Origin of the sequence: Sphingobacterium sp. BIGb0165 (genome assembly GCF_024810095.1) — a bacterium.
In the GTDB taxonomy this organism is placed as follows: domain Bacteria; phylum Bacteroidota; class Bacteroidia; order Sphingobacteriales; family Sphingobacteriaceae; genus Sphingobacterium; species Sphingobacterium detergens.
This window is the reverse complement of the sequence record NZ_JANUEB010000004.1, coordinates 173,015-288,357: the sequence shown is the minus strand read 5'-3', so window position 1 is coordinate 288,357 and position 115,343 is coordinate 173,015. Positions and strand designations below refer to the sequence as shown.

General features: G+C 39.5%; 106 protein-coding genes and 2 tRNA genes (2 of these 108 running past the window's edge). 48 read left to right on the top strand and 60 right to left on the bottom strand.

The window, feature by feature from the left end:
• Positions 1-29: the 5' portion of an efflux RND transporter periplasmic adaptor subunit gene (locus tag M2408_RS10610; RefSeq protein ID WP_259181567.1), read on the bottom strand. The gene continues 1,276 nt to the left of window position 1, outside the view; only the first 29 of its 1,305 coding nucleotides appear in the window; the start codon lies at positions 27-29; its stop codon lies beyond the left edge, outside the window.
• Positions 30-50: 21 nt separating this feature from the next.
• On the bottom strand, positions 51-1,415 hold the full coding sequence (locus M2408_RS10605) for a TolC family protein (protein ID WP_259181566.1): 1,365 nt from the start codon (positions 1,413-1,415) through the stop codon (positions 51-53).
• 122 nt (positions 1,416-1,537) lie between these two features.
• Between M2408_RS10605 and M2408_RS10600 the strand changes: the two genes are divergently transcribed.
• A complete protein-coding gene (locus tag M2408_RS10600) occupies positions 1,538-2,080 on the top strand; it encodes a polysaccharide deacetylase family protein (protein ID WP_310446741.1) in 543 nt (180 codons plus the stop codon).
• A gap of 3 nt (positions 2,081-2,083) precedes the next feature.
• On the opposite strand, the gene M2408_RS10595 is transcribed toward M2408_RS10600, so the two are convergent.
• The 4 genes from M2408_RS10595 to M2408_RS10580 form a co-directional block, all read right to left on the bottom strand.
• Positions 2,084-2,881 (bottom strand): DUF4249 domain-containing protein, encoded by a 798-nt coding sequence (locus M2408_RS10595; RefSeq protein ID WP_259181563.1) that lies wholly within the window; start codon positions 2,879-2,881, stop codon positions 2,084-2,086.
• A 6-nt stretch (positions 2,882-2,887) separates the two neighbouring features.
• Positions 2,888-5,212 (bottom strand): TonB-dependent receptor, encoded by a 2,325-nt coding sequence (locus tag M2408_RS10590; RefSeq protein ID WP_259181561.1) that lies wholly within the window; start codon positions 5,210-5,212, stop codon positions 2,888-2,890.
• A 152-nt stretch (positions 5,213-5,364) separates the two neighbouring features.
• A complete protein-coding gene (locus M2408_RS10585; protein WP_259181559.1) occupies positions 5,365-6,192 on the bottom strand; it encodes an alpha/beta hydrolase family protein in 828 nt (275 codons plus the stop codon).
• Positions 6,193-6,270: 78 nt separating this feature from the next.
• Positions 6,271-7,167: a hypothetical protein gene (locus tag M2408_RS10580; RefSeq protein ID WP_259181556.1), complete on the bottom strand. Its 897-nt coding sequence runs from the start codon at positions 7,165-7,167 to the stop codon at positions 6,271-6,273.
• A 38-nt stretch (positions 7,168-7,205) separates the two neighbouring features.
• Here M2408_RS10580 and M2408_RS10575 point away from each other — a divergent pair, with 38 nt between their 5' ends.
• Complete coding sequence (locus tag M2408_RS10575) at positions 7,206-8,093, top strand: DUF4377 domain-containing protein (RefSeq protein WP_259181555.1); 888 nt, start codon at positions 7,206-7,208, stop codon at positions 8,091-8,093.
• A 253-nt stretch (positions 8,094-8,346) separates the two neighbouring features.
• The gene (locus tag M2408_RS10570; RefSeq protein WP_259181553.1) at positions 8,347-9,300 is read left to right on the top strand and encodes a glycoside hydrolase family 43 protein; all 954 of its coding nucleotides are present in this window, start codon (positions 8,347-8,349) and stop codon (positions 9,298-9,300) included.
• A gap of 105 nt (positions 9,301-9,405) precedes the next feature.
• Here the strand turns inward: M2408_RS10570 and M2408_RS10565 are convergent, their stop codons facing one another.
• Positions 9,406-11,625 (bottom strand): NADP-dependent isocitrate dehydrogenase, encoded by a 2,220-nt coding sequence (locus tag M2408_RS10565; protein WP_259181552.1) that lies wholly within the window; start codon positions 11,623-11,625, stop codon positions 9,406-9,408.
• Between the two features lie 273 nt (positions 11,626-11,898).
• On the opposite strand from M2408_RS10565, the gene M2408_RS10560 reads away from it, so the two are divergent.
• Both M2408_RS10560 and M2408_RS10555 read left to right on the top strand, forming a co-directional pair.
• On the top strand, positions 11,899-12,738 hold the full coding sequence (locus tag M2408_RS10560; protein WP_259181550.1) for an aldo/keto reductase: 840 nt from the start codon (positions 11,899-11,901) through the stop codon (positions 12,736-12,738).
• A 497-nt stretch (positions 12,739-13,235) separates the two neighbouring features.
• Entirely contained in the window at positions 13,236-13,871 is a 636-nt protein-coding gene (locus M2408_RS10555; RefSeq protein WP_259181547.1) for an HdeD family acid-resistance protein, read from the top strand.
• Positions 13,872-13,933: 62 nt separating this feature from the next.
• Here M2408_RS10555 and M2408_RS10550 read toward each other — a convergent pair whose 3' ends face one another.
• Complete coding sequence (locus tag M2408_RS10550) at positions 13,934-14,575, bottom strand: peptidylprolyl isomerase (RefSeq protein WP_259181545.1); 642 nt, start codon at positions 14,573-14,575, stop codon at positions 13,934-13,936.
• Between the two features lie 107 nt (positions 14,576-14,682).
• Between M2408_RS10550 and mgrA the strand changes: the two genes are divergently transcribed.
• Complete coding sequence (mgrA, locus tag M2408_RS10545; protein ID WP_259181544.1) at positions 14,683-15,720, top strand: L-glyceraldehyde 3-phosphate reductase; 1,038 nt, start codon at positions 14,683-14,685, stop codon at positions 15,718-15,720.
• Between the two features lie 103 nt (positions 15,721-15,823).
• Here mgrA and M2408_RS10540 read toward each other — a convergent pair whose 3' ends face one another.
• The 3 genes from M2408_RS10540 to M2408_RS10530 form a co-directional block, all read right to left on the bottom strand.
• The gene (locus tag M2408_RS10540) at positions 15,824-16,351 is read right to left on the bottom strand and encodes a DUF1697 domain-containing protein (protein ID WP_259181541.1); all 528 of its coding nucleotides are present in this window, start codon (positions 16,349-16,351) and stop codon (positions 15,824-15,826) included.
• A gap of 14 nt (positions 16,352-16,365) precedes the next feature.
• Positions 16,366-16,662, bottom strand: coding sequence for an MGMT family protein (locus M2408_RS10535; protein ID WP_257091019.1), 297 nt, complete (start codon positions 16,660-16,662; stop codon positions 16,366-16,368).
• A gap of 344 nt (positions 16,663-17,006) precedes the next feature.
• A tRNA-Arg gene (locus tag M2408_RS10530) sits at positions 17,007-17,080 on the bottom strand.
• Positions 17,081-17,266: 186 nt separating this feature from the next.
• On the opposite strand from M2408_RS10530, the gene M2408_RS10525 reads away from it, so the two are divergent.
• From M2408_RS10525 to M2408_RS10515, 3 genes are all read left to right on the top strand, one after another.
• Positions 17,267-17,785 carry a YceI family protein gene (locus M2408_RS10525; protein ID WP_259181539.1) on the top strand — a complete coding sequence of 173 codons (519 nt, stop codon included), beginning with the start codon at positions 17,267-17,269 and terminating at the stop codon, positions 17,783-17,785.
• Between the two features lie 55 nt (positions 17,786-17,840).
• A tRNA-Ser gene (locus M2408_RS10520) sits at positions 17,841-17,928 on the top strand.
• A gap of 102 nt (positions 17,929-18,030) precedes the next feature.
• On the top strand, positions 18,031-18,219 hold the full coding sequence (locus M2408_RS10515; RefSeq protein ID WP_259181537.1) for a hypothetical protein: 189 nt from the start codon (positions 18,031-18,033) through the stop codon (positions 18,217-18,219).
• Between the two features lie 64 nt (positions 18,220-18,283).
• Here M2408_RS10515 and M2408_RS10510 read toward each other — a convergent pair whose 3' ends face one another.
• From M2408_RS10510 to M2408_RS10490, 5 genes are all read right to left on the bottom strand, one after another.
• Entirely contained in the window at positions 18,284-18,646 is a 363-nt protein-coding gene (locus M2408_RS10510; protein WP_120257351.1) for a PleD family two-component system response regulator, read from the bottom strand.
• Positions 18,647-18,718: 72 nt separating this feature from the next.
• Positions 18,719-19,549 (bottom strand): protein-glutamate O-methyltransferase CheR, encoded by an 831-nt coding sequence (locus tag M2408_RS10505; RefSeq protein ID WP_120257350.1) that lies wholly within the window; start codon positions 19,547-19,549, stop codon positions 18,719-18,721.
• A 2-nt stretch (positions 19,550-19,551) separates the two neighbouring features.
• The gene (locus M2408_RS10500; RefSeq protein ID WP_259181532.1) at positions 19,552-19,923 is read right to left on the bottom strand and encodes a response regulator; all 372 of its coding nucleotides are present in this window, start codon (positions 19,921-19,923) and stop codon (positions 19,552-19,554) included.
• 13 nt (positions 19,924-19,936) lie between these two features.
• Entirely contained in the window at positions 19,937-23,536 is a 3,600-nt protein-coding gene (locus tag M2408_RS10495; RefSeq protein ID WP_259181530.1) for a response regulator, read from the bottom strand.
• Entirely contained in the window at positions 23,526-25,010 is a 1,485-nt protein-coding gene (locus tag M2408_RS10490) for an ATP-binding protein (protein WP_259181528.1), read from the bottom strand. The genes M2408_RS10495 and M2408_RS10490 overlap by 11 nt, the downstream gene beginning before the upstream one ends.
• A gap of 216 nt (positions 25,011-25,226) precedes the next feature.
• On the opposite strand from M2408_RS10490, the gene M2408_RS10485 reads away from it, so the two are divergent.
• Genes M2408_RS10485 through pdeM form a run of 4 tightly spaced genes read left to right on the top strand, consistent with a single transcriptional unit; the run spans position 25,227 to position 30,904 of the window.
• Positions 25,227-26,210, top strand: coding sequence for a ligase-associated DNA damage response exonuclease (locus M2408_RS10485; RefSeq protein WP_259181527.1), 984 nt, complete (start codon positions 25,227-25,229; stop codon positions 26,208-26,210).
• Positions 26,207-27,787: an ATP-dependent DNA ligase gene (locus M2408_RS10480; RefSeq protein WP_259181525.1), complete on the top strand. Its 1,581-nt coding sequence runs from the start codon at positions 26,207-26,209 to the stop codon at positions 27,785-27,787. Before M2408_RS10485 ends, M2408_RS10480 begins: the two co-directional genes overlap by 4 nt.
• A gap of 1 nt (position 27,788) precedes the next feature.
• Entirely contained in the window at positions 27,789-30,251 is a 2,463-nt protein-coding gene (locus M2408_RS10475; protein WP_259181523.1) for a ligase-associated DNA damage response DEXH box helicase, read from the top strand.
• A complete protein-coding gene (pdeM, locus tag M2408_RS10470; protein ID WP_259181521.1) occupies positions 30,248-30,904 on the top strand; it encodes a ligase-associated DNA damage response endonuclease PdeM in 657 nt (218 codons plus the stop codon). Before M2408_RS10475 ends, pdeM begins: the two co-directional genes overlap by 4 nt.
• Here pdeM and M2408_RS10465 read toward each other — a convergent pair whose 3' ends face one another.
• The 4 genes from M2408_RS10465 to M2408_RS10450 form a co-directional block, all read right to left on the bottom strand.
• Positions 30,905-31,867 (bottom strand): AraC family transcriptional regulator, encoded by a 963-nt coding sequence (locus tag M2408_RS10465; protein WP_120257342.1) that lies wholly within the window; start codon positions 31,865-31,867, stop codon positions 30,905-30,907.
• Positions 31,868-31,989: 122 nt separating this feature from the next.
• A complete protein-coding gene (locus M2408_RS10460) occupies positions 31,990-32,781 on the bottom strand; it encodes a heme ABC transporter ATP-binding protein (RefSeq protein WP_120257341.1) in 792 nt (263 codons plus the stop codon).
• Positions 32,782-32,813: 32 nt separating this feature from the next.
• Entirely contained in the window at positions 32,814-33,845 is a 1,032-nt protein-coding gene (locus M2408_RS10455; RefSeq protein ID WP_259181518.1) for an iron ABC transporter permease, read from the bottom strand.
• Positions 33,846-33,850: 5 nt separating this feature from the next.
• Positions 33,851-34,708 (bottom strand): hemin ABC transporter substrate-binding protein, encoded by an 858-nt coding sequence (locus tag M2408_RS10450; protein WP_259181516.1) that lies wholly within the window; start codon positions 34,706-34,708, stop codon positions 33,851-33,853.
• A 311-nt stretch (positions 34,709-35,019) separates the two neighbouring features.
• Here M2408_RS10450 and M2408_RS10445 point away from each other — a divergent pair, with 311 nt between their 5' ends.
• From M2408_RS10445 to M2408_RS10410, 8 genes are all read left to right on the top strand, one after another.
• Positions 35,020-37,398, top strand: a complete 2,379-nt coding sequence (locus M2408_RS10445; RefSeq protein WP_259181514.1) for a TonB-dependent receptor — start codon at positions 35,020-35,022, stop codon at positions 37,396-37,398.
• Between the two features lie 120 nt (positions 37,399-37,518).
• Entirely contained in the window at positions 37,519-38,274 is a 756-nt protein-coding gene (locus M2408_RS10440; RefSeq protein ID WP_259181513.1) for an HmuY family protein, read from the top strand.
• A 30-nt stretch (positions 38,275-38,304) separates the two neighbouring features.
• Positions 38,305-38,997 carry a hypothetical protein gene (locus M2408_RS10435; RefSeq protein WP_259181512.1) on the top strand — a complete coding sequence of 231 codons (693 nt, stop codon included), beginning with the start codon at positions 38,305-38,307 and terminating at the stop codon, positions 38,995-38,997.
• Between the two features lie 157 nt (positions 38,998-39,154).
• A complete protein-coding gene (locus M2408_RS10430; RefSeq protein ID WP_259181511.1) occupies positions 39,155-39,943 on the top strand; it encodes an HmuY family protein in 789 nt (262 codons plus the stop codon).
• A gap of 124 nt (positions 39,944-40,067) precedes the next feature.
• Entirely contained in the window at positions 40,068-40,775 is a 708-nt protein-coding gene (locus tag M2408_RS10425; RefSeq protein ID WP_120257335.1) for a hypothetical protein, read from the top strand.
• Positions 40,776-40,864: 89 nt separating this feature from the next.
• Positions 40,865-41,668 (top strand): DUF5018 domain-containing protein, encoded by an 804-nt coding sequence (locus M2408_RS10420; RefSeq protein WP_259181510.1) that lies wholly within the window; start codon positions 40,865-40,867, stop codon positions 41,666-41,668.
• Positions 41,669-41,755: 87 nt separating this feature from the next.
• On the top strand, positions 41,756-42,763 hold the full coding sequence (locus M2408_RS10415; protein WP_259181509.1) for a hypothetical protein: 1,008 nt from the start codon (positions 41,756-41,758) through the stop codon (positions 42,761-42,763).
• Positions 42,764-42,864: 101 nt separating this feature from the next.
• Entirely contained in the window at positions 42,865-43,428 is a 564-nt protein-coding gene (locus M2408_RS10410; RefSeq protein ID WP_259181507.1) for a biliverdin-producing heme oxygenase, read from the top strand.
• A 466-nt stretch (positions 43,429-43,894) separates the two neighbouring features.
• Here the strand turns inward: M2408_RS10410 and M2408_RS10405 are convergent, their stop codons facing one another.
• The 12 genes from M2408_RS10405 to M2408_RS10350 all read right to left on the bottom strand — a co-directional run bounded on the left by M2408_RS10405 (position 43,895) and on the right by M2408_RS10350 (position 59,058).
• Positions 43,895-44,272 carry a barstar family protein gene (locus M2408_RS10405; protein ID WP_259181505.1) on the bottom strand — a complete coding sequence of 126 codons (378 nt, stop codon included), beginning with the start codon at positions 44,270-44,272 and terminating at the stop codon, positions 43,895-43,897.
• Between the two features lie 267 nt (positions 44,273-44,539).
• Positions 44,540-44,908 (bottom strand): hypothetical protein, encoded by a 369-nt coding sequence (locus M2408_RS10400; RefSeq protein ID WP_259181503.1) that lies wholly within the window; start codon positions 44,906-44,908, stop codon positions 44,540-44,542.
• A 95-nt stretch (positions 44,909-45,003) separates the two neighbouring features.
• Entirely contained in the window at positions 45,004-45,567 is a 564-nt protein-coding gene (locus M2408_RS10395) for a hypothetical protein (RefSeq protein WP_259181502.1), read from the bottom strand.
• 156 nt (positions 45,568-45,723) lie between these two features.
• A complete protein-coding gene (locus tag M2408_RS10390; protein WP_259181500.1) occupies positions 45,724-46,455 on the bottom strand; it encodes a hypothetical protein in 732 nt (243 codons plus the stop codon).
• A 616-nt stretch (positions 46,456-47,071) separates the two neighbouring features.
• Positions 47,072-48,577, bottom strand: a complete 1,506-nt coding sequence (locus M2408_RS10385) for a hypothetical protein (protein WP_259181499.1) — start codon at positions 48,575-48,577, stop codon at positions 47,072-47,074.
• A gap of 58 nt (positions 48,578-48,635) precedes the next feature.
• Positions 48,636-49,145: an STM3941 family protein gene (locus M2408_RS10380; RefSeq protein ID WP_259181497.1), complete on the bottom strand. Its 510-nt coding sequence runs from the start codon at positions 49,143-49,145 to the stop codon at positions 48,636-48,638.
• Between the two features lie 123 nt (positions 49,146-49,268).
• Positions 49,269-49,928, bottom strand: coding sequence for a hypothetical protein (locus tag M2408_RS10375; RefSeq protein WP_259181495.1), 660 nt, complete (start codon positions 49,926-49,928; stop codon positions 49,269-49,271).
• 283 nt (positions 49,929-50,211) lie between these two features.
• The gene (locus M2408_RS10370) at positions 50,212-51,498 is read right to left on the bottom strand and encodes a GH36-type glycosyl hydrolase domain-containing protein (RefSeq protein WP_259181493.1); all 1,287 of its coding nucleotides are present in this window, start codon (positions 51,496-51,498) and stop codon (positions 50,212-50,214) included.
• A 44-nt stretch (positions 51,499-51,542) separates the two neighbouring features.
• A complete protein-coding gene (locus M2408_RS10365) occupies positions 51,543-52,745 on the bottom strand; it encodes a DUF4998 domain-containing protein (RefSeq protein ID WP_259181490.1) in 1,203 nt (400 codons plus the stop codon).
• Between the two features lie 32 nt (positions 52,746-52,777).
• Positions 52,778-53,947 carry a DUF5000 domain-containing lipoprotein gene (locus tag M2408_RS10360; RefSeq protein ID WP_259181488.1) on the bottom strand — a complete coding sequence of 390 codons (1,170 nt, stop codon included), beginning with the start codon at positions 53,945-53,947 and terminating at the stop codon, positions 52,778-52,780.
• Positions 53,948-53,986: 39 nt separating this feature from the next.
• Positions 53,987-55,906 (bottom strand): RagB/SusD family nutrient uptake outer membrane protein, encoded by a 1,920-nt coding sequence (locus M2408_RS10355; RefSeq protein WP_259181486.1) that lies wholly within the window; start codon positions 55,904-55,906, stop codon positions 53,987-53,989.
• Positions 55,907-55,908: 2 nt separating this feature from the next.
• A complete protein-coding gene (locus tag M2408_RS10350) occupies positions 55,909-59,058 on the bottom strand; it encodes a TonB-dependent receptor (RefSeq protein WP_259181484.1) in 3,150 nt (1,049 codons plus the stop codon).
• A 442-nt stretch (positions 59,059-59,500) separates the two neighbouring features.
• Between M2408_RS10350 and M2408_RS10345 the strand changes: the two genes are divergently transcribed.
• The 4 genes from M2408_RS10345 to M2408_RS10330 all read left to right on the top strand — a co-directional run bounded on the left by M2408_RS10345 (position 59,501) and on the right by M2408_RS10330 (position 62,654).
• On the top strand, positions 59,501-59,821 hold the full coding sequence (locus tag M2408_RS10345) for a helix-turn-helix transcriptional regulator (RefSeq protein WP_259181480.1): 321 nt from the start codon (positions 59,501-59,503) through the stop codon (positions 59,819-59,821).
• 1 nt (position 59,822) lies between these two features.
• Positions 59,823-60,287: an SRPBCC domain-containing protein gene (locus M2408_RS10340; protein WP_259181478.1), complete on the top strand. Its 465-nt coding sequence runs from the start codon at positions 59,823-59,825 to the stop codon at positions 60,285-60,287.
• 48 nt (positions 60,288-60,335) lie between these two features.
• The gene (locus tag M2408_RS10335) at positions 60,336-60,920 is read left to right on the top strand and encodes a YdeI family protein (protein ID WP_259181476.1); all 585 of its coding nucleotides are present in this window, start codon (positions 60,336-60,338) and stop codon (positions 60,918-60,920) included.
• A 174-nt stretch (positions 60,921-61,094) separates the two neighbouring features.
• Positions 61,095-62,654 carry a sulfatase gene (locus M2408_RS10330; protein ID WP_259181474.1) on the top strand — a complete coding sequence of 520 codons (1,560 nt, stop codon included), beginning with the start codon at positions 61,095-61,097 and terminating at the stop codon, positions 62,652-62,654.
• Between the two features lie 161 nt (positions 62,655-62,815).
• Here the strand turns inward: M2408_RS10330 and M2408_RS10325 are convergent, their stop codons facing one another.
• The 3 genes from M2408_RS10325 to M2408_RS10315 form a co-directional block, all read right to left on the bottom strand.
• Positions 62,816-63,505: a hypothetical protein gene (locus M2408_RS10325; RefSeq protein ID WP_259181473.1), complete on the bottom strand. Its 690-nt coding sequence runs from the start codon at positions 63,503-63,505 to the stop codon at positions 62,816-62,818.
• A 117-nt stretch (positions 63,506-63,622) separates the two neighbouring features.
• Positions 63,623-64,147: a hypothetical protein gene (locus M2408_RS10320; RefSeq protein ID WP_259181471.1), complete on the bottom strand. Its 525-nt coding sequence runs from the start codon at positions 64,145-64,147 to the stop codon at positions 63,623-63,625.
• Positions 64,148-64,191: 44 nt separating this feature from the next.
• Positions 64,192-64,491: a hypothetical protein gene (locus tag M2408_RS10315; protein WP_120257318.1), complete on the bottom strand. Its 300-nt coding sequence runs from the start codon at positions 64,489-64,491 to the stop codon at positions 64,192-64,194.
• Positions 64,492-64,629: 138 nt separating this feature from the next.
• On the opposite strand from M2408_RS10315, the gene mazG reads away from it, so the two are divergent.
• The 4 genes from mazG (at position 64,630) to kdsB (ending at position 67,974) form a co-directional block, all read left to right on the top strand.
• On the top strand, positions 64,630-65,442 hold the full coding sequence (mazG, locus tag M2408_RS10310) for a nucleoside triphosphate pyrophosphohydrolase (RefSeq protein ID WP_259181470.1): 813 nt from the start codon (positions 64,630-64,632) through the stop codon (positions 65,440-65,442).
• A 77-nt stretch (positions 65,443-65,519) separates the two neighbouring features.
• Positions 65,520-66,518, top strand: coding sequence for a tryptophan--tRNA ligase (trpS, locus tag M2408_RS10305; protein ID WP_120257316.1), 999 nt, complete (start codon positions 65,520-65,522; stop codon positions 66,516-66,518).
• Positions 66,519-66,533: 15 nt separating this feature from the next.
• Complete coding sequence (locus M2408_RS10300; protein ID WP_120257315.1) at positions 66,534-67,151, top strand: deoxynucleoside kinase; 618 nt, start codon at positions 66,534-66,536, stop codon at positions 67,149-67,151.
• Between the two features lie 79 nt (positions 67,152-67,230).
• On the top strand, positions 67,231-67,974 hold the full coding sequence (kdsB, locus tag M2408_RS10295) for a 3-deoxy-manno-octulosonate cytidylyltransferase (RefSeq protein WP_259181469.1): 744 nt from the start codon (positions 67,231-67,233) through the stop codon (positions 67,972-67,974).
• A 4-nt stretch (positions 67,975-67,978) separates the two neighbouring features.
• Here kdsB and M2408_RS10290 read toward each other — a convergent pair whose 3' ends face one another.
• The 3 genes from M2408_RS10290 to M2408_RS10280 are packed head-to-tail and all read right to left on the bottom strand — an operon-like array spanning position 67,979 to position 70,599.
• A complete protein-coding gene (locus tag M2408_RS10290; RefSeq protein ID WP_259181467.1) occupies positions 67,979-68,884 on the bottom strand; it encodes an aldo/keto reductase in 906 nt (301 codons plus the stop codon).
• A complete protein-coding gene (locus tag M2408_RS10285) occupies positions 68,871-69,605 on the bottom strand; it encodes an FKBP-type peptidyl-prolyl cis-trans isomerase (RefSeq protein ID WP_259181465.1) in 735 nt (244 codons plus the stop codon). Before M2408_RS10285 ends, M2408_RS10290 begins: the two co-directional genes overlap by 14 nt.
• Positions 69,606-69,612: 7 nt before the next feature.
• A complete protein-coding gene (locus tag M2408_RS10280) occupies positions 69,613-70,599 on the bottom strand; it encodes a glycosyltransferase family protein (protein WP_259181462.1) in 987 nt (328 codons plus the stop codon).
• Positions 70,600-70,773: 174 nt separating this feature from the next.
• Here M2408_RS10280 and M2408_RS10275 point away from each other — a divergent pair, with 174 nt between their 5' ends.
• Both M2408_RS10275 and M2408_RS10270 read left to right on the top strand, forming a co-directional pair.
• The gene (locus M2408_RS10275; protein WP_259181461.1) at positions 70,774-71,727 is read left to right on the top strand and encodes a zinc dependent phospholipase C family protein; all 954 of its coding nucleotides are present in this window, start codon (positions 70,774-70,776) and stop codon (positions 71,725-71,727) included.
• A 228-nt stretch (positions 71,728-71,955) separates the two neighbouring features.
• Complete coding sequence (locus M2408_RS10270; protein ID WP_259181457.1) at positions 71,956-73,842, top strand: TonB-dependent siderophore receptor; 1,887 nt, start codon at positions 71,956-71,958, stop codon at positions 73,840-73,842.
• Positions 73,843-74,013: 171 nt separating this feature from the next.
• Here the strand turns inward: M2408_RS10270 and M2408_RS10265 are convergent, their stop codons facing one another.
• The 3 genes from M2408_RS10265 to M2408_RS10255 all read right to left on the bottom strand — a co-directional run bounded on the left by M2408_RS10265 (position 74,014) and on the right by M2408_RS10255 (position 76,188).
• On the bottom strand, positions 74,014-74,727 hold the full coding sequence (locus tag M2408_RS10265; protein WP_259181455.1) for a ThuA domain-containing protein: 714 nt from the start codon (positions 74,725-74,727) through the stop codon (positions 74,014-74,016).
• 136 nt (positions 74,728-74,863) lie between these two features.
• Positions 74,864-75,931, bottom strand: a complete 1,068-nt coding sequence (gene aroB / locus M2408_RS10260; protein ID WP_259181453.1) for a 3-dehydroquinate synthase — start codon at positions 75,929-75,931, stop codon at positions 74,864-74,866.
• Positions 75,932-75,981: 50 nt separating this feature from the next.
• Entirely contained in the window at positions 75,982-76,188 is a 207-nt protein-coding gene (locus tag M2408_RS10255) for an RNA-binding S4 domain-containing protein (RefSeq protein ID WP_259181451.1), read from the bottom strand.
• A 95-nt stretch (positions 76,189-76,283) separates the two neighbouring features.
• On the opposite strand from M2408_RS10255, the gene M2408_RS10250 reads away from it, so the two are divergent.
• The 3 genes from M2408_RS10250 (at position 76,284) to xpt (ending at position 80,185) form a co-directional block, all read left to right on the top strand.
• Complete coding sequence (locus tag M2408_RS10250; protein WP_259181450.1) at positions 76,284-77,480, top strand: proline dehydrogenase family protein; 1,197 nt, start codon at positions 76,284-76,286, stop codon at positions 77,478-77,480.
• Positions 77,481-77,776: 296 nt separating this feature from the next.
• Positions 77,777-79,555 (top strand): long-chain fatty acid--CoA ligase, encoded by a 1,779-nt coding sequence (locus tag M2408_RS10245; protein WP_259181449.1) that lies wholly within the window; start codon positions 77,777-77,779, stop codon positions 79,553-79,555.
• A 54-nt stretch (positions 79,556-79,609) separates the two neighbouring features.
• Positions 79,610-80,185: a xanthine phosphoribosyltransferase gene (xpt, locus tag M2408_RS10240; protein ID WP_259181447.1), complete on the top strand. Its 576-nt coding sequence runs from the start codon at positions 79,610-79,612 to the stop codon at positions 80,183-80,185.
• Between the two features lie 74 nt (positions 80,186-80,259).
• On the opposite strand, the gene M2408_RS10235 is transcribed toward xpt, so the two are convergent.
• Positions 80,260-80,745: a hypothetical protein gene (locus tag M2408_RS10235; protein ID WP_259181446.1), complete on the bottom strand. Its 486-nt coding sequence runs from the start codon at positions 80,743-80,745 to the stop codon at positions 80,260-80,262.
• Positions 80,746-80,925: 180 nt separating this feature from the next.
• Here M2408_RS10235 and mnmE point away from each other — a divergent pair, with 180 nt between their 5' ends.
• Positions 80,926-82,305: a tRNA uridine-5-carboxymethylaminomethyl(34) synthesis GTPase MnmE gene (mnmE, locus tag M2408_RS10230; protein WP_259181444.1), complete on the top strand. Its 1,380-nt coding sequence runs from the start codon at positions 80,926-80,928 to the stop codon at positions 82,303-82,305.
• A gap of 354 nt (positions 82,306-82,659) precedes the next feature.
• On the top strand, positions 82,660-83,214 hold the full coding sequence (locus M2408_RS10225) for a hypothetical protein (protein ID WP_259181443.1): 555 nt from the start codon (positions 82,660-82,662) through the stop codon (positions 83,212-83,214).
• Between the two features lie 18 nt (positions 83,215-83,232).
• Here M2408_RS10225 and M2408_RS10220 read toward each other — a convergent pair whose 3' ends face one another.
• The 6 genes from M2408_RS10220 to M2408_RS10195 all read right to left on the bottom strand — a co-directional run bounded on the left by M2408_RS10220 (position 83,233) and on the right by M2408_RS10195 (position 87,207).
• Positions 83,233-84,030 (bottom strand): DKNYY domain-containing protein, encoded by a 798-nt coding sequence (locus M2408_RS10220; protein ID WP_259181442.1) that lies wholly within the window; start codon positions 84,028-84,030, stop codon positions 83,233-83,235.
• Between the two features lie 16 nt (positions 84,031-84,046).
• Complete coding sequence (locus tag M2408_RS10215; RefSeq protein ID WP_259181440.1) at positions 84,047-84,430, bottom strand: hypothetical protein; 384 nt, start codon at positions 84,428-84,430, stop codon at positions 84,047-84,049.
• A 148-nt stretch (positions 84,431-84,578) separates the two neighbouring features.
• Positions 84,579-85,784 (bottom strand): hypothetical protein, encoded by a 1,206-nt coding sequence (locus tag M2408_RS10210; RefSeq protein WP_259181439.1) that lies wholly within the window; start codon positions 85,782-85,784, stop codon positions 84,579-84,581.
• Between the two features lie 5 nt (positions 85,785-85,789).
• On the bottom strand, positions 85,790-86,131 hold the full coding sequence (locus M2408_RS10205; protein ID WP_259181438.1) for a hypothetical protein: 342 nt from the start codon (positions 86,129-86,131) through the stop codon (positions 85,790-85,792).
• On the bottom strand, positions 86,116-86,619 hold the full coding sequence (locus tag M2408_RS10200; RefSeq protein ID WP_259181436.1) for a hypothetical protein: 504 nt from the start codon (positions 86,617-86,619) through the stop codon (positions 86,116-86,118). The genes M2408_RS10205 and M2408_RS10200 overlap by 16 nt, the downstream gene beginning before the upstream one ends.
• Positions 86,620-86,973: 354 nt before the next feature.
• Entirely contained in the window at positions 86,974-87,207 is a 234-nt protein-coding gene (locus tag M2408_RS10195; protein ID WP_147420307.1) for a hypothetical protein, read from the bottom strand.
• Positions 87,208-87,739: 532 nt separating this feature from the next.
• On the opposite strand from M2408_RS10195, the gene M2408_RS10190 reads away from it, so the two are divergent.
• Positions 87,740-90,211: a TonB-dependent receptor domain-containing protein gene (locus M2408_RS10190; protein WP_259181434.1), complete on the top strand. Its 2,472-nt coding sequence runs from the start codon at positions 87,740-87,742 to the stop codon at positions 90,209-90,211.
• Between the two features lie 40 nt (positions 90,212-90,251).
• Here the strand turns inward: M2408_RS10190 and M2408_RS10185 are convergent, their stop codons facing one another.
• Positions 90,252-90,587, bottom strand: coding sequence for a nuclear transport factor 2 family protein (locus M2408_RS10185; protein WP_120257291.1), 336 nt, complete (start codon positions 90,585-90,587; stop codon positions 90,252-90,254).
• A 339-nt stretch (positions 90,588-90,926) separates the two neighbouring features.
• Here M2408_RS10185 and M2408_RS10180 point away from each other — a divergent pair, with 339 nt between their 5' ends.
• On the top strand, positions 90,927-91,184 hold the full coding sequence (locus tag M2408_RS10180) for a hypothetical protein (RefSeq protein WP_259181431.1): 258 nt from the start codon (positions 90,927-90,929) through the stop codon (positions 91,182-91,184).
• Positions 91,185-91,288: 104 nt separating this feature from the next.
• Here M2408_RS10180 and M2408_RS10175 read toward each other — a convergent pair whose 3' ends face one another.
• Positions 91,289-91,636, bottom strand: a complete 348-nt coding sequence (locus tag M2408_RS10175) for a helix-turn-helix domain-containing protein (protein ID WP_120257289.1) — start codon at positions 91,634-91,636, stop codon at positions 91,289-91,291.
• Between the two features lie 91 nt (positions 91,637-91,727).
• On the opposite strand from M2408_RS10175, the gene M2408_RS10170 reads away from it, so the two are divergent.
• The 4 genes from M2408_RS10170 (at position 91,728) to M2408_RS10155 (ending at position 96,025) form a co-directional block, all read left to right on the top strand.
• Positions 91,728-92,594, top strand: a complete 867-nt coding sequence (locus tag M2408_RS10170) for a DNA alkylation repair protein (RefSeq protein WP_259181429.1) — start codon at positions 91,728-91,730, stop codon at positions 92,592-92,594.
• Positions 92,595-92,675: 81 nt separating this feature from the next.
• On the top strand, positions 92,676-93,515 hold the full coding sequence (locus M2408_RS10165) for a helix-turn-helix transcriptional regulator (RefSeq protein ID WP_259181427.1): 840 nt from the start codon (positions 92,676-92,678) through the stop codon (positions 93,513-93,515).
• A gap of 41 nt (positions 93,516-93,556) precedes the next feature.
• The gene (locus tag M2408_RS10160) at positions 93,557-94,513 is read left to right on the top strand and encodes a nitrilase family protein (RefSeq protein ID WP_259181424.1); all 957 of its coding nucleotides are present in this window, start codon (positions 93,557-93,559) and stop codon (positions 94,511-94,513) included.
• Between the two features lie 198 nt (positions 94,514-94,711).
• The gene (locus M2408_RS10155) at positions 94,712-96,025 is read left to right on the top strand and encodes a sensor histidine kinase KdpD (protein WP_259181421.1); all 1,314 of its coding nucleotides are present in this window, start codon (positions 94,712-94,714) and stop codon (positions 96,023-96,025) included.
• A 92-nt stretch (positions 96,026-96,117) separates the two neighbouring features.
• Here the strand turns inward: M2408_RS10155 and M2408_RS10150 are convergent, their stop codons facing one another.
• From M2408_RS10150 to M2408_RS10135, 4 genes are all read right to left on the bottom strand, one after another.
• On the bottom strand, positions 96,118-97,158 hold the full coding sequence (locus tag M2408_RS10150) for an endonuclease/exonuclease/phosphatase family protein (RefSeq protein ID WP_259181420.1): 1,041 nt from the start codon (positions 97,156-97,158) through the stop codon (positions 96,118-96,120).
• Positions 97,159-97,259: 101 nt separating this feature from the next.
• On the bottom strand, positions 97,260-98,786 hold the full coding sequence (locus M2408_RS10145) for a SusD/RagB family nutrient-binding outer membrane lipoprotein (protein ID WP_259181419.1): 1,527 nt from the start codon (positions 98,784-98,786) through the stop codon (positions 97,260-97,262).
• 16 nt (positions 98,787-98,802) lie between these two features.
• On the bottom strand, positions 98,803-102,105 hold the full coding sequence (locus M2408_RS10140; RefSeq protein ID WP_259181418.1) for a SusC/RagA family TonB-linked outer membrane protein: 3,303 nt from the start codon (positions 102,103-102,105) through the stop codon (positions 98,803-98,805).
• A gap of 56 nt (positions 102,106-102,161) precedes the next feature.
• Positions 102,162-103,181: a FecR family protein gene (locus M2408_RS10135; RefSeq protein WP_259181417.1), complete on the bottom strand. Its 1,020-nt coding sequence runs from the start codon at positions 103,179-103,181 to the stop codon at positions 102,162-102,164.
• A 66-nt stretch (positions 103,182-103,247) separates the two neighbouring features.
• Between M2408_RS10135 and M2408_RS10130 the strand changes: the two genes are divergently transcribed.
• Positions 103,248-103,826: an RNA polymerase sigma-70 factor gene (locus tag M2408_RS10130; protein WP_120257282.1), complete on the top strand. Its 579-nt coding sequence runs from the start codon at positions 103,248-103,250 to the stop codon at positions 103,824-103,826.
• A 300-nt stretch (positions 103,827-104,126) separates the two neighbouring features.
• Here M2408_RS10130 and M2408_RS10125 read toward each other — a convergent pair whose 3' ends face one another.
• The 4 genes from M2408_RS10125 to M2408_RS10110 form a co-directional block, all read right to left on the bottom strand.
• Entirely contained in the window at positions 104,127-104,996 is an 870-nt protein-coding gene (locus M2408_RS10125) for a pirin family protein (RefSeq protein ID WP_259181416.1), read from the bottom strand.
• A 219-nt stretch (positions 104,997-105,215) separates the two neighbouring features.
• Entirely contained in the window at positions 105,216-105,947 is a 732-nt protein-coding gene (locus M2408_RS10120) for a DUF6796 family protein (protein WP_259181415.1), read from the bottom strand.
• Between the two features lie 331 nt (positions 105,948-106,278).
• A complete protein-coding gene (locus tag M2408_RS10115; RefSeq protein WP_259181414.1) occupies positions 106,279-106,515 on the bottom strand; it encodes a hypothetical protein in 237 nt (78 codons plus the stop codon).
• A 93-nt stretch (positions 106,516-106,608) separates the two neighbouring features.
• Positions 106,609-107,178 (bottom strand): hypothetical protein, encoded by a 570-nt coding sequence (locus M2408_RS10110; RefSeq protein WP_259181413.1) that lies wholly within the window; start codon positions 107,176-107,178, stop codon positions 106,609-106,611.
• 226 nt (positions 107,179-107,404) lie between these two features.
• Between M2408_RS10110 and M2408_RS10105 the strand changes: the two genes are divergently transcribed.
• From M2408_RS10105 to M2408_RS10095, 3 genes are all read left to right on the top strand, one after another.
• Positions 107,405-107,566 (top strand): hypothetical protein, encoded by a 162-nt coding sequence (locus M2408_RS10105; protein WP_259181412.1) that lies wholly within the window; start codon positions 107,405-107,407, stop codon positions 107,564-107,566.
• Positions 107,567-107,842: 276 nt separating this feature from the next.
• On the top strand, positions 107,843-108,679 hold the full coding sequence (locus M2408_RS10100; protein ID WP_259181411.1) for a DUF5694 domain-containing protein: 837 nt from the start codon (positions 107,843-107,845) through the stop codon (positions 108,677-108,679).
• Positions 108,680-108,699: 20 nt separating this feature from the next.
• Positions 108,700-109,545 carry a DUF5694 domain-containing protein gene (locus M2408_RS10095; protein ID WP_259181410.1) on the top strand — a complete coding sequence of 282 codons (846 nt, stop codon included), beginning with the start codon at positions 108,700-108,702 and terminating at the stop codon, positions 109,543-109,545.
• 164 nt (positions 109,546-109,709) lie between these two features.
• Here M2408_RS10095 and M2408_RS10090 read toward each other — a convergent pair whose 3' ends face one another.
• Entirely contained in the window at positions 109,710-111,341 is a 1,632-nt protein-coding gene (locus M2408_RS10090) for a S41 family peptidase (protein ID WP_259181409.1), read from the bottom strand.
• Between the two features lie 327 nt (positions 111,342-111,668).
• Here M2408_RS10090 and M2408_RS10085 point away from each other — a divergent pair, with 327 nt between their 5' ends.
• Entirely contained in the window at positions 111,669-112,163 is a 495-nt protein-coding gene (locus M2408_RS10085) for a DinB family protein (RefSeq protein ID WP_120257275.1), read from the top strand.
• An 86-nt stretch (positions 112,164-112,249) separates the two neighbouring features.
• Here the strand turns inward: M2408_RS10085 and M2408_RS10080 are convergent, their stop codons facing one another.
• Positions 112,250-114,682 (bottom strand): TonB-dependent receptor, encoded by a 2,433-nt coding sequence (locus M2408_RS10080; RefSeq protein WP_259181408.1) that lies wholly within the window; start codon positions 114,680-114,682, stop codon positions 112,250-112,252.
• 206 nt (positions 114,683-114,888) lie between these two features.
• Here M2408_RS10080 and M2408_RS10075 point away from each other — a divergent pair, with 206 nt between their 5' ends.
• A protein-coding gene (locus M2408_RS10075) for a LacI family DNA-binding transcriptional regulator (protein ID WP_120257273.1) crosses the window boundary here: on the top strand, positions 114,889-115,343 show its beginning. Its footprint extends 565 nt past the window's final position; only the first 455 of its 1,020 coding nucleotides appear in the window; its start codon is at positions 114,889-114,891; its stop codon lies beyond the right edge, outside the window.

The following is a 115,343-nucleotide window of genomic DNA, read 5'->3' as shown; positions in this document are numbered from 1 at the left end:
TTTACTACACTACGTTTTTTCTTTGCCATTGTTTTTGTTAATCAAATAGGTTAATTGTTGTCGAATTGAATTGGATTTCCTAAGTAATAATCGATAATCTTAGATTTGAAAATTACATTATATTTTGCTTGAATCAGATCAAATTCTGCTTTGTTCCGTTCGGTCTGTGCGGTAAATAGTTCCAAAGAATTTGCCATACCAATATCGTATCGTTCTTTGGTTGCTTTGTAAGCCGTTTCAGCACTTTCAAAGGCCGTCGTTGCTGAGGTAAATCTTTGCTTGGCAGCACTAACATCTAAAACTGCTTGATTTACTGCTTTATTTAAGTTGTTCTTTGCCAATTGCTCCGCAGCCTCGGCCTGTTTTAATCCAATCTTCGCTTTTGCGACGTTTACTTTGTTTTGATTATTGCTAAAAATTGGAACACTTAATGTCATCCCAGTTCCAAAACTCTTATACAATTTAAACTGCTCAAATACACCAATTTTTTGTAAGGTAACTGGATCACGACCGCCCCAGGAATAATTGGAGCCATAATTTACATCTAAATTTAATGACGGCAAGTAACCCCCTTTAGCAATTTCTATTTGCTTTGCAGCAACATCTTTATCGATTAGTGCTTTTTTAATATCGGGTTGATTATTCAAAGCACGCTGAAATACATCTACTGGATTTTTCGGATCGGCATCCAACAATAAATGGTCAACACTAGGTCTGACCAATGAAATTTCTGTCTGTGGCGCCATTTCCATTAGTTGTTTTAATGTCAACATCGAAAGCTCATATGAATTTTTCAAGTTAATTCGGTTTAACTCATCGGAAGCGACCTGATTTTTAGACTTTGCAATATCCGCAATGGTTTTATTTCCAACAGCAAATTGAATGGAATCTAATTGGAATTGTTGTTGTGATAATTTAAGTTGGTCCCCGCTGGCCGTATACATTTCATAATTTGTTATTGCTTCCAGATAAGTGACTAACACATTTAACACCAAATCATTCTTTATCTTATCAACCTGAGTCGCAGAAGCTTCCAATTGCATTTTATTAGCTTTGATTTGGTTCACTTGTTGGAATCCTTTAAATATGTTGACTGAAGAACCGATACCGGGGGACATATTATACGACCATTGGTTACCCTTAACCAATTGGTTCGTTGTTCTGTCCACGAAGAGACCATTGTTGAGTTGCTGACTAACACTTGCACTTAGGCTAGGATACAAATTGGACTTCGCTTGAAATAAATCCTGAGCAGCGAGATCTTTACTCAGTTCGGCTTGCTTAATTTGCACATTACGTTCCAAAGTCATACGTATAGCTTCGGCTACCCCAACTACCTGTTGAGCTTGGATTAGGTTGTTCGTTCCAAGAAAAAAACCAGTAAATATTACTGCAGAATAATAAAATCTTTTCATGTTCATATGTAGAACCATACAATTTTTATAGATTTGAACTTCATTTATCGGTTATGTATTTTGTCAAATCCCCTTTCTTCCTTCGTTGGTTTTACACCAGATCGATCTGGCATATGCCGAGGATGGAAAAAAAAGTCTATCTCACTTTTGATGATGGTCCAATTCCTGAAATTACACCTTTTATACTCGATATCCTAAAAAAATATCAGGTCAAGGCAACATTTTTTTGTGTTGGTGAAAATATTAAAAAAAATCCACATTTGTTTCAAAGAATTTTACAAGAAGGACATCAAGTGGGTAATCACACCTACAATCACCTTAAAGGCTGGGATACAAATGACGAGGTCTATATCGATAATGTAACTCAATGTCAGGAGCTAACACAAACCGACCTCTTTCGTCCACCTTATGCAAAAGCAACAAAATCACAGCTTAAAAAGTTATACAAAAATTATCGTGTGGTCATGTGGGATATCATGTCCGGTGACTTTGATCAGAACCTAAGTCCTGAAAAATGCCTTCAAAACGTACTTCCGAACATACAGAATGGCTCGATCATCATCTTCCATGACAATATCAAAGCCATTCCCCGAGTTGAATACGCTTTACCTAAAACGATTGAATTTCTCCTAGCAAATCAATATCAAATAGCAAGACTAGAATAAGTCTTAGGGCCTAGTTCGCGATAAAACCACTTCAGATTCGTAATATTTACCCACACTCACACTAAAATACCCCAAAACATCATTGGACAGATTTGAAATCGGATTGGAAGGCGACGCTGCTCCAGGATTAATCATCTGGAAGCTATTCCAATAGTTATATGCGCCCAGATCAATGCATTGACGCAAAACCCGTACCCTATCTCCTATCTTGAGATCTCTATCGCGGTCGACAATATCGTGTTGTACTTGCAGCCCATTATTATATTTATCACTGAACACATCGATAAAGCGCAGCTCTCCTCCATTCACAGACATCTTATACTTATAATAATTTCCTTTTTCCGGAGGATCGTTAAAGACCAGTGTGGGATAATATATGGTGTCTGTAAATATGATCCGTTCGGAAAGCCCTATCGAATCCACATCTACATAGGATGGCACTGTCGAAGTTCCTTCAATCTCTTTTCCATCAGCGGTTTTGACGTACAGTCGATAACTGGACTTTTCCTGTAGCCGCAATGTCTTGTTGGTATACACACCATCGGCTCCGGGCAAAAAGGTATACATGCGATTATTTTGCAGATTTCTTACGTAAACTTCTGCATCTGTTATCGGAGCTAACATTGATTCTTTTAAACTGATAACTTTTTGAATACTGATCTCATGTTGTTGATCCGACACCATTAGATCAGCCGTGATCACCAGCTGTCCCGTGTTTTCAGGTAATTTCAAATCAATTTTATCTTCACAACCAATCAAAGTTATCCAGGCTATGGCGATCAATCCTACTATCTTTCTCATGTTGTGTTAAAATTTAAAGTTCCAAGTAATGGAGGGTATGGTTCCAAACAATGCTATCCTATAGATCTCTGTCACATTGGATTGCCCTTCTTTCTCCCTAAAATCGATCAAATAAGCATTTTTGCGATTATATGCGTTATAAATTCCGAAAGATAAACTGGAATAAGTATTTTTTGTACGCTTGATATCATAGGTCGCGGCGAGATCCAAACGGTGATAGGCAGGCATGCGTTGGCCATTCCGCTTATCATAATAGAAGATCGTCCTATCATCAACAAAATATTTTCCAGCAGGCATTGTTACAGCATCACCCGTATAATATACAAAGTTTGCACTTAGATTCCATCTCGGATTCAATTGATATTGTGCGACTACAGCAATATTATGAATCTTATCCTGACGCGCGTTAAACCACTGTCCATCATTGATCTGATCAAATTGTCTTTCACTTTTGGATAATGTATAACTTATCCATCCACTAAGCCTTCCCAATCGTTTCTTTATGAACCACTCAACGCCGTATGCTCTTCCTTTTCCAAATAGCAGTTCACCATCCAGAAGCTCATTGGCCTGTAGATCCGCTCCATTCCTATAGTCGATCTGATTTTTAAGGTCTCTATAGTAGCCTTCTACAGAAAATTCATACCTGTTGGATGCAAAGTTGCGGAAATAACCCAGGGAATACTGTGTTGACAATTGCGGTTTTATCGTATTATTGCTTAATACATACTGATCTGTGGGTAAGCTGCTAGTTGTATTACTCAACTGATGTAGATACTGTACATTTTTATTATAAGAAGCCTTTAATGTTGTCAACTCATTCAAGGCGTAGTTCAGAGAGAGACGTGGCTCCAGGTAAACATATTTTTTGCCCATTTCTCCACTTCCCACATAAGTTGAATCAACAGCTTCTCCAGCATTATCATAGGTATAGAACATTCCCGGTCCTAAAGCGGCATAAGCTGTCGCCCTAACACCATAGTTCAATTTGAATTTATCATTTATCGACCAATCATCCGAAATGTAAGCGGCAATATCCAACCCCTTCCGTTGTTGAATACGCAATGAATTTACTTTGGAATCTTCACCGGCTTCGATACTTGCTGGACGAATCTCCTGTAAAGCCGCCTGTAGACCAAATTTTAGATTATGACGATCCGAAAGGCTATATTGAAAGTCCTGTTTAAAGTTATAATTGAAGATATCCGAGCGAATCTTGAAATTATTGTCGTCTTCAATCTTCACCTGATAATTAAATTTACTGAATATCAAGGTAGTATTACTAAATAAGCGATTGTTCCAAACATGATTCCAGCGCATCGTTCCGGTTGCGTTTCCCCAATTGAAGTCAAATAAATCATGGTAAGCCATGGCATCTTTACCGAAATATCCCGATAAATAAAGGGTATTCTTATCGTTAATCCTATAATTCAGCTTGGCATTAAGGTCATAGAAGAATAATGCGCTTTTCTTAATATTCTCATCACTTGAAAGCTTCAGGAATAAGTCGGCGTAGGTACGTCTACCGGATATCATAAATGAACTCTTTCCCTTTTGTATAGGCCCCTCGACTTTCAATCGTGATGCTATTAACCCCAATCCCCCTTCAACATTAAAATGTTGGTTATTTCCATCCAAGGTAGTTATTTCCATGACCGACGAGATCTTCCCTCCATACTGCGCGGGTACACCACCTTTATAAAAGTTGACATCTTTGATGGCATCGGAGTTAAAGGTTGAAAAGAAACCAAAAAGGTGAGAGCTATTGTAAACTGGGGCTTCATCCAACAAAATCAGATTTTGGTCTCCACCACCTCCCCGAACATAAAAATTGCTACTTCCTTCGCCTCCACTTGTCACGCCTGGAAACAATTGAATTGTCTTTAAAATATCTTTCTCTCCAAATAATACAGGAACTTTCTCAATCTCCTTCGGGCTAAATTGTGTCAAGCCGGGAGTCAAATCTTTGATCGATTTTCTTCTATTCCCAGTGACAACCACCTCAGCCAATTGATTTTCCTCGGGCAACAATTGCACAATGTAAGTAGAGTCTTTTCCTATTTGGACAGGTAAAACCTTTGTTCTATATCCCATTGAGGAAACTTCCAAGAAGGCCTCCTCTCCACGAAGGGATAAACTAAAAAATCCATATTTATTAGAAGCCGTCGATTTTTTTTCCGTGTCATTACGAACCAAGGCGCCAATAATATTTTCACCACTGATACTATCTCTGATAAATCCCGATATAGATTTAGATTGTTGGCCATAGGATTGCTGTGCGCAAAACAAAATAGAAGAAAAATAAAAAACAACCTTTATAGGTTTAAGCATAACAGATTGAAATCAAAAATTTATTGAAAATAATAAAAAAGCCTTACAATTTGCAAGGCTTAATAATAAGTTTATAATTTGTTAGTCAAGATCTTCTGGAAACAAAAATAACATTTTATTCATTTAAGCCAAATATTTATCAATTTTTCTTGCTATTTTTTTTCTGACTGATTGAAAAATTCGTTAAAAAAGGCCATTTGATAGATAATAGAGCGTGACCAATAGGTCCAATTATGTCCACCCTCACTTGTAACAAACGTATGGTTGATATTGTGATACATGAGTTTGTCATGCAGTGCAACATTGACAGGATAGAAAAAATCCTCTTTACCACAATCAATCATCAGACGAAGTTTATTATTCAGCAATTTCGGAATCATATTGATCACCACTCGATCGTCCCAAGCCTGTGGCACATCTGCATAATTGCCGATACGATCCTTAATTTCCCAATTTAAAGGAAAGGGTCTAAAATCAACACCTCCCGCCGTACTACCCGCTGCTCCATAGAGATCCTGATGCTTTATCGCAAGCGATAGAGCCCCATGCCCTCCCATACTCAGTCCGGTAATTGCTCTACCTTTTCGGTCTTTGACTGTCGGGTAATGCTGATCTATATAGTCAACGAGTTCTTTGGAAACAAATGTTTCATATTGATAATTCCGATCGTTGGCACTATCCCAATACCAACTTCCAAATCCCCCATCCGGACAAACCACCATATATCCATATTGATCTGCCAAAGAAGCTACAGTTGTATTTTTAACCCAATTACTATAATTACCTGAATATCCGTGAAGTAAGTAGAGCACAGGATATTTCGTATTCGCCGAATAACCTTTGGGGAGAATAACGACTGTTTTAATCTCTTTTGCCATGCTCCGACTCGGAATATTCAAGGTATCTACCTTGGCAGCCTTGCTAGCCGCTACAAAGCAAAATAGAGCAAGTGATAAAAGTAAAAATTGTTTTAAATTCATGATGTTAGCAATTGGTATATATGTTCATTCCATCTATTCAGACCTCTATCAATGATCTGTTTTACTGAATTGAGCTTGTTACTTATCCGCTGATTTAGAAATTTTTTCAAAATAATAAAGATAGGATTTTAATCCAAATGGACGTTCACTAATTGTATAAAAGCCAGTTCCATTATTATCAAAAGTGATCGCTTCCCCCTGTGGCTCTACTGTATAAGGCACCTCGGTTGGTTTCCGTTGTAGCGCCCCTGCCCAAGATTCGCCCGAATTTCTCTTCCAATAAAAGATATGTGTAATATTCTTGATAAGCATCTCTCTTCCTGTTGGATCGATAGCAGAAGCTGTAGCAAAAGTAAAAGGAAGTTCGGCGACTTTGGTTAATGTAAAGTACTGTTGTTGGACACCCTTAAAAACAGCAGCAGCATATACTGTAGAATGGAATTCACGCTTAGAAACGATATACAACATATTATCACGGGGATCAACCATAATGGATTCCGCATCTAAACGTTTTTGCCCCGGAAATTTGACAAATATGGTTTTAATATCTTTTTTGGATATGACAAGCGAATCATTTGCTGCAGGCTCAGGAAATACATACAGGCTTGCCCAGGTCCGCTTCCCAAGGTTATTGCCGATATCAGCCAAAATCAGGTAATTTTTACCGTTGATTTTTACGCGATCCATATCCTCACAATCGACCACATCCACACCTTCGAGCTTAAACGTTTTGAATAAATTCGCCTGACGATCGATCAGATAGATGTTTGCACCATCTCCGCTATCATTATGAACCCAAAAATACCCCTCCTCTTGTGCCTCCACAATTCCAGACACTTCTTTTAGCTGTGCATCTGTCAATTCACCTAAGGGGATTTGTGTTTTAAAATAATCCTTGTTATTTTGGGCATATATCCGTAAGCCGGACAAAAAAAGTACAATCATCACGAGTACTTTTGTTCGTGCAATATTCATGTTTAAAGATACGTTTTTATTGATATTTAAAGCCCATTATGAAGAAATCCCTTAAATCCAGCTTATTTTTTATTCCATTATTTCTGTTCCAATATACTTTACAGGCACAGAGCAGTTCCTTTCGGATAAAAGTAAAATCTGGACTTGACAATACCCCCCCCTATCTTGTAAAGTATTACAATAGTAGGGATTGGGAGAATTTTTATGCAGAAATCCAACAGTTCAATTACAATGCCGGATTTGAATACAATATTCGCGTAAAAAAGACAAAAACAGCACAAGCATCAATCTATAAACTAGAGGAAATTATTAGCAAATTGCAGGTTGAAAATTCTGAAATCGCCATTTGGGATATTGGTGAGAATTATGTCAATGATCCGGTGTCTGGAAAATTGACCTGCCTACAAATAAAATCCAACAAAAAAAACAAATGGGAATATATTTCAGCACCCATTCTCGGTTTTGATTACCGGGAACACTATCGTTATCGCATCAAAGTAAAGCAAACGAAAGCAAAAGATACCGACAGCATACACTATGAATTACTTAATATTATTTCCAAAGATAAAGTCACCGAGCTCCCCAGCGTTGCCTCATTCCTCGCCAGATTTAAATGGAATTTGCTTCAGTTAAATGGTAAAGATGTAACAAGCAATAGAGCCAACATTGGTTTCGATGCAAAAAATGGAACGATCGCCGGATCGACAGGATGTAATAATTTTTGGGGAAATTTTAGCATTAAAGGCAATTTGATAAGCTTTCCCCACTTGGCGAGCACGATGAAGTCCTGCAATGGCGCTAATATTGAAAATGATTTCTTCGCTGTTGTTGAGCAAAAACAGATTCAATTCGATATCGCCGAACAGACGCTGAATTTATATATCGACGGAAGGTTGGTCATGATCTTCGGCTTAGAACGTGAATAAAAAAAACACCCGAAGTCTGGGGGACTCCGGGTATCTTAGCCATATTATTAACCTATTTTATGAAAAGTATTTATGCCATTTGGAAATGACATAAACAAATATGTGAAATAAAGCGGAAAGAATCGAAAGCACAGCTTCATTTTAACATAATTTTAACACTTTGAAAATATTGAGAAAAATCCGCATAAGATTGATTCTTTTTTGAATATCCCAACCGACAAGATATCCTATCTTAACCATTTAAAGCATAACGATGATCAGAACATTTTTTACGACAACATCTCTATTATTGGCAACGACACTCTTTGCACAACAGAATCCCGTCATTCGTGGAAACTATGCAGATCCGGAGGGTATCATCTATGGAAACAAATATTGGATTTTTCCCACCTATTCGGCACCTTATGAAGAACAGATATTTTTTGATGCTTTTTCTTCATCAGATCTAACTAGCTGGACAAAACATTCCCGTGTACTTCAAAACAATCAGGTAACATGGGCAAAAAAAGCGATGTGGGCTCCTGCTGTTCTCGAAAACAAGGGCAAATATTATTTATTCTTTAGTGCAAACGATGTCCATCAGGGCGAAATCGGCGGAATTGGTGTCGCTGTAGCAGACAAACCTGAGGGGCCTTATACAGATTTGCTGGGCAAACCGTTGATCAATGATATTATCAATGGCGCGCAGCCTATAGATCAATTTGTATTCAAAGATAAGGATGGAACGTTCTACATGTATTATGGCGGCTGGAAGCATTGTAATATGGTCAAACTAAAACCTGATTTTACGGGCTTGCTTCCATTCGAAGACGGCACCTATTACAAGGAAATTACACCAAAGGATTATGTAGAAGGGCCATTTATGTTTATTAAAAATGGTAAATACTATTTTATGTGGTCCGAAGGTGGTTGGACCGGTCCGGATTATAAAGTGGCTTATGCAATTGCCAATTCCCCGTTTGGACCATTTGAACGTATCGGAACAATTCTCGAACGTGACCCAAAAGTTGCTGTTGGTGCTGGGCATCATTCCGTTATCAAAGTACCCAATAAAGACAAGTATTTCATCGTCTATCACCGTAGGCCATTAGGGAAGGAAGGAGCCAATGAGCGTGTCACCTGTATCGAAGAGATGAAATTTGACAAAAATGGTCACATTCTACCCGTCGAAATGACCTTTAAAGGTGTCAAATATCCATTAAAATAGATCATTCCTCTCAATATAGTAAGAGTATACATACAACCGAACCTAAACAGAAGAGCCCCGATCGTTGATCGGGGCTCTCATTATTTAATTAAGACAATAAGCAGATTAGATACCTGCTATTGCATTATTTAATGTCTCTGAAGGACGCATAGCTTTTGTTGCTAATTCGTCATTAGGGAAGTAATAACCACCGATATTTTGTGCCTGACCTTGTGCTCCGATCAATTCTTCATTGATTTTAGCTTCGTTATCTGTCAATACTTTTGCAACACCTGCAAATCGATTTGCTAAATCTGCATCTTTCGTTTGAGCAGCTAAAGCCTGAGCCCAATATAATGTTAAATAAAAATGAGATCCACGGTTATCAATCTGACCCACTTTACGTGCCGGAGATTTATCATTTGCCAAGAATTTCTCTGTTGCTTCGTCTAACGTCTCTGCTAAAACCAATGCTTTAGCATTATTTTGCGTTTGTGACAAATGCTCCAAAGAAGCACCCAGTGCCAAAAATTCGCCTAGTGAATCCCAACGTAGGTAACCTTCCTGAAGAAATTGCTCTACGTGTTTTGGAGCCGAACCACCGGCACCAGTTTCAAACAAACCACCACCATTCATTAATGGTACAATAGACAACATTTTCGCTGAAGTACCGACTTCCAAAATAGGGAATAAATCTGTCAGATAATCACGTAATACGTTACCTGTTACAGAGATTGTATCTTCGCCTTTACGGATACGCTCCAAAGAGAATTTGGTAGCTTCTATTGGTGAAAGGATTCTAATATCCAAACCTGTTGTATCAAAATCAGGCAGGTATCTCTCTACTTTCTTGATGATCTCTCTATCGTGAGCACGATCTTTATCTAACCAGAATACTGCTGGAGTACCAGACAAACGCGCGCGGTTTACCGCTAATTTTACCCAATCTTGAATAGGTGCATCTTTTGTTTGACACATACGGAAGATATCACCTTCATCGACCTTTTGCTCCATGTATACATTACCTTCGGCATCTACAACACGGATCGCACCATGACCAGTAGCCTGGAAAGTTTTGTCGTGTGAACCATATTCTTCCGCTTTCTGAGCCATCAAACCAACATTTGGTACAGAACCCATTGTTTTAGGATCCAAAGCGCCATTTGCTTTACAGTCTTCTATTGTAGCTTCATAAACACCTGCGTAAGAACGGTCAGGAACCATGGCAATTGTATCTTCTTCTTGACCTTCTTTATTCCACATTTTACCACCGATACGGATCATTGCTGGCATAGAAGCATCAATAATCACATCAGAAGGAACATGGAAATTTGTAATACCTTTATCTGAGTTAACCATTGCCAAAGCAGGACCTTGCGCGATCGCAGCATCGATAGCAGCTTTCACTTCCGCTTCTTTTGCATGACCTGCAATTTTAGCATATACTTCACCTAAACCGTTGTTTTTGTTGATTCCCAATTCTTTGAACAAGTCGCCATACGCTGCAAACACATCTGCAAAATACGTTTCAACCACTGCTCCAAAAATAATTGGATCAGAAACTTTCATCATCGTTGCTTTCAAATGCGCAGATAACAATACACCAGCAGCTTTCGCCTCAGCGATTGCATCAACAACAAAACCATTCAATGCATTTAAGCTTAAGGTCGAAGTATCAATTACTTCACCGGCTTTTAACGGAGAAAGACCTTTTAATTCAGTAACAGCGCCTTGTGCATCCACAAATTCAATTTTGAATTGACCTGCGTTTTCTACTGTTACAGATTGTTCTGAACCATAGAAATCACCAGATGTCATTGATGCTACCTTCGTTTTTGAATCTTTTGCCCAAGCGCCCATCTTATGTGGATTTGCTTTAGCATAATTCTTCACCGCCTTAGGTGCGCGACGGTCAGAGTTACCTTCACGTAATACCGGATTTACAGCTGAACCCAATACTTTCGCATATTTAGCTTTGATGGATTTTTCTTCCTCGGTCGCTGCTTCATCTGGGTAGTTAGGAATGGCATAACCCGCTTTTTGTAATTCGGCAATAGCACCCTTCAACTGTGGAATAGACGCTGAAATATTTGGCAACTTGATAATGTTTGCCTCTGGAGTTGTTGCCATCTGACCCAACTCTGCCAATGCATCGGCAATTTTCTGATCTTCTTTTAAAAATTCTGGAAAGCTCGCAAGAACACGACCTGCTAAAGAGATATCTCTCAATTCAACATCGATATCAGCTGTAGCTGTAATCGCTTGTACAATAGGCAAAAACGAGTAAGTCGCCAACAAAGGTGCTTCGTCTGTTTTTGTCCAAACAATTTTTGATTTGTTTGACATAGTAATCTATTAGAAATATGTTTAATTTTTAATGCTATGTGAAATCAGTGAAAAATCTAAATTTCTCAAAATTTCGCCTAAAGATAAGAATTAATGCTATAAACCATGCGTTAATCCGACCTTTTTGACAATAAAATTGTGAAAATAAATATATTTTGGCAATACAGAATAAGTTTGCCATCATCGTTTTAAAAGACAGCCGTCTTGACATTTCAGTGACGAGATAATACGATTGAAACCCTAATTTAGTCAAATAAAAAAATACTATTAAGCATGAAATCATTCAAATTGAACAATGGAATTGATATTCCAGCAATTGGATTTGGAACTTGGCAAATTCCGGAAGGAGAAGACGCATACCAAGCTGTTAAGGAAGCTTTGGTTGCAGGATATACACATATTGACACTGCGGCAATTTATGGTAATGAGAAAAGTGTCGGCAGAGCTATCAAGGACAGTGGAATAGCTCGTAATACTTTATTTATAACAACCAAACTTTGGAATACTGAACGTGGTTATGATAAGACAATCGCTGCATTCGAAAAATCCTTAGCGGACTTGGAATTGGAGTATTTAGACCTCTATTTGATACACTGGCCTGCCAACGAAACTCAATTTGAGGATTGGGCAGCAATTAATGCCAATACCTGGAAAGCCCTGGAGCATTTATACCAACAAGGAAAGGTGAAAGCTATCGGGGTTAGCAATTTCCCGAAAGAATATCTCGCCAAATTATTGGAAACAGCAACGATCATCCCGGCTGTCAATCAAATTGAATTCCACCCCGGTTATCTGCAAGAGGAAACGGTCGAGCTTTGCAAATCAAATGATATTTTAGTGCAGGCATGGTCCCCACTTGGCTCAGGAAGAATATTGCAGGATGAGACACTGATCGCTTTAGCAGAGCAGAAGTCTACTAGCGTCGGACAGATCTGTATTAAATTTGCACTCTCGCAGGGTATTTTACCACTACCAAAATCCACCAATCCGGCAAATATTAAACGAAACTTGGATATTGATAGCTTCGATCTTACGGAGGAGGATATCAGGATAATTCGGGCATTACCAGCAATGGGTTTCTCCGGATCAGATCCTAAAAAAGTAGCATTCTAAATCATAGAGAACGAGTCCTCCAAGCGAATAAGCATTGGAGGATTCTTTTTTTTCGACCTTGAATCCCGACAGCAAGTTTCCCAACGACATGCTGCCCGTCAATAAATTGACAGCTTCCCGTTATTGATGCAGCAAGTTCCATGCTTTTTAGCCCTACCCCACGCTTTTAAAACGATTTGCAAATTCCAAAAAACAAGAAATGTAGGCTTGCCTGAAACAAAAGTTTAGCGCAACTGTTAATACTGCATACATTAAATACAATAAGACCTACCCACGACGTAATGTGCCGATATACAACAAAGCGTTTACTGATAGGAAGTAGTATATTATTGAAAAAAAGTATTTGAACCAATTGGTACCAATAGTTGATAACATAGCTGCTTCTATTTCTACACTAGAAGCAGAATTGAAGTATACAAATGCTGAAATCAATATTATGTATGTACCTTACACTATTTTGAAAGAGACCGGAAAGATTTAAATTTAAAAACACTATTATGGCAAATTCATTTTTAAAAACAATCAGATCCTCCATCAAGCATTGGTATATTCCACTTATCATTGGAATTCTTTTGATTTTATTGGGTTTCTATACGATATCCACTCCCGTCACGTCCTTTCTCGCATTGAGTATGTTGTTTTCTTGGTCATTCATTGTTTCTGGGGTACTGGAAATTATTTTTGCCTTACAAAACAAAAATGAGGTTGACGGTTGGGGTTGGTACCTTACCGGTGGCATTCTTTACACCTTATTTGGCATTTTACTCATGACCAATCCCCTATTATCTGCGGGTACTTTGGCTTTTATTATCGGATTTTATGCGCTGTTCAGATCTTTTCAATTGTTGTCTTTCTCCTTTGATCTCAAAAACTATGGCAGTAAATCTTGGGGCTGGATTACATTATTTGCGGTACTAGGTATTGTCTTTAGCTTTATTTTACTTTGGAACCCGCTTTTTGCAGGGTTATCTCTTGTGATATGGACCGGAATGGCAATTAGCACTGTCGGTTTTGCTGCCTGTGTATTTGCTTTTCAGCTGAAAAGCCTGAAAAATATCCCCGACAAACTTCCTCATGAATGGAAAGAACGTTACGAAAAATTAAAGGAAGAGTTTGAACAACACAACAAATAAAGTAAGGCATATAAAAAGACAAATGCCTTACTTAAAGAATAAAACCATCTTGAAGGATGGTTTTATTCTTTTATCTCCACAATATTGAAAGGTACTTTTTCTAATGGAAAATCTTGTTGATCTGTTTTCACCTGACTGATCTTCAAGATCACATCAAGCCCCTGATATATTTCGCCAAAGACTGTAAAATCATGATCAAGTCTAGGTTGCCCGCCATGCGCTAAATATTCCTTGCGCTGTTTTTTACTGTATTTTATACCCTTTTTTGTTTCCAAGCTATCGAGATCAGCAGAACTGATCTTCTTTCCAACGACAAAATAGATTTGATTCAAGAAAGATGCTTTTTCAGAATTACCATCACGTCCCGCCCCCAATGCGCCCATTTTGTGAAAAGCACGTTGGTCGAATTCAGCAGCCAAACGGGGTTTGCGGTGCTGGGGGTCTAACGCCTCCCTCCTTTCAATATCTATATCGTGCTCACCACCTTGTACCACAAAATTTTCAATAATGCGATTAAACAATGCGCCTTTGTAGACAGTATCCTTTATGGACTTTAAGATCAGATCCCGATGATTTGGCGTAAAATCATAAAGTACCACCTTAAATTCTCCAAATGCGGTTTTAAATAACAGCCGTTTTGACTGTGCATTACTACTGCCCATCCAGATGAACAACAGGCCTATAATCAGTGTGATTTTCTTCATATTTTTCTATAGAATCAACTTATTCAAAATTTCGTATAAAAATACACTAAATTTCAATTCGAGGAAATCCGTTTATTATTATATTTGGATTATAACAATTCAAATTTATGCAGTATATCCCACACCCCGATCGCTACCAACAGATGATATACAATCGTTGTGGTAAATCCGGTCTTCAGTTACCAGCCATTTCTTTAGGTTTATGGCACAACTTTGGAAACGACACAGCCCATCAAACCAAAGTTGATATCTGTACGACAGCTTTTGATCTTGGAATCACGCATTTTGATCTCGCCAATAATTATGGTCCGCCTCCAGGAAGTGCAGAACTTGCATTCGGACAGATTCTTAAACAAGAGTTCGCTGGCCACCGGGATGAATTGATTATTTCGTCGAAAGCAGGCTACCATATGTGGGATGGCCCCTATGGCGAATGGGGCAGCAGAAAGTATATTATTTCCAGTTGTGATCAATCGTTAAAACGTCTAGGTACAGATTATGTTGACATTTTCTATTCACATCGCTTTGACCCAAACACACCAATCGAAGAAACCATGATGGCGTTGGATCAACTTGTACGAAGTGGAAAAGCCCTTTATATTGGCATTTCGTCTTATAATTCGCAACGTACTAAAGAGGCTTACGCAATATTGAAATCCTTAGGGACACCGTTTATTATCCATCAGCCCAGCTATTCTATGTTAAACCGATGGGTTGAGACAGATGGGCTATTGGACACACTGGATGAAATCGGTATTGGCTCTATTGTTTTTTCGCCACTTGCCCAGGGCATGCTAACGGACAAATATTTACATCATATTCCAGAGGATAGCAGGGCATCACAGTCAAAATCGTTGCAGACCAAGTTCTTAAGTGAGGAAAACAGACAGAATATACAGGCACTTCATGCTATTGCACAACGTAGGGGGCAGTCTTTGGCCCAAATGGCCATCGCATGGGTCTTTCGCAAACAGCAAGTGACTTCGGCACTGATCGGCGCATCCAAACCACAACAGGTCATAGATTGCGTAGGATCGCTCAAAAACCTATCATTTACTCCTGAAGAAATTCACGAGATTGATCTATATGCAAAAGATGGACATATCAATATATGGGCTCAATCCGCAGAGATTAATAAAGGCTAAATCAAGGTATAAATTACTTCTTTAACCTAAAAAGCGTATTGATTGTCTTCCGACAATCAATACGCTTTTTACATATAATTTCATTAAATCAACGCACATAGATTTATTGCATGATTTTCAAAATTTTCTCCAATGTATTCACATTCCTACTGGTGAACTTATCTTTCAGACTTTTCTTACCCAATACTTTTCCGAATGTTGAATCCAATGTATTTCCTTTGGGGACCTGCCAGTAAAATAGTCCATTGATCACTTCCGCTTTTTCATTATCGGCTTTGGCACTTTTATCAAATTCATCCATGAGAACTTCTTCTATCCCATGTAAACCTACAAAACCATAAATATGAAAATCAGGATGTTTTTCAAAGGGAATGCTACTCCAAAATAAACTCGTTTCTTCCTGCGACTTAATGAAAAGGAAGGCTTCATAGGAAAAATAACTGGACATCGCTACTTCCAGAACTATTTTAAGTTCTTCCGCGGATCTATCCGAAGAAAAAACAATATTTCCGGAAGCCAACACCGAGCTCACGTGATCCATCCCAGCTTCTTTAAATACCTGGCATACGTCAACCATTTTCATGTTGGTTCCCTTTACATTTACCCCTCGTAGAAAAGCGCAGTATTTCATCTTTTATCCATTTATTAAACTTCATCCATCGGATTCCAAAATATCTTTTTAAAATCCTTGATCCTGAGATTATTTATTCCAACGCCTTCGTTCTCCAATTTAGACTGAAATTCTGGAACCGACAGTACTCCGCCACTTGAAATCACCCGATGTGCAGGCACATCTTTGGGACATCCCCCCATTGCTTTTCCAACATGGCGGGAATGATTTGGATACCCTAGCGCTTTAGCAATTGCGCCATATGTTGAAACTCGCCCTTTTGGAATTAGTCTCGCCAATTCATACACTTGCTGTTTGAATGTTTCGTCCATATTGTCTCTATTAGATCCTTAACTCAACTTACCATTACGCCTTATAGATCGTTCAGATCAGTAATGATAAGCCAAAATCAATATAATTCAGTGTCGCCTAAAGATACAAAAAAACAGATGCTTAACGATAGCATGAATAAACTTAAATTGTGGGTAAATTTACCCTAAGGCTACATGGATCCGTTAAAAACAGTGCGTGTATTCATTAAAGGAAACAACTTCAAAAGGAAAACAATACTGTTCAGATCCTAGGCTGGGAAAGATTCATCTAACATGGCTACAAATTGCTAATAAGTAAAAAAGGTTCTTAATAATTATATTAAGAACCTTTTTTTTAAATTTTGTACGCCAATCAGGATTCGAACCTGAGACCGTCGGTTTAGAAAACCGATGCTCTATCCAGCTGAGCTATTGGCGCGTCGTTTTCGGTAATGCAAAAGTAGACATTTGTTCAATAATTCCAAAATATCATATGCTTTTTTTTTGCGGTTTTTCAATAACTGATTGCTTTTCAATAAGATTATTTTATTGATCTAGGTCAAACAAAAATTTAAAGGCTGCTGTTACCTTTGTATTATTAAACAAATAAGAAAACACAAAAATTATGGCACAAGGAAAATGGGAATTAGACGCTGCACATAGCGAGATAGAATTCAAAGTAAAACACATGATGATCACAAATGTTAAAGGAAACTTTGACAGTTTTAAAATAGATCTTGATACAGACAATGATAATTTTGATAACGCTCTTGCAAAAGTAACTATCGATACAGCGTCAATCAATACACGAAATGAACAACGAGATGGACACTTAAAAAGTGCTGATTTTTTTGACGTAGAAAAATATCCAGTGATAACATTTGAAGCAACAAGCTTAGCGAATGAAGAAATCAAAGGAAATCTGACTATCCGGGACGTGACTCGACCTGTCGTATTTGAATTGGAATTTGCCGGTATTCAGAAAGACCCTTGGGGAAATACTAAAGCTGGATTTATCGTAGAAGGAAAGATCAAACGCTCAGAATTTGGACTTAATTGGAATGCAGCTTTGGAAACAGGCGGTGTGATGGTGAGTGATGACGTAAAATTTAGTACTGATATTCAGTTTATAAAAGCAAAATAAGAACTATTTCTAAAATAAAATTTGGCAGGAGAACAAAAATTCGTACTTTTGTCGCGGAGAGTTGGCAGAGTGGTCGAATGCGGCGGTCTTGAAAACCGTTAACTGTCACAGGTTCGGGGGTTCGAATCCCTCACTCTCCGCCACCAAAAATAAAGCCCGACGATAGTCGGGTTTTGTCGTTTATAGACTTTTGCAAACAATGTTTGATCAAAAGTATTAAACGACGAAAAAAATGAACGGAGTGAATGGCTTTATTTTATGGTGAAGCCCCCCTTTGGGATCATCTTATTATCCCTCACTCTCCGCAGAACAAGCCTTTCAGAAATGAAAAGCTTTTTTGTTGTATTCGGATTCGAACCGGAAGGGCTCGCCTGGATCCAAACTTTATCATCGCGGGCATTGGCATGGGGATGCGGGATGGTACAGTAGAATAAGCCTACAAAGGTCTGTAGGCTATAAATCGTTCGTGAGGAGGATATATCAATAGTACGATCTTTGTTAGATATGTTTATTAACAATATCTTCCAGATCATCCAGATCAAAGGGCTTGGACAGGAAATCATCTGCCCCAGCACGAGCAGCTAATGATTCAATATCATTATTGGCAGACACATAAATAACCGGAATATGTTTAAACCGGTCATCAGCCTTCAACAGGCGGGTTGCCTCTACTCCCCCAATATTCGGGATCCAATTGTCCATCAAAATAAGATTAGGTTCTGTAGTTTCTACCTTTTGAATAATATCGTGTGAAGTCTCGGAGACTTCTACATGAAACCCCAAATCTGTCAGCACGACTGTTATGACCTCCAAAATAATCGTATCATCTTCAAATATCAGTACAGTTTTTCTTTTGCTCATATAGCTTAATTTATGTCTTTTATAGGGGTCTACTATGGTCTGAATGTCATACCATTTCTAAATAGAACCATATTATAACGAATAAAGTTTTTTCCAAATTTTTTGATCACCCACTGCGGTGAAATTCTGTTGTATACTGGAGAACCTTATGGTTTCCTTACTGCCCAATGCAAGATATCCCAAATTTTCCAGACTTGCATCAAATAGCTTAAAAACGCGATCCTGCAAATCCTTGTTGAAATAAATCAACACGTTCCGGCACAGTATCAATTGAAAGCTGTTAAACGATGTATCTGACACCAAGTTATGAGTCGATAGGATCATTTTTTGTTTCAGCTCTGGGTTAAATTTTGCCCACTCATAATTTGCCGTATAATAATTAGAAAAGTCCTGCTTTCCGCCGGATTCAATATAGTTTTCTGAAAACGACTTAATCTGGCTTAATGGATAGATTCCATTACGCGCTATTTCTAATACCCGCGGATTAATATCGGTAGCATAGATTAACGATTTATGATGCAGATTGGCCTCCTTCAATAAAATTGCGAGCGAGTAAGCTTCCTCTCCACTTGAACATCCAGCGATCCAAATCCGGATTAGCGGATAGGTCCCCAGTTGCGGCAAAATCTCCTCACGCAATTGCTTGAAAAACAGCGGATCCCTAAACATCTCAGTCAAATTAACCGTAATCTCCTCAACAAAATGCTGAAGAAACTGCGGATCGTCTTTTAGCGCAAACCGGAGTTCCGCAAAACTCGCAAATCGGTCATTCGTCATGATTCTATTAATCCTTCTTTTGATCGAAGCCCGACTATATTGTATAAAATCGTAGCCATAGCGTTGGTAGATATCTTCCAGTAAAATATCTATCTCCTCATCTTTAATTATATTATGGCCCAACATCGCTAAATTAACTGTTCTATTTCAACCATTAGTATATCCACATCAATTGGCTTTGACACGTACGCCTGTGCCCCCGCTGCGAGGCATTTTTCCCGGTCCCCACTCATTGCCTGTGCTGTCACCGCTATAATCGGAAGATCTTTAATAGCAGTAGAACTGCGAATCAAACGAATAGCCTCATACCCATCTATTTCAGGCATCATCATGTCCATCAAAACCAATGAAACATTATTTTCAGCCTCCAATAGTTCTATTGCTTCCTTTGCCATGGCACAACTAATGACCTGATATCCCCTAGCTCTTAAGGTTAGCCCCAGCGCGAAAATATTTCGGTTGTCATCGTCCACAATTAATATTACCTTATTTCGATTCATTAAACCGTCTCCATTAATTCTCGTACAACCATACCCGCAACAATGAGAGAAGCTGATCTATATCAACAGGTTTTGAAATATAGTCTGAAGCTCCCGCTTGTATACATTTTTCCCGATCGCCAATCATAGATTTGGCCGTAACCGCAATGATAGGCAATGTTGCAAATGGAGGTGTCTGTCTAATATTCTTGATCGTTTCATATCCATCCATTTCAGGCATCATCATATCCATCAGCACAATATCAATAGTCTCACCTGAGTTCAGCACTTCTAGGGCTTCCTTACCATCCATTGCCGGAATGACTTGCACCTGAAATTTTTCCAATGCCTTTGTCATCGAAAATATATTGCGAACATCATCATCGGCCACTAATACTTTTTTCCCTTTCAGCACATCGGTCAAAGCCCCCAAGCCATTGTTTTTCCGTCTCACATCATCTGAATTGTTAATTTCAATCAAATGCAGAAATAAGCCAACCTCATCAAGGATACGCTGATAGGAATGCGCAGTTTTGACAACGACAGAGTCTGCATATTTTTTAATTTTCAGCTCCTCAGATTTCGATAGATTTTTGCCCGTAAATATGATTATAGGTAGATTTTCAAGTCCTTCATGCTGTTTGATGGCTTCCAGCGTATTGTAGCCCATTTCATCAGGCACCCCCATATCCAAGATTACGCAGTCTACCTCAGCAGTTCCCAGCGCATTGATGCTATCTATAACATTATCCTTTACTTCAAGTGAAATATTAAAACTACTTAAAAAATAAGCCAATGCACTAGCATGTTTAGGATTTTCTTCGACAATAAGAACCTTTTTCGGGGACCTACTCAATGCGGATTCAATTTTCTGGAACACAGATGTCATCTGCTCTAGCGCTACGGGTTTATTGATAAAATCAATCGCACCTTTGAGCAGACTTTCCTTCTTCACTTCAAGCGAAGACATGATATGTACAGGAATATGCCGTGTCTCCTTAGCCCCTTTTAATTCATCCATCACAGCCCAGCCATCCATGATGGGTAACTGAATATCCAATAACACAGCCTGCGGATGGTACTTCTTGGCCGCTGGTAGCGCATGATCTCCCCGTACCACGACAACACCTTTGTAGTGCTGGCTATGTGCATATTTCAACAGCGCTTTCGCAAAATTGACATCATCTTCGACAATCAGAATAACCTTATCTCCTTCGGTAATATGATTCCGATCATCAGGTAGCTCTTCAGGTATACGTATTGTCGCAGGATTGTAGGCATCGTCCATGACAAGCTCACGTACCTCCTCAATTTCAGAATGGATCTCTTCTACGAGCTGTTGCTCCTTTGAGCGAACTTCATCAAGTTCCACTTGATGATTTGGAATGATAAATAAAAACGTACTACCTTTCCCTTCCTCACTCACTAACCTGATTTCCCCTCCAAGCAAGCGGGCAATCTCCCTGCTGATCGATAAGCCTAATCCTGTACCACCAAATTTCCTCCGCGTTGAGCCATCTGCTTGCTGAAAAGCTTCAAAAATTATCTTTTGTTTCTCTAATGGTATCCCAATACCGGAGTCTACAACCGCAAAAACAAGTGTATCTTTAGCTGCACTGTCCTCATAAATATCCAATCTTACTTCGCCAGCCGCTGTAAACTTAATCGCATTAGAGATCAGATTACGCAATACTTGATCTATTCTAAGCCGATCTCCCTGAAAACGTTGGTTGACCTTGGGATCAATATTGATCGTGAAGACCAAGCCTTTCTCATTGACCATTGGCAAGAATAAATTATTCAGATCTGCGGAAATATCATTTAAATTTAGGCTCGCATATTCCAAAGTCATTTTACCAGATTCAATCTTTGAAAGATCCAATATCTCGTCTATTAATGTTAATAGACTTGTTCCGGAACTCTGGATCACTTTAGCCGATTCGATCTGGTCCGAACTCAGATTCTGTTCATTATTTTCGGATAACAGGCGAGAAAGTAGCAGAATAGAGTTTAGCGGTGTACGCAGTTCATGAGACATATTTGCCAAAAATTCCGACTTATATTTTGTACTCAACGCAAGTTCTTCCGCCTTCTGTTGAATTTCCTGATTCCGTTCGGCAATCAATAGATTTTTATCCTCCAACAATCTTGAACGTTCCTCTAACTCCTGGTTTGATTGCATCAATTCTTCATGTTGTACCTTCAGTTCCTCTTCCGATGACTGTAAGCGCAAGGTCTGGGCCTCCAATTCCGTATTTAGGTTCTCAAGTTCAGCATGCTGTGACAATAATTCCTCCGATTGGACCTGTGTTTCCTCCAAAAGTGTCTGGATTTTGGCACGACCTTTTGCAGATGCTATAGCGATACCAAGTTGTCTGGCACATTCGGTTAGGAAGGTTACTTCCATTTCTGTAAACAGCTGACCATGTCCAATCTCCAAAACACCCAATACTTGATCCGCCGATATGATAGGTACAAAAATAAGATGTGGTACATTGATTTTGCCACTGGCAAAACTGACCAGATAATCCGCTGTACGGATATTATTGACTACTTTTAATTCCTTATCGACGAATACTTGTCCCACATAGCCTTCACCCGGAAGGAAATAGAGCTGTGTTTTCGGATCCAATCCGTAGCATCCCGATCGTTCAAGCTTTTCGTCATTGAATATATATATCGCTCCTGTGATAGCGCCAATATAATTTACTAGTCCTTTTATTGCATCTGTTGTGAGTAATCTTTCGGTTTTGTTGCCGACCAATCCCGTATAGAGATCAGCATATCCCATATGTAACCAGTCATTATCTTTAAGCTGATCAAACGATTTTTTCAAGGATTTTGACATCCGATTCACAGATTTTGCGATCGCACCGAGATCATCATCCTCGATATCTTCTGCTTTTACATTGTAATCTCCAGTAGCAATACGATTGGTGATTTGTTGAACCAGATTTAGTCTGCGTGCAATTCCTTCATCCTTTTCCACCAGCGATTTTTCCAGTGTTAAACGTTTAAGAAAGTCAGCCCTCAGCCGAAAATAAAAGTATGCTGTAATAATCAAAGATAGTAAAGCACTGATAACGATAAATAAGGTCGTTATAAAAGAAGAGTTGTCTAAATTGGTAGATTTCTGATCGATATCGGCATCTTCATAATGAATAATATCCTTAATAATATTACGGCACTTATCCATGGCCGATTTACTCTCATCCAGATGCTCCAGACTGACAGTCCCACCTTTCCTTTTAATATCCACCGACTCCTTTAGTACTGTTAACCTTTGCTGAGCCGCTGTAAATAAACTATCTACGCGAATCTTTTGCGCTGAATCTACTTCGGTGAGTTCTTTTATTTCTTTCAATTCAACTGGCAAACTCGCCAAAGCTATATTAAAAGGTTCCAGGTAATTCTCCTTCCCGGTGAGCAAATAGCCCCTGTTTCCCGTTTCAGCTCCTTGTAAAGAGTTCAGTATAATATTTGATAAACTGATTATTTTCCGGGTAGCGGTCAACTCCTGGCGGTGTTTATTCTGCTCTTTAATCCCTAGATAGGAGGCTGTGGAACTCACCAACAGTACAAATAAGGACAAGCCAATTCCTATAGATAAGTTATTCAGTGTTTTATTTGGCATCTGTAGGCAGATTTAATGGTATTGTAAAATAAAAAGTGGCTCCATTACCGGCTGAACTTTCGACGGCAATTGTACCTTGGTGGCTACGTATAATTTCCGAACAAATATAAAGGCCTATTCCCAGGCCCTGAAAATCAAACGAAGTTTCTTCTACGCGGTAAAACTTATCGAAAACTTCAGGCTGTTTGCTTTCGGGTATTCCGATTCCGAAATCTATCACACTCACTTTGACAAAGTCCACCATAACTTCACAATCAACGATTACCTTCTCTGTTCCAGCCGCGTATTTATAAGCATTGGTTAAAAAATTAACCAGAACCTGCTCAAGTCGTATCTCATCACCATATATCATTAAGTCTGAAATATCTCCTTGCCGATATAATTCCATATTGCTCTGATCATGGGTCTGCACGATGGAATCAATGGCGTTCTGAACCATACGTTCGAGCGAAAAGACTTTTTTATTGATACCTAATTTGCCATTGTCAATTTTTGATAAATCGAGCAAATCGGTAATCAGACTATTGAGTTTTTCTACCTGATCCTGAACTCTGTTGACATATTTTGCCTCAGCACAACCTTTGTCAAGTTTTAGCTTTCGGTCAAGCAACTGCATGTAAGCTTTAATACTCGTCAGCGGAGTCTTGAGTTCGTGACTGGCAATACTTAAAAATTCATCCTTTTCTTTCTCGGCTTTTTTCTGGGCATCTATATCAGTAAAGGTTCCTACCCAATTATTTTCACCGTTCTCCAAAATCGGCCAAACCCTTAATAATTGGTAAGAATACCCCGATTCATCCCGCTTTTTGACCCGTACCTCCATTTCCAGAGGTTTACCGGATTCAAGACTTTCTTGCAACTCGGTAGCAATCGGTCTGTCATCAGGATGTGTCTGCGGGAATGTATGTTCATTGTCTGAAAATTGAAACCAACGACCATTTACAAAGCCGATATTCCCACGATGGTCACAGGTAAACGCAATTTGGGGCAATGATTCCAGCAAAGTATGCAAATAATCCACTTTCGAACGAAGCTCTTTTTGTGCCTGCTTTCGCCCCTCTACCTCCCTCTCTAAGGTCTGCTGGATATCTTTTAACGCTTGTGTCTGCTCATATAGCCGGTAGAATGTCTTGACTTTTAGCATCAGGATATCCGGATCAACAGGTTTGGTTACATAGTCCAAACCTCCAGAATCATACCCCTTTGTAATAAAGCGTTTATCTGTATTGACGGCAGACAAGAATATAATAGGCGTCTCCTTGGTCTTACTGAATCCAGCAATGTTCTCGGCAACTTCAAAACCATCCATATCGGGCATCTGCACATCCAATATGATTAAAGCATAATTATATTTTAAAATCTTCTTTAAAGCTTCTTCGCCAGACTGGGCGGTATCGACTTTAAAATTTTTGGATTCTAATAACTTTTGTAACGAATAAATATTATCGGGGTTGTCATCGACTATTAATATCATAGAGAGCTAAAACTAAGAATCAAAGTAAACAAATGTAAAAAAATTAACCGAATCCACCCGAGAATCATTTCAGGCAAAAAATTTCATTACATCCGCAATTTAAATACTAGGATTGACTTTCACTAAAAAATAAACAAAACTTTAACTTATTGCTCCCTGTTTGAATACATAACATGCTATAGACAGAAGTTATGTTGTCAAAAACAAGGATTCAATATGATTCAATTCACATCAAAAGGCATTTATTGTATCCCAGGCAAATTTTACCTGGATCCATGGCAAGCAGTTGATCTTGCCATCATTACACATGGACATGCAGATCATGCGCGTCCAGGTATGAAAAAATATCTCTGTCACCATTTTACAGTTGGTATATTGAAAAGTCGTATTGGCCCCGATATCCAGGTGGAAGGCTTAGCTTACAACCAATCTATCTACATCAACGGTGTAAAAATTTCTTTACATCCTGCTGGGCATATCATTGGATCAGCGCAAATACGAATGGAATATAAAGGAAAAGTGACGGTCTTTACTGGAGATTACAAGCTCCAGGATGATGGCCTCTCCACCCCATTTGAACCCGTAAAATGTCATGAGCTAATTACTGAAAGTACCTTTGGTCTGCCTATTTATCGCTGGGAAAGTGTTGAAATGCAAAATCAACGCTTGAATGCATGGATCATGCACAACCAGGGATACAAAAAGACATCCGTATTTATCGGTTATTCATTAGGCAAGTCCCAAAGGATACTAAACGCAGTAAAGGATATGGGCGAAATATATGTACATTACAGTATCGCCAAATTAAATATAGCCTATAGTGATGCTGGTATAAATTTACCGTCTTATCAAATTATCGACCCTACCACAGATATGAAACACTTAGATGGCAAGATTGTATTACTGCCTCCAGCATTGCTCGACACGAAGTTGCTTCAAAAGATACCACATGTTGCCTATGCGATCTGTTCCGGCTGGATGCAAATTCGCGGCGCCCGGAGGTGGCGCAGCGCAGATGCCGGTTTCGCCATCAGTGATCATGCAGACTGGAACGGATTGTTGCAAGCGGTGAAGGAAAGTGGAGCCGAAAAAGTGTATGTAACCCATGGACAGACGGCCTCATTCAGCAAATACCTAAATGAAATAGGCGTTGAGGCGGAAGAGGTTAACACAAATTACGGGGAAGAGTTAAGCGTATGATAGAATTTGCAACATTGGTCAATGCGCTGGATAGCACCAATAAAGCCAGCTTAAAAAAAGAAGCTATTATACGCTTTCTAACCTTTGCACCGGAGAAAGACAAACTTTGGTTTCTAGCCTTAATGACTGGCAAAAGGCCAAGGCGTCCAATTTCCACCAAAGAACTTAAAACTTGGGTACTGGAAATTACCAATATCCCAGAATGGTTGTTTGTAGAATGTTATGCCGCTGTCGGTGATCTCTCTGAAACCTTAGCGCTATTACTGCCCCCCGCATCTGAAAAAATAAACAAAAGTCTCAGTGAATGGATGGAAGACATCCTGCAGTTGGCAAATCTTTCAATGGCAGAAAAAAAAGCATTTGTGCTCGCTTCCTGGAATAGGTTGAACACCATTGAGCGTTTTATTTTCAATAAATTGCTAGGCGGCAGCTTTCGCTTAGGGGTTTCTTCCAAAGGGCTAATAAATACGATTGCGACACATTTCCAGATCGAACCAAGCATTGTCACCCATAGTATTATGGGTGAATGGAATCCTCATGACTACGCATTTGACAAACTCGTCCGAGGTGAATATAGCAATACAAACCTTTCAAAACCTTATCCCTTCTGTCTGGCTTACCCCATTGAAAAAGAAGTGGAAGAACTCGGTGCAATTACAGAATGGCAATGCGAATACAAATGGGACGGTATACGGGGACAGCTGATCAAACGAGGCGACGAAATCTTTATTTGGTCAAGAGGCGAGGAACTTGTCACCATACAGTTCCCCGAGATTACGGATGCGCTCAAAAAATGGAAAGGAAGTTTTGTTCTAGATGGCGAAATCTTGGCTGCAAAAGACGGTCAAATATTGAATTTTAATGAACTACAAAAAAGGATCAATCGTAAGCTAATTTCCAAGACTTTACGTGAAGAAGTCCCCATTGTTGTATACCTTTATGACCTATTGGAATTGGATGGTAGAGACCTCAGATCTGAGCCACTGCAAGAAAGGCGCAAATTATTGGAACAGTTGTACCAATGCAATGTTGGTCCTACGATACTATTGTCTCCACTTATTCCTTGCGAAAATTGGGCCGATCTACGGATCTTACAACTTGCATCGCGTGAGCTAAACAGTGAAGGTATTATGCTTAAAAAGAAAGACTCCGTATATTATGTTGGCCGAAAAAAAGGTGGTTGGTGGAAATGGAAAGTCAACCCCATGACCATAGATGCGGTGTTGATATATGCGCAGAAAGGCAGTGGACGAAGAAGTGCGCATTATACCGACTATACCTTCGCAGTTAAAGATGGTGATCATTTAGTAAGTATCGCAAAAGCATATTCAGGCCTTACAGATAAAGAAATACTTGAGGTTAGCCGCTATATTCGGCAAAACGCGCTGGAGAAATTCGGGCCAGTAAGAACTGTCAAACCCGAGCTGGTATTTGAAATTGCCTTTGAAGGAATAGGTTACAGTAAACGTCACAAATCTGGTGTAGCTTTGCGTTTTCCACGAATTTTGCGTTGGCGTAGGGACAAAAAGGCAGCAGATATAGATACATTGGAAAACATTAAAAAATTAATAACATAAATTGAGTCAGAAGATAATACATAGTGAAGGATTCAAGATCGTCAATCGCTATTTTGAATCCTTGGGTAATACCCCTTTTGGCTTCCAGGTTAGGACCTGGGATCGGTACATGCTGGGATACAGCGGAATGGTGATTGCTCCTACAGGATTTGGTAAGACATTTTCGGTATTTATGGCTGTCTTGATCGACTACATGAATCATCCTGAACGCTACCAAAAAGGATTAAAGTTACTTTGGGTCACGCCTTTGCGCTCTCTGGCAAAGGATTTGGCCAAAGCAATGCAGACCGCTATAGATGATATCGGATTAGATTGGGTTGTACAGGTGCGTAATGGGGACACTGATCCAAAGATCAGAGTGCAACAGACCAAAGCAATGCCTGATATTCTTTTGGTAACTCCTGAAAGCCTTCATCTATTGCTCGCCCAAAAACAACGTGACAAATATTTCAAGAATATCCGCTGCATTACTGTAGATGAATGGCACGAACTTATTGGAAATAAACGTGGTGTCATGGTAGAACTGGCATTATCATACTTAAAACACCAACATAAAAATCTCCAGATCTGGGGCATCACCGCTACCATAGGCAATCTGGACCAAGCAATGGATGTACTGTTGCCAGGAGAAAAAAAGAGCGTACAGATTGTCGCAAAGGAGAAAAAGAAAATTGCTATCAAATCGATCTATCCAGATAAAGTAGAACTCCTTCCCTGGGCAGGCCATCTTGGTGGCAATCTCGTGAATCAGGTCGTCCCTATTATACTGCAAAGCAAAAGCACCATCCTTTTCACCAATACCCGTAGTCAAGGTGAACTGTGGTATCAGCTATTGCTGCAAGCACATCCAGATTTTGCCGGACAGATTGCATTGCATCACAGCTCGGTAGATGCTCACATCCGCGAATGGATCGAAGACAATTTGAGCAGTGGAAAGCTAAAAGCAGTGGTATCCACTTCATCACTTGATCTGGGCGTAGATTTTAAGCCTGTCGATACCGTAATTCAAATCGGATCAAGCAAAGGTGTCGCCAGATTTATGCAACGTGCCGGAAGAAGTGGACACAGCCCTTTTGAAACATCGATCATCTACTTTGTCCCGACACATTCATTGGAGCTCATTGAAGTGGCCGCATTAAAGGAAGCTGTCAAAACCCAAACGATAGAAAACCGCGACCCCATGGTCCAAAGTTTTGATGTGTTGGTGCAATTTATGGTTACTATTGCTCTCGGGGGCGGCTTCCAATCAACAGAACTCCATCAGATCGTTGCCCGGACCCATGCCTTCAACTACATGGAAGATGAGGAATGGCAGTGGTGTATGTACTTTATCACCGCAGGTGGCAAAATCGGCAAGCGCTATGAGGAATTTCACAAAGTTGTACAAGACAGCGATGGTAACTGGATAATAAAAAATAGACGCATCGCCCTTCTTCATCGGCTGAATATCGGCGCCATTGTTGGCGATGCCATGATGCGCGTAAAATTCCTATCCGGTGGATATATCGGTATGATTGAAGAATATTTTATCAGCAAATTGAAGAAAGGTGAACGATTTAACCTCGCTGGCCGCATTCTTGAACTTGTTATGGTCAAGGATATGACCGTATTTGTCAAGAATTCATCCGGTAAGGCCATCACACCAAGCTGGTTGGGAGGCAGACTGCCCCTATCTTCCAATCTGAGCCATTTTCTCCGTAAAAAACTTGCGGAAGCAATAAACCCCGACAACGCCGAAAAAGAACTACGCTTCCTAGCACCGTTGATCCAGAAGCAGCAAAGCCTTTCGGCTGTGCCTAATGAATCAGAATTTCTTGTCGAACACATCAAGACCAACGAGGGGAATCATCTGTTTTTCTATCCACTGGAGGGTCGATTGATCCATGAAGTCATGGCCGCCTTGATCGCTTACCGCATCAGCAAACGTTATCCCATTAGCTTCTCCATGGCCATGAACGACTATGGTTTTGAACTCTATTCCGACCAAGAAATCAACTTGGACCAAACGCAATTAACAGAGATCTTGAGTCGGGAAAATCTTATGCAGGATGTGATCAGTAGCATCAACTCCGCGGAAATGGCGAGCCGTAAATTTCGCGATATTGCTGTAATTTCCGGATTGGTGATACAAAACTATCCCGGAACACAACAAAACAACAAATCCTTACAAGCCTCCTCCGGAATTATATTTCGTGTTTTGATGGATCATGATCCTGACAATCTATTATTAAAACAGGCTTTCACCGAAGTGTTCAATCAACAACTCGAAGAATACCGTCTGATAAAAGCATTTGAAAGAATAAACAATAGCCAAATCATCTATACCTTTGTAGAGGAATATACACCACTAAGTTTTCCGATCAAAGTGGACAGTTTACGTCAGTCCCTTTCTAGTGAAGCGTTGATCGAGCGAATTCAACGCATGGAGCATGCAAATAAATCAAAACGTGGACGAAGAAAATGAATATACAGGAACAGCACATTACATTCAATAAACAAAAACTTATCCTTAATAATCAACGTACTATCTTTTGTCCGAAGCAGAACACCCTCATTCTATCTGATCTTCATCTTGGTAAAGCTGCGCATTTCCGTAAAAATGGAATTCCGATTCCCTCAGATATATCTAGCCTCGACCTGCAAAGACTAGCTTCTTTAATTGATTACTACCGAGCAGAAAACATTTTGGTTGTCGGTGATCTTATTCATGCGGGCATCAATCAGGAAGTCCTTCTACTGGAAGAATTTAAACAGAAACATGGCAATCTAAATTTTCATTTGGTGATAGGCAACCATGATAGACAGGTGGAAAAATTAGCTAAGCAGATTAATATAATCTATCATCACGACAAATTCGAAATGGAGCAAATCCACTTTGTACACGAACCGGCAATAGATCGTTCGGTTTTCACCATCAGTGGACATATTCATCCGGGTGTCAGTATCAAGCTTCCACCGAACAAGCATCTCCGTCTGCCCTGTTTTTGGGTTTCAGCGCAACAGATTATTCTACCTGCATTTAGCAAGTTTACGGGACTGGATAGCCGAAAAATGTCAGAAGAATACGATTGCTATGCTTTGCACGAAGAAATAATCCTCCCACTAAAGAATAGCTAGTTACATTTTAAGTTCACCTGGGGAAATTCCATAGTATTTTTTAAAGGCGCTACTAAAGTTATTCTGATGGCCATATCCGGTCAACAAAGCAACCTCATAAACTGTCATCTTATCATCCAATAGGTAACTTTTAGCCTTTTCCATGCGGATTCTCGTTAAATAATCATGGATGGTCACCGAAAAATATTCCTTAAAATCCTTTCGCAACTTACTTTCACTTGTCAATACCTCTGCCGCCAGTTCTTTTTGTGTCGGCGGATTGGCAATACGCTGTTCGAGAATCTGCCGCGCCATTTCTAGACGTTGTACATCTTCTTCGTGGAATAAAGAAACAACCTGTTCACTTTTCTCGTTGTACTGCTCAAATTGATACATCAGCAACTCAACAATACGAGATTCGGTATGAAGCCTTCGTATCTCACCTTTTTTCTTGGATTCAATAAGTTCTGCGATAGTATGCTGCATCTCATAGGTTGCCATCAGATCTTCTTCTGAAAACGAAGTATATTCTCCTTTTTCGATTTCATGCACAAACTGCTGGTGCAATAACGAATCCCGCTTAATAAGATTCAGGTAATATTCCTTGGATATAACAGCAATAAAATACGTATACTCAATACCGGGTTCTACTTGATGAACCGATTTAACAGAAGGAATATATCGGATATTATGCCTACTCATCCCATAGGGCAATTTACTGGCCGCCGGTTTAAAAAATATAAATTGACTGGTAATGGTCTCCCCTTCGATCTCGGTCAATATTTGAACAGGCCGATCAAATTGCATTTTCGAATGCAATATAAATAAGCCCGATGTAGAGAGCTGAAAATTCTCCATGTGAACGGGCTCCGTATGGATTGTGATTTTATTTTCAACCAAAGGCTTGTCTGGCACATAGCCATCTGGTATTTCTTCTTCAAAAAGCCAATCAGCCAACTCAACTATTTTACTTTTCACCAACATGATTTCAATCCAAATAAGCCCGAAGCAATTAAAATTAACAAATTAGAGCGGTAATTAAAAATTATTTATAATCTATCTAAATAATTTTTTTGTAAGACATAAAAAAATAGAAGCCATTAGATCTACTCTAGATCAATCTCCATCTCCTCCAATTGTACATAAGGTTTTAATGTACGTGGATTCATGATCACATTGGATTCAACCGAAAAAATGGTGTAGATTTCCTTCTGTGCTAAAACCTCCACTGGCGTTCCATGAAAGAGTTTACGTCCATGTTTAAGCATCAGGATCCGGTCGGCATACATCGCTGCAAAATTAACATCATGGACAACCAAAATAACCATAAATCCTTTACGGGCCAGTGCTCTGGCTATAGCAAGCACTTTTTGCTGATAATGTAAGTCTAAGGCAGAGATAGGTTCATCCAATAATAAAAGGGCATCCGGATTATCCCATATCTGTGCTAAGACACGGGCAAGATGAACCCGTTGTTGTTCCCCTCCTGAGAGGCTCAGAAAATCCCGATCGGCAAAAGCGGTTACACCACAGAGTTCCATCGTCTCGGCCACCACCTTATAGTCGTGCGCTGTGGGCGTATTTCTATAATGGGGGTATCTGCCCATTAAAACAATCTCTTCCACCTTAAAACTCAATGTCATCTGTTGCTGCTGACTTAACAGCGCCCTGCATTTGGATAATGCTGCTGCATCATACGCAGATAGTAGCTTTCCATTGAAATGGATCTGCCCAGAATCAGGTTTTTTCTCCCCACATAATACCCCCATCAAGGTGGACTTTCCGGCCCCATTGGCACCAAGTACAGCCAAAATCTCACCTTTACGCACCTGAAAGGTGATATCTTTCAGTAGTTTTCGGCCTTTCAGCTCATAGTTGATTTTCTCTACACGCAACATAAGACAATATTATTTAGACATCCGAACGAAGACTATTTATCCTTGATTAAAATATACAAAAATATAGGTGTCCCTAATAGGGCAGTAATCACACCAATAGGCAATTCTATCGGTGCTACCGATACGCGGGCGATAACATCTGCCAGTGTCAGCACCAGAGCCCCTAAGAGCAGTGAGCCTGGAAGCACAAAGCGGTGATCCGGTCCACCCATCAGGCGTACGGTATGCGGAACAATAAGTCCTACAAAACCTATAATTCCCGATACAGCCACTGAGGCCCCAACGGCCAAAGTCGATAAGATGACCACCCATCTTTTTACGCGATCACTACGCATCCCCAATAAATCCGCTTGAAGTTCGCCCAGCGCAAATGCATTCAAAGATTTTCCAAAAAATGGAAGAATAAACAAGGAAATACATATAAATGGGCCTACAGCTAATAAATTATCCCAGGTTGCACCGCCCAAGCTGCCCAGCATCCAAAACGTAATGGTGCGGAGCTGCTGTTCTGTAGACATGTAAGTCATCAAACCTGTAAGTGCACCCGCAAATGCATTAATGGCTATTCCCGCCAACAGCATCGTAGTCACATTGGGGCGACCATTTTTACTGGCAATACGATATACCAAAAAGGCGGTTAATCCGGCTCCTACAAAAGCACCAAAAGCCAAAATATAATAACCTATCCATGCTGAAAGTGAAGTCAGCAAGAGCGTTTCAAATGCAATAATCAATACCGCAAACAAGGAGGCACCAGAAGAAATACCGATTAGTCCGGGTTCTGCAAGCGGGTTTCGAAAAATCCCTTGAATGGCAGCACCTGAAATACCTAAGGCGGCACCGACCAACAACCCCAATAACAAGCGTGGCATGCGGATCTCAAATAAAACATTGGTCTGCATGCTATCCTGATCTGATGCTGTAGACAGATGCAGCTTCTGCATGAGCATGGATAAAATATCTCCTGCCGGTATATGATAAGCACCTAAACCTAATGCGACAATACAAGTAATAAATAATATCAGGCTCAAAGCCAGCAATATTAACGTTTGTTTCTTCTGCACCTGATCTATTTTGAATCCATTACTTTTCCAAATCCACGGTGCAGTTCCAAGATCGCATCAGGCAGCCGATTACTGAAGTTAACGAGCAAGGAGGCATTCATTACCAATATACGGTCGTTTTTACCCGCATTGGTAATTCGCATCCCTGGCAATTTAAGAATAGCTTCCTCCCCTCCCAGGCTACTCGCACCAAAATCAAACAATAATATTATATCTGGATTGGCCTGAACTAATGCCTCTGTCGTATAGGGCTTAAAGTCCGAAAACTCCTGTATAGCGTTCTTTCCACCAGCTAAATTGATCATCGCATCCAAGCTACTACCCTTTCCTGCAACACTCATTGTTCCTGTTCCGCGTGCATACAAAAACAGCACTTTCGGCACCGCCTTACCTTTATTTTCTTTTTTTACCAGCTCCAAGGTATGATCCAGGCTTATTTTTGTACGCGATACCAGGGCTTTTCCCGAAGCAGGTTCACCGACACCATTAGCGACTTCCTGAATATAGCGCAAAGCTCCAGCGGCAGAATAATCTGGTTTGACTGCAATAAACTTTACGCCAGCTGCTCGGATCTGCTGAATTACGGCATTGGCCACATCGCCCTCATTTGCCAGAACAAGTGTAGGCTTAAACGACAATAAACCTTCAGCCGAAACAGAACGGTTTTTGCTTACCCTTGGCAATGCCGCCGCAGCCTTTGGTGATATACTGGTCACATCTGTCGCAATCACACGATCCCCTATCCCGAGCCCGTAAATTGTTTCTGTCAGTGAACTGTTCAATGTAATAATCCGTTGCTGTACACTTGCCCATCCTCCAAGATGTAGCAAACAACAGAGCATAATTAAGTAAATTCTACGCATCTCTTTCTGTTAACTCCATTAGAACCACACAAGATTTTGTTTCTTGTTTTCTTGTATGCCAATTGTATTTGATTACAAAACAAATCAATAATCAGTCTAAATACAAATTATTTTCAATTCACCTAAATAAAGGCATACAGCAGAATAAACAAGCTATCACACTATCTTACAACAAAGTAGCACACAAAACTAAGCTCATTATGAATAACAAAAATCGGATTAAATAGAATTTATGACAATTTGCATATAGAAAAATCCAATAGTATTACCTTTTTTTGTAACATTATTTAGAATGATTAAAAATAAAAATAGTGTCTAAAAGCCTCTCTTCTATTCGAATAGGTACAGTAATCGCCCTGTGTTCCTGCCAGATCTTAGCTGTGCAAGCGCAGGAAAAATGGAAGCTATCCGGAACCTTAAAAAATGAGTCCAACAAAGCGGTAGCCAATGCAACTGTCTACCTATATCCGGATAAATATGCTTTCAAAACAGATACCGCTGGAAAATTTCAATTCAATAAACTTTATGCTGGCCGTTATGAACTTGTCGCACAAGCGTTAGGCTATAAGGAGCTGCGTCAATTTGTAAACTTGACGGATAAAAACCAGGAACTGACCCTTACGGTACAGGCAGATAGTCGTCAAATCGGCGAGGTTGAAGTAAACCGTAAATTGGAGGCCGTTGATAATCTTATCAAAGCCGAAAACGCTGCTATGCCGGTCAAGGTCATCACAAAAAGAGAGATTGAGCTTATGGGAAGCCGTAGGTTAGACGAAGTCCTGAAAGAGCAGACTGGTATTGCTATCGTCAATGATATTGCCGGTGGTTCTAGAGCTGTTGGCGTTCAAATTCAAGGCTTTAGCAGCAACTATGTCATGGTATTGGTAGATGGACAACCCATGCTTGGCCGTAATAGTGGCAATTTTGATCTTTCCCGTATTTCGGTGACCAACATTGAGCGTATCGAGATTATCAAGGGTGCATCCTCCTGTCTCTACGGCAGTGATGCACTTGGTGGCGCTATCAATATTATTACCCGTCATGGCGCCATAACCCCACAAGTACATGCTTCCCTCCTCTATGGCAGCTTAAACACAGTTGACGCAACATTGGAAGGCGAAACACCATTTTCCAATCAACGGGGTAGCGCCGTTGTTTCCGGAAATTACTACCGTACAGATGGATTCAATACGGACAAACAATACCTCAACTCAAAAAGTACAACATTCCCGCCTTATACCAACTACAGTTTTCAGGGGCGGGTACGCTACCGCACGAGCAAAAATGGTACAGTGGGAATGACGGGCCGGTTTGCTGCCCGCGAATCTGAAATGATCAATGCCTGGTCTGAAGACCGCGCCCTGCAGGACAAGCAAAAAGATCAAGATATCAATCTGTCAGCCAGCTATGACCATAATTTCGAATCAGGACTACGCAGCATGACACGTTATTATTTTTCCAGGTTCCATTCCCAGATCGCGGCACAATGGTTGCAACAAGGGGTTTTGGCCAGCGCTGAAGAGTTTGGTCAAAATGTACACCGCATTGAGCAGCAGTTCGCCTACAGTCCAATCCAACAGGTCAAGTTTACGAGTGGAATTGGCGGCAGTTTAGAGCAAATGGATAATCAGGACCTGGATGCCAAACGCTCGTTGAACAGTGCGTTTGTCTATCTCCAAACGGAGTGGAAACCGGTAGACCGCATCCTGACGACACTAGGCCTACGTTATGACCAGACCAATGTTTATAACGGGCATCTGAGTCCAAGTTTAGGTTTACAGTATCATATCAGTCCAACATTATTGGTCAAAGGAGGTGTTGGCGCTGGGTTCAAAGCGCCAGACTATAAGATGCGTTATCAGGTATTTTTCAATCCTGCCGCCAATTATTTAGTTGTAGGCACCGAACGGGTAGCCGATGTGGTTGCTGCCATGGACCAAGCGGGTGAATTGAGTTACAAGAACAGCTATATGCTGAATTTAGTCGCAGGTAACTTAAAGGCCGAAACTAGCCTCTCCAACAATATTGGGCTTACCTGGAATCCTTCAACCAAATTTCAGGCAGATTTTTCTCTTTTCTATCACCGTATCAACAATCAGATCAATACGGTCAGTGTAGGTAATGGTACAAGTATCGCGCAGATCTATAGTTACCGTAATTTACCGAAAGTGATGAATAAGGGTTTTGAAGTTTCAATGAGTTATCAAGCTACCAGGGATCTGCAATTATCCATGGGCTATCAATACCTCATCGCAAAAGATCTTAGTGTATTGGATAGTATCGCAGCGGGCAACTACCCTTATAATCAGATCAATGATGCTGCAAGCGACCTCTATCGACAGAGCAAAAAATCGGACTATTGGGGCATTGAGGATCGCTCGCGCCATATGGTCAATTTCAAAGCACAATATGAATACAAACCCTGGGGCGTCAATGTCAATGCCCGTGTCAATTTCCGAGGCAACACCCCTTTTCAGGAGAATAATGGAAATCAATTTATTGACAAGTATGACATCTTTATCCCCTATCATACACTCCTGAACATGACGATCGAAAAAAGCCTGATGAACCGGAGGTTAACCTTTCGTCTGATCGGCGACAACCTGTTCAATTTTACCAGCCGCTACCTATTGGGTCAGCCCGGTAGAGTGATTATGGGTGGAGTCAGTTATCGATGGATGAAGGATTAGAGATTGGAGATTGGAGATTGGAGATTGGAGATTGGAGATTGGAGATTGGAGATTGGAGATTGGAGATTGGAGATTGGAGATTAAAGCTAAAGAGAAGTACACAAAATAGTAGATAAAACAATGAGAACAATTAACATCATTATAGCGGAATGCAGCATCTGGCTTTCATTTCATAAGATTGGACGTTGTATTTTTTCAGGTTTTCTGGCACTTATGCTCCTTTCCTGCGGGAAGGACAAAGACTATACGATTGGACTAGAAGATGGCAAGAGTGTGGTCATCAAAGATCTGGCCGGTGACACCGATGCCGCCATGGGTGACGGTGCCGAGGGTAAAGAAAAACGACCCTTCAACATGTTTCTTTTCCGATTTAAGGACAAAAAGCAAATCTGGATCAAGACAAAGGCCGACTCCGCACAATGGCTGAAAACAAAAGACTGGGATATTGCCTTTACGGGCCCCTACAATTCTGAAGTCTTTGTTAACAATGCTGTTGATGAGTTCAATCCAGGTTATCAGGGAGAAGCCAACAATACGGCTGTCATGCTATTAAAGCAATCATACCAAAGCCTGACTGTTGCACCTTCGGACGAAGAATTTAATAAGAACGGAACGGGCAAAATTGGTTGGGCATCCAACTCGGAGTCCCTAGGCTGGTTTCAGTATAGTCTAAGTACCCATATTATGCAAGCGCTGCCCAATCGCACCTATGTTATCCGACTTCCCGATGGTAAATATGCCAAGTTACAATTGATCAATGCCTATAAAGGAAATCCATCGGCAGTGACCAATATGAACTGGCCAGCTCCCTATTACACCTTTAAATATTATGTACAGGAAGATGGCAGTAAAGATTTAAATACAAACACATTATAAATAAGGAAAAATTACACAATTAAATTAAAGATGAACAAATTATTTACAACAGCGGCACTTTTATGTGCATTGAGTCTAGGTTTTACTTCCTGTAGCAAGGATGATGATAAAGTTGAACAGGTAGAACAGGAATACCAAGCTAAGGTAATGGTGAAAGATGGTGAGACTGTTGATTTGAAAAAAGTTTCCAAGACCATCAATACGCAAGGAACTATCAAACGTACCGGAAAGATTTATTCATTGCGCAATTTTAGACAATTTACTATTGGTGAGGATGGTAAAGCTACTACTACTGCAGCTGAAACATTTTATTTTGATTTTAAAGAGAATGACGGTATTTCTAAAGCCGACTTTGTAGTTTCTATTAATGCAAAAGGTTCAAATGTTGATTTTGTCACAAATAATAGCAAAGGATATACTTTATCTTACATTGATAAAGCATTTGATGAAGTTAAAGCCACCGATGAGTTCACTGCCGCTAAAAATAATTTATTAGGACTTCAATCAACCTACGCACCAAACGTAATTGGTTGGGCTAATTATACTGGAGCACCAAATCATCAAGTATTGGCAGTCGCTAACCGAACAATTATTGTATTAAAAGATAACAAACCATTTTTCAAAATACGAATGAATAGTGTCTATGAAAATGAAACGATGAATCGCGAGGTGGCGCCAAACAATTATTTCTTCTATTCTATTGACTACCAAGAGTTCAAATAAAATGATAGGCAATAGATTATTGCCTATCATTTTATCGCGAATCGATCAAAACCAAAATTAATATATAAAATATCATTTTTCATACACAAGTAATAAGCTAAACTCTTTACCTTTACCATTATTTAGAATGATTTTAAATAAACATAGAATACAACACATGAACATATCAAGACAGCTTACCAGAACAAAATATATTGCATTACTCTGCATTGGTCTGGCAATCAATACTGCTTGCAGCAAATCGGATCCAGTAACCGAACCTGTTGTCGAGCCGCCGAAAGAAGAAGAGAGCAATACCGGGCTTTACAATAAATTGATTACCGTACGCGATTTCGCTGCTACAGATAAAAACGATGGCCAAAATGCTGCCCCTACAGTTTATTATAGCTTGGAAACCAATAAAGGTATCGCGGAAACAAATCGTCAAACGCGGAACTGGGACATTGCATTCAGCAATATCTTCAACAGCCACGTGTCTGGAAATAACGGGACGAACAACACGAATTTTGGTTACGGCAATAACGCAACTGGTGGTATCCTAATCGTTGAAAAAGCATTTGATGAAGTAACAGAAGTACCGGCTGACACTGAATTCAAGGTAATCGGCGATGCGATCGGAATGGATCAGAATGGTGATGAAGGAAATGGAGTTGGCTGGTTATTGTATGACTTTTATGGTCGTCTGGTTCGGGAGCACGCTGTTCAGAACGAACATGTTGCTTATGCGCTTGGAAATGGACTAACATTACTGAATGGAAAAGTAATTAAACCACGAACGTTAATTGTTCGTACGGCAAAAGGCAATTATGCGAAAATTAGACCGATTTCAATGTATAAAGGTCTCTATAAACCCGAGCAATGGCTTAAAGACTCCCCCCATGTATTTATCTCTTTTGATTACGTTATCGTACCAAAAGGCAGCAAAACATTTGAGATAAAACCCTAAATAGTACAATTCTTATTCAAAAAAAACCGGATATACGGTCGAGGTACATCCGGTATCAAATTGACTAATTAACATATATTTATTAACTAGCCCACTGTAGAAGTGGCAAAATTACGAAAAAGAAATGAAAATCAAATTCAGAACTTTATCAATTGCCTTAGGTATTGCCGCGATTGGCATGACCGCATCATGTAGTAAAGACAATTCACTTGCTCCTAGTATTGAAGAGCAATCACTCAGCAAACGTGCTGTTACTCCTTCGACGACAATTGGCGGTACGGTAAACTTTACCGCAACCGGTACAAAAGGATATTTAAAAACGATCGCTACAGGCACCTATGGTGCACGCAATTTCCACCAAGGTACAGTGCCAGATTTGGTGGACACAACGCAATGGAAAAACCCAGCCAGCACCTATTACTACAACTTGATTACCAATGATGGTGGTACATCCACTAGCTATGATTTTCAATTTAGTGGTACAGCAAATGCGAGTTTGACCGTAAATACGACGAAGTATAACTTGTATTATGTAAATACAGCTTTTGAATCTGTTTCTTCAAGTACTACAGGAACATTAATTGCAAACGGTACAGCAGCTTCCAATAGTACAAATGGAACAGGCAACCCGAGCAGTACTGGCTGGTACATCTATAACATTAGCAATCATATTATGAGCAGCTATGGGCCGAGAACGTATATTTTAGAAAACAAGACAACCGGCGATCAATGGAAATTGCGTTTAAATAGTGTTTACAAGGACGAAACTCCAAATGCGAGCTACGCCGCAACAAACTTTCCGTTTATGAGTTTCGATTATAAGAAACTATAATAAGCCTTAATACCCTTATTTTTTAATAAGAATTGTAAATTTTAAATCCGGTGCCAGCCTTGCTGGTACCGGTTACTTTCCAGACTAAAATGAAAAATCAGTTATTAACCACCCAAAAATTTAAGATCGCTACAGGCCTTTTATTGAGCAGCTTGTATTTAAGTTCTTGTACCAAAACAGAAATTCAACCCTATGAACCGGAGAGCATGGCCCGGATCAGTAGTTTCAAGATTGTCAATACCAGCAAAGAAGTCATTGGCGCTATTGACAATGACGCCAAGACCATTACGGTTACGCTGCCCGAAGGACTCTATATGTCCAGCCTGGAGCCTGAAATAAAAGTTGCCACAGGCGCAACCCTAAAACAAGGTTCGGATACACTGATCACCAATATGGTCGATTATTTTTCCAAAGGCCGTACCATTCAATACCCTGTTACCGCTACAGATGGCAGTACAGCCACCTATACGCTGATCGTCAAAAGTGATCAACCATCGCTCAATTTGCAGGAGGTTAGTTCGAACTCAAATGAACCAGTTGTATATGACCAATCGTACTGGTATACCTCAAATGATATTTACATTTACAATAACTTCGCTAGTTACCCCTATATCGCGACTTATGAGAGTGATCTGGAACTAGTTCGTGCTAGCTTAGTGGATAAAGACGGGAAAGAGTATCCATTTAATATAGCTGTGACAGGCACTCCCCCCTCGATCGAAAAATCCTATATGCATCTTGTTCTAAATGATATTAAAGGGCGCGTCACAGGCAGCGGCAGTTCATTAAAATACAACAAAGTGCCGGCAGCAGGCGATTATTATGTCAAACTGCGTTACTACAGCCGCGAGGAAACCTTAAAAAATCCTATCCGAATTATTTACAACAACTAATCATTGTTTTCAAAAGCGAGATCATGACCGCATTCGCTTTCAGGTATTGACGGAAACACTCCCCGGCGATAGAAATTTACCCCAAATATGAAAAAAACAACCACATTATATCGCATTCCTACCCTATTGTTAGCAGTAGGAATCACACTATTCTCCGCTTGTAAAAAAGAGTACGAAACTGCGCTAACGCCTTACACAGAAATCACTTCTTTTAAAATCCCTTACAACGCAGGCAAAGATACCATTGTAGCAGCTGTGGATGGTGAAAACATTTATGTCTCTTGGCCCGGATCAACCGAATGGCCTATTCCGGAGACTGTTGCTCCGATTATTAATATTTCAAAAAATGCAAGCATAAGCCCTGCCTCAGGAACGGCAATCGCACTCAAAGATGGACTGCAATATCAGGTAAAAGCCCAGGATGGCACCATAAAGACCTATACGATAAAATTGTCAAATGGGTCACTATTACCTTCCTTTCGAGACGAAGAAACGCAGATTACTGCTATCGTGGGTCAAAGCAATTTCAGTATCCCAATGAATAATCTTGCGCTGGATGGAAGTGATAGTCTGTACCTCGTCAACGATCAAAATAAAGCCTATAAACTTATGCTGAATAAAGTTGAAAACGGACTTATTATTTTCTATGTGGATCAGCAAGATGGCTCGGGGATTCCTTCAGGTGATTATTACGCACAGGTGATGAACAAATTTGGTATTCCTGTTAAAAGCAGTAAAAAGTTCGTAAGCGTTGCAGCCGATCAGTCACTTCCTTATGTCTATTTTAACCATGCAAAAGAATGGCAGGTCAAAAGAGGTGAAATTATAAATCTTCCTGCAAGACATTTGAACAAAACGTCAGATATTAGAGTTGTAAATTTAAATTACACCGAAGGTGCTTTCCCCAACAGTTTATCTTTGAACTTTGTCGGTATTTCAGATGATTTAAAATCCATTAAAGTGCAGATACCCGAAGATGCTCCAATAGGCATTTCTTCAGATTTAAACAATGGTATTAGCATACGGGTCCGTCTTGATCGTTTTATTACACAAGCCACTCCCTATTATAATTATCCGATCAAAATCGTAGAATAAAATCCTGTCGTTTTTCATAGATGATAAATCAGAAAACAGCATAAATATTTGGAAATAAATACGAATCTTTGTATAGAATCGTTATAAATAAAAATAAGAACATGTTAAGTCAACATATCAAAGAGCATACGCACGCTGCTCACCAAAACGTAGAAGGAACGATCGTGCGTCAATTGAAAAATATTCGTTCTGAAGCAGATTATGCTGAGGTATTAAAAGGGTTCTATGCTTATTTCCGTGCTGTAGAAGATAACATCGCTCCTTTCGTTACGGCTGAAGTATTACCAGATCTTGCCGAACGCCGCAACTCGTCTTATATCAAAAATGATATTGAGACGCTAGGTGGCAACGTCGATAGCTTGCCTGAAGCAACAGCACCTGCTATTAACAATGTGTTGGAAGCGTTAGCATCTTTATATGTGCTGGAAGGTTCTATCATGGGTGGCCCGTATATTGTACAGATGCTGAACAAATATGGTGTCAACAAGGGAACCTCTTTCTTCGAAGGTTATGGTGAAAATAGCCGCGAAATGTGGGCTGGCTTTACGGCTGTATTAAATAAATATGCTGAAGATCCTGCAACTTATGATCGTGCAGTGGAAATTGCGAACCAAACTTTTTATAACTTTGGGGACGTATTCACTCCGATCACAAGTGCAAACTAAAAAGGCGTGATATTGTTTAATCCTTCAGATGGAGCAAAAAGACAATAAATCAAAATGGTTGAAGCGTGCCGGCATGGGGGCATTCCTCTTCTTCCTGGCAAAGGGACTTGTATGGCTTGCGGTATTTTTCTTCGCAGCAAAGTCCTGCAGCGTATCTATTTAGTTTTAAATAAGTAGCAGTCTCCGAAATTGTTCTTTAGTACAATTGGGAGACTGCTTCTATTGTGTTACCTCATTTTGCCGTTATTTCTTTAGATACACCATAAGTTCAGCGGCATCCGGCATAATGAACTTATTGTTCAAAATAACACAATCCTCTTATATTTGGGGTGTGATAGAAATCATAAATATCTTTTTTAGGTCTATCCAAATTGCAGTTTTCTCGTTGTAGGCATAACACTGAATATCCAGATAATTTATGGGATCCACAGTAATCTCCTTATTTTAAGAACTCCTATCTTTTTTATCATTTCGAATCGGTAATAAATTTCATAATTTTCGGTTCATCTTCTTTGGAAAAAATTACTTTAAAATAATGATCATCAGTATCTGTCCAGTCTTTAGCTGCAGAAAATATTATTTCAAAATAAGTCATTAACTCTTCCTCCGAAAGTATAGGAATTTCTGATTGTACTAATACAACTCCTCGCTTACTAATCCAGCTAAAATCTCTTAAACAGTCAAATAAAGCGTTCCAGTTATCCCCAAAATAATCTGGAAATGCAAGAATATCGCTCAACTGTCTAAACAGATCATTTTTATCTTTTACTTTTTGGAGATATGCAACGTATTCAATGTCATTGAAATAACCCATCGGATTTTCTAAAAATTCAATTTTCTTCATCTTTCTAAATCTAAACAAATCAACTTCTATCTAAGATAAAATAACCTTCCTCTCCACAGCCCCAACAAACAAAATTGCTTTTGATGGTAATGTCGCAGTGAGTTGTATTAAAGACAAAGATCCATCGTCCTTCCTCCTTATACAGCTCCATATCATAAAATTCGATTATGATATACTCTTAATGGGAATACAAAAAAATTAAATTAAGGTTTTATAACTGTCGCAATTTCATTATTGCAATTCCACAACCTATCTTTCTAAATACAATTAATCAGTCTTTTCATAAAAAAAATCACAAGTATCATCTAAAACAATCATTATATTATTTCCTGTTTTTTTTATTTCTAGTTCAGACGAAGCAGTACCTCCTGAATAACTCAAAACTAATAGTGTTCTAAAAACACCATATTCAATACGATACTCTCCATTCCCCCAAAAAGAACTTCTATATTTATTATCATCAAGCAAAGTGAGTATATCATCCCTATCAGGAATTTCTCCGATAGCACCACATTCATGATATTTAAAATAATATTTTCCTAATACCATTGAGGGAGTAACTAACCTTGAATAGATGATTGCAATAGGTAATAAAACCAAGATAAGTAAGAGTGGCCAATTATTAGTTTTCTTCATTATTTTTAATAAAATGATAGGATTATTCTAAACTCAGCTAGGAGGCCTCTGCTAGGACCTTTTCAAGGAGAGTCAACGAACGAGAGATGATTTATTTACTCAGAAATGTAACTATTTAGATCAATCCAGTTATTTGAACTTATAATAATTCCGTGTCCGTAATTTTTCAGGTATAAGTGTAACTTAACTTTTCGATCTGAGGTCGAAACCCTTAATTTATTTTGATCTTTTCCAGCAGCAAATTCATAAACAACTACTTTATCTTTTTTTAACATTAATTCAAACTCTTCCAGAAAAGCACAGTTAGGGAGGACAGAGGCAATGCTTTCCCCTTCTGGTATAAACTGAGATGATAGTAATCTAAATTGATCATCTGTATTTTCAACAATAATTTGGCTATGTTTTAACGCATCTGGATTCTTCGTTTTATAAAATACAGTCGGATCTTCCCAATAATCGGGGCAACCTATAGCAAACATTCTTTCATCTAATTTTAATACAGTGTCTATTTTAGATTTGAATTCCAATCTAACAAGGTAATTATTTGATGTTTTTTTTATTATGGTTTTTAAACATATCGGATCTTCACACTTTTTTGGAGATTGACATGAGGCTAGGATAACTAAAATGCCGCCTTTAATAAGTAAATTTATTTTCATAACCCTCTATTCCTTGTTTAAATCTTTCAGTCGTATTTTTTCAGATTTTTGTCGATCGTTGATAACCTTGACAATATAATTAACAAACACTAGAATCACCCAATTTTGATTACTTCTCAATCAAATGTTCTATCTTGATCCAGATTTCCCATATCCTTAGTGTAGCTGAAAAGCGGCTAGAATCGAAGCTGGATTAAAATCTATTTCGTTGAGCACATTCGACCGGCGGCTACTTTTTTCCAGATACAGTATGGTAAATCCAACAAATATGGAGCTACCTACAAAATCGCTACATTTGATAGTCAAGGTCTTTGCTGGTATCCCATCCTGTTTAACATCGTATTCCCACTCAATATCTTTTATCTCTGTAGGCTCAAACTCGTCGAAGTCAAATGAGACTGCAAAAAATTTAAATACTACCGCATTGCATTTTTCAGGAAGGACCAGCGCTCTTTTTATATCAAACTCCGGAAATGATATTTTAAGCTCATTCTTCTTGTTCAGGGAGATTACCGGATCGATAAAAAGATAATCCTGCATATAACAGTTTTCATTGAACTGAAAATTTACCAACCGATCCAATACGCAGTTACTCAGCGTCCGGCTGCCCTTTTCGCAATCAAGATTTGTCTTTATCGCGCGATAGACCTGCCTATTTAACCGATTGCCCATCTGTCCATCATGGAGATCCTGGTGGACTTCCCCAAAACACATCCGGATCATTGCACCTGCGCGACTTACTTTCCCAAAATCTTTACCTGCCCATTTGGTATCATCCGTCTGTTTGACGCGATATGGCCTGCTTTGCAGGTAGTTTTTATTGCCAACTTTTCTATTCACCAGCGGGCCAACCAGACCCCTGATAAATCCATTATCATTTATTCCCATACCTAAATATACGACGGTAAACAACTGATGTAAAGCATCTTATTTATTTTTAGCAAATTTCAAATTCGAGTAAAATGACAATTATAAATATTGCAATTTTCAAGGGACTTCGTTGTAAATAACTTATGGACAAGTTCGCCACAAGCTCGCCCCCCTCCCGACTTGTAAAAAACATGCAGGTACAGTAAAAGCACCTTAAAAGGTGGACTCAAGGTGGACTCACTGTGCATTCAATATGCTTACAGGTCGAACTTGGTAATAACTTGGCCTTAACTTGGTCACCACCAGTCCCCTCTCCCAACCAAACGTCACCATCAAACATTCCCAAGAAACCTGTTTCCCCTTTTCTTACCTGAATCGCCTAATGCTGTCATTTGACAACTTCATTGCCACTATATCCCGTTTATCCTCAGGGCAAAAAAGCTTCTAGAGTATACTTCAAATTGTGAGGCCCTTTTATTTCTCTTATTTTGCAATTTTTAATAAAAATAGACTTCGAATAAATAACGTCCAATTTTTTAAGCGAATACAATTGAACAACCTAAAAACGTCAACCTATCTCAAGCCAATTTAGCAATAGCGGCATTTCAAAGTAAAGAATAAGATTGCCAGCGCATCAATTTTTCATTTTTTTCTGCAATTCCCTCAACTGCTCGTAATTATCTTTTTCTATAGTATGAGGTGCAATAGCCTTAATCAGTGTCAACGTCCGGTCACCGGAGTGGTAACCATAGATATGATTTTTATCGCGAAAAAAATAGTTGTATTCAATCACCACGGGTATCTGTCCTCTACCCCCATCGCAACCTTCAATAACATCCACAGTAGAACCAAGCAATTCCATGCTTTCCCGATCTGCGCTGTTGGGGATCTCTTTATTTTCTATCAGCAATTTATCGTCATAAGCGTAAGCTAGTTTCAGATCTTTTAAAGTGGACTGATGTGTTATTGTTCTTTTCTTGGTCAAGGTATTATCGTCAAATACCAATTGCCTACCATCATCAAAGAAATTGGGAATTCCTTTTTGATAAGAATAGACTCCATTGACAAACTTGCTATCTTTACTGAGCCATGTCACAGGCTCTAATGTTCCCGCTCCATCTTGGTCCTTATAAAAAGCTGTGCCATCAAAATATAATCCAGATGCAGTGATCTCCAATGACCTTGGCTGTGCAACAGCTTTCAGGTTCATTGGTGGCTGATCATTGATCAGATCCCAGCCATTATAATATATCTTGCCTTCCTTGTTGATAAGCTCATGTTGTTTATTCAACCATTGTGCTTTTACTGGATACAAGTAGGCAGTTGTACCATCCTGTAGATCCAGTCCCGCCGAAATATAGCACCAGATATTTCCGTCATTAAAATCAACAAACGAATTCAGCCAGTTTCGGGCCACCTCTTTAATTGTAAATGGCCGTTTCAGATCAAGACTCAGAAGTGATTCGGTAATATCCATTTGATCAAAAATACTGACATCATAAATGTAGGCCGTATTCCCATCCGTAAGCAAATATTTATCCTCATTATTTTCTAGTTTGAGGCATTGTATGGTCGCAGGGTTCAGTCCCTCAATTATTTCAGCCGTTAATTGTCTACCTTCATAGCAATAGACATGCTTGTCGTCCTTGAGCAGATATCTACGATTTTGGAATTGAGCGAGTACAATAGGTTTGTCGGGAAACAACCTGGTTGCTGTCTTGGTTATTTTTTTTGCGTATGGATCAAAGGAGAAAGAAAACCATTTTCCATGTATATAAAGTAGATCTGCGTCAAATGTAGCCTGCACATCTTTTCTAGCTGCAATTTTTACTGGCGTTACTTGATTAACATCAGAGAATTCGGCCGCAAGTAAATAGTAGGCACTATCATCCATCAGGAGCATATTATCTCCATTTCGATTGATCATTTTCACATCCTTGCCTACCTGTAACATGGATATATACCGTTGATGCGCCATACTCATACCATTAGGATCCATAACAGTAATCTCTAAAAAAGGGCTACCTTTTACCAGAACAATTTTATAGGTTGTCTTTGTATGATAATGATAACATTCACTTGCCCGCAGCACAACCTGGGTGAGCAGCAAGAATAAGGTGATTACAATTACTTTTTTCATTTCCTAAAGCGATTATTTTATCAAATTACTGTCCAGCATTGACTAATCACGCTATCCATTATTGGCGATACCGTTGGTGGTAATCTGTAATCAGATTTTTAAGTTCATTGAAATCAACAGACAATTGATCGGCCGTCACGGCTATTCCATTACTGACAACAAATTGTTGCAACTGCGATGAAAGGTTTTGAATATGATCTTCTGGATTCCGCAATTTCAAAGAGACAAATGGAACACGATGGGCAACTCCCTCCGATACAGACTGCACTGCAGTCCATTTTATTAAACCAATCGCTTTCCCGAGGGGTGTTCCCTTAAAATGGATACCATCTGCATTCAAAATAAGACCTGTTCGGTCTTTATCAAACATACTCCTTGTACCGGAAACTAAACCATAACAACCAAGGCAGCCCATCATAAACATCAATGTACCAAAGGTTATATCTATTCTTTGAGCTACAAAGAAAATGTAATAAGCAAAGGTCAACGTCGCGACAGTAAACACAATACCGAACACGATTAATTTCAGGCGCTTTTTGCTGTCAAATTCTATAATAGTCTCATTCATATATCTGTTTTTTAAACTTACAGGTCACTATCTCCTTATTGGGCTTTTAACTAATTCATTGGCTGTATCCTTCAACTTTGATCTATTTGAAGGAAAACGATTCAACGCGGTATTATGACCAATTTATTGACCAATTAATGAAGCATCCGAACCAGCAAACCAAATAAACAGAATAATCAACCACTGCATAGCGATACAGATCCAAAAAGGTCTATTGTTAGCCTCAGTCAGCATTTCCAATACATCGATGAATTTGGACTTTACAATATCGTAGAAGTTGTTATTATTGTCGAGATCTAAGCTGTCAAAGCTTATTTTGTTCAGCCCAAATACGACAATACGTTTGATCCATGGATTTTCAATCTTTGTGTTTTTCACTTCGTTGATCAACTTAAGTTTCGCAAAAGTATAATCCCCCGCATTCTGAATAAGATCAGGCTGGTTGGACTGAAAAACAAGTAACACCTTGTCCAAAGCAGGAATAATTAAATCATCCTGCCGCTCTTCAACAACTTTACTGGCGACAGTCGAAAAAACATATTTATTGCTAAATAGGAAAAGTAAGATCGGCAACAAGATCAACCCAATCAACCACAGAAACTTTCCAACGGTCTGCATAGATCCGGTCATTGAAAAGAAGGCGCCATCTGCATTGCTCCTGAGCAGTAGGTATCCGACGATGAGGTACAATACTGTTGACAGAATAGCCAACAAGTAGCACTTAAATAAGGTTTTTGTCCCTAGAATAGTTAATTTTTTAATATAGGCCAAATGTGTATTCATAAAGTTGTCATATAATTTATAATACTATTATAATACTAAATTAAAACTATTCCCTTCAAATTTATAAGCCAACTCCAATTCGCCTAGAACCATTTTAAATTCGCTACAATTTCGCGTCTATTCGCATTTCCGCGATCTGCATTTGGGTAAAATAGAATAAGGTCCAAATTCATTAAGAACTTGGACCTTATTCGTTCATTAAACTGAGATTCCAAAATTTTATCTGGTCATATATACCAATATTTGTTTTTTGGATAGTCGCTCCGTTAGTGCTTTGAGACTATTAACTCTTTTTTTTCTCAAGATCTGTAATCGCGGTCCATAAAACACCGGCTTCTCCCCTGAAACTGGCTGACCCCTGTGGTTTGTTGTCTGGTGTATACCACTCATAAAAACCTTTATTTTTAAGTACACGATCCAACATTGGTTCAAGTGCCTCACAGGCTTCATCAATAAGACCATAACGGATCAATTGTGAGATCATACGTCCACCAAACCAGGTCCAGTCACCGCCATTCTGGTAGGAATATGGTCCCATACCGCCGTTTTTAAAGAAACCCTGTGGATATACCGGATAAATTGTCAATCCTATGGTTGCCGCATTTGCTTTCTTGACGTTCTCCTGCATCTTTCTATACGCCACTTTTACCTCAGCCTTACTGAGTAATCCCGCTTCTATTGCCACAGCTGTTCCGCCGTGATAGTAAATTTCGGACTCATTGAATGAATCTGGAAAAGGCGAACCGTTCAGATAAATATGTGGTATAAATTTCTCATTCTTTTTATCCCAAAGGTGCTTACGGACATTCTTCGCAATCTTGTCTTTAATATCCTTCCAATGTTTCTGTTCAGCCTTGCTCAGGTCTGCAATCTCCAGAAAATCATTAATGGCAATGATAAACATCGCATTATCATAGATGTCAAGTGTCAGATGGGAATTTTCATCCAAAACAACCCCCCAGTCGTGTTCCGGTTGGACATCACCCCAATCGACAGTTGTCGCTCCCCATAATAATCCATATTTTTCATTATATCTTTTGGTCAATAGAAAATCCATTGCCCGCTCAAGCCCCTTCTGTACAGAAACTCCACCAATCTTATTATTCAAAATACTTTTGTCTCCGGTACTTCTGACGTATTTTGCCACTGCCTGGATCAATGAAGTTTCCTGATCAGTCTCCACCGTATTCTTATGTCCTGCATATTCTGGCGCTAACGCGGAATGATAATAATTGTAAGGAACGGCGCCTTTCTTGACGGGTACATAGCCATCCAGAATACCACCATCAGGCTGTTGAAATTGAAAAAAAGTAAGCAAATGCTTTTTTATTAACTCTTTATCATTAACTGTACTGGCAACGGTGACAAAAGTATTCAGGTCTCTTATCCAGACTTCACCATAGCCATCACCTGCGGTAAAGCCTTTTTTAACCAATTGCTCCGCCATTGTTTTTACAACATCCGCTTTGGGTTTAATTTCAACTCTTCCTGAGTTCTTCACGGCTTTCACTTCCTGTCCATAGCTGCTCTTACTCCCGGTAAAAGCACATAGACCTACTAGCACTAACATTTTTACATTCATTTGCATCTGATAATTATAATTGATTAAACTTTTTATTTATTCCTGTCTTTGGTATATACATTCAGTTCCCCTATTGTGGCAAAGTTAGCCTTGCCCCATGTTTCCAGCACCTTGATGCGGATGTACCTCACCTTGGGTAAACCTTCTGTCAAAACAAAATCCTCGCCTGCCTTCGCAAAGGCAATATCAGCCTCGTTTTTTTCTATTCCGGGCAATTTCGATGGCTTGATCGATTCGCAATCTGCCAGCTTTGTCCAATTATCCCAGCTACCATCTGCCGCAGGTTTGTCGCTGCCCCAGATTTCAAATTTCCGCATATTTTCCTGCGCATAAATCCGATCTGCGGCCTGCCAGATCTTGAATTTACTCGGTGAAGCCGAAACTCCAGTATCAAATGTAAACCATTGTGGCATCCGGTTAATTGTTGCGAAACCATTATCATACTTCCCATCCCACATATTAGGCATCACCCATCCATGATTGGTCGTAGCATCCGTAGGAAGCACATATTCCTTAAACTTGGACTTATCAAGCTCGCGTTCAAATCCGGGAACCACAAGTTCGACATAAGCTACTGAAAAAGTATCCACCGCATTTGAATCCGGTTTAAATAGCGTCCTATATCTAAAATTTGTATTTGCGTCAAAATCTGTCAAAGTTGTATCAACTTTATTTGACAGAAACATCTTCGTTCGCATAGCACCATCTTTGTGTTTGTACAGCAGCTCAACACCGATATCATCAAGATTAGGACTTGCCCAGGAGAAATTAAGGATATTTTCGTCGGCACCATATTTAAGTGCTTTTAACCTTCTATTTCCCAAAGAACTGCTATAGCTCTCACCGTAGACTGTCCCAGACAAATTCAATGCGACGGAAGAGCGATTTTTATCATCATACGTATGAATGACAAAATTATAGACACCCTCATCCAGATTATTGATCATTAAATTTAAGGTATCTTTCTTAGGTCCCCGTATTATTGTTTGTACGAGAGAATCCCTACCCTCATTCCACGAAACCTTAATTTTGGATACTAATGGATCATCCGAAAGTATAGTAGAGAGCAATACCCTTCTATTTCCGGGATGAACAATGACCTTATCCACCCTACTGGCATAGATCAGTTCCCCATCTCCAAAAAATTTCTTGTACTCATCTCCTTTTCTGCAGGATGAAAAAGCAGCTATACCTAGGAGAAAAGCCAAGCATTCAACAATATATTTAAATTTCATTTTGTTCTGCTTAATATTATAAACTCTGTTAATTATCTTGGATCACCCCAAGCTTCCAGTTCATTGAAATTGACATAAGTGCCATTACTCCAATTTTTTAATGTTTTGAACCTGATATAACGCACTTTAGGCGCCTCTTTGGGAATGGGAACTGATTCTCCAGCCTCCGCAGCAGCTTTGTCCGCCTGCGAAAGTTGTCCTTCTGGCAATCCCGAGGGTTTCACTGCAGTGTATTTTGTCAGCAATACCCAATTCGTAAAACTTCCATCCGCTGAAGGATCATTGGAACCCCATATCTCTATCTCGCGTGGATTATGCAGACCATAGTAGAATGCCTGCCTCATAAAGTAAACCAGACGACTCAACTTTGCGGTTACCCCCAGATCGACCGTAAACCACTGTGGCATCTTTGCATTATTATCCGAATGATAGAACGTACCATCCCCTACATTTCCATCAAAAAGTCCCGCCATTGTCCCGCCATAGTCTAATCCTGCGTCTGTTGGCAGCCTAAGGCCTTTCATTTTCGTCCGATCCAACTTAGTTTCAAAATATGGGGTTAAGTTGAGGTACAATGTATCCGAACGATTGCCCCATCTATCACGGACGAAAACACCGAATCTAGCCTCCTCAGCCTTCAGGTTTCTTGTCGGAAAGACGCTCTTTTTTAAGTTCGTATAATGGGTATTGACAGGTACAAACTGCCCCAATGAATCATTGGTCAGTACAACAATGGCCATATTGGCAGCAGTCACATTTTCGTAGCTGATGTTGACACCACCAAAATCTGGCGTTACCTTGATTGTCTCTTTGACCAACTTCATTGGTGGTTCCTTTGGATTTATTGTAACGTTAACTATTGTCGAGGCATTTTCCCCTTTATCTACAGCAGTTAAGCTTACAACATAAGCATTCGTATCGCCAAATCCTTCTACCAGTACGGTGTTTTTGTGTTTACTGATCTTTGTCTCCCGAACCTCACCATTTGGAGCAGTATAAGCTGCCTTGACATAAAGTAGATCTGGATCTTTGGGAATTTCGTAAGTAATTTCTGCTGCACCATTTAAATTTCTCACGTTTACATTGCTGACCGGACCTGGGGCTATTCCATCATTCTGAATGGGACCTATTTCATCTTGTTTGCAGGCATACATAGACAGCAATAACACCCCGAACAAGAACTTATATATCATCTGTTTCATTATCCTTATTATTTGAATTGAATATCAATTTTCTATTTTTTACCAACCTGTATTTTGGACCAGATTGGGATTGATCTGAAGTGCATAATCATTGATAGGCCACAAATAATCACGTGGAGCAATAAATCCCTGATTGAACAAAAACACTCTTGTGTTATACTCCTCTATTGTTTCTTGTGTAATATTCCAGCCATAAACGGGTTCATTGAGCAGTTTTGAAGCTGTTTTCCATCGTCTAAGGTCCCAAAAACGACTCGCTTCAAACGCCATCTCAATACCACGTTCACGATGAATAATCTCCCGCAGTCCCGTTACGGCTGTGTATTTATCTGGTCGCTTGGAATGTGCCGTCCACGATTCTTCTATGGACTTAAGTCCTGCTCTCTCGCGGATCTGGTTGAGATAGGGCAATGCTGCTTTCGAATTTCCACTTTCGTTTAATGCCTCAGCATAGAGCAGATAGAGATCTGCCAGACGCATAATAGGCCAAGGGTACGATTCCACGGTAGTTGAAGTTTCTGTTGCCACCAGATTCCAGTTGACAAGCTTTTTAGTATAATAACCTGTGATGGAATACATACGGGGCTGTTTCTTACCACTATGTTCACCCGATTTGCTCTTGATCTCATATTCTTTATTTGACATCAGCCATTTAGAACCGTCGAATGCAATATCAGCGTAAAATCGTGGTTCGCGGCCAAAATGTAAAGCAACAGTCTGATAGCCCTCTTGCATACCCTTGTCCTGGGCTGTTACAGTTTTTAGTTCATATCGGTTTGCATAATCCCAATTCTTGTCTTCCTCTATAGGAACACCATTTTTGGTGTAGAACAATTCCGCCATTTTCAGTGTAGGCGCAGATTTACCTTTGAGCTCCCGACTAATATTATTGGGATCTAACTGGGGGCAAGCAAAAAGTTGTATCCAATAGGTGGGTGATCCATCGGAGGTTGCCCCCCAGATCAGCTCCTTGTTCCATTTTTCGCAAACTGCATTGCGGATGTTCATTTCAATCTGCGTGTCTTCGTTCACCGTTCCTGCCTTCGGAACAAAACGATATAAAGCAACATCCGATTCCAATGCCATATCGATGGCTTTTTTACAAGCCTCAGCTGCTCTTACCCATTTCTTTTCATCATAGACTGGGTTAAATAATGCTTTTCCATCCTTGTTTTTTAGATTAATATAATCGGTATTTCCATTAAATAGTGGACTTGCTGCAGTAACCAGCAGCCTTGCTTTGATAGACAATGCCGCGACCTTGGTCACACGACCAAGCTCAGTAAAGCGATTATTTATTTTAGCAGGCAGACCAACATTGACATTTCCGAAAGATGCCTCATCAATTAAATTTGAAATATAATTGACAACTGAATCGACTGGCTGGCGATGTGTTTTTACTTCTTCAGGTGTCGCTGTCGTGGAGAAATTCTTATCAAGAATCGGAATAGGACCATACATCCTAAACAGATACCAATGAAAATAGGCTTTCAAGAATTTCACTTCAGCTACCCAACGATCCTTTACATAGGGCTCCAGATCAACCACTTTATCCACATTCTCCAGAAAAATATTGCAATTGCGTATTCCTGTCCATAGCGAGCGGCTATCATACCCATCCCAATAGTTCATCTTTGGGTTAACTTTAGTCTGTAACCCCCTGGCAATTTCATAGGAATCCAATGAAAAGAAATCAAGCGTCATCGGCCAATAGGTCCAGGTTTCATCGCCGCCATTAAAACCAGGATTCATGTCTGGGTTTCCTTCCCGCGGTAGATAAGAATAACAGGTAAATAAATATTTCTCGGCTTCAATACGATTTGCAAAGACATGATCTATGGTCGCGACATTATCAGGCACAACATCCAGGAAGCTTTTTTTACAACCTGAGATCATTAAGACAATGACAAATAGGCAACATTTCCCAATATTTCTGCGTACAAAATTAGACTGTTTCATAATTAGTTTAATTGAACGTTTACTCCTATATTAAATACTTTTTGAAGCGGATACCCCAAACCATTTCCTCCTTGCTCCGGATCCCACATTTTGAAGGCACTAACCAAAAAGAGATTGCTTCCGTTGGCGTAGATCCGCATACCTCCTAAGCCAAATTTTTTCGCAATTTTCTCATGTAGGTTGTACCCAATTTCCACCGTTTTCAAGCGAAGGAAAGATCCATTGCGCATCCACCAATTAGAAGATTTATTGTTGTTTTCATTCCCCGTCGCACTGAGGCGTGGCCAAAACGCATATAAGTTATTGTTGTCCTCCGACCAATGATCTTTGGCGATCACGTCCAAAAGTCCACTTTGCATTCCGCCACTAAGTATAAACGGTGAAATTGCTTCCGGATTTATAAATAAGGAAGATCTTCCCGACCCTTGAAAAAAAGCACTGATATCGAAATTTTTGTAGCCTAAAGAAAAACCAAAACCATAAGTAATCTCTGGTGTAATCGGATGCCCCAAGCCATTAACCATATCTAGATTCGTTATTTCACCATCACCGTTCAAGTCGCGGTATTTGATATCTCCACCTCTCACCTCGCCAAAGTTTTGCCTCGGCGAACTTTTTACATCCTCATCATCAACAAATAATCGTTCGGCAATAAAACCATAATTCTGCGCCAATGAATGCCCGACGCGTGATAGGTAGTACATATTTTCCTGATAATCGGGTTCCTCATTGACGAGTAATTTACTGGTCGCATAGGTAAACGTACCCCGTGCCTGTAGCCAGGCACTTCCAAAAGTTTTGTGATAATCCATCGATACGTCCACCCCCTTACCCTCTGCCTTTCCCACGTTTGCACTAATTTTAGGTTCTAAACCAACTGTCGTCGGGATATAAACTCTTTCCATCAGGATATTGCTCCGACGTTGCTTATACACCTCTACCACAACATTTAATGAATTTAATATACTTAAATCCAGTCCAAGGTTGGTTGTATTTCCCTTTTCCCAAGTAATGTCGTCATTAGCATACCTTGAGACAGATACTCCAGGTCTTGAATAGCCATAATCTTCACCAAAAAAAGCGCCTCTCGCAGCATTATTTAGATTGACATCCGAAAGGTAGAAAAATCGGTCCTCGGGTCTTCCTATCTGATCATTTCCCGCAAACCCATAGGTTGCCCGCAGTTTCATTCTTGTAATTATAGGGGCAATTGGCCTAAAGAAAGCTTCATTACTCAGGTTCCACCCCACGCCAATGGAGGGAAAGAAACCAAACCGTTGCTTTTTAGCAAAACGCTCCGAACCGTTATAACCAAAATTGGCTTCGAGCAGATAACGGTTATCGTAATCATAGGTAAATCTTCCGGACAGCCCCTGATTTCTAAATGGCAACGAAGCCTGAAGGTTTCCTGCATTGCCGTTCAGGTAATTTCTCATAATCGTAATCAACAGACCACTGATATTATGCTTTTCATTAAACGTGCGATTATAATTAACTGCTGCCTCAGCATAGGTATTTGTATTTACTATTTTAACACCCTCACTGTAATTTAAGTATTCAGTAGCTGTTTTCTCATTCAGTAATGACAAATTATACCCCTTTTCATTGGCATTTGTTGGATTGGCCTGATAAAAAAATGGGTTGTACTGACGGGTCAAATTAAAATGAGAATAACGTTGCGTGTAAGCCATCAATCGACCAGTCAGGCCTTTTGTCAGGAAGTTGAAGTCCTGTTTGATCTCCAGCTGTACATTTAAGGTAGAAGTATTATACTCCTGGAAACCAGACACCATGGAAGCATATGGGTTATTATAAAACTTTCCGTCGGCCAGAGCAGCATTGCCAAATAAAGGATGATTTACCCGAGGCATATCCGAAGCGGGAAAGATTGCTGGAAACAATACTGGATTGGAAGTTAAGGTACTCCTAAAAATTGAACCACCCCCACCTATCGGTCCAGTATAATCATCAAAGCTTCCGGATGTCTTAACCGCTCCTTCGGTTGTAGGTGTTAATTTCACGTTTACATTGGAACGGATTTCATAACTCTTAAGGTTAATATTATTATTGAAGTTATTTTGTTTATTTGTTTTTAATATGCCGTTATCTTGGTTCACCGTTCCTGAAATATAGTATTGAGCAGCCTTCCCCCCACCATTCATATTAAAATTGAACCGTTGATTCATGGTATAGTCTTTAATCATTAGGCCTATCCAATCGTTATTGGGATATAACAGGGGGTTATCACCCGCAATAGTATGATCAATCTTATTTTGCGAATAGGGTAGCTCACCGATCGGATTTCTGGTAAGCACAGCTTCATTTGCTAACTTCATGTAAGTTATATTATCCGCTAGCTTAAAATTCTGTGTATTGGTCGAGATTGAATTTTCCAGTCTAAAGTTAAATTTGGTCTTTCCATCGGAGCCAGTCTTTGTCGTAACCAGTACGACACCATTTGCACCCCTTGCGCCATATAATGAAGACGCTGCTGCGTCCTTTAGCACAGAAAACCCAGCGACATCATCCGGTTGAAGCCTAGCCAAGGCAGTTGGCGTAGATTCCATACCATCAATCAAAATAAGTGGATCTACCTTTCCACTGCCAAAAGATGTGATACCACGGATAAAAAACTGTGCATTATCCGCGCCGGGCTCACCACTACGTTGGTACGCAATCACACCGGATAACCTTCCTGCTAACATGGTGGTCAGATTGCTCGTTGGTCCTTTGAGTTCTTTTGGATTGATTGTCGTAATCGAACTGACCATACTTTCCTTTTTCTGATGCCCATAAGCCACAACAACAACCTCCCCCAATTCACTTTGATTGTCTTTTAGGATAACATCAATCTGATTGCGTCCCTTGATTTCCTCTTCGGTTCCCATAAACCCTACAAAGGAAAAAATAAGAGTGCCTTTAGTCTCCGGCACTTTAATCGTGTAACTCCCGATGGAGTCAGTTGTCGCTCCAGTCTTGCTATTTTTCAATAATACGCTTACACCAGACAAGCCTTTACCGGCTTGATCTTTCACGGTCCCTTTAATTGTAAAACTGCCTGACTGAGCATTGCATAATTGCGCATAAATCCCCATCAAAAATAGACAGAGAAGAGCACGCACCCTAAAGTAAGAAATGATACTTTGGCTCATAATTTTGGTTAGTTTAACTTGGTTTGTATGAAAATAATTTCAATTTGTACATACATAGTTACATATTAAAATTTTAATTTCAAATCTTTTCTTATTTTTTTAAGAAAAAAAATTAAAGCAAGCGGTTGCATCGTATTTACCATTCTTTTAGACTGATAACCAAATTTTTATCCCCCATCGTTTCTCACAGAACAAATAATCCTATCCGATAATGTTTGTTAACAGCATTTTCACGCACACAATAAAAATTCATATTGTACATACATATAATCAAATGTCCATACGTAATAAAAAAATCCTCCTTTATGCCTCCTAAGCTGATATAATCTATACCTATTTAGCCACCCGCTTTCGCTAAGTTTAAACCGAGATTCAAAAAATATAAAAAAACACTTGCGTAGTTAAACGGCAACATATAAATTTGTAGTCAAATAACTTCATAATGAATTTAAGACGAGATGTTTTTCAAGCTATTGCGGATCCAACTAGAAGAGCAATACTTCTTCTCCTGGCTTCACAAGCGATGACTGCAGGAGCTATTGCCGCAAACTTTAATACCGCAAGGCCAACGGTTTCTAAGCACCTGCAGATTCTAAGCGAATGTGAGCTGCTAAAATCTGAGCAAAATGGCCGTGAAATTTACTATCAGCTCAATCCATCAAAATTGAAAGCAATAGCTGATTTTATTGAACCGTTCCGCGACATGTGGGATGTGCGATTTAACAAATTGGAAGAAATTATGAAAAACTATAAAGACAAATAAGATGGAAAAGAAAACAAAAATCCATGCCGAAGAGGGCAAACAGGAGATTTTGATCACCAGAGAATTTGACTTACCGTTAACACTCTTATTCAAAGCATATGAACAACCTGAAATCTTTGAACAATGGATGGGAACCAAGGTTTTAAAATGGGAAAATAGAAAGCATGGCTCTTATGCCTTCGAAACCTACCAAGACAATCGTGTTGTATTTAAAGCGAACGGAACGATACACGAATTTATTCCCAATGAGAAAATTACGCGAACATTCGAAATGGAAGACAGCCCCTTCCCTGTGCAATTGGAATATCTAAGCTTCGAAAAAATAACCGGCAATAGCAGCAAACTTCTCATGCATATTGTATTTCAATCTGTGGGATCCCGCGATCAGCTTCTTCAGATGCCCTTTGCTCAAGGCATCAATATCGCACATAACAGGCTTCAGGAAATCGCGACCAAACTTATCTAACCCTCAATTATCTAAACCAAAATAGAATATTATCTAAACCAAAATAGAATGATAAACCTAAAAGCAGAACAGTTCTTCGAGAATACCAAAAGATGGAACGAAGAATTCAATTTACTACGGGAAATTGTCGTAGAAAACCAATCGCTCGTAGAGGATTACAAATGGATGCACCCATGTTATACCTTTGAAGGAAAAAATATTGTCTTGATCCACGGATTTAAAGATTACTGTGCCTTATTATTTCACAAAGGCGTCTTATTGAAGGATACGGCACAATTATTAATTCAGCAGACTGAAAACGTCCAGGCAGGCAGACAGCTCAGATTTACACATATCGAACAAATTGCAAACCTAAGGGAGACAATCGTAAATTATATCCAGGAGGCTGTAGCGATTGAAAAGTCCGGTGCAAAAGTCAACATGCGAAAAACGGAAGACTACCCCGTTCCCGAAGAATTCACGAAAGCCTTAAATGAGGATAAGGAATTGCAACATGCATTTTTATCGCTAACTCCCGGTCGTCAAAAAGGATATCTATTTTATTTTAACCAGGCAAAACAGGCAAAAACACGTGAAGCAAGGATTGAAAAATATTATCAACATATTTTGGATGGGAAAGGCATAGATGACTAAGAGAATGAAAAAAACTGGAGTCAATACAGACGCAACCTGGACTTTTGGCAGCCACAGCACGAATATGACTGGAATTTGGTAGCTTTGTTATACAACATTAAACAGAGCCTAAACCAGTATCTGTTCTGTTGATGCACTACGCGGAATTACATAGCACACACAAGGAGAATATACATGAATAAAAAACTATTTTTGTTTATCTGTGGCTTACTACCATTTATAACACAAGCCCAGCAGAAAATCGACAACAAAACTCGCCCAAACATTATCTTTATCTTAACTGACGACTTCACTGCGCAAGCTTGGGGTGTTTATGGCGGAATTTTAAAAGATATTGTAAAGAATCCAAACATTGATAGCCTTACCAAACAAGGTGCGATACTCAATAACGCATTCTGTACAAATTCCATCTGCACACCCAGCCGGGCAGCCATTCTTACAGGGCAATATAGTAACAAAAACCAAGTTTACACGCTCGATGATGCACTGGATCCAAACAGAGCGAATATCGCCAAAGACCTACAGCATGCGGGCTATCAAACGGCTGTTTTTGGGAAATGGCATCTTAAAAAGAAACCTTCAGGATTTGATGATTTTAAAGTATTGCCGGGACATGGTGTTTACCACAATCCAACATATCTTTCCAAAGACAACTGGAATGACAATGAAGAGGCTGGCACGCCATACAAAGGTTATGTAGATGATATTACAACACAGCTGAGCCTAGACTGGTTGTCCCAGCGCAACCCTGACAAGCCATTCTTTTTGATGTGCCATTACAAAGCAACCCATGAGCCTTTTGACTTCGCAGATAGATTCAAGGACTTGTATCAGGGTATTGAATTCCCCTATCCTGCAACTTTTCTGGATTCTGGCGCAACGACAACCGGACGGTCCTTTGAAGGCCAGCCACTCGAAGAGCTCGGTAACCGTTACGAACAAGCGTCCACAGGTCCCTTCTGGACCTCCTACCCTGATCTCCCCTTCTCCACCAAAGGCATGAGTACCCTCGACGCCCGCAAAAAAATCTATCAAAAACTTATGAAGGATTATTTACGTTGTGTCGCAGGTGTCGATGATAATCTCGGAAAAATTATGCGCTATCTGAAAAAAGCCAAAATTGACGAAAACACGGTGATCATCCTTACGTCCGACCAAGGTTATTTTCTGGGGGAACATAATTTTATGGACAAACGCCTGATGTATGAAGAATCACTACGCATGCCATTTGTGATTCGTTACCCAAAAGAAATTAAAGCAGACAGTAAACTTGATGACATGATCCTTAATATTGACTTTGCAGCGCTTTTTGCAGACTATGCCGGCATAAAAAAACCTGCGTATATACAGGGAGAGAGTTTTCGTAAAAACCTAGCGGGTGACACGCCAAACAATTGGCGTAAATCTATGTACTACCGATATTGGCAACATGCTCCTATACGCCCGGCTCATCTTGGTGTACGTGACGAACGCTACAAGCTCATCTATTTTTATGGCCAACCACTGGAAATGACTGGCAGTGATAAAAAAACTACAGCGCCAGCTTGGGAATTTTATGACTTACAAAATGATCCTATGGAAACACATAACGCGATCAATGACAAGCAATACACAAAAGAAATTAGTCGATTAAAAAAGAAACTCATTAAACTTAAAGCCGAAGCTGGAGACAGTGATATAAGCCGTCCTTCTTTCCAGCAACAGTTGATCAATGAAAGTTTAGTAAAAAAATAACAAGGTCATGAACCAACACCGTTCGTTATTTTTTTATTGATTACCTGAAGAATCGACTATTGGAATAGCCGATAAAAAAATGCGGTGCCATAAAGATAGATGGCGCCGCATTTTTTAATATTAATAGATACAATAAAGAAGTATCCTCATCGTTAGTCTAACTAGTTTTGCTCCTGAAGCTGTGGGTATTTTTGATACAACCTATTCAGAAAAAAACGTCCCATCAGCTGAAGCTTCGACTGTGTTTCAAACATACCAGAACCGGGAGATATGATACCATCAGGCATTCGTTGTACAGCACCATAATAGATGATATCAAGGCCATTTCCATTGATATCAAGATGCATTTTTTTAGGTTTTAATCCCATAATGGATCCCATACGGGTGACCTTTTCCGAATTACTGATTTGAGCGGGGCGCGCATTCAATAGAGATTCATGGTCAAAAACCAAATGATCTTTGGCTTCACCATCGTCAAAAAAGACATAATGCAGTTCGTTGTTGCTGAGCACAAGATAAGAGGCGTTGTCACGTTCGCTATATCTCGCTTTTACCCCTACTGCCGCCCAAGCTACAGTTTTAGCTGCCGTCGCTGCCGCCGAAGCCACCTTATCACCGACTGTGGCAATGTAGGCACATTGTGTGAATGCCTCGATTGGAGCTCCATTCATTTGTTTGGTTAATTCTTGAAACTCTTGAAGCAACAGTTCATCTTTGATACCCGGAGCCAAAGCAATCCCAGCATCACCTTCATACTTCCGAGCTGTCTCTTTTTGCTTTTTCATCATCATAAGAGAGATAAAAACACAGACAACTACGATCACAGCAAAAATACCGATGTATAAAATCATATTAATTATAATTTAGAAAATGGTTAATAATTCAACAATAAATTTAGCGTCAAAAAAGAGGATATTGAAAATCATTATCCTCTTGTCGTGTTTGTTAATAACAAAAATTTTGCCAAACTAGAGTATCCGATCCGGATAGTGGATATTATTCAAAGCAGTCTGATGCATATCTACCCAAATATCATTGTAAGGCTGCCGTAACAACCAATTTGGGGAACTACGCATATCCGCATCTTGATCATTGTTGTAAATAGAAGGAAACTCTGATTCCTTTGCACGGAGCAGCACCACTATTGTTCCTTTCATATGTAGTGGCAGATCTCCCAAAATGAGATTATAAAACCCTTCTTCGACCAGCCCCGAGCTAAATCGTTCAAGGCTATCGTAACTCCTTTCCAGTTTACCAATGAGCTTTTCCAGTTCCTGCGGATAATGTCGTTCGACGTAAAACTCAAAAAGCCCTGTACCTTTATTATAAAACCCCGCTTTCATTAAGTTGAGCGCCTCATTGCGGTATACCTGCAACAGACGATCCGCATTTAGATCGGTATAGCCTCCATCCAAAGGTTTACCATCGCGACGCAAAGCCCATATCCTAAGTTCTTTGAGTCTTTCTGATTCAGTAAAACTATTTCCTTCCATACCTTAATTATATTAAAAGCTACTATTTTAGGATAGCTTCAGTGCTAATGTTCTCTTTCTTTTAGTTCAAGCTGTAGTAGAATATCCCGCTTCTTTCCTTCAATCAGCGATAAATTCCCGGCTACAAAAACACCTTTTTCTCCTGAATTTCGGCTTATTCCATATACAGTAGACTCATCATCTGGATCTGACGCTCCCTCATAACGAAACAGGTAATCTATCTTAAACTGGTCTGCATGGGCCAATAAATCATCAAATTCGATGTTGTAATCTATTTTATATCCCAAGCCGCTTAACTTTTCCAATGCCACACTAGCTGACGAGTAACCGTGCATTCTTTCCATAACTAATTCTTCTTAAGTTGATCTAAATAATCCCTTTTTATTATAAAACGACCATTTGCTCCCTTTTGTTTTCCTTAATTTCAAATAGTTTATTCAAAATCATATTTCTATTTTTGTAAGACGAAAACTCAATATCATATGGCAAATCTAGCAGCTCCGGCTTATCAGCATACCCCCCAACTAGCATTCCAACGTCTACTCGATGTCTTGTACACCTTAAGGCTTGAATGCCCCTGGGACAAGAAACAAACCATGGAATCTTTGCGTCACCTGACGATGGAAGAGTTATACGAGCTGACAGACGCTATCCTGGAACAGGATTATCCCGAAATAAAAAAGGAACTTGGTGACGTTCTGATGCACCTCTTATTCTATGCCCGTATTGCGGAAGAAGAAGGGCATTTTAATATCGTTGATGTCCTGAATGCAATCTGTGACAAGCTAATTACTCGCCATCCCCATATCTATGCTGATGCGAGCGCAAGCACCGAAGATCAAGTGAAATCCAACTGGGAAGCCATCAAGCTTCAGGAGGGCAATAAATCTGTCCTTGCAGGTGTTCCAAAAGGGCTACCGGCTCTTGTCAAGGCCTACCGTATCCAAGATAAAGTAAGAGGTGTTGGTTTTGACTGGGAAGACAAAAGACAAGTGTGGGAAAAAGTTGAAGAAGAACTTGCCGAATTTAAAACAGAATTCAATATCGAAACCACCGAAGCCATCGACCGTGAAAAAGCAGAGGCTGAATTTGGCGACCTATTATTCTCGCTCATAAATTACGCTAGACATATCGGTATCAATCCGGAAAATGCCCTGGAACGCACCAACAAGAAATTCATCACCAGGTTCACCTATTTGGAGCAAAAGGCTGCGGAAAACAAGCAAAAATTGCAGGATATGAGCCTCGAAGAAATGGATGTTTATTGGAATGAAGCAAAAAAACTAAAAAAATAACGACAATCCATTAAAAGGCACAGGACTCACGGAATTTAATTCTACTTTGTCAAATTTATCCGTAAATTCGCAGGAATATGGAAACAGTTGTTAGTGGTATCAGAAGTACCGGAAAATTACATTTAGGAAATTACTATGGCGCATTGAGCAATTTTGTGAAAATGCAAAATGAATATAATTGCTTTTTTTTTATTGCGGATCTGCATTCTTTGACGACACACCCTACACCACATGGTCTTCAGGGCACTGTACGTCAAGTTATCGTTGAATATTTGGCTGCGGGTATAGACCCCGAAAAATCAACTATTTACGTGCAGTCTGACGTCCCCGAAGTTGCAGAGCTTTACTTGTATATGAACATGAACGCTTACTTAGGTGAACTTGAGCGAGCTACAGCATTTAAAGATAAAGTGCGCAGCAACCCCGACAATGTCAACGCTGGCTTGCTCACCTACCCTGTGTTAATGGCTTGCGACATTCTGATCCACCACGGAACTAAAGTTCCTGTTGGAAAAGACCAGGAACAACATCTGGAAATGACACGGACATTTGGCAATCGCTTTAATCGTCTATATAATGTAGATTATTTTAAAGAAGCTTTTGCTTTCTCCTACTCGGACAAATTGGTTAAAATACCAGGATTGGCAGGTCAAGGTAAAATGGGCAAATCCAATGGTGAGGCTGATTGCATCTATCTTTCGGATTCTGCTGACGCCATTCGTAAAAAAGTAATGCGTGCCGTTTCTGATTCAGGTCCAACTGAAATGAACCAACCCAAACCCGAAGCGATCCAGAATCTATTCGATCTAATGAAAGTGGTTTCAACAGCCGATACATTACAGCATTTTGACGAGCTTTACAATAAATGTGAGATCCGTTATGGAGATTTCAAAAAGCAGTTGGCAGAAGATATGGTATTGGCTACAAATGATGTACGTCTTCGTATTGAAGATATATCGAACGATGATGATTATATTGCGAAAGTTGCAAAATTGGGAGCCGAGAAAGCCAGTGAGTCTGCACGCAAGACACTGAAAGAAGTTCGTGAGATTATTGGTATCAAGAGATTTTATTAAACAAGGAAAGAGAATATGCATATTGCTATCGTAGGAAATATAGGTGCTGGAAAAACGACGCTAACGGAATTATTGGCGAGTCATTTCAAATTTGAACCTCAATTTGAGGCCGTGGACAATAATCCCTATCTAGAAGATTTTTATTCAGACATGAAACGTTGGGCCTTCAACCTTCAGATCTTCTTCTTAAATAGCCGTTTTAGGCATATTGTAAAGCTTCAGGAGACTGACATTAATATGATTCAGGATCGTACAATCTATGAAGATGCCTATATCTTTGCCGAAAACTTATATGATATGGGCTTAATGAGCGCCCGTGACTTTGAAAACTATAGCAACATATTCCAAAGTATTATTCACTACATTAAACCTCCCGATCTATTGATCTACTTAAAAGCTTCTGTTCCCACTTTGGTTAATAATATCCAAAAAAGAGGCCGTGATTATGAATCGGCAATCCGATTAGATTATTTATCTAAATTGAATGATAAATATGACAAATGGATCAACAATTACAAGGAGGGTAAAGTAATGATCTTAGATAAAGATAATCTTGATTTTACAACCAATCCGGAGGATCTTGGTGGAATCATACAAAAGATAGAAGCCGAATTATTCGGATTATTTGAATAACAATAGACAACAGATAGATAAAAGCCTGTAAATTGATAATTTTACAGGCTTTTTATTAAATAGAAATTCACAAAGTAGCATGAAATTTTTAGGCATTATTCCTGCTCGATATGCTTCAAGCAGATTTCCAGGCAAACCTTTGGTTGATATTGAAGGCCAGACCATGATCCGACGGGTATACGAGCAGGTAAAGAAATCAAAAAAATTGACCGAAGTAATTGTCGCGACCGATGACCAACGTATAGCAACGGAAGTGCTCTCCTTTGGCGGCAATGTAGCCATGACATCCGATACACATCAGTCCGGTACAGACCGTTGTGCCGAAGTCATTGCCAATGATCGGGCATATGATGTCGTGATCAATATCCAGGGCGATGAACCTTTTATCAATCCTGAGCAAATAGATCTTTTGGCAACTTGTTTTGAAAATCCGCAAACAAAAATTGCAACCTTAGTAAAAGAAATCGGGACTCCAGAGGAATTATTCAATCAGAATATTCCAAAAGTTGTCCGAAACACATTTGGGGAAGCAATTTATTTCAGCAGGCAAACGATTCCTTTTTTAAGAGGAGTTGATCAGGAACAATGGCTTAAGAAACAAACATTCTACAAACATATTGGTATTTATGCCTATCAAGTGGATACTTTAAGAGCTTTGACGCAATTGCCCGTATCTATACTTGAGGAAGCTGAAGCGCTCGAACAGTTGCGTTGGATAGAAAATGGCTACGCAATCCAAACGGCAGTTACCACGCATGAAACTGTAGCAGTCGATACGAAAGAAGATCTCAATAAAATTTTAAAACTATTTTTTAATAAATAGATACTTACCGGTGTTCGGTGTAATATAAAGACCGGACACCGTCCAGTAATTTCTTCTTGTCTAATTTATCCAATTGCTTAATCCGTTGTGTTGTCGATAGCAATTCATCCAACTGCAATTTAGTACTCACGCCTACCACAGCTGTTGCTACTGCGGGATTGGAAAGCACATAGGATAGCGCTTCAGTCGCCCTATCTTCTCCTGATTTTTTTGCCCTATTATCCAGATTGCGAAGTATATGCGCGACCTCTCCAGAACTATATTGAAGATAAGGTTCCACAGGCTTATTCACCAAGAGTCCTTTTGCTAAAGCTCCCCGCGCCAGCATATTGGCACCATTGCTAGCCAATAATGCATCGATCTCCTCTTCTGGTCTCCTATCCAAAACACTATATTGCATCATCACTGACGCAATAGAAGATTTTGATAGAAATGCCTTAATGACATTTGGACGAATAGACGACAGCCCGTAAGCACGGATCTTTCCTTGTTTCTTCAGCAATTCAAAAGCTTCAATGATTTCGTCAATCGGATCATCAATTGTACCACCATGCAATTGATAAAGATCAATATAATCTGTTTTCAATCGTGATAACGATCCTTCAATAGTTCTGATGATATAATCTTTCGATGCTTTCCAGTCCCAGCCCGAACCGTCGGCCCGCCAGAGATTACCGACCTTACTGGCCAAAACAATTTGCTTGCGAAAAGGCTGTACACTTTCACCAACAACGGTCTCATTTTGACCTTTGTCATAGAGATCAGCGGTATCAAAGAATGTGATTCCCTTATCGAAAGCCTTTTGGATAATATCTTTGGATTGTTTGGGTTGATTGCTTTTCAATGACATACAACCCAAACCAATTTCCGAAACCATTAGACCACTTTCGCCTAATCTACGTTGTTCCATCCGTATTAAAATCGAGCAATTCTACTTCAAACACCAGCGTGCTATTTGCAGGAATATCATTGCCTTTTGCCTGCCCGCCATAGGCCAGTCTGCTTGGTATAAAAAACTTATATTTAGCTCCCTTAGACATTAATGGAATACCGATCTGCCATCCTTTGATCACTTGTCCCAACGATAGTTTTAATGGTTCATTGCGATCATAGGAACTATCAAATTGTTTACCGTTTAATAAGGTTCCTTTATAATGCACAGTAACTTCATCATTCACAGTAGGCTTCGCTCCTTCTGTCTGGGTCAAAACAAGGTATTGAATACCCTCAGCCGTCGTTTTCATTCCTGCTATTTTCGCATTTTCAGCGAAAAATTTATCTTCTTGGGCACGACTTACGGCTTCTTTTTCAGCGCGTATATCCATAATGGCTTTTTGGATGACTTCTCTTGTTTGTCCATCTTCCAATAAGGTTTTCTGATTTTTCAGGATGGCAGCAATCGCTTTTGCGATAACATCAGCTTTTAAATATTCTACTTCAGTAGATTTTAATGACTTTCCGATATCCATACCGAATGCATAGGATACAGAATCCGCTTTGTTTACCAACAGATTTGCTGAGTTTGTTTTTGTTGTCACTGTTTTTTTCTTGACCGAACTGGTCTTTTTTTTCTGCTGAGCAAATCCAGTTACGGTCGTCAGAGACAATAGGGCTAATGCGATGTACTTCATGTTTTATTTAACGGTGCTTTTGCACAATTTCTTCAATAATTTCCTGTGTTATATTAGGGTAATCAACTTCAACCCTCGATTTACTGTTGAGCCAAGCCTCAATAGCCAGCATATTTTTCTGTTTTAAACTCGAAATAACTGGTACCCCCATTTCTTCCAATGACGCAGCATTTAAATGCTGTTCATACTGATTTTTCATAGGGACAACCAATAGTTTCTTTTTCAAATATAACGCTTCTGCGGGGGTTTCAAAACCTGCGCCGCATAAAACTCCAGAGGAAGAAGCCATACTTTCAATAAAAGCTTGATTATTGATCGGCTTTATGGTCACATTCTTCATCTCAAAGGGTCGGGAATTGTGCTTACTGAATACATCCCATTTCACGTCCGAAAACTTCATTAAGTGTTTCAACAGATGCGCATCATCATAAGCGGGCAAATAAACGGTGTAATGCCCTTGGTCAGTAACAATCAGATCACGGACAGCATTACGGATAACTGGAGGAAAAATATTCTTGGCGTATCTTTTAAAATGGAAGCCATATGAATGTGTTGCAGGTGCATAATTTTTCATAATAAACTTACCCAACATATCACTTTCTTCCGGTTTAGGGCTCGCAGGATCCAAAGCCCCGATCTGATGACTTAGTCCAATGCATTCCAGATCCTTGGAGTGACAGGCCCATGCTGAAATAGGTTCAAAATCATTGATAACCAAATCGTATCCTTCGATTGGCAGACTTTTGATCTCGTTGGTAAATTTACGAATGGTTGAACTCATAAAAGTTTTCCATAAGTCTACGCCTCCCGATTTTCCGAAAATAAAGCTTAAACCATGAAAACGATACTTTACTTCAAAAGGTAAGGAGAGATCTGCCTGGATTCCACTGACCAAAACATCCACTTCTCCCAAAGCTTTCAAACAGGGAACAATGTCCATGGCACGACTCAGATGTCCATTGCCAGTCCCTTGTACGGCGTACAATATCTTCATAACGACTGTATTTGTGTTGGCAAATTAATGAATTTTAACGACTATCAATATTATTTTATTGTTTAGTTATATTAAGAAAAGATAAATTAATACAATGAATCTATAGAGTTAACACGGTTTTTCTTCTATTTTACGTATATTTAGTATTAACAATTATTTAATAACCAATTTACTATGACAAAGTCTCCTATCCTTTGGATACTTTCCATTGTTGCACTGTTTACATTTAACTCATGGGGATTTTTTGCGCATAAAAAAATCAACCATTACGCGGTCTTTGCACTCCCCGCAAAGTTGGCCAAATTTTACAAGACCAATATTGACCTTATTACAGAGAAAGCTATAGATCCGGATAAGCGTTGTTTTATTGACAGTACTGAGGGGCCACGGCACTTTATTGATATTGAAGATTACCGTGAAGATAGGCAGATCGACTCAATACCTATACATTGGTCTCAAGCAAAGGATAAATTCCAGGAACGACAACTACTTAAAAACGGAATTATCCCCTGGCAAATTAACTTTACCTATCTAAAGCTTGTTAAAGCCTTTCAATCCAAGGATTATGATAAAATCGTCAAACATTCAGCAGATTTAGGTCATTATATCGCAGATGCCCATGTCCCCTTGCATACGACCAAAAATTATAATGGCCAATTAACTGGTCAGATCGGCATTCATGCTTTTTGGGAAAGCCGTCTACCCGAAATGTTCGCCGGCAAGTATAACCTACTTGTTGGAAAAGCCAATTATATTGTGGATCCCTTAAATGAAGCCTGGAATATTGTTCGTGAAAGCAATCAACTCGTCGATTCTGTACTCCGTATTGAATCGCTTCTCAATAAACAGTTTAAAGCCTCTCAAAAAAACTCATTTATCGAACGGAACAATCAATTGTTATGGACCTATTCTGACAATTATGCTAAAGCCTATCATCATGCATTGAACGGGATGGTAGAACGGAGAATGCGTAAAACAGTTCTTCGGGTAGCCTCCTACTGGTACTCGGCCTGGCTTGAGTCTGGTCAACCCGATCTTTCTAGCACCACCAAAATAAAAATTGACAATAAACAGGATAGCATCACTACAAACGGTAAAAAGCCTATCGGCCGTGAGGAATGGATGTAAGCAGACCGCAGATAACCGACCGGACTACACACAATATTAGTACCGGACTATTTACTTTCTTAATCAACTGAACTAGTTTTGCGGCATAAAACCTATGAACTGCCCTATCGTGATTTTGCAAAAACGTAAAATACTATAACGGCGCAAATCAACAACAGGTAACAAGGATATATCGAATCTCTTTGCTGACTACCAGTTTATGATTAAATAGGATAATTAAAAGAAATAATGTTGAATAAAAAAATAGCGTTAACAAAGCTCGCCATTGTCTTGACTGTAGGTGCCTCCTATGCACAAATAAGAGATACGACAGCATTGAATGAAGTCATTATTAATCAGAACAGACTCCAGATCCCCTTCTCAAAGCAAAGCAAAAATATACAGATACTGACACAGGAAGACATCCAACGACTCCCCAATCGTTCGATAAATGAACTGCTAACTAATATCCCCGGTGTTGATGTACGTCAAAGAGGGCCATTTGGTTCACAGGCTGATGTAAGTATAGATGGTGGCTCATTTGAACAAACTGCTATCCTATTAAATGGTGTTAAAATTACAGATCCACAGACTGCGCACCACAATATGAACCTACCCGTACCTGTGGAATCTATTGAGCGTATCGAAATTATCAGAGGACCAGCCTCCCGTATCTTCGGCATCAATGCGCTAACAGGTGCCATCAATATCGTTACAAAAAAAATCGAATCCAATCAGATCAGTGCACAAGTATATGGTGGATCGTCATTTAAAGACAATGAACAGGCGAGCTCTGGTAAATATTACGGCAAGGGAGCCCAATTAGGTGCGCAGTTCAAAAGCGGACGCACGAGTCACGGCTTATATTTTGGACATGAAGATTCCAACGGTCAGCGTTATAATACAGCCTCCAATAACAACAAATTGTATTACGACGGAACTTATCAACCCAATGAGTCCCATCAAATAAAAGCAAACTTTGGCTATATAGACAATCAGTTTGGGGCCAATGGATATTATGCTGCCCCAACGGACAAAGAGGCCTATGAACAAGTTAAAACAGCATTCGCATCCCTACAGTCGAAACATCAATTGAGCAAGGACTTTTCTATCAGCCCCCGACTCAGCAACCGATATAATGAAGATGAATATTGGTATCTGGGAAGGCAAACCAGCAAAGGCAGGTCAAAACATTATAGCAATGTTTTTGGGGCCGAAGTAAATGCCGCATTAGAACAGCATTACGGAACTTTTGGTTTGGGACTAGAGAGCCGATTCGAGCGAATCAATAGTACTGCTATCGGCTCGCATAACCGCGAAAACTACGGCGGTTACTTGGAATTCAAAACTGAAGCGATTGCCAAACTAATGGTCAATGCGGGAGCCTACGTAAATTATAACTCAAATTTTGGCTGGCAGGTATTCCCGGGCCTCGACTTAGGCTATAATATAACCGAACGCTGGAAATTTGTCCTGAGTGCAGGATCTGCCCAACGTATTCCGTCATTTACAGACCTCTATACCAATCAAACTGCCAATATTGGAAATCCAGAGCTAACATCAGAGAATGCGTATCAGATTGAGGGTGGTATCAAATACCTGTCCAACCGTATGGTTGCTCAGGCGAGCTATTTTCACCGAAATATAAATGATTTCATAGACTGGCAAAAAAACGAGGGCGCTGTTGCTGAGGGAACTGTCATTCCATGGAAACCCTCCAATATTGGAAAAAATACTGTTGATGGAGTCAATGGATCTTTTCGTTATCAGCTCAATGATCCAATGGCCACCACACGATATTACACGACAATAAGTTACAACTATCTAAATCCAACGATCAAAGTTGAAGATGGCGTCCGCTCCAAGTATGCCATTGAAAATTTAAGACATCAGGTTATTCTCAATTTTACGGTGAATCATAAAAACTGGATGCTGACAACAGCTAATCGTTTCAACGAACGTATCAGTTACAAAAATTATTTTATTGCAGATGTAAGAGCCTCATATCAGCTTATCGACCTCAATATTTTTGCCGATATTCAGAACATTTTTGACAAGAGCTATATTGAAGCGGCGGCTGTACCGATGCCAGGAAGGTGGTTTAGCCTAGGTGCAAAATATAAATTCAGTTACTAAAAACTTAAAATCATTGCAAAGAGATACTTATGCCTAAAAATACATACTGTCTCTTATAGCTAAAATACCCCATAAATGATTATCACTTATGGGGTATTAGACGTTTATTGAATCTTTAGCATTAAAGCACGCAGACTTTTGGATGATTATTCTAACTTCGGGCTAATGACATTATTTTTTCGGAAGTACCGATAAAATCCCGCCGATCAAGTGTTTTTGGAATGCAGGTTCATCATAAGATTCTTCTGTATGCCCCAGTCCTGTATAAAAAACCTTTCCTCCATCATAATTTTGGCTCCAGGAAATCGGATGATGATCGCCCATTTTCCCGCCATTATAACTCTTCTCATCCAAATTCATCAATACATGTAGACCTTCTTTAACGTCTTTAAAATTGTACCATTCATCCTTATGCCACCATACGGGATCAAGATGTTTGGTGGCGATATGTTTTCTATTAACAACATGTATTTTAGCATTCTGTACAGCAGGATGTGACGTAAAATAGGCCCCAACCAAACCGTTGTACCAGGGCCAGTCAAATTCGGTATCCGTTGCGGCATGGATCCCCGCAAAACCTTTGCCCGATTGAATATAACGGACAAACGCCTCTTGCTGTGTCCCGTCCAAAATGTTACCTGTTGTACTTAAAAAAATGACCGCGTCGTATTTTTTTAATCCCTGATCTGTAAAAAGAGCCGCATCTTCGGAATGATCAGAGGCAATCTTTTCCTTGTCCAACAATTGTTTCAGCACTTGAGCACCTTTTTCGATACTACTGTGTCTAAACCCTTGCGTTTTACTAAAAATCAGCACTCTTTTTTGTGCAATGGCGGTCATGGTCACCGCAAAAAAGAAAAACAGAAAAATGAAGAATTTATTCATGGTATAGTTGGTTATTATTAGACTTTTGTTTAGGTTTTTTATAAATCAAGATCGCAGCTTCCTGCAGTACGTTTAAAAATGAGATCATAATAGAAAAAGCCATGTACTCTCCCCGTACACAGCTTTTTCCAAAATTCTAACCCGCGGTTAGCTCACGGTAGAAATCAAGACTTTCAATAATATCGTCCTCAGAAACGAAAATATCATACTGACAGCTACCAATTTTATCAAGAAGCGCAAAGCCGATCTGATTAGATAGATTTTTCTTATCATTCCGCATTAAATCCAACAAAGTTGTATCTATAGCCGAACTGAACGTATAGTCGTCAAAGTATCGTCTGAAAGTAGCGATTAGATCGTTTAATTCATCCAACGAAAGTCCATTCAATTTATGAGAAAGATACCCTTCACAAATCATTCCAACAGCAATAGCTTCCCCATGTAATAAAGAGTTGCGGTCATTCAGCAACGAATATCCTTCAATGGCATGACCAATTGTATGTCCGAAATTCAGGATCTTACGAAGGCCTTTTTCTTTAGGGTCTTCTAGCACGACTTGATTCTTTATGGAAACAGAATGTTTAACCAACGCATTATCTACCTGCGTTATATCCAGTATTTTAATACGTTCATAATACGCATGGTCAAAGATCAGCCCATGTTTAATGACTTCAGCAAATCCGGATATCAATTGCCTTCTATCCAATGTTTTTAAGAATTGACTCGAAATAAACACGGCTTGTGGTTGCGCAAACGTTCCGATTATATTTTTCACACTTCCCATATCTATTCCGGTCTTTCCGCCTACAGAAGCATCTACTTGCGAAAGTAAGGTTGTCGGAATCTGAATGAAGTCCATCCCCCTCTTAAACGTGGACGCCGCAAAACCACCCATATCAGTGACGACACCACCACCGAGATTGATCAGCAACGAATGCCGGTCAGCTCCAAAATCAAGCATATTCTGCCACACTCCGATGCAGAAATCTATATTTTTATTCTCTTCCCCCGGATCCACCTCTATGACGTCATAGTTGGATAAATTAGGTAAAGCTTGTTGAAACAATGGTAAACAATTGTCTAAGGTATTGGTGTCTACCAAAACTATAATTTTTGAATAATTTCGTTCCGTTAAAAACGTCTCCAAAGAGGCCAACGTATCATCAAAATATACTTGATAGCCCAAACTTTCTATGACTTCCATTCTACGATTCTTTAAGGTTTAAGTTTTCTATTTACCAATATTGTTTAATATTACACCAATTTTACTTCCATTCCATCAAATTCAACAACATCCCCAGGCTTTAATTTCAGTCTTTTCCGATAATCAACCTGACCATTATACTTTACATGCCCTTCAGAGACAACTCCCTGAGCCATAGCACCATGCTCTACCCAATTTAAAGCTTTAAGTAACTGAATAAGCTGTATATATTCCCCTTCGATTTTAAATTCTTGCATTTCACAAAAATAGTGGTTTAACCGAGGAATACAAGAATAATCATCGTTTTAATGCTTACTAAATTACTACATTTGCCTTATTGCAAATAAAGATTATGATTGAGAATTCTGAGCCCAGAACATTGTCCTTTGATAATACAGAGATCGCTTTTAAAAGTAAAAGCGATAAGGATTTAGAAAGAGCGTATTGGTTATTCAAAATAATAGCGAATAACTTTTTAACGAAAGTAGGTCCATCAATGACCAACTTTGCGCTGAACATTGGATTGCCGATCCAGGGAATAATCCGTAGTACAATCTTCAAACATTTTTGTGGAGGAGAAACCATTGCGGGCTGCGAAGCCGCCATCAATGATTTGGGTGAAAATGGTGTTGGAACCATACTAGACTATTCGGTTGAAGGCGAAGATACTGAAAGTGCTTTTGATGCCTGTTGTGAAGAAGTATTACGTACGGTATCAGCTGCCAGCAAAAACAAGTATATTCCTTTTTCAGTTTTTAAACCAACAGGATTAGGTCGTTTTGAATTGTTCGAGAAGGTTAATGCGAAAGAAACATTAACAGAATCCGAACAAGCAGAATACCAACGCATGTTGGATCGCACAGACCGGATCTGTAAAGCTTGTCATGAAGCGGGTGTAAAGGTATTGGTTGACGCTGAACATTCTTGGATCCAGGATGCTATTGATGACATTGCGCGTGAGATGATGGAAAAATACAATATGGAAAAACCTATTGTTTATAATACCTACCAACTTTACCGTAGTGACAAATTAGCTTCTTTAAAAGCTGATTTTGAATATGCCAAGGTCAGAGGCTTTCACATGGGAGCAAAAATTGTACGTGGTGCCTATATGGAGATCGAACGTGCACGTGCTACACAAATGGGCTATGCTGATCCAATTCAACCGAATAAAGCTGCTTCTGATACAGATTACAACGAAGCTATTGAGTTTATATTAGACCACTTGGACAATTTCGGACTGATGGCTGGTACACACAATGAAGACAGCAGTATGTTATTGGCCGAGGAAATAGACAAACGTGGTATCGACAGATCGACAGATCGGATCTATTTTGCTCAACTATTGGGAATGTCAGACAATTTGAGTTTTAATTTGGCTGCCCACGGTTATAACGTTGCTAAATATATGCCTTATGGACCAGTTAAGGCTGTGATGCCTTACCTATTCAGAAGAGCACAAGAAAACACCTCCGTTGCCGGAGCTACTGGTCGGGAACTCGGGTTGTTGATCAAGGAAAAACAAAGAAGAAAAGCTAGTCGTCGATAACGACCAGCTTTTCTTCTTCAGCTTGCATCCCCCTGTTAGATTTCTACATACCCCGCCTTCTCTCAAAATATAAGCAGCGATTACATCGTAACTGCCCTCTCCCGCTCTACTTTCCTCATCTATTATAAATAGAGATAATGTTTCATAAAAACATCACCTTCTCGACATTGGAATAAGCTAATTACAAATTGATTCCAAATTATTGAAACAATTATTTATGTTTGCAAACTTTTCCCTTAAAATAAAGTTCATAGGGAAATGATGTTCCCGCGGAACAAAAAGTATATATATTTGAAATGGAAGAAAAACTTAGATTATTTGATCTTGCCCGTCACCAAATCAGCAAATATCCCGATCTTAACATGTTTGCTCACAAACTGGATGGCAAGTGGAACTATATCAAAACGGCTGATTTTCTTGAAAAAGTGGACAATCTGTCCAAAGGACTGATTGAACTCGGTGTCAAGCCCAACGAAAAGGTTGGTCTTATCGCAGGCAGTAGTATGGAATGGCACATGATAGATTTTGCGATTCAGCAAATTGGCGCAGTGGTGGTAGCCATCTATCCCAATATTACCGACGCCGATTACCAATATATTTTTAATGACGCTGAAATCAGAGTCTGCATCGTTAGTAATAAGAGTCTATATGACCGCCTGATGAACCTAACGGAGTCCATTTATACATTAAAATATATCTTCTGCATTTCGGATCAGGAATCTACAAGAAGCTGGAATGAACTCAATGATTTAGGAGTGAACTGTCCAGAAGATAAACTGATTAAGTTACGTGATCAGATCAAACCCGAAGATCTAGCTACATTAATTTATACCTCTGGTACAACGGGTAAGCCGAAAGGTGTTATGCTTTCCCATAATAATATTTTTTCCAATGTACTTGGAGCGGCAGAAATCACACCCTGCAAGGCATATGATCGAGGACTAACTTTTCTTCCTCCCTGTCATGCCTATGAGCGAATGGTACTCTATACCTACATGTATCTGGGCTTTACCATACATATTGCAGAGTCTTTTGATAAAATTGGCGATAACCTAAAAGAGGTAAAACCACATATCATGACTGTCGTTCCCCGCATCCTCGAGAAGGTTTATGAGAAAATCATGAAAACGGGTCATGAGCTTACCGGATTCAAAAGAAAAGTATTTGATTGGGCCGTTAATATCGCTGAAGAATATGATCCCAATCCTATCAAGAGAAGTTTCGCCTATAATATGAAGCTTAAACTTGCCAAACAGCTTGTACTCAATAAATGGTACGAAGCCTTGGGTGGTGAGCTGTTAACTGTTGCTTCTGGTTCGGCCTCACTGCATAACAGACTGACTCGAGCTTTTTTGGCTGCTGGAATTCCGTTATATGAAGGATATGGTATGACTGAGGCATCACCTTTGATCTCGGTTAACCATTACATTAAAGGAATACGTATCGGTACTGTTGGGCTCCCCGTTCGGTTTGTAGAGATCAAACTAGCTGAGGATGGTGAGATCTTGGTCAAAGGGCCTAATGTGATGATGGGCTATTACAAAAATAAAGCCGAGACTGACAAAACGATTATTGATGGCTGGTTGCATACCGGAGACATCGGCAAATGGGAAGATGAGAAATTCCTAAAAATTATAGATCGCAAGAAAGAAATGTTCAAAATTTCAGGCGGCAAGTACGTTATCCCGCAACCTATAGAGACCAAACTTGTGGAATCAAAATTTATAGAACAAGCCATGGTGATTGGTGACGGGATGAAATTTGCTTCCGCATTTATTGTACCCAATTATTCCCACCTATTGGATTGGGCTAAAAATGATGCTCCAGAACTCGCAGATATGACTAAAGAAGACTTCCTAACTAATCCTGCAATTATCAAAAAGGTAAATCAGGAAGTACGTCACGCCAATCAGCACTTTGGCAACTGGGAGCAAATCAAAAAGCCTATTATTTTAAGGGATGAATTCACTATTGAAAATGGGGAACTGACACCGACCTTGAAAATGAAGCGTAAAGTTATTCTCGAACATCATCAGGAAGAATTTAATAATCTATATCAAATGGAGATCGATTAATCAAAATCACTCCTATTTTAATGTATCTTTGCACTTATTTATAAAAAGTATCACATGAAATTATTAAAGGATAGAATCCTTAATGACGGCAAAAGCCTCGCTGGAGGCATACTCAAAGTAGATAACTTTATCAATCATCAGATGGATCCCGTATTGATGAAATCTATTGCAGTAGAATTTGTACGTCGTTTTGCAGATCTACCCATCAACAAGATCATAACAATTGAAGCGAGTGGCATTGCACCAGCGATCATGTTGGGCTACCTATTAGAACTGCCTGTTGTTTTTGTCAAAAAGGCAAAACCTAAGACTATGGGCGACATGTATATTAGTGAAGTACATTCTTTTACCAAAAATCGAACCTATGATATCTGTGTGAGCAAGGAGTTTCTCTCCACGGATGACAAAGTGCTCTTTATCGATGACTTTCTTGCCAATGGAAATGCAGCGTTTGGTATGCTGGATCTCATCCAACAGTCTGGCGCCGCATTATTGGGTATGGGTTTTATTATCGAAAAATCCTTCCAGGAAGGTGGTAAAAGATTACGGGAATTATCCGATATCCGAATAGAATCTTTAGCACGTATAAAATCTTTGGAAGTAGATAAAGTCAGCTTCGAACAAGATTAACAACACAAACAAAAAGCCTCATTTCAATAAAAAATGAGGCTTTTTAAGTTTAAACAACAAGATAAATTATATTTTTAATCCCAACGATAGTCGTTGTAAAAATCTTCTGGATGTCTGCTGATCGGCACATCCTTCACCACACGTATGTTGGCTGCCCCTAAGTTAACGTTTAACATGAAAGAAGGCACATTAGCCGAAAAACTCCAACGTCCGTTTCTCATATAAACATATCCATTGCGATAAGGATCATAAAATGTTTTATAGTCCCTAAAATAAACGTGATGTCTATTATCATATCGATGTGCTCTCGCCCATGCTGGTGGGCCATGCCTATATTCCTTACGATAGTACTTGGCTACCTTTTTATGATATTTCCGATCTTCCTTATCTCTTTTTTCCCAATATTTCCGTTCTTCACGATCTCTTTTTTCCTCGTATTTCCGATGCTCTTTCTCATGCTTCCATTCGCGGTCATTTCCACGATGCTGAGCTGACGATTCTTTTGGAGTTATTAATGCAAGTCCTCCTATTGCTAGTGCGAAGTATATTATCTTTTTCATAACCAGACAATTTAAATTTATAAATCAAGTACGATACCGCTTACTTTTTTCACCATATTATAAGCGTTTCTATGGGTATGACATTCGTCTCCAAACAAAGGTTTAATTCCTCATCGAAAATTTAATTTGTTGGGATATTTAGGTACTTTCATTCCAGCCAATTTAACGTATCTTTGCAGCATGTCCAATACAGGTTATATTACTGAAGATACAATTGTCGCATTGGCGACATCGGCTGGTGCCAATGGTGCGATTGCTGTGATTCGCGTTTCAGGTCAACAGGCCATTAAAATCACCAACGACATTTTCAAGGGTAAAGATCTGCTCCAACAAGCCTCCCATACCATTCATTTTGGAACCATTCGCGATGGTGAAGAGATTATAGATGAAGTGCTCGTATCCCTTTTTGTAGCTCCAAACTCTTACACAAAAGAAAATTCTGTAGAAATCTCTACACACAATTCCAAATATATTATTGAGCGTATTATTAATTTGCTCATCAAAAAAGGAGCTCGGGCTGCCCGTGCTGGCGAATTTACGCTTCGCGCGTTCCTCAATGGTGGAATGGATCTTTCACAAGCCGAAGCTGTAGCCGATTTAATTGCCTCCAATTCGGCTGCATCCCATCAAATTGCCATGCAGCAGATGCGGGGCGGATTTTCCAATCAACTGAAATCCCTCCGTGAGGACTTGATCCACTTTGCCTCTCTTATTGAACTAGAATTGGATTTTTCAGAGGAAGACGTAGAATTTGCGAATAGAGATCAGCTCAAAAATCTAATCAATAAAATAAAAGTAATTGTACAAAAACTGGTTCAGTCTTTTGAACAAGGAAATGTGTTAAAAAATGGTGTGCCTGTAGTCATTGCTGGAAAACCAAATGTAGGTAAATCAACCTTATTGAACGCGTTCTTAAACGAAGAACGTGCCATTGTCTCGGACATCGCCGGAACTACGCGTGATACCATTGAAGATGAAATTAATATCCATGGTGTAACCTTCAGGTTTATAGATACCGCGGGTATTCGTGAAACTGCGGATATCATCGAAGCGAAGGGAGTTGAGCGTACACGCGAAAAAATGAAACAGGCTAGATTGATTATCTATCTTTTTGATCCAATGCAAGATAAAATAGATGAAGTTCAATCGCAGTTGCTAGAAATTGAAAATCTTCAAATTCCATTTTTGACCATCATCAATAAATCTGATTTGTTATCTGACAAACAAAAAGCTGAATATGAACCCCTTAATCCGCTTTATATTTCAGCAAAAGAGCAGATAGGCGTAGAAGAATTGAAGGATGAACTGATCAACAGAGTACAGCTAGGAAACCTAAATACAGACGATGTCATGGTAACTAACATCCGACATGTAGAAGCTTTGCAAAAGACATCAGATTCTCTGGAGCGCGTATTATTTGGTATTGATAATCCGGTTACTTCGGATTTCTTAGCAATGGATATCCGTCAGGCCTTGTATCATCTTGGAGAAATCACAGGTAGTGTATCTACAGATGATTTACTGGATAATATCTTTTCCAAATTCTGTATCGGCAAATAAATACAAGAACAAGATAAAACAAACCAAACATTTGATTTCTTAAAATATTACAACATCTCGTATTTTTAAGAGTTCTTCAGCGTTTGGTATTTTCCAACCATCCATGATTTTTGCAAGCTTGACAAAAATGGCAATCAGATAGATCACTATTCTTTTCGGCAGGATAGCGATGATGATAAAGAAGTTTTATTTGAGGGTTATCTGATCAATATTTCTAAAAACTATTTTCGGGACTGGCCGCTACGCGGTGATACTATAAGAAAGACGATCGAGATATTCAATGAAGACTTAAAATGGTCAAGAGATCAGCAGCGTCAGAAATTAACTGAAATAGAAAAGGAAGCGACCTATGTTATGTCAACCCCCGTTTATCATTCTGATCGTAATAACGAATACGCTGGCTCTTATTATAAGATAACCTATTTATTAAACGATAAATGGTATACATTTTATGAGAACTTTTCAGATGAGGAATATTTCCCCTACAAGATAAAGCCAAAAGGTAATGTCGTTAATGATCTTTTTGGTCAATGGGGAGAAGATCAACTTGAACCGTCCGATAATGCTCCCCCTCCAAATATCAGATCTGTATATTATCAAAAAGTACAACGTATGCGCGATCGACATGATGCTAAAACTGGAGAATATGACCGTGGGGATGTCTGGCAGGGATATTTATTTTCACAGCTGATTGTAGACAATGATACACTAAAATTTAAAGATAAGTTATATTTGGATGAAGAATGGCATTGGTCAAAAATTGAAATAAACAATAAGAATATTGGAGCGCTTTCTTTTGAAAATACCGAACAATTTAAGGTATACAGTTTCTACTCAAATCCAGCTTTAGGCTTTCAACTCTTCACCAATCAACGCAACAGGTTATACCTGATAAAGAAGATCAAATAGTGATATGAGCTCACTGTATTATTTATCCAATTCGCTAATCGCCTGTTTTACATATTCATCATTGAGATCCTCCCCTGTAATCCGATCTCCCCAGGACAAATAGCCATCTTTATCTTTGGCAAAACAACCGGACACCGTGCTTTTTACTTTAAAGGTCTTATAGTCTACATGATCCAAAATACCTTGGCGATTCTCATAGATATGCCTTTTATCTTTTGCATAACAATCACCAAGTGCTACAAAAGTTGCATGATCAGCTTCTTCAAAAGTAGAAAAGCTTCCGCCATAAGCCATTGCATAATAGCGATAAATATGTTTTTTATCTTTATAAAATGCACTGTTTAGCTTTTGAAAAGTACTAGTATCAATAATCGCATGCAATGGTTCCTCTGTATTAAAGCCCATTCTTGTAAGATAACTATCAACAAAAGTAATACCCTCATTTCCAACAGGGATCATTTCCTTCAATCCGATATCTCCTTTTTTATTAATCCATAGATCCTCTTTCAGAAGTCTCCATTCTAAGCTCCTATTTGTGCTATCAAGAGCTTGTGCAAGCATTTTGTCCCGCTGTCTATCCTTCTCATTAGGGCACCCAATATCCTGTATTCCAGCAAAGGACAATAGCCCACCAAGTTTCTGTAGTTCCTTTTCTTTAATAATATTCGTATCTATCTGATAGATTCCCATGCGGTATCGGTATAGATTATCCTCACCGCAGCTGTTGGAATATGGTATCGGCTTCAAAAATGAAATCAGGCAAAAAATACATGCCAATAGTATCACCACTACAAATATAAATTTCGATAATTTCATATTAGGAAGTCTTTTATCAAGAATAGGGCTTCCGGCGTATCAATATCACGAAAACGATCAATATCAATTGCAATACAATGATCAAAAGAGCTAATATTTGTGTTTGAAAAGCCCGCCCCGAAATCTGCCTTTCATTAGCACGCTTCAGATCTATTTGATTTTTAATAATTTGTTTTTCGCAGGAATCGATATCGCTCCGTTGATCCACCCGCCACTTTTGCTCACTTGCAAACTGATCATTTTTATTGGACGGAATATCCAAAGAGCTCACCAGACCAAGGATGAGCCAACCACAGATTAGAATAGTCATAACGGCCAAAATAATAACAACACTTTTCTTTATCATAACACCATACCTCCCATGATTTCGATCTATACTACCATTGCTTTCATTTTCCATAATCATTAAGATAATAGAATAAATATTTTCGGTTAAACTGTCTATCCAAAAGAAAAATGCTATAGATAGCCCGCATGTTAATTTTTTTAATACGTATAGCTTTCTTCATCACTAAATATGATTGAATATACATTGCTAGCAATTTCCGCTAATTGTTATTGACTATTTTATAAGCGGTTTCCATAGCCCCATTCAACGAACCGTTTTCAAATAGATATTTTTCCTTTTTCATCTTAAATGTATTAGTTTTGACAGGCATCTCTTCCTTTGCAGTATCCGTTATTTCCTCCGTCAATTTTCCTTCTACCACATCATAATAGAGCGATTGCGAAGAACCAGCGCCAACATTATAAGTCTCTACATAAGTCAACACCAGATCATCCCCAAAATATTTATAATGTCCCCAAATATTACCCTGGACACCAGCAAGCCCATAGAAATTAAGATGAAGTTCACCATTTACAACACTAATGTCCTCTGTTCCATATATTTTTGATCCATCCTTATTAAATTCAACTGGCATGAGGAGATTTGAAATTTTGTCCAAACGATAAGATTTGTCCTTATTCTGAAGTAGTACCAAGATTGATCTGATCGCCATTTTATTTGTTTTATCTCTTCGCACCATCACGATATCAGACAGACCATCAGCATTTAAATCTCCTACTGTTTCATATTGAATCTCAAAAACAGTAGGATCGACAATAAAGTCCAAAACCTTTTCCCCTGTTGAGGGGAATGTAAATGCTGGATCTTCGTCTGATTCAACATAGTCGGGGTTAATTAACCGCAGATTCTTAGGTTTCGTAATTTCTACAAACTTTTCTTTCTCCAAGTCAATACGCCATATCCTCCTGACCTGCGTAATGATTTCGGCATCATTATTATAAAACTCAACAAAATAATCTCCTTCTATATCATTTTCTATTGCCAATTGGAAATTCCCAAAGCAGATCGCCGGATAGTTGGCCACCACATCCAGTTCATCCACAATCAAAAACACAGATTTACCCTTCGCATCATGACGTAGAAATCGTTCAATTACAAATTTGCTCTGTCCGTGTTGGCAATGATCAATGACAGCGGAATACTGCGCAAGTGCATACTTATCTTTCGATGCTTTTCTGGACAACATTACTCCAAAGCATTCATGCATCTTTGACAGGTCAATATCGTTAGTTGTTTTACCAATAAAAGAGCGAATTGGAATAGCAGCCGTTTTTATGGTATCTACCTGTATGACATCCCTCTCTATCGCAGGAGTTACCTTTTCTTTGACATGATCTTGTGCTTTATAACGACAAGATTGCAAGAAGGTACCAACTGCTAAGGTCAATATGAAGGATCTTTTCATAACACTTATTTTTTACTGAGGTTTTTAGCTCGATCCTGATTCTTAGCTATCAAATTCCGCCAAAGGAATAAGAGATATAATATAGTAGAAAGCCCGACGATAATCATGGTTGACAGATCAAACAAAACCTGACCAAAGACCTTACTATCACCAAAACATTGCACCGAATCACCCCAAATACTAGTTCCGATTGCGCCTTCGGTGTCGCAACCTACGCAAGCAAAGTATTCAGGTACAATAAGGCCAAGGTAAAACAAAATAACGAGCACATAGATCCCTCCAAGAATAACTTGGGCCACTTTGATCATGTTGATTCCTATGTTATCCTTTATTACTCCTGCTCCCATAACTTTTCAATATCTTCAGGCGTCAATCTCCGTTTAAAAATCAATGTTTTTCTTTCAAATGGAATTGCAATTACACGTTTAAAATATTGACCGCCACTATAAAAGTAGTTGGCCTTTCCCGCTAAAACCTCTACGGTAATAATCTCATCATTTAGGATAACAAGCTTCAATTTGACAGTCTTGCTTTCCGCACTGAATCCATTATTGCGATGTCTAAGTTTCAAACGATAATCTGCTTGTATTCCAAAACTGGCTGCAGGTGTTTGTGTATGCTCTCCAATCTGATAGCAGATCGTATCATTTGATACAATAAGTGTTCTTCTGATGGTTTTCTTTTCAAAGTTTAGCAAATTCTCTCTTCCCTTTCCAAGGGTATCAGGCGAAGTAATATCAGTAAATTCGTATACACCACTCTTTAAAGAAGCTTGGGCAAACGCTGCATTCGTTTCCATTATCACAAAAATCAATATGCAAAATATCCACTTCATACCAGATTAGTTTTCCAGCAATATACAGTTGATTTTTGTAGTGTATAAGGTTATTTTATAATTCGTTAGCAGATATTTATTATTCGCTATGGCCTCATCATTATCCGTATAATCTCATTCTGGCAAATTTCTTCTAAAGACCAAACTGATCAACCAACAAAAAAATGATCCCATACATAGATAAATAAGTGTTTTGATTAAAAAGAAAGGCCATGAAATAATTGCTAGCCCAAACTGATCGTCAATTGGAGCCGTATCGGAGTAACTAACCATGGTATCCCAAAAAGAAAACAAAACACCTGCTATTCCGCCAATAATAATAAAAATAAGTCTCATTCAAGGACGCTTAAAAAATCATCTTTTCTTTGAAATAGATCGAATCTGTTTAATTGAAAGATAGATGAGGATAATAGAAAAACCTATAAAAACAACAGTCTGAAAAGCAAATCGTATAGGTCTGGTAGTCCACTTGATCATTGTATACCCACCACCTGTTCTGCTAAACCTCAACTTATATTCGCCCATTCCTAGTCCGTCAATAGCCATACTGGCAGTCATGCCCGCTAGCGCCAGCAGAAATATTATCATACCTATCTGCAGTACATAATATGCTATGGTAAAAAGCTTTGCAATCAAATTTTCCCAAAAGCTCCTTTCTGGTAAAAGCGTAAGAGCAAAATACAATAACATCAAAATTATGCCAGCAACTAAGCCGACAATTCCAATGCACAGTATGACCACAAATATTTCTGTTATACCCACTATCTGTTATGCTTTAGTGATTTCTATCCTATTATCCGAAATAGCACAAATTACTGTTCCAATCCATTAACTCTCAAAGAAAGATCTTTAACAAGAAAGGCCTCAATCCCCCTGAATAATAAATGAACAACTGCCGAATCAAAGATATCAAGTTATTTTCGGTCAACACGAAACGAATCTTAAGTCAATCTCGGCGAATCGTAATTGTTTGTAATGACAACAGGAGCCATTCGTACATTCAAAAAATATTGCAAGAGAGATATTCCAAACTTACACCATATTATCCTGCAACATAATACTAGCTTATACGACATACAACTAACGGAGTAGACATACAACGTTGATAGAAATATAAAAAATGCGAATTCAACGAAACCTCCACATGATCATGCCCAACCATTCGAAAGCAAGATGTATTTTGATCACATTCATAGCCCTGCTACTGTCTGTATCGGCAACCAAGATCATGGCACAACAGGTTCAGAGAAATGACTTCATATTATCTGGAAAAATAGCGACTACGGAAATTACCTCACTGGAAATTAACCTATTCAATGCAGAGGCTAAGCTGATCAAGACTGAATTTCCCAATCAGCAAGGTGAGTTTCGATTTGATGCCCTCAGCAAAGGAGCTTATTACTTCAAAATTCGTCGTGGTCAATCAGACCTCTACAATTCGGAGGTCATTCAAGTGACGGACCATGACATAGCTCTACCTGAAATTCGGATAATCGAACAACGACTGGAGACCGTCGTCATCAACAAATCACGTCCTTTTATTGAACGACATGACGGTAAAATGATCTTAAATGTAGAAAGTAGCCTTCAAAATACGGGTGGATCTGCGTTAGAAATACTGGGAAAAGCACCTGGTGTTACAATAGATGGGAATGACAACATTATTCTGCGGGGGAAAAATAATATTTTAATACAGATTGATGGGAAAAACTCACCACTTACCGGCGATGAGCTAGCCAATTACCTCCGCGGACTCCCCGCATCTGCGATTGACAAAATTGAACTCATTACCAACCCTTCCGCAAAATATGACGCTGCTGGAACTGCCATTATTAATATAAAACTAAAAAAAGGAACAAATAAGGGAACCAACGGAAGCTTTTCTACAGCGTTAGGTGCAGGTAGATACGTTAAAAATAACAACAGTTTTAATATCAACCATCGTAATAATAAGTTCAACCTCTTTGCCAATTATAATTTTGCTTATCGCGAAGCATTTAACGAGCTCATGATCAATCGAAAGTTTTACACGGAAGGCAATTTAGAGAAAACGTACCTACAGGACAATTTCTTTAAGTTCAATACCCGTAACCATAACGGTAAAATCGGCCTCGATTACAATCTAACTGAAAAAAACCTACTGGGTGCATCTGTCAGCTTCACAAGTAATGTCTTTAAACCACGTGGGGATAGCAAAACGGCCATCCTAGGTCCCAACGATCAGCCACTCAGTCATACCGCCACCTTAAGTCAAACGGCCAATACCTTGAAAAATATCTCTGCTAATCTCAATCATAAATACAGTATGGATACACTGGGGTCCGAACTTAGCACGGATATAGATTTCATTCGCTATGTCAATACATCGAACCAAGGTTTTGATACCAAAACCAACAACAACGAAGGTGAACCTATAGGTATACCCTATATCTTGAGAGGAAAAACTGATGGCGGTTTGAACATCTATGCACTAAAAAGCGACTGGATTAAAATATTCCCTAAAAACCTCAAACTGGAAGCCGGCTTTAAAACGAGTTACGTTAAATCAGATAACGATATTGAATTTTATGATCATAGTACATCGCCGGCTGTACGGGACACCAATAAATCGAATCATTACATATACCAGGAGCACATCTATGCAGCCTACGGTAATGTATCCAAAAAATGGAATAAGCTGAAAACCGTATTAGGTCTACGTATTGAAAAAACCGATGTGACAGGAATACAGCTAACCACTGCACAAATTAATAAAAGGCAATACACTCAGTTATTTCCAAGTGCCGTTTTTTCCTATGAGTTCACAACAGATCATAATCTCGAAGTCAATCTCAGCCGTCGCATCAACCGTCCCAATTATCAACAGCTCAACCCCTTTAAATATTATATTAATGCGACAACATATCGCGTTGGCAACCCCGATCTAAATGCACAAACATCGCAAAACTATGAACTCACCTATAGTTTCAAAAGTAGATATATAGCCACCCTGAGTTATAGCAAAATAAGCAACAATATCACGACTGTCATAAAACCCGTAATCGAAAATGGAGAGAACATCACCGTTCAGACAGAAGAAAACCTGAAATCAGCATCCTATTACTCCCTCAATCTCATTCTACCGATCAAGCCAACCAATTGGTGGGATATAAACAATAGTGCAAACTTCTATTACGGTTCATATACAGGAAACGTCTCAGGGACACAGATCAATAATATTGGCAATTTTACCCTCGACATGAATAGCATCCATACGCTTAAATTGGGTAAAAATTTCGTCGCCGAATTAGCAGCCAATTATAAAGCTACCGAAGTATATGCCTTCGTCCGTATTGACCCTTATTGGTATCTCAATATCGGGTTGCAAAAGAAATTTAAGGACAAAACTACCTTGAAGCTCGCCGTAAGTGATCTATTCAACAGCAATACGATAAAGGGAGTGACTGTCTACAATGATTACAAAGAAAATTTTAAGAGCAGAAGAGAGCCCCGCGTTGTGATGCTGTCCTATAGCTATAATTTTGGATCCACCAAAACAGGACAGTCTCGAAAAACAGGTGCCGCCGACGATCTCAAACGAAGGGCCGAATAGCTTTACTCAAGAGTTTGGATTCACAAACTCTTGAGTAAAGCTATTTATCTTTCAGAAGCGGCCGTGGATCAAAGACGACCTTTATCTTCAGGATCAACTCGTTTTCTACTTGATACCAGCCTGCACTAAAGATCTCCATTCCACCCATATCAATGTTATAGAAGATAGCAACATGATTACCATTTGTCATTACTTCTTTAATATTGTATTTAAACTTCATTTTCTTCATATCCGCAATATAATGATCCGCAGTATGCCGACTCCCAAGCACCCCCTCGAACACCATATCACTATCCAATAATTCATATGCAGCAGTAAAATCTTCTTTATTCAGACTTTCGAGAAAACTGAGCACAATGTATTTCGCCGATTTCATTTCTTTCTTTTTTATGGTTATTTATACTATTCCTTATTTGGCCATTACTATTATGAATACTTAAATAGAAATTCACAACATCCTGTCCCAGGCCAGTTAAATAAAAGAACAACAAAATTGACGAAGCGTTTGATAATTTTTTATTTTTCCCTTACCCTTCTATCATTTATACCCCTTATATTTCCGGCAAAACAAAGATTCAGTATTGAAAAGCAGCCCTTATCTAGCTTTACCACTGGCATCAAAAAATAACTTGACAGGGTCAAAAATTTATTTAAATTTGTTTGTAACAAGAGAAGTAAGTAACCTTTTCTTTATAAATTCTAACACAATTGAACCATGGCAGAGAACAAAGTTTTATCTCAATTGACCAACGAGGAGTTAAACAAAAAGAAAAAACAGTCCATTGGAGTCATGATATCTTTTGGTATTGTCATGTTTATAGCTATTGTAGTTTTGGTCTATCTTTCCTTTAAAACAAAAAAGTACGCTCTCTCAGGTATTGCAGCTTCCTTGTTTTGTGTATTTATACCGATCTATGTGAATAATATACAGATCAACCAAGAACTCAAATCGCGCCAATCCAAGAAGGACTAAATTGCAATTTTGTAGCTGTATAGATCGCTGTAACGACTATAGAAACTAAGTACGTGATGTATTGGAACAATATGGCCCACTATCGATCATAGAATGAGTAGGCTTTAACAGTGAGAATCATTTTTTTCAACTAAAAGCGATTCACCCCAGTCATTTAATTTCCACAGCACCTCTACCAGACTTTTACCTAGTGGTGTCAGTGTATATTCTACCCGCGGGGGTAGCTCTTTAAAAACCTCCTTGCGAAGTATTCCGTCATGCTCCAACTCCTTTAGCTGTTGATTCAATACACGCCGATCCACCTTAACAATACCACGCAACATTTCGCTTGGACGCTTTTCACCCTGATTGATACGCCAGACAATCGGAATTTTCCATTTCCCACTGATCGCATTGACTGCAAATTCTAATGGGCATATTTTTTCTTCTATGGCTCTATCCGTTTTTTTCATAATGTTGACTTTTTTAGCCCATAGTGACAATTTTATGCGTTATTGTACTTATGGATTAACTTTCGAATCTTTGCAAAGATTAGGAATAAATATGAAAAATAGACAAGAGGATATGCCAGTATTAAATAAAAATTCAGCAAAACAGTGCCGATCACCAAAACGAATAGGCGCACGAAAAACAAGTGAGATACCAGCATCTATTCTGGAACAATTGAACAAGGGTGAGATTGAAACTGCCAATCTTGTCGAATGGCTAGCCGTAGACCAACCTGTTTTGCTAAACCATCTACTCACACAGCATGATCGAACAGCCTATCTTAAGCCTATACTAAACAGAATTAGCCTGTTAGAAAAACAGACTGTCAACAGCATCAATGAAGCCATCGGAATTGGACTTCTTGAACAGATCACACAGCAAAATGATATCGTTTTCTTCCAGACGATATCGCTTCATCCGGCTGATCTGGTTCGTTGTTGGGCCGCATATACTGTTGGGAAAAATAAGGGCCTAAGTATTGCTGAAACACTCAAGCAGATCCAACCGTTCGCAGCCGATCCGCATTTTGGCGTTCGAGAAATCAGCTGGTTGGCAATACGTGAAAAAATATGCAACAATTTAAAAGCAAGCATTTCTATTCTTACCGAATGGGCTACCAACAGCGATGAAAATATCAGGCGTTTCGCATCAGAGGCCATACGACCAAGAGGTGTATGGTCTGCGCATATCGATGCGTTAAAACAAAATCCCGCCATCGCCTTATCCATATTAGAAGCCTTGAAGTCCGATCCATCCCGATATGTGCAAAATAGCGTGGCCAATTGGCTAAATGACGCCGCCAAGACCTGTCCCTTATTTGTCAGCGAATTATGTACCAGATGGGAAAGAGAAAGTAAAAGTAAAGAAACCATGTACATCGTAAAGCGAGCGATCAGAAACCTTAATAAAGAAAACAAATAACGCTAAATATCAAATCATTTTTAATTTTTCATACAACAGGAAATACGTACATTTGGTATACATCAACTCACGGATTAGGCCATGCAGATACTCCCGCCAAAAGAATTATTGCCTTACATCAAACACTACCTCTTTTTGGAAAGCGCTGCTGATCCGCAAAAAACGCTACGCTTATTCTCGGACGGCAATACAGGAATGGTATTTCTTTTGAATCAAGGCCGATTATCCATCAACCGAAACGATCATCTCCCCCAATCATTTTTGTATGGTCAGATCAGTCATTTTAAAGATCTCTGTCTGATCGAACGCATTTCCTTTATTATTGTTGTATTTCAACCCGATGGTCTCTACAAATTACTGGGTATACCTGCACATGAGCTAAAAGATCAAATCATCGGCTTAAAGGATATCTTTGGACAGTCAGCAGACCGGCTTTACGATCAGCTTATTTACTGCAAGCATCCAACAGCTAAATTAAATGCATTAAACACCTTCTTTTATACACTCGCCATTCAACACAAATCGCTAGGTCAGACCTCCTTTTCTAACGTATTAAAATATATTACCGATCACAAAGGGTGCCTCTCTGTGGAAGAATTACTCAAACTCAGTGGTCATAATGAGCGGCAGATGGAACGGATATTTGCCGAACAGGTCGGTATGAGTCCCAAAAAATTCGGACGCATTGTCCAACTCCATTGCTTTTTGAAGTTACTTCGCAATAAACCTGATGGTACAACACTGACGACCATTTCCTACGAAAGCGGGTATTTTGATCAATCTCATCTCATCAGGACATTTAAAAAATATACTGGTTTTACACCATCCATATATTTGAACAATACAAGCAGACTGACAATCAATTTTATGGAGTTCCAAGCCTTGCCTGATCGCTTGTCGGGTTTGTACAATTTATCTTAACAACTTACAAGTAGATTTGTCTATAGATCAAAGAAAGAAATATGGACAAATTAAAAATTGCCACAGCACAATTTGAGCATAAAAGTGCGGATAAAGCCTATAATCTGACAATCATAGAGCACCTTGCGCAACAGGCCGCAGCCCAAGGTGCTGATGTGATTGCTTTTCACGAATGTTCCATTACTGGTTATACTTTCGCAAGAAATTTAGATAAACAGCAAATGCTCGATATTGCCGAACTCGTTCCCAAAGGAAACAGCACTCAGAAGTTGATCGAGATAGCAACCAAATACAATATCACCATTCTTGCCGGTTTATTTGAAAAAGATGAAAACGACAATTTATATAAGCCCTATATCTGTGTCGACAAAGATGGCTTAGTTGCCAAACATCGCAAATTACATCCCTTCATAAACCCCTATCTGACCCCAGGTCAAGCTTATACGGTATTTGAGATCAAAGGATGGAAATGTGGCATTTTGATCTGCTACGACAATAATGTCATTGAAAATGTACGCGCAACAAAATTATTAGGAGCTGACATTATCTTTATGCCACATGTGACCATGTGTACTCCTTCATCTAGACCTGGAGCGGGCTTTGTGGATCCTCAGCTCTGGCATAACCGTGAAAATGACCCAACCTCCTTGCGATTGGAGTTTGATGGAATGAAAGGACGTAGCTGGTTAATGAAATGGTTGCCAGCCAGGGCCTATGACAACGCGGTTTACACCGTGTTTTCAAACCCCATCGGAATGGATGACGATCAGTTAAAGAATGGTTGTTCAATGATCTTAGATCCTTTCGGGGATATTCTCGCAGAATGCCATACATTTGACGATAGTTTTGTCATAGCCACAGTCACACCCGAAAAACTGATACAGGCTGGCGGACATCGTTATATCAGCGCCCGACGACCAGAACTCTACCGCAACATTATTGGTCAGCAACATGAAGCAGAGCAAAAAGTAGTCTGGTTACATACAGAAAATAGCTAATCTCCATCAATCCAGCAACTGATTTAAGGTCTCTCAACCGAAGTCTTAAATCAGTTGTTTCACGATTATCCACCAGAGGTACCCCAGCCATCTGTCAATTAAAGTATTGCGAACATTTTTTTCGCTAAGCATCGCGCTACAACACCTTATTTATGTTAATTTAGCGGATTAATATTCACTAGCAGTTTAAATAAAATTATGAACTATATCCGAAGATATTGGAACATACTCACGAATATCGGAACGCATCCGGATATGTCCTATATCGACCTCAAAAGGATACAGATGGTCAACTTGATTGCCATACTTTGTTTATTGCCCACACTTTGCTTTTTTATCCTTAATATCATCGACCAACGTTACCTGCTGTCGACGATCAACCTATCCAATACCATTTGCTCTATTTCGGTACTCTTTCTACAATACGACGGTAAACATAACTTTGCGAAGGCGATGTTATTGGTCAGCAATTTCATCTTTTTTCTTTTGGGAGCGATGTTATTTAAAAATGGCGGAGAATATTTTCTATTATGCACCCTGATCGCGTCCATGTTACTCTATGACGACCGTCGTATCCATATCTTTTTCTGCCTTGCTACTGCTTTCGCCATTGCATTGCTCTATTTCTTTCCGACCATTGTTCCTGTAGCCCAACGTGTCCCCAGGCTAAGACTGATCTTCAACATTAGCAATGCACTTGCCTTTATTGTTATCGCTGTCAACTCCTTCCTACAGATTATTTACAACAATATGGAGAAGATTGAGGAACAGCGTCGAAAACTGGAATCTATGAATCGCGATAAGGAGAAAATATTTTCCATTGTCGCTCATGATATCAAAAGTCCATTTGCCAGTTTGGAGGCATTGGTATTGATGCTTCGCGACCAGATTCTCAACAATACCGTATCTAGAGAATACATACAACAGCTTTATCAACAGATTGTACATCAAAATCAAGCGCTGGACGACTTTCTGCAATGGGGAAGTAGCAGTATGCGTGGGATTACCAGCCCTGCTATTTTAGTACTGATCGAACCATTGATCCGCGAAATCATCATATTGTTTACCGATCAAATACAAGCAAAACAGCTCAAGATAGAAGTTGCTATACCCGAAGGAACACATATCTTCGCCAATAAGGATCATACCTCCATTATTCTCCGAAACCTTATTAGTAATGCAATCAAATTTAGCTATGTGGCCGGAAAGATAAGTATTTATTGCAGTAGAAATGAGATTCATACCAACATTCATATCCAAGATGAGGGGGTTGGAATTAATCCCTCCAAATCGGCCTTACTCTTTAATGTAATACAGCATAAATCATTCGGTACGGAAGATGAACCCGGATCGGGCTTAGGGCTCGTATTATGTAAAGATCTGATCGAGCGCAACAAAGGTACAGTCGATATTCAGAGTATTCCCAATAAAGGTTCAATTTTCACTGTTGGCTTACCGTCATACCCCACCAGAAACCAGACCTCCAAAAAAGAAGCACAGACCTGTTGCTAAAAACCTGTCCGTGCTTCTTATGCCGTGCAATATCCCCACGTATTCCTTTAGCACTGTATTCAATCAACAGCAGTACAATTGAATTTCCTCTCCTAAAAGGTAAAAGTCACTAATAGGGCCTTATGATCTGTAGGCCATATTCCTTTTGGAAGCAAAAATTCATCTTCGCTATCTTTACCCTGCTTTTTGGCATATTTCACTGTTTCCGTAGGTCCCACAATCCTCGCCTTCACCACTTTTAATGGTAACTTACTACGATAATAGACATAGTCTATTCTGTCCCGATCATCCGCTGTAGGTGCCCAGGCCAGCTTATCAATAGGCACATCCTTATTGAACGCCGGATAGGTAAAGCCGGGATGACTTACCGGGTTAGGATACTGCACACGAAAACTATCTTTAAATCCTGCCTTTTCCAATAGAACTGAACAGTCCCAAGGCACTACAGCACCCCGATGGTCAAACAGATCCTTTGTCGCTACAGTCCAATCCAGATGTGAAGGTTCATTAAAATCACCCGCAACAATAAAGGATTGCGATTGCTTCTCCCCCTCCACATCGTGTATAATATCACGTATCGCCTCATCCCTTTTGCTTTTACGATTGGCTTCCACAATTGCCGATACCTCAGTAATCGGATTTTCCATTTTCTTCCAGGTTACACCATCATACCCCCTAGGTAGGTAACAGGCATAATTGGTATAATCCAGGTGTAAAGAATAAAAGACAAAATCGCGTTTGCCAACTCTGATCTTGCTTTTCAACACACCTCCCATCCCACTATCTTTGCCATACAATGCGTGTTGGTCCGTCACTGGAAATTTGGAGATCAATCCAACATCCAGCTTTTCATCACTTGACTTACCAAAATAGCTCGCTCCTTTGGATTTTAATTCCGCTAATATTCGCTGGATATAATCTGTCCCTTTGTAATTACGTACCTCACTAAAGAGCACGATATCCGCATTCTTGTCGATGATTTCATCCGCAATGGCCGGAAAGCCATTGGGTACGACTGTCCCCTCCTGCCAAATATTGATCTGCAGCACTTTCAATTCGGTTTTCCCCTGAGCGACTATGAACTGCCCAATGCTGAGCAGTAGCAACAGCATTATAAATTTTCCTATTTTCATCTATATGGTATATATTAATGCATCAGTATATAAAACTTGCCCTAGCGAACTAAGGCAAGTCTAATCTTCAAATATCCAAAGACTTTGGCACAAGTCCTATTTTATTTTTGTAACAACCATATGATTTTGTCTACATTGTCTACACCACCCCATTGACGTTGTATCGCCGCATCCACATTCTCCCGATTGGTATCAAATTCTGAGCTTGGATACATCCAGCGCATCGGCATTTTTGTATTCGTGATATTCTGATTCGTATTCGGATTAATCGGAAATTTCGGATATCCTGTACGTCTATAGTCATAATACGATTCCCACTCGCGTTGCATAAAAGACAACAGGTATTTCTGATACATAATTTTCTCCAAATCTGTCTCAAAGTTTCCGGTTAAAAGGTTTGACGGATGGTTTTGTACAGCTTGTATATTGGCAGCATCAATCTTTTTATTATGGTGATAGTCCGCAACATCCGGTGTATTATCGGCCACAAATAGCATACTCGCACGGATAGCTTCATTGTAGTAGCTACTCGCCTGGCCTGGAATCCAGCCACGCAAGGCAGCTTCTGCCAAAATAAATTGCTGTTCAGCATAGCCTAACTTAACAATAGGCTCCCCGCTAGGCAATTGCGTATAACGTGCATTAATTCCTGAGAATTGACCAGAAGACCATCTTTTGCTGATCACATCAAATGAAGCTGAAGGGTCAACACTTAGATAAGCATCCGGACTATTGGCTGGCACCTGTTTATCTGTTTCGCTTTTTGCCGGTTTGGCAAAGTAATACAATCTGTTATCTGAGCTTTCCTTCAATTTATCGATGATTAGATAACTCAACATCGCATAGGGATTATGATTAAGCCGTGTAAAATATACAGGATAATATTCTTTGGCATTATTGGAATAAATGCGTTGAAAGTTGTCCGCATTAGAGGTCATCAAATCCGATTTCGCATAATTTTGAAAGCGGCTGGCCACTTTCAGATCATTATCAGTCTGTTTAATAGACAAATGCATTAATACTTTAAGCTGAAAAGCGCGCACAGTCTTTCGCCATTTGACCGGATCACTCTTAAAAATTGGATCAGCTTCCAGCTTGACTCCCTTACCAAAAGCCTCATAAGATCGATCCAGATCATTTAAAATAGCCAACAAGACTTCTTTTTGCGTATCATATTTGGGTTTCAAAATCCCGCTTTCTCCCTGAAACGCTTCAGTATAAGGAATATCCCCTAAAGTCATCGTTAGATAAAACATCTGGTAGGCTTTAGCAAAGTAATATAGTCCCTCATAAGCCGGCCTATTTGCATCAGTCGTCAACTCCAACATTTTATTACCGTTGATTACTGTACTGTAGCCACTAAGGTCCGATCGACCAAAAGAATTATATTGGTTGCCATCAGCGCTTTCTCCCCAGGCCAAGCTTTTAGATACCAGCTGGTTGGCGTAAAATGGCTTACCCATGCTACTCGAAGTCAAATCCAAAATAATATTTGTCGCTAATAGCGGCCTTGACGCTCGTGTTGATCCATTGGGATCAGTATTGATATCCTCAAAATTATTACACGATGTAAACGTTGTACCCAAGGTCAATACTAGTACAAATAATTTATTTATTTTCTGTTTCATGATGCTGCTGTTTAAGTTAAAATTGAAGTTTTACATTCATCCCGATATATCGGATTGACGCTGAGTTTAAGTTTTCTTTACCGATATCCGGGTCCGAATATTTAAAGTCCTTGGCCCACATCCACAGATTCTGCCCGATTAAACCTACCGATGTATTTTTGGCTTTGATCTTCTGTGACCAGGCAACTGGCAAACGGTATTCTAAGCTCAGATCTCTTAATTTGACAAAGGTCTGCGAAAACATAAATTGTGATCTTGGACTACCAATATAAGGTGCCATACGAATTTGATAGTTTTCATAGGACACTGGTACATCATTGGCAGTAAATACACGGTCATCTCTGGTGATATTACCATACGAATCGTAATCAACCGAACCAGAAAGCACCTTCACACCTTGACCTACATAATTATTCTTTCCATTGACCACCATATCATAGCGGTATTCGTTATCACTATCAGGGTGACTTCCCGAATTCCACATGGCCTGATCAGTCACACTTTGAGCAATACCACCAACACGACCATCAAAAGATAGGTTTAAGGTAAACTGCTTGTATGAAAAAGTATTTGACCAGCCCCAAATAAAGTCAGCTTCGTTAAATCCAGCGACAGTTTGGTAGGCACTCGCTCTAGGTAATCCGCCATAATGGATAATATTACCACTAGGGTCTCTTTCCCAATCATTAATAGCCACCCAGTTCCATCGAGCACCATCTTTTACCCAAGGTCTATCTGTGGAGTAATCCGGATCCACCCGATCATACGTATAGCGTTCTCGAGACCAGTTGATTTTGGAATTCCAATTAAAGTCCGCACTTTTTATAACGTCCGCACCTAGCATAATCTCCACACCGCGTCTGCGTAGGTCTTCTTTGATATTGATCTGTGTTCTAGAAAATCCTGAGGCAGAGCTGATAGCCGCATCACGCTGTTGGTTAAATGTTAATGCGTCATAGTAGGTAAGATCAAATTGTATTCTATTTTTCAGTAAATTGATTCCAGTACCCAATTCCCATGAATCCATTGTGACTGGTTTAATCGAAGCATTTCTTAACGTGGATGGATAAGAAGCTGTTCCTAACCCCTGCCAAACATCGCTATTAATTGTATACTGTTGGTTAATGGCGTAGATATCGGGAGCCGTTTTTGTCCTTGTCCAAGAGCCTCTTACCTTCCAGAAACTAATGGCCGAAGGCAGATTCAATAAGTCAGAGAGTACCACACTGGACAATACCGAAGGATAGAAAAATGAACGATTATTTTTGTCCAATGTAGAGCTCCAATCGTTACGTCCCGTCACTTCCAAAAAAACGGCATTTTTCCATGAAGCAGTAAATCGTCCATATATTGCATTCTCCTGGCGCCGCTCGAGTTGAGATGTTGTTGTTGCTGGATTGACCGAAGCTTTTAACGAATAGAATCCTGGAATCGTTAGCCCACCTGAGGTGCTTCCATTTTGGTTATCCTTATTGCGGTAGTTTATTCCCGTACCCACGAAGCCCTCAACATTGAATTGGCCAAACTGTTTCTTTGCTGTTGCCATCAAATCTCCATTCACACTATAGCCACCCTCACGGCTTGTTGAGAAATAGCCTAACCGGTGCCATCCCCCCACGGCACCAATTGGATTTTGGTATTGGTCGAGCTGCGAATAAACATCCGAACCCAGACGTGCCGTGATTGTCAGCCAGTCGTTTGACTTAAACTCGGTATTTAGGTAGCCATTTAGGATATTGTAATCACCGGAATGCACAATTTCATTAGCGATAAAATACGGGTTATCATACCAGGAAGCATCCATCCAGTTCTGTTTTTCATTAGGTGTCACCCAATAATTCTTATAATCCCTAATATCGTATTCGGTTCCCGACCAAACAGTTAGGTTGTAAAGAATACCGCCACCACCATACCCTGTGGCTCCCATATTTGGATAGTACCGCTTATTATAATTCAGCCCGCCCTCAAATTTAAATTTACCAGCAGTCATATCACCGGAGACGGCGTAAGTCATCTTGTTCAGCTTGTTGTTTTCATACTGGCCTTTATTATATACATGCGTAAAAGAAGCTCTGACGCCACCATTTTCACCCCGTTGAGCGATACTGATATTATTATTGGTAATAAAGCTTTGTTGTTGAAAATTTTTCAGATTATCTTTTCCTACAGATCGTAATTCGGTATCCTCTTCCTGAAAAGTATAAGGGTTATAAATCTTTGCGGTTCTTCCAATATCCAACTTATCGCCCCAGACATAACTTCCTGGTTTATATTTACCGCCCTGTCCTGTACTATAGGATGTCTGGACCTCTGGTCTCCGCAGATAACCCGCATTAAACATTGTACTACTATTAAGCTGCACATCCAATCCCTTTCCCTTACTCTTTTTTGTGGTAATCATGATGGCTCCGGCACCGCCTCTGGAACCATATAACGCCGCAGCTGTTGCTCCTTTCAATACGCTGATATCTTCTATATCATCTGCCGGAACATCCCGTAGACTAACAAATTGCGACGCTACCCCATCAATTACAATCAAGGGTGTACGCCCGCGTAGTTCAATTGTTGGCGTAGTGTTAAACTCAGTGCTATTTTTAATATTCAGACCGGCCACACGCCCTGTCAACGAAGTCGCTACATCCACACCTTTAGCTGAAGAAAGTGCTGCTCCACCTACCTTTTGGACAGCATAACCCAACGCTTTCTGTTCACGTTTTACCCCTAAGGCGGTCACCACGACTTCATCCAATGCCCTGTTTCCTGTGTTCAACTGGACACGAAGTTCATGTGAGCTTGAAGGGCTCAGCTCCACACTTTCAAAACCAAGAGCATTGACGAATAGATTTTGATCAGCTTGAACACGGATCGTAAATTTCCCCAGTTGATCCGTACTTGTTTTTCGTTCCCCTTGACTTACCGTTGCTCCGGAAAAGGGTTTTTGTGAATCATCCAATACGATACCACTGACCGTAATCAGCTGCTGTTGCCCTTCCGATTTCGTAACACTTGATTTTTTCTTTACCGAAAGGATGATATTTCCTTCCATAATACGGTAACTGATTTCAGTGCCTTTAAAAAGTCGCTCAAGCACGGCATTGATATCCTCGCCCTTGGCATTGACCGAAAAACTACGCTTAGTGTCAATCTGATTGTTGTTGTAGAAGAATCGAAAACCCGATTTCTTTTCAATTTCATCCAGGATTGTCTGCATGCTTTTGTTGCTGACAGACAAAGTCAGTGACTTCTGCTGGGCTTGGACAAATTGGAATGCAGAGATTCCAAAACCCAATAAGATCAGTTTTAATCTTAACTTGTTCATGATAATGGTTAATAAATTGTATAAGTAGAATTTTATTGTTTACATAGTAATAAGGCTTATTTATAGAGTTCCACCGTGATCGAACCATCGGTTTTGCTACCATCATTGATCATATTATATTGGATCTGCGAGGATATTTTGATATGCTCCAACACCGTAATCAATTGTTGTGAATCAAACACACCCGTAAACCGTTCGTCATTCAGTTTCGACGATTTCAAATTAAACTTGACATTGAACCGCTTGGATACAATTGTCAGTAACTCAGTTAGACTCGTGTTCTTGAGTACGATCTGATTATCTTTCCAGGAGGTCAGGGTCTTCTCATTTAATTCGTTAGGCACTATCGACTGATTTTTCCTGTTATAGACTATAGTCTGGCTCGGTTGCAGTAGCAAGGATTTAGACCCTGTATTGGATTGGTAATTAAACTGTACACTTCCCTCTTCAAGCGTTGCCCGCACAGTCGAGTCCGTATGGTAGGCATCTACATTAAAACGGGTTCCCAATACCTCAATAGCCGCCTGCGCAGGAGTCTGTACTTTAAATTTCTTTTCAGGATTTTTTGTTACATCAAAAAAGGCTTCACCGTCCAGTTTGACAAGTCGCTCTTTATTGAATTTCTGCGGATAGCTGATCACTGTATTTGCATTCAACCACACCGTTGAACTATCTGGCAATCGTATTGAAGCTACCATTCCTGGATTGGTCCGCATGGTAACCCAAGCTTCGGAACCAGAACGGTTGTCGTACCATTGATACAACTGAACCAGCAACAGTGGAATAAACATTACTGCCGCTGCACGTTGGAGTACCCGGAGATAGCTCAGCGATCGAACCGGCCTAAATTCACCGATTTTCCCGGTCATTTTCTCAAATGCCTGATCAGTATCAGTGCTCTCCAAAGTCGTGTAGGCATCGATCTGATGGTAAAATTCACAGAAGGCACGTGCTCTGTCCCGATTGCTTTCTGATTCCAGCAGCCAACCCCGCAAAAACTCCTCTTCATCTGCCGCTAAATTATTATTAACAAAATTCAAAAGCAGAGTTTCTATATATTCATCATTTTTATGCATTTTTACAATGATTTTAAAGGATGACTATTTAAGGGGAGTATATCCTAAAAATTTTTTTATTTTTTTATGAATACGAGTTTAGGCGACGAGATCCTCGTCGAAAATCTAGTTAAAGGAGATAAATACGCATTCGAGTCTATTTTCAAAAAGTACTATGCCCCGCTATTGGCTTATGGGAAGCAATATGTGGAATTAGCTGATGCACAAGAAAATGTACAGGACTTGATGTTATGGCTCTGGAACAACCGTGAGAACCTCTATTTTAGTACTTCCCTAAAAAGCTATCTATTTGCAGCTGTACGCAACCGCTGTTTGACAGCAATCAAGAAGGAAAAAACAAAAGCAAGTTCTTTTTATGAATTAAGCCAGCTGAGTGGATTCGAGCTATCGAGCCAGGATCTCTATTTTGAAAAGGAACTGAAAGAGAAGATCGATAAAGCAATCGCCAATCTGCCTAGTTCGTTTCGTGAGGCTTTTGAATTGAATAGGTTTGAGAATCTCACCTACAAAGAGATTGCGTTAAAATTAGGAGTGTCACCCAAGACCGTTGATTACCGCATCCAACAAGCGCTGAAAATCCTGAGGAAAGACCTCAGGAATTACCTGCCTTTATTGGTCTATTTTTATCCCATGCTACGCATATAACTTTCCGGTTTCTATACTCGCCCCTTACGCATCAAGTTGAAACACCATTTTGTTATTGAGCTTATTTTTTACTAGATTATCTGCTACCACTTAAAGCAAGAAAGCGTCTTAGTTGCTATTCGAACACTAGGCCTATCTATAAACAAAAAAACTGAGAGGCTTGTTGTAAAGAGTACATTATTCAAAAAAATCCCCTAAGCTTTTGTGCTAAGGGGAAATTCATGACGAAATCTATTAACCGATAATTATATTCGGCAACCGTTTTTAGCAGAAAATAGTACAGTGGTTTTCCATTAATGACTATTCAAGTGTACCGAATTTACCAGCCTGAAAGTCTTCAAAAGCCTGATAGATTTCCTCTTGTGTGTTCATTACAAAAGGGCCATAACTCACGATAGGTTCGTCAATAGGTTCTCCGCTCATAAACAGTAAGACAGCTTGCTCATTGGCCTTGATCACGACTTCTTCACCATTGTTTTCAAACAGCACAAAACTATGTTCTTTGGCCAACTGTCCATTGACCTCCGCTTCTCCATTGATCACCAGGATGGCGGAATTGTGATGTTGCGGAACACTAAATGTTGTCTGATGTCCCTTTTCCAATTTAATATCAAAGAGATTGACTGCAGTATAAGTTTCGGCAGGTCCCTTTGTATCCTGAAATACACCAGCAATGATATTGACGATCCCGCCATTTTCAGGCAACTGTACTTTGCCCATCTGATCTGCCGTAATACCCTGATAATGTGCTTCGGTAGATTTATCCTTTGCAGGAAGATTAACCCAAAGCTGTACCATTTCAAAGGGGCCACCAGCTCTGGAGAAATTCTCCTCATGATACTCTTTGTGCAATATTCCTGCTCCAGCTGTCATCCATTGAACATCCCCGGGATTGATCACCCCGCTGTTGCCTGAACTGTCGTGATGTGCTACACTGCCTTTATAGGCGATTGTAACTGTTTCAAACCCTTTATGCGGATGAACATCTACCCCACGAATATGATCTGAGGGACCAAAATCAAATTCCGCATTGAAATCCAATAAGAGGAAAGGACTCATCCGTCTTTTGGTAATGCCGTTACCGGGAATCATATTATACACACGGAATCCGTCACCTACCATACCCGGTTGTGCGGGACGAGGGAAGATTTTTTCAATTGATTTTTTCATTTTTAATACTCCTATCTTTTGAATTCATACATCACCGAATACACTCCGCTTGCTTGCTTGCTTGCTTGCTTGCTTGCTTGCTTGCTTGCTTGCTTGCTTGCTTGCTTGCTTGCTTGCTTGCTTGCTTGCTTGCTTGCTGTTCGATTTTGTATATTCAAATTTACGCAAACAAAGAGGTATAAGCCAATAACCTAGCTTAAGCTAAAAGCTTAATGTAGATTAAGAATCCATCAGCGTCTCTTGTGCTGCAGGTTTTTTGAAAAGCAGCCACAACAAGATAAAAAAAATCAGGTAGGCAATATTAAACCCCGCTGCGAGCAACCAACCCTTCAGTACAGACGAGGGTAGGAATCTCAAGGGCAACTGATATATAGTGATAAAAACAGGACTGATAAAGGCTGCCCAGCGAGGTAACTGTGTCTTCCGCATAAAAACCAGTATCGAAAACAGCAGCCAACCTACCATCAACACCACAATAGCCGTCCCCCAAGCAATATACAGTACCTTCGTAAAGCCTGAGGCCGTTTCCAACAGATATGGATGAGCGATCGGATCGCTGTGGTATATCGCTTTATATATTTCACCCGTATAATAAAAGTCCGCATGACCTAGCGGCATCAACATAACACTGACTATCAACACAAAATAAGTCCCCCAGGCATACCACCTTGATTTGTCATTAAAATACTGATAGGCCAGCCACACACCCGGTAAGAATAAAGTAGCTGTCATCGAGGCAATCAGTGCACCAAACATGAGACGTTCGCTCGACCCTTTCAGCATGAGTACCACAATACCCACATCCACCTGCTCCGCATAAGTCTTCGAAAAAAGTGGATATTCCCCAGGATCTACATCAAAACCCGCGACAAACATATCTCCGATAATCCAACATACCGCTGCCAGTATACTAGCAATAAATGACCATTTAATTTTTGTTGTGTAAAGCATATCAAGAATTATTCTAAATAATATAAATATGCTGCAAAGATATTGTTAAGGAAGGTAGACAGCATCCGTCTAAAGGAGCAATTTATCCGCAGAAAGGATTTTTGAATGGATACTGAGAATACGCAACAGTCGTCTCAGCTTAAAAAACATTAAATCACTCAAAAAACAACCATAACCATTGGTTATAAGCATGCATTTTTAGCACTACACTTTTAATTCATATAAACAATATAACCAACTAGATTACAAACAATAACTACACACAACACACAATTAAAAACCCCAAGTTCATCGCTACAAATCCGTTATGGATATCCGACTCCATAGGAATCTATATTACCGATTTTATCAAAGCAGTCGCTTCGCTCATCATCACTGCTGTGACAGCAAATTTGATCAGATATTCATCTATCAGTATCTCCACTTTGATTTCTTTATTATCCGCTACTTCAGTCCTATCTAAGAGTTTCAACTGTAAATAAGAATCCCCGAATTCTTGGTTGTAAAATGTGTTTTCATCATCCCAATTCAGCGTATAGAACAATGCAAGAGCCTCTTGATAATTCATAGGTATTCCATAATGACCTTTGGATTTACTGTGTATTATTTTCCGTAATATCATATTAAAAACGAATTATCGAATTTAAAATAAAAGCTCCAGTCAGAATTCCGCAATGGAATAGTAGATTCTGGTTATTCCTTTCCTGTTTTCTACCATTTTGTTAAAGCCTCTTTCTTTGGTAAAGATAGTATCCAGTTTATCTCTTTCCTCCAAAATAGGTTTACCAAAGATCAAATTAGCGAAACCCACATGATACTTGACCAACTTATCCTGGTAGTTGATCACGAGTTTAGCATAGTCGGAATCATTCCAAATATCAAAACTCACGATCTTGTCCAAATCAAACTGTCGTACCCCGTCCCCTTGCACCACGATGCGATCTGAATAAAATGCCATGATATATTTTTTAGCGAGGAATTTCGAAAAAATAAATGCGACACAAACAAAGGACACAATACCTAAGCCTCCCATAATACCGATTATCTGTCCCCTATTCAAATCGGTGATATTATTGTGCATTACAAAACCCATAAAGGCTGCTACCGAGATCAGAATAGCCATCAGGATCAGTCCAATGGCTATCTGATATCTTTTGCTGCTAAGTGCTCTAAATGTCAGATTTCCGATCACTGTCAACGATATGGTATTATTTTCAATATTTTTTTCCATGTCTTAATTTTCCGATTTATAGAATTTATCTTTTATTCCCCTACTAATAAGCACCGCCCCATGACCACTATTTTAAACTGGCCATTAGCATATAGCAGTTCAATACCGACTAATACCCTTTTACAAAAAAACATAATAACAATTAATAATCAACATACTATAATAGCCAAATTAAACACAAACTTCACCACTATCCATCAGATCGGTGAAATTATGTGAGGCAGAAATGGCTAAAAAAGTTATTCCATTATCCACTAACTATGGAGTTACGCTTAAATATACGGCAATCACAGACCGGCCACAGCGGCAAATTGATATCCGGCACATCTTATTTACCATTCGTTGTATGCAAACTATTATCCGTGTAAATGGATGTACGCTTTTGTAAATACCTGGAAATGCCGGTTAATACGGGTTTCTACTTTTTTATACTATTCTTGACAACAAAGCTATTTGTGTAATATAAGGTATCAGATAATATTATATTAAATTTTCGTTAAGCGGTAAAGTCATTCATAGCCCGCTTAAAAACCTGATACCACTCCTTAGCGCAGCGACCCGATAATTTATTTGGTAAATATGAGCTGTTTTATATCTTTGTATCGCTAATTAACAAAATATTTAATCCACTAATTTTTTAATATTTCTCAACCATATGATCATAATGAAATACTGGTTATGCCTTACGCTATTTGTTGCTTCAACAATCTCGTATTTGCATGCCCAAGAGAAGGTTAATGTGATCCTTCTTGGAACATATCATTTTAATAATCCGGGTAATGATGCTGCCAAGGTTGTTGAACGAAATATTTTAAGCAAAAAAAATCAATTGGAACTTGAAGAGATAACAGATGCTATTATTCGTAAACATAAACCTGATCAAATATTTGTGGAGAGTGCGTTTTCCAAAAAGAAACATTTGAATTACCTCTACCGTTTATATCAGGATAATCAGTACAGCCGTTATACAGACACCTTACAGAACAAAAGATATAAGCGCTACTACACAGAGGGTGAAACTTTCCAGCTTGCCTTTCGCCTGGCAAAAAAATCAAGGCACCAAGAAGTTTTTCCGATTGATACAATGATAGAAATGCGATTTGATCTTCTGCTAAAATTAGTTCATGCTAACGCGGAATTTAAAAAAGAATATGACACACAAATCATCGCCCTAGGTAAAAGCACGAATAAGGCTATCAAGCAGGAAAAACTAAAAGATGTATTTTTAAGTCTCAATGAGGATAAACATTTGACAGAAAATATAGGCTTCTATTTCTGGTTATCAAACAAAATAGGGATACAAGATGATTATTTTGCATCCAAACTAGTCTCGGATTGGTATAAACGTAATTTATTTATGTATGCCAATTTTCAGAGCCAGTTGAAGCGGTCCACAAAAACAGTTTTTATTTTGGTCGGCGAAGGTCATGCTGCCATATTTAAAGACTTCTTACGACATGATGATCACTTCAATCTGATCGAGTTAAACAATGCACTGTAAAACCTATTTTTATTTAGAATATGAACATAATAAAATACTTAAGCTACCTCACCTTATTCTTATCTTTAACTATAACGACGCTACATGCCCAAGAGAAGGTCAATGTGATCCTTCTTGGAACATACCATTTTAATAATCCGGGTAATGATGCGATGAAAGTCGCTGAGCGCAATATTTTAAGTGAAAAAGATCAGTTGGGGCTTGAGGAAATAACGGAAACAATCCTCCGCAAGAACAATCCCGATCAAATATTTGTGGAAAGCGCATTTTCCCAAAAAAAACATTTGAATTACCTCTACCATTTATATCTGGATAATCAGTACAGCCGATACACAGATACCTTGCAGAGCAAAAGATCTAAGCGCTATTACATCGAGGGAGAGACCTTTCAGCTTGCGTTTCGTTTGGCAAAAAAATCAAACCACCAAGAAGTTTTTCCGATTGACACAATGATAGAAATGCGATTTGACCTTTTATTTAAAGAGCTCAATGCAAATCCAGACTTAAAAAAGGAGTTCGACACAAAATTGGCCACATCAAGTAAAATTGGAAATGAAGCACTTGAAAAGGAAAAACTGAGGGATGTCTTTCTGGCACTTAATGAAGACCATGCTTTGGCTAGAAATAAGGGTATCTATCTATCCCTATTTAATAAAGTAGGCATTCAAAGCAATTACTTTGGCGCCAAACTGGTGTCAGATTGGTTTAAACGCAACCTAATCATGTATAGCAATTTCCAAAGCCAGTTAAAGAGTACCACCAAGACGGTAGTCATACTAGTCGGTACGGGTCATGCCGCAATCCTAAGGGACTTTATTAAAAATGATGACCGCTTTAATCTGATCGACTTAAAAAATGTTCTATAATCTTTGTTAACCTTTATCTGGAACCAAAACAAAGCAATCAGATTTAACCCAAAGCGAACAACAATAAGGCGCTTTGGGTTTTAGTTTTTTAAATTTTACTCTTTTTGCTATTTCACAGTTTAACTCCCGCTGTAGCGGTCCCAGCAATTGTGTCAGCAGCGGTTTCACTTATTCGCTGTCAACTGTGCGATTGCTGCTTCCAACACGGTATCCTTTCCCTTTCTAAAATCTGCTACTGTCGGTGACACGATAATATCAGGCTGTATCCCCTTACCAATAAACTCTCCGCCATCACCAAGTTTATCCCTCTTGGTGCAGATTCTTGCCGATCCACTACCAGGAAGATAAATCATCAGAGGTTGCCCCGAACTACCACCAGTAGCCTCGCCTATTATCTTGCCACGACCAAGTGATTTAAACGCGCCGGCAAAATCTTCTGCGGCGGAATAAGTTTGTCCACTGGTCAGGACAACTACCTGTTTTCCGAAATACGTATTCGGCATTGGATTCAAAAAATTTTCGCCAGTATAAAAACGCTGCTTATAATTCCATGCGCGGTAGGCCGAATTGTATAAGCGGCTTTGCATCTGATGGATCTTCGCTGGTTTGTTGATCAAATATCTGAGAATACTCCAACCAACAGCCGAACTGCCGCCTCCATTACCGCGGACATCAAAAATAATCGCATTGGAATTTGAGATTTCATCAAAATGTTCGGCAAACTGCCTCGCTACCTTTTCGTCCCCAAAGCTATTAAGCACCACATGAGCAATATTACCTTTTAGCATCTTAAATTCAAAATTCGTATTGACGATTTTTTGGCTCCTTATTTTTGGTTGTATCCTCGCAAGACTGTGCTTGGTCTTTTTACCTTTTTCGTCAACAAGAGTGAGCATTACAGGCTCCTTAAATGAGCCATTGAGCAACTCGTATTCATAGGAACGGACATCAAGATCCTGAGGAGTAGATGCACTTGCATAAGGAGTAACATACTTTCTTGCATACTCTTTCACCGGCAAGCCATTGACTTCAAACACCTCATCTCCGATGTTTATCCCTCTTTTCTTAAGCTCAGGATCATAGATGCTAACAATAAGCACTTTGTCTCCTATTAATCGGGGGCGCAACAATGGTTTTGACCAAAATTCATCTTCCAGCTCCTTTGGAGGATACACATTCGTATGCCCGTCTTTAAGCTGTGCACAAAATTCAGAAAGCATTCGATAATATGCTTTAGTAGAATTTGTTTTCCGAACTTTAGGGATATAGGCCATGTATAGAGAATCAATATCCAACGCTGGAACGAGATCAAAATTGACAAAATTATACTTTGCCTCAGACCAGAACTTCGACAGACCAGCCAGCTTTTCTTCAGCAGAGAGATTTGGTCTAAATGCTGTCACCAGATTTTTGGAATCCCAGAATGAATTTCTATTAAAGAACATAGCGTCCTCCTTTTTCCTATTTTTGGCATTTTCCGCTACTTCTTTTAAAATTTCTTTCCATTGCGGATCGCTATGAAGCGAGATAAAATCAGCATCCTGTGTTAACATGTCCACCTGATGGAGTCCGTCCTTCTGCACAGCCGCTTTAAGATATTTAAATGCCAATGCATGTTCCCCCGCCAAGGCAAAATAACAAGCCGAATTATAATTGGAAATTTCAGTATCTCCACTTAAAATAAATGCCTTCAATTTGGTTAGTTGTTCCTGTCCGGAAATTTTCGCTTGTCCATGACCAGAAGCTATAGCTAATAATGTACAGGTAAAAGTTAAAAGGATAGTCTGGTATCTCATTTAGATTTTTTTTCAGTCGTTACCCCAAAGTATATGCCAAGGCTCAATAAGTTTCCGTATATCAATTTAGGCACTAAACACGAAATTTAACTGTTCGTTTTCGGACATGCTATTGTCCAATTATGAACATCAGAAATAACTTATCATTTCACTCCTATTTTCAGTGATTTAAAGAGTCATTGCCATCAGCATCTGGAGACTACTATTTTGTCCATAAAGCGTATTTGGTTCCTACAATGAATAGTGAAAAATTTCCACATCGAGCAATAAACAATTACAATCCAGCAATTGTTCCTTTCTAAAAAAGAAGAACAAAAACTGACAGTCATGAATGATATTTTGATAAAAGATCATATTCAACAATTAAAGGATGTCGAAGCAGCTGACCTCTGGATCGACGAAAATTTTGCAAAGAAACTAGCTCAGGTGGACGGAACAACAGCTTTTGAGCGTCCCATCCCTGAAATGCACAGCATCGCAGAACTAGCATCCCATTTAATCGAGTGGCGCAGGGAAGTTTTAAGCCGCCTAAAGGGAAATCCAAGAGGACTTGAGATGAGTGATGCAGCAAACTGGCGAAATAATGATGAGTTAAGAAAACGTGGTTGGGAAAATCTAATGCAGGATCTTCACGCAACACAGCAAAATATTATTTCTTTTCTGGAAGGAAAAGATGATGCTTTCCTTCATACTGCTTACCCACATGCTGACACCTCCTTTCCACACGATTATAAGTACCTGTTAACGGGTTTAATTCACCATGACATGTACCACCTCGGGCAGATGGGTATTACGATTAAGTTCCTTAAAATTCAACATTGAGATGTTAACACATCCATTCTCAATGATTTTACAAGAACGCGATATTTAGCAAGCACAGGAGCTGATTGACATCCTTTATTTTTTCGTTACTGTATTCGGCCACTTTCACTTTCGAGCGCTGACTTTCGACTACGCTGTTCCTTTGTTGCCCCACGGCTAAATCTATAGCCAAAACTAAGACGCACCTGCCTTGACTCATAATAGCCATAGCTTGATGACTGCAAGCCGGGTAAATTCTGCGTGTATTTAATCTGGTTGCCTTTATAGACATCCGTCACGGCTAGTCTAAGCGTCGCTTTATCCTTCAATAAACTCTTTTGTAATGCAATATCCACTTGACTGATCGGTCTACTTATCGTATTTGCTCCACCAAGCCGCTTCGAGTTGTAGACCATTGAAATCTCACACCGCATCTTATTCGGCAGCTTAAAAGACTGAAGAAGGCTAACACGTCCCGCAGTCTGCTTTAAATTGAGGTTTTGGTACTGGTCAAATGAAACATCATTGTGGATATAATATAGCAACCCATTAAAGGTAATATCCCACCAAGGTTTTGGTGATAGCGTCTGAGTCAAGGATAGCGACCAATGCTTTTGTGTACCTACATTTTTGCTGATCATCATTATTTTATCAGCTTCCAATGTATCCGTTATTTTGGCATTCAATTGATCCGTATACGCATAATTTAAGCCGACAATCGTCGAGCTCTTTAGGGAATAAAGTAAGGAAAATCGTTGGGTCAGTGAGGGGATCAAAAAAGGGTTTCCTTTCCAGAAAGACAGCTCATCGAGCATATAGACAAAAGGATTCAAATCCTGATAGGCCGGTCGTTCAATACGCTTGGCGTATGACAGTGAAATCGTCTGTTTATCGGCCAGTTGCCTCGTGATAGATAAAAAAGGGAAAAGATTAGTGAAATTTCTATTGATTTGATCATCCAGATCCTTTTCTTGCTCCCGATAAAATAAAACACCCTTGGAATTCGCATTTTCTAGCCGTAGTCCAGCTTGGAGAGACCATTCTCCGATCGTTCTTTTATAGTCAAGATATGCACTAGCTATGCGTTCGTCAAAATGAAAATCATTGGACCGTCTATTATCGAGACTATCACTTGCAGGGCCGACATGATAAAACCGGGAATTGTTTTTAGAACCTACAGCCGAATATTTGGCACCTGCTTCCAATTTTCCGTCCCACAGTTTCGTAGCGTAATCCACCTTTAGCCCTTTTAGATCAATATCGATATCATTCAGCGTACGGTACAGATTCTCGTCAAAGACATTTCCCCCATTGTCCCGATAGGTATTCGATTGCAGGTTTTTATTCCATTTATCAAAAAGACCGTAATCCAAATCCACATTTAGGCTACGGCCCAACGTATCTTCATATTTGTAGTTCAGATTAAAGTTGTAGCGCTTGGTGCTCTGGCCGTAGTAATCGTTGATAGCATCAAGAGATCCTTCCAACACTGCCGAGGGAAGTGTAGCAATCGTCGTAGCTGTATTGGTCAGTCCGCCACCGAAGATAAAATTACCGTTTACCAAAAGACCTATTGTATTTTTATCATTGAGAAAGTAATCTATCCCCATCTGAGCGCCCATTTTCTGGCGCTTGTCCTCATCGACCGTGTGGCTGTCATAGGATTTGCCGTTTTGCTGACGATTAGTGCCATACAAGTAATTGTAGTGGCCAAGTGTATGGTTATAACTCCCAAATACATTGAATTTATTCACCCGGTAATTGAAGGTCATATGCTGCAATTGCTTCGGGCTGACACCATAAGCAAAGGCACTTGTTATACTTGCATTCAAGCCCTTCAACTGATTTTTCTTCGTTTTGATATTGATAATACCAGCTGCACCGCTCGCATCATATTTAGCTGAGGGACTATTGACAATTTCGATGGATCTGAGGTTATTCGATGACATCGACTTCAATAGATCGCTGAGCTCCTTGCCCGAAAGAAAAGTTTGTCTTCCGTCCAACAGGATCTGCACTCCGCTTTTACCATTGAGCGTAATATCGACTTCATTTTCGATCTGTACCCCAGGCGCTCTTTTTAATGCGTCAAAGGCCGAAATATCCTGTGCTCCGATACTATTTTCTACCTGATAGACAATCGCGCCACCATCAACCGTTAGTACCGCTCTTTTGCCTTCGACTGTCACCGCTTCCAGCTTATTTTCCTGTCGGGAGAGTTTTACTATCTCCAAATTACTATTGGCAAGGTCAAATAGCGTGCTCCTATAATCATGGTAGCCAAGGTGTTTTACCGCGACAAAATATTTACCCGGAATTTTACCCCGAAGCTGAAAAGTCCCCAGACTATCTGTGTTTGTACTGGCTACCAATATCCCACTGCTACTGTACAGACCTACTGTAGCCAAGGCAACAGGTGACATCTCCGGATCAACCACCTTGCCTTTGACCAGGTCACTATCATTCTGCCCATAGAGTATTCCACTCCATAAGAAGACAGTTGCAATTAATACGAGTTTTATAAAATCAAATAGGATCATTGGCTACCTTTAATCGTATGTAATGATACAGATAAAAAAGCAAGCTAAGCAATAAAACGCAAAAAACCTCTTCTTTATTGATGCTCAATAAAGATAAAAAAAATCATAGTAACTGAATTCTGACAGGGCAATATCATATATCACAATCATATATAAATTGTTTTTAGTAAATTGTAAATCGAATAATTCGAACCAACCTTTTATCTATGAAAAATCCCATCGGCATCAAGGATATTGCTGAAATGCTTGGCATTTCTGTTTCCACTGTTTCACGAGCGTTTCGAGACACGCATGATGTCAACCCCACAACACGTCAGAAAGTATTGTCACTGGCCAGGGAACTTAATTTTAAGCCCAACAAAAATGCAGCGGCATTAGCCTCAGGTTCAACAAAAAATATTGGCGTTGTCATTCCATTTATTACCAACTATTATTTCTCGACAGTTATTTCGGGTATTCAGGAGGAAGCCTATGAACAGGATTACAATATCATTCTTTATGTCACCAACGATAGTATGGCCCGTGAGCAGAGCCTACTGGAAAACCTATCGACCAGTAGCCTCGACGGACTTCTAGTCTCCATATCTTCGGATTCCTATATCAACGAACATTTTGAACGACTGATGGCTAAAGGGCTACCTATTGTATTTTTCGACCGGGT

Coding starts and splice junctions, on each gene's coding strand:
- M2408_RS10590 (WP_259181561.1), bottom strand. CDS start 5,212: ATGCTTAAACCTATAAAGGTTGTTTTTTATTTTTCTTCTATTTTGTTT.
- mnmE (WP_259181444.1), top strand. CDS start 80,926: ATGTCCAATACAGGTTATATTACTGAAGATACAATTGTCGCATTGGCG.
- M2408_RS10180 (WP_259181431.1), top strand. CDS start 90,927: ATGGCAGAGAACAAAGTTTTATCTCAATTGACCAACGAGGAGTTAAAC.
- M2408_RS10265 (WP_259181455.1), bottom strand. CDS start 74,727: ATGAATAAATTCTTCATTTTTCTGTTTTTCTTTTTTGCGGTGACCATG.
- M2408_RS10400 (WP_259181503.1), bottom strand. CDS start 44,908: ATGAAGAAAACTAATAATTGGCCACTCTTACTTATCTTGGTTTTATTA.
- mazG (WP_259181470.1), top strand. CDS start 64,630: ATGGCAAATCTAGCAGCTCCGGCTTATCAGCATACCCCCCAACTAGCA.
- kdsB (WP_259181469.1), top strand. CDS start 67,231: ATGAAATTTTTAGGCATTATTCCTGCTCGATATGCTTCAAGCAGATTT.
- M2408_RS10175 (WP_120257289.1), bottom strand. CDS start 91,636: ATGAAAAAAACGGATAGAGCCATAGAAGAAAAAATATGCCCATTAGAA.
- M2408_RS10385 (WP_259181499.1), bottom strand. CDS start 48,577: ATGAAAAAAGTAATTGTAATCACCTTATTCTTGCTGCTCACCCAGGTT.
- M2408_RS10330 (WP_259181474.1), top strand. CDS start 61,095: ATGAATAAAAAACTATTTTTGTTTATCTGTGGCTTACTACCATTTATA.
- M2408_RS10600 (WP_310446741.1), top strand. CDS start 1,538: ATGGAAAAAAAAGTCTATCTCACTTTTGATGATGGTCCAATTCCTGAA.
- M2408_RS10095 (WP_259181410.1), top strand. CDS start 108,700: ATGAACATAATAAAATACTTAAGCTACCTCACCTTATTCTTATCTTTA.
- M2408_RS10485 (WP_259181527.1), top strand. CDS start 25,227: ATGATTCAATTCACATCAAAAGGCATTTATTGTATCCCAGGCAAATTT.
- trpS (WP_120257316.1), top strand. CDS start 65,520: ATGGAAACAGTTGTTAGTGGTATCAGAAGTACCGGAAAATTACATTTA.
- pdeM (WP_259181521.1), top strand. CDS start 30,248: ATGAATATACAGGAACAGCACATTACATTCAATAAACAAAAACTTATC.
- M2408_RS10235 (WP_259181446.1), bottom strand. CDS start 80,745: ATGAAAAAGATAATATACTTCGCACTAGCAATAGGAGGACTTGCATTA.
- M2408_RS10190 (WP_259181434.1), top strand. CDS start 87,740: ATGCGAATTCAACGAAACCTCCACATGATCATGCCCAACCATTCGAAA.
- M2408_RS10120 (WP_259181415.1), bottom strand. CDS start 105,947: ATGCTTTACACAACAAAAATTAAATGGTCATTTATTGCTAGTATACTG.
- M2408_RS10460 (WP_120257341.1), bottom strand. CDS start 32,781: ATGTTGCGTGTAGAGAAAATCAACTATGAGCTGAAAGGCCGAAAACTA.
- M2408_RS10580 (WP_259181556.1), bottom strand. CDS start 7,167: ATGAATATTGCACGAACAAAAGTACTCGTGATGATTGTACTTTTTTTG.
- M2408_RS10605 (WP_259181566.1), bottom strand. CDS start 1,415: ATGAAAAGATTTTATTATTCTGCAGTAATATTTACTGGTTTTTTTCTT.
- M2408_RS10465 (WP_120257342.1), bottom strand. CDS start 31,867: ATGTTGGTGAAAAGTAAAATAGTTGAGTTGGCTGATTGGCTTTTTGAA.
- M2408_RS10160 (WP_259181424.1), top strand. CDS start 93,557: ATGGACAAATTAAAAATTGCCACAGCACAATTTGAGCATAAAAGTGCG.
- M2408_RS10220 (WP_259181442.1), bottom strand. CDS start 84,030: ATGAAATTATCGAAATTTATATTTGTAGTGGTGATACTATTGGCATGT.
- M2408_RS10490 (WP_259181528.1), bottom strand. CDS start 25,010: ATGATATTAATAGTCGATGACAACCCCGATAATATTTATTCGTTACAA.
- M2408_RS10435 (WP_259181512.1), top strand. CDS start 38,305: ATGAACAAATTATTTACAACAGCGGCACTTTTATGTGCATTGAGTCTA.
- M2408_RS10215 (WP_259181440.1), bottom strand. CDS start 84,430: ATGGAAAATGAAAGCAATGGTAGTATAGATCGAAATCATGGGAGGTAT.
- M2408_RS10515 (WP_259181537.1), top strand. CDS start 18,031: ATGGCTTTATTTTATGGTGAAGCCCCCCTTTGGGATCATCTTATTATC.
- M2408_RS10480 (WP_259181525.1), top strand. CDS start 26,207: ATGATAGAATTTGCAACATTGGTCAATGCGCTGGATAGCACCAATAAA.
- M2408_RS10505 (WP_120257350.1), bottom strand. CDS start 19,549: ATGTTGGGCCATAATATAATTAAAGATGAGGAGATAGATATTTTACTG.
- M2408_RS10315 (WP_120257318.1), bottom strand. CDS start 64,491: ATGGAAAGAATGCACGGTTACTCGTCAGCTAGTGTGGCATTGGAAAAG.
- M2408_RS10405 (WP_259181505.1), bottom strand. CDS start 44,272: ATGAAGAAAATTGAATTTTTAGAAAATCCGATGGGTTATTTCAATGAC.
- M2408_RS10255 (WP_259181451.1), bottom strand. CDS start 76,188: ATGCAAGAATTTAAAATCGAAGGGGAATATATACAGCTTATTCAGTTA.
- M2408_RS10565 (WP_259181552.1), bottom strand. CDS start 11,625: ATGTCAAACAAATCAAAAATTGTTTGGACAAAAACAGACGAAGCACCT.
- M2408_RS10200 (WP_259181436.1), bottom strand. CDS start 86,619: ATGAAGTGGATATTTTGCATATTGATTTTTGTGATAATGGAAACGAAT.
- M2408_RS10500 (WP_259181532.1), bottom strand. CDS start 19,923: ATGAATCGAAATAAGGTAATATTAATTGTGGACGATGACAACCGAAAT.
- M2408_RS10285 (WP_259181465.1), bottom strand. CDS start 69,605: ATGAAGTACATCGCATTAGCCCTATTGTCTCTGACGACCGTAACTGGA.
- M2408_RS10415 (WP_259181509.1), top strand. CDS start 41,756: ATGAAAAAAACAACCACATTATATCGCATTCCTACCCTATTGTTAGCA.
- M2408_RS10525 (WP_259181539.1), top strand. CDS start 17,267: ATGGCACAAGGAAAATGGGAATTAGACGCTGCACATAGCGAGATAGAA.
- M2408_RS10100 (WP_259181411.1), top strand. CDS start 107,843: ATGAAATACTGGTTATGCCTTACGCTATTTGTTGCTTCAACAATCTCG.
- M2408_RS10245 (WP_259181449.1), top strand. CDS start 77,777: ATGGAAGAAAAACTTAGATTATTTGATCTTGCCCGTCACCAAATCAGC.
- M2408_RS10115 (WP_259181414.1), bottom strand. CDS start 106,515: ATGAATTATCAAGAGGCTCTTGCATTGTTCTATACGCTGAATTGGGAT.
- M2408_RS10195 (WP_147420307.1), bottom strand. CDS start 87,207: ATGATAATATTTCTGCTGGCGCTAGCGGGCATGACTGCCAGTATGGCT.
- M2408_RS10555 (WP_259181547.1), top strand. CDS start 13,236: ATGGCAAATTCATTTTTAAAAACAATCAGATCCTCCATCAAGCATTGG.
- M2408_RS10275 (WP_259181461.1), top strand. CDS start 70,774: ATGACAAAGTCTCCTATCCTTTGGATACTTTCCATTGTTGCACTGTTT.
- M2408_RS10125 (WP_259181416.1), bottom strand. CDS start 104,996: ATGAAAAAATCAATTGAAAAAATCTTCCCTCGTCCCGCACAACCGGGT.
- M2408_RS10080 (WP_259181408.1), bottom strand. CDS start 114,682: ATGATCCTATTTGATTTTATAAAACTCGTATTAATTGCAACTGTCTTC.
- M2408_RS10085 (WP_120257275.1), top strand. CDS start 111,669: ATGAATGATATTTTGATAAAAGATCATATTCAACAATTAAAGGATGTC.
- M2408_RS10350 (WP_259181484.1), bottom strand. CDS start 59,058: ATGAGCCAAAGTATCATTTCTTACTTTAGGGTGCGTGCTCTTCTCTGT.
- M2408_RS10170 (WP_259181429.1), top strand. CDS start 91,728: ATGAAAAATAGACAAGAGGATATGCCAGTATTAAATAAAAATTCAGCA.
- M2408_RS10360 (WP_259181488.1), bottom strand. CDS start 53,947: ATGAAACAGATGATATATAAGTTCTTGTTCGGGGTGTTATTGCTGTCT.
- M2408_RS10105 (WP_259181412.1), top strand. CDS start 107,405: ATGGCTAAAAAAGTTATTCCATTATCCACTAACTATGGAGTTACGCTT.
- M2408_RS10380 (WP_259181497.1), bottom strand. CDS start 49,145: ATGAATGAGACTATTATAGAATTTGACAGCAAAAAGCGCCTGAAATTA.
- M2408_RS10320 (WP_259181471.1), bottom strand. CDS start 64,147: ATGGAAGGAAATAGTTTTACTGAATCAGAAAGACTCAAAGAACTTAGG.
- M2408_RS10410 (WP_259181507.1), top strand. CDS start 42,865: ATGTTAAGTCAACATATCAAAGAGCATACGCACGCTGCTCACCAAAAC.
- M2408_RS10550 (WP_259181545.1), bottom strand. CDS start 14,575: ATGAAGAAAATCACACTGATTATAGGCCTGTTGTTCATCTGGATGGGC.
- M2408_RS10130 (WP_120257282.1), top strand. CDS start 103,248: ATGAATACGAGTTTAGGCGACGAGATCCTCGTCGAAAATCTAGTTAAA.
- M2408_RS10365 (WP_259181490.1), bottom strand. CDS start 52,745: ATGAAATTTAAATATATTGTTGAATGCTTGGCTTTTCTCCTAGGTATA.
- M2408_RS10570 (WP_259181553.1), top strand. CDS start 8,347: ATGATCAGAACATTTTTTACGACAACATCTCTATTATTGGCAACGACA.
- M2408_RS10225 (WP_259181443.1), top strand. CDS start 82,660: ATGTCAACCCCCGTTTATCATTCTGATCGTAATAACGAATACGCTGGC.
- M2408_RS10150 (WP_259181420.1), bottom strand. CDS start 97,158: ATGAAAATAGGAAAATTTATAATGCTGTTGCTACTGCTCAGCATTGGG.
- M2408_RS10145 (WP_259181419.1), bottom strand. CDS start 98,786: ATGAAACAGAAAATAAATAAATTATTTGTACTAGTATTGACCTTGGGT.
- M2408_RS10575 (WP_259181555.1), top strand. CDS start 7,206: ATGAAGAAATCCCTTAAATCCAGCTTATTTTTTATTCCATTATTTCTG.
- M2408_RS10585 (WP_259181559.1), bottom strand. CDS start 6,192: ATGAATTTAAAACAATTTTTACTTTTATCACTTGCTCTATTTTGCTTT.
- xpt (WP_259181447.1), top strand. CDS start 79,610: ATGAAATTATTAAAGGATAGAATCCTTAATGACGGCAAAAGCCTCGCT.
- M2408_RS10185 (WP_120257291.1), bottom strand. CDS start 90,587: ATGAAATCGGCGAAATACATTGTGCTCAGTTTTCTCGAAAGTCTGAAT.
- M2408_RS10205 (WP_259181438.1), bottom strand. CDS start 86,131: ATGGGAGCAGGAGTAATAAAGGATAACATAGGAATCAACATGATCAAA.
- M2408_RS10165 (WP_259181427.1), top strand. CDS start 92,676: ATGCAGATACTCCCGCCAAAAGAATTATTGCCTTACATCAAACACTAC.
- M2408_RS10560 (WP_259181550.1), top strand. CDS start 11,899: ATGAAATCATTCAAATTGAACAATGGAATTGATATTCCAGCAATTGGA.
- M2408_RS10425 (WP_120257335.1), top strand. CDS start 40,068: ATGAAAATCAAATTCAGAACTTTATCAATTGCCTTAGGTATTGCCGCG.
- M2408_RS10345 (WP_259181480.1), top strand. CDS start 59,501: ATGAATTTAAGACGAGATGTTTTTCAAGCTATTGCGGATCCAACTAGA.
- M2408_RS10420 (WP_259181510.1), top strand. CDS start 40,865: ATGAAAAATCAGTTATTAACCACCCAAAAATTTAAGATCGCTACAGGC.
- M2408_RS10140 (WP_259181418.1), bottom strand. CDS start 102,105: ATGAACAAGTTAAGATTAAAACTGATCTTATTGGGTTTTGGAATCTCT.
- M2408_RS10510 (WP_120257351.1), bottom strand. CDS start 18,646: ATGAGCAAAAGAAAAACTGTACTGATATTTGAAGATGATACGATTATT.
- M2408_RS10135 (WP_259181417.1), bottom strand. CDS start 103,181: ATGCATAAAAATGATGAATATATAGAAACTCTGCTTTTGAATTTTGTT.
- M2408_RS10325 (WP_259181473.1), bottom strand. CDS start 63,505: ATGATTTTATACATCGGTATTTTTGCTGTGATCGTAGTTGTCTGTGTT.
- M2408_RS10595 (WP_259181563.1), bottom strand. CDS start 2,881: ATGAGAAAGATAGTAGGATTGATCGCCATAGCCTGGATAACTTTGATT.
- M2408_RS10370 (WP_259181493.1), bottom strand. CDS start 51,498: ATGTTAGTGCTAGTAGGTCTATGTGCTTTTACCGGGAGTAAGAGCAGC.
- M2408_RS10250 (WP_259181450.1), top strand. CDS start 76,284: ATGATTGAGAATTCTGAGCCCAGAACATTGTCCTTTGATAATACAGAG.
- aroB (WP_259181453.1), bottom strand. CDS start 75,931: ATGGAAGTCATAGAAAGTTTGGGCTATCAAGTATATTTTGATGATACG.
- M2408_RS10335 (WP_259181476.1), top strand. CDS start 60,336: ATGATAAACCTAAAAGCAGAACAGTTCTTCGAGAATACCAAAAGATGG.
- M2408_RS10290 (WP_259181467.1), bottom strand. CDS start 68,884: ATGGAACAACGTAGATTAGGCGAAAGTGGTCTAATGGTTTCGGAAATT.
- M2408_RS10535 (WP_257091019.1), bottom strand. CDS start 16,662: ATGGACGAAACATTCAAACAGCAAGTGTATGAATTGGCGAGACTAATT.
- M2408_RS10110 (WP_259181413.1), bottom strand. CDS start 107,178: ATGGAAAAAAATATTGAAAATAATACCATATCGTTGACAGTGATCGGA.
- M2408_RS10300 (WP_120257315.1), top strand. CDS start 66,534: ATGCATATTGCTATCGTAGGAAATATAGGTGCTGGAAAAACGACGCTA.
- M2408_RS10270 (WP_259181457.1), top strand. CDS start 71,956: ATGTTGAATAAAAAAATAGCGTTAACAAAGCTCGCCATTGTCTTGACT.
- M2408_RS10210 (WP_259181439.1), bottom strand. CDS start 85,784: ATGAAAAGATCCTTCATATTGACCTTAGCAGTTGGTACCTTCTTGCAA.
- M2408_RS10440 (WP_259181513.1), top strand. CDS start 37,519: ATGAGAACAATTAACATCATTATAGCGGAATGCAGCATCTGGCTTTCA.
- M2408_RS10340 (WP_259181478.1), top strand. CDS start 59,823: ATGGAAAAGAAAACAAAAATCCATGCCGAAGAGGGCAAACAGGAGATT.
- M2408_RS10540 (WP_259181541.1), bottom strand. CDS start 16,351: ATGAAATACTGCGCTTTTCTACGAGGGGTAAATGTAAAGGGAACCAAC.
- M2408_RS10390 (WP_259181500.1), bottom strand. CDS start 46,455: ATGGGAATAAATGATAATGGATTTATCAGGGGTCTGGTTGGCCCGCTG.
- mgrA (WP_259181544.1), top strand. CDS start 14,683: ATGCAGTATATCCCACACCCCGATCGCTACCAACAGATGATATACAAT.
- M2408_RS10450 (WP_259181516.1), bottom strand. CDS start 34,708: ATGCGTAGAATTTACTTAATTATGCTCTGTTGTTTGCTACATCTTGGA.
- M2408_RS10280 (WP_259181462.1), bottom strand. CDS start 70,599: ATGAAGATATTGTACGCCGTACAAGGGACTGGCAATGGACATCTGAGT.
- M2408_RS10355 (WP_259181486.1), bottom strand. CDS start 55,906: ATGAAACAGTCTAATTTTGTACGCAGAAATATTGGGAAATGTTGCCTA.
- M2408_RS10495 (WP_259181530.1), bottom strand. CDS start 23,536: ATGCCAAATAAAACACTGAATAACTTATCTATAGGAATTGGCTTGTCC.
- M2408_RS10155 (WP_259181421.1), top strand. CDS start 94,712: ATGAACTATATCCGAAGATATTGGAACATACTCACGAATATCGGAACG.
- M2408_RS10395 (WP_259181502.1), bottom strand. CDS start 45,567: ATGAAAATAAATTTACTTATTAAAGGCGGCATTTTAGTTATCCTAGCC.
- M2408_RS10090 (WP_259181409.1), bottom strand. CDS start 111,341: ATGAGATACCAGACTATCCTTTTAACTTTTACCTGTACATTATTAGCT.
- M2408_RS10375 (WP_259181495.1), bottom strand. CDS start 49,928: ATGAATACACATTTGGCCTATATTAAAAAATTAACTATTCTAGGGACA.
- M2408_RS10430 (WP_259181511.1), top strand. CDS start 39,155: ATGAACATATCAAGACAGCTTACCAGAACAAAATATATTGCATTACTC.